General features: G+C 69.7%; 122 protein-coding genes and 1 pseudogene (1 of these 123 only partly in view). 42 read left to right on the top strand and 81 right to left on the bottom strand.

The features are described 5' to 3' along the window. The 11 genes from ID574_RS22980 to ID574_RS22930 all read left to right on the top strand — a co-directional run. A protein-coding gene (locus ID574_RS22980) for an AMP-binding protein (protein ID WP_188191016.1) crosses the window boundary here: on the top strand, nt 1-315 show its end. It extends 996 nt beyond the left edge of the window; 315 of the gene's 1,311 nt are visible here — the last part of the coding sequence; its start codon lies beyond the left edge, outside the window; it ends in the stop codon at nt 313-315. A gap of 394 nt (nt 316-709) precedes the next feature. After that, nucleotides 710-1,735 (top strand): LuxE/PaaK family acyltransferase, encoded by a 1,026-nt coding sequence (locus ID574_RS22975; protein ID WP_188191015.1) that lies wholly within the window; start codon nt 710-712, stop codon nt 1,733-1,735. Continuing rightward, on the top strand, nt 1,735-2,997 hold the full coding sequence (locus ID574_RS22970; protein ID WP_188191014.1) for an acyl-CoA reductase: 1,263 nt from the start codon (nt 1,735-1,737) through the stop codon (nt 2,995-2,997). Before ID574_RS22975 ends, ID574_RS22970 begins: the two co-directional genes overlap by 1 nt. Before the next feature lie 76 nt (nt 2,998-3,073). Then, nucleotides 3,074-5,206, top strand: a complete 2,133-nt coding sequence (locus tag ID574_RS22965; RefSeq protein ID WP_188191013.1) for a hypothetical protein — start codon at nt 3,074-3,076, stop codon at nt 5,204-5,206. Nucleotides 5,207-5,315: 109 nt separating this feature from the next. After that, nucleotides 5,316-6,533 (top strand): glycosyltransferase, encoded by a 1,218-nt coding sequence (locus ID574_RS22960; RefSeq protein WP_188191012.1) that lies wholly within the window; start codon nt 5,316-5,318, stop codon nt 6,531-6,533. 10 nt (nt 6,534-6,543) lie between these two features. Continuing rightward, on the top strand, nt 6,544-7,254 hold the full coding sequence (locus ID574_RS22955) for a class I SAM-dependent methyltransferase (protein ID WP_188191011.1): 711 nt from the start codon (nt 6,544-6,546) through the stop codon (nt 7,252-7,254). Between the two features lie 36 nt (nt 7,255-7,290). Beyond that, nucleotides 7,291-7,968, top strand: a complete 678-nt coding sequence (locus ID574_RS22950; RefSeq protein WP_188191010.1) for a polysaccharide deacetylase family protein — start codon at nt 7,291-7,293, stop codon at nt 7,966-7,968. Between the two features lie 31 nt (nt 7,969-7,999). Then, the gene (locus ID574_RS22945) at nt 8,000-9,802 is read left to right on the top strand and encodes a hypothetical protein (protein ID WP_188191009.1); all 1,803 of its coding nucleotides are present in this window, start codon (nt 8,000-8,002) and stop codon (nt 9,800-9,802) included. 67 nt (nt 9,803-9,869) lie between these two features. Then, on the top strand, nt 9,870-10,421 hold the full coding sequence (locus ID574_RS22940; protein ID WP_188191008.1) for an RNA polymerase sigma factor: 552 nt from the start codon (nt 9,870-9,872) through the stop codon (nt 10,419-10,421). After that, complete coding sequence (locus ID574_RS22935; protein ID WP_188191007.1) at nt 10,414-11,580, top strand: CU044_5270 family protein; 1,167 nt, start codon at nt 10,414-10,416, stop codon at nt 11,578-11,580. The genes ID574_RS22940 and ID574_RS22935 overlap by 8 nt, the downstream gene beginning before the upstream one ends. A 112-nt stretch (nt 11,581-11,692) precedes the next feature. After that, complete coding sequence (locus tag ID574_RS22930) at nt 11,693-13,429, top strand: DUF1996 domain-containing protein (protein ID WP_188191006.1); 1,737 nt, start codon at nt 11,693-11,695, stop codon at nt 13,427-13,429. Between the two features lie 119 nt (nt 13,430-13,548). Here ID574_RS22930 and ID574_RS22925 read toward each other — a convergent pair whose 3' ends face one another. Genes ID574_RS22925 through ID574_RS22915 form a run of 3 tightly spaced genes read right to left on the bottom strand, consistent with a single transcriptional unit; the run spans nt 13,549 to nt 14,295 of the window. Next, nucleotides 13,549-13,788, bottom strand: a complete 240-nt coding sequence (locus tag ID574_RS22925; RefSeq protein WP_188191005.1) for a hypothetical protein — start codon at nt 13,786-13,788, stop codon at nt 13,549-13,551. Further along, the gene (locus ID574_RS22920) at nt 13,785-14,081 is read right to left on the bottom strand and encodes a type II toxin-antitoxin system Phd/YefM family antitoxin (protein WP_188191004.1); all 297 of its coding nucleotides are present in this window, start codon (nt 14,079-14,081) and stop codon (nt 13,785-13,787) included. The genes ID574_RS22925 and ID574_RS22920 overlap by 4 nt, the downstream gene beginning before the upstream one ends. A 58-nt stretch (nt 14,082-14,139) precedes the next feature. After that, nucleotides 14,140-14,295, bottom strand: a complete 156-nt coding sequence (locus tag ID574_RS22915) for a hypothetical protein (RefSeq protein ID WP_223166976.1) — start codon at nt 14,293-14,295, stop codon at nt 14,140-14,142. A 371-nt stretch (nt 14,296-14,666) separates the two neighbouring features. Between ID574_RS22915 and ID574_RS22910 the strand changes: the two genes are divergently transcribed. After that, a complete protein-coding gene (locus ID574_RS22910; RefSeq protein ID WP_188191003.1) occupies nt 14,667-15,020 on the top strand; it encodes a hypothetical protein in 354 nt (117 codons plus the stop codon). 73 nt (nt 15,021-15,093) lie between these two features. Here ID574_RS22910 and guaA read toward each other — a convergent pair whose 3' ends face one another. Then, nucleotides 15,094-16,641, bottom strand: coding sequence for a glutamine-hydrolyzing GMP synthase (gene guaA / locus ID574_RS22905; protein WP_188191002.1), 1,548 nt, complete (start codon nt 16,639-16,641; stop codon nt 15,094-15,096). A 97-nt stretch (nt 16,642-16,738) separates the two neighbouring features. On the opposite strand from guaA, the gene ID574_RS22900 reads away from it, so the two are divergent. Further along, nucleotides 16,739-17,692 (top strand): DUF2207 domain-containing protein, encoded by a 954-nt coding sequence (locus ID574_RS22900; RefSeq protein ID WP_188191001.1) that lies wholly within the window; start codon nt 16,739-16,741, stop codon nt 17,690-17,692. On the opposite strand, the gene ID574_RS22895 is transcribed toward ID574_RS22900, so the two are convergent. Together ID574_RS22895 and ID574_RS22890 are read right to left on the bottom strand one after the other, a co-directional pair. Then, nucleotides 17,683-18,504, bottom strand: coding sequence for an SDR family NAD(P)-dependent oxidoreductase (locus ID574_RS22895; protein WP_188191000.1), 822 nt, complete (start codon nt 18,502-18,504; stop codon nt 17,683-17,685). The two genes, ID574_RS22900 and ID574_RS22895, sit on opposite strands and share 10 nt — an antisense overlap. An 81-nt stretch (nt 18,505-18,585) precedes the next feature. Next, entirely contained in the window at nt 18,586-20,076 is a 1,491-nt protein-coding gene (locus tag ID574_RS22890; RefSeq protein ID WP_188190999.1) for a DUF885 family protein, read from the bottom strand. Between the two features lie 77 nt (nt 20,077-20,153). Here ID574_RS22890 and ID574_RS22885 point away from each other — a divergent pair, with 77 nt between their 5' ends. Continuing rightward, nucleotides 20,154-20,897, top strand: a complete 744-nt coding sequence (locus ID574_RS22885; RefSeq protein WP_188190998.1) for an N-acetyltransferase — start codon at nt 20,154-20,156, stop codon at nt 20,895-20,897. A gap of 64 nt (nt 20,898-20,961) precedes the next feature. Here ID574_RS22885 and ID574_RS22880 read toward each other — a convergent pair. The 3 genes and pseudogenes from ID574_RS22880 to ID574_RS22870 all read right to left on the bottom strand — a co-directional run. Beyond that, nucleotides 20,962-21,690 (bottom strand): annotated as a pseudogene (locus ID574_RS22880) (pyridoxal-phosphate dependent enzyme); the annotation flags it as partial. Between the two features lie 46 nt (nt 21,691-21,736). Next, complete coding sequence (locus tag ID574_RS22875; protein WP_188190997.1) at nt 21,737-22,318, bottom strand: TetR/AcrR family transcriptional regulator; 582 nt, start codon at nt 22,316-22,318, stop codon at nt 21,737-21,739. 14 nt (nt 22,319-22,332) lie between these two features. Further along, nucleotides 22,333-23,838: a succinic semialdehyde dehydrogenase gene (locus tag ID574_RS22870; RefSeq protein WP_188190996.1), complete on the bottom strand. Its 1,506-nt coding sequence runs from the start codon at nt 23,836-23,838 to the stop codon at nt 22,333-22,335. Between the two features lie 124 nt (nt 23,839-23,962). Here ID574_RS22870 and ID574_RS59980 point away from each other — a divergent pair, with 124 nt between their 5' ends. From ID574_RS59980 to ID574_RS22855, 3 genes are all read left to right on the top strand, one after another. Then, nucleotides 23,963-26,065 (top strand): WD40 repeat domain-containing serine/threonine protein kinase, encoded by a 2,103-nt coding sequence (locus ID574_RS59980; protein WP_223166975.1) that lies wholly within the window; start codon nt 23,963-23,965, stop codon nt 26,063-26,065. Between the two features lie 31 nt (nt 26,066-26,096). Continuing rightward, entirely contained in the window at nt 26,097-28,031 is a 1,935-nt protein-coding gene (locus tag ID574_RS22860; protein ID WP_188190995.1) for a beta-propeller domain-containing protein, read from the top strand. A gap of 105 nt (nt 28,032-28,136) precedes the next feature. Further along, nucleotides 28,137-29,375: a S8 family serine peptidase gene (locus ID574_RS22855; RefSeq protein WP_188190994.1), complete on the top strand. Its 1,239-nt coding sequence runs from the start codon at nt 28,137-28,139 to the stop codon at nt 29,373-29,375. Between the two features lie 77 nt (nt 29,376-29,452). Here the strand turns inward: ID574_RS22855 and ID574_RS22850 are convergent, their stop codons facing one another. Both ID574_RS22850 and ID574_RS22845 read right to left on the bottom strand, forming a co-directional pair. Continuing rightward, the gene (locus ID574_RS22850) at nt 29,453-31,189 is read right to left on the bottom strand and encodes a glycerol-3-phosphate dehydrogenase/oxidase (protein WP_188190993.1); all 1,737 of its coding nucleotides are present in this window, start codon (nt 31,187-31,189) and stop codon (nt 29,453-29,455) included. 41 nt (nt 31,190-31,230) lie between these two features. Next, nucleotides 31,231-32,001, bottom strand: coding sequence for a DeoR/GlpR family DNA-binding transcription regulator (locus ID574_RS22845; RefSeq protein ID WP_188190992.1), 771 nt, complete (start codon nt 31,999-32,001; stop codon nt 31,231-31,233). A gap of 127 nt (nt 32,002-32,128) precedes the next feature. Between ID574_RS22845 and ID574_RS22840 the strand changes: the two genes are divergently transcribed. From ID574_RS22840 to ID574_RS22825, 4 genes are read left to right on the top strand one after another with little or no spacing between them, the layout of a single operon-like run. Beyond that, the gene (locus tag ID574_RS22840; RefSeq protein ID WP_223166974.1) at nt 32,129-33,001 is read left to right on the top strand and encodes an SIS domain-containing protein; all 873 of its coding nucleotides are present in this window, start codon (nt 32,129-32,131) and stop codon (nt 32,999-33,001) included. Further along, nucleotides 32,998-34,134, top strand: coding sequence for an N-acetylglucosamine-6-phosphate deacetylase (gene nagA / locus ID574_RS22835; RefSeq protein ID WP_188190990.1), 1,137 nt, complete (start codon nt 32,998-33,000; stop codon nt 34,132-34,134). Before ID574_RS22840 ends, nagA begins: the two co-directional genes overlap by 4 nt. Continuing rightward, nucleotides 34,131-35,204: a 1-phosphofructokinase family hexose kinase gene (locus ID574_RS22830; protein WP_188190989.1), complete on the top strand. Its 1,074-nt coding sequence runs from the start codon at nt 34,131-34,133 to the stop codon at nt 35,202-35,204. The genes nagA and ID574_RS22830 overlap by 4 nt, the downstream gene beginning before the upstream one ends. A gap of 11 nt (nt 35,205-35,215) precedes the next feature. Beyond that, nucleotides 35,216-36,040: a class II fructose-bisphosphate aldolase gene (locus ID574_RS22825; RefSeq protein WP_188190988.1), complete on the top strand. Its 825-nt coding sequence runs from the start codon at nt 35,216-35,218 to the stop codon at nt 36,038-36,040. On the opposite strand, the gene ID574_RS22820 is transcribed toward ID574_RS22825, so the two are convergent. From ID574_RS22820 to ID574_RS22810, 3 genes are read right to left on the bottom strand one after another with little or no spacing between them, the layout of a single operon-like run. Then, a complete protein-coding gene (locus ID574_RS22820; protein WP_188190987.1) occupies nt 36,030-36,464 on the bottom strand; it encodes a GNAT family N-acetyltransferase in 435 nt (144 codons plus the stop codon). The genes ID574_RS22825 and ID574_RS22820 overlap by 11 nt on opposite strands. Continuing rightward, on the bottom strand, nt 36,461-37,237 hold the full coding sequence (locus ID574_RS22815) for a phosphotransferase family protein (RefSeq protein ID WP_188190986.1): 777 nt from the start codon (nt 37,235-37,237) through the stop codon (nt 36,461-36,463). The genes ID574_RS22820 and ID574_RS22815 overlap by 4 nt, the downstream gene beginning before the upstream one ends. A 9-nt stretch (nt 37,238-37,246) precedes the next feature. Then, nucleotides 37,247-37,819: a TetR/AcrR family transcriptional regulator gene (locus tag ID574_RS22810; RefSeq protein ID WP_188190985.1), complete on the bottom strand. Its 573-nt coding sequence runs from the start codon at nt 37,817-37,819 to the stop codon at nt 37,247-37,249. 72 nt (nt 37,820-37,891) lie between these two features. Between ID574_RS22810 and ID574_RS22805 the strand changes: the two genes are divergently transcribed. Further along, a complete protein-coding gene (locus ID574_RS22805) occupies nt 37,892-38,458 on the top strand; it encodes a dihydrofolate reductase family protein (protein ID WP_188190984.1) in 567 nt (188 codons plus the stop codon). A gap of 39 nt (nt 38,459-38,497) precedes the next feature. Here the strand turns inward: ID574_RS22805 and ID574_RS22800 are convergent, their stop codons facing one another. The 3 genes from ID574_RS22800 to ID574_RS22790 all read right to left on the bottom strand — a co-directional run bounded on the left by ID574_RS22800 (nt 38,498) and on the right by ID574_RS22790 (nt 40,374). Next, nucleotides 38,498-38,707 (bottom strand): hypothetical protein, encoded by a 210-nt coding sequence (locus ID574_RS22800; protein ID WP_223166973.1) that lies wholly within the window; start codon nt 38,705-38,707, stop codon nt 38,498-38,500. Between the two features lie 126 nt (nt 38,708-38,833). Next, complete coding sequence (locus tag ID574_RS22795; RefSeq protein WP_188190983.1) at nt 38,834-40,123, bottom strand: RNA polymerase sigma factor; 1,290 nt, start codon at nt 40,121-40,123, stop codon at nt 38,834-38,836. An 8-nt stretch (nt 40,124-40,131) separates the two neighbouring features. Next, nucleotides 40,132-40,374, bottom strand: coding sequence for a hypothetical protein (locus ID574_RS22790; protein ID WP_188190982.1), 243 nt, complete (start codon nt 40,372-40,374; stop codon nt 40,132-40,134). Nucleotides 40,375-40,533: 159 nt separating this feature from the next. Between ID574_RS22790 and ID574_RS22785 the strand changes: the two genes are divergently transcribed. Continuing rightward, entirely contained in the window at nt 40,534-41,181 is a 648-nt protein-coding gene (locus ID574_RS22785) for a Uma2 family endonuclease (protein WP_188190981.1), read from the top strand. A gap of 37 nt (nt 41,182-41,218) precedes the next feature. On the opposite strand, the gene ID574_RS22780 is transcribed toward ID574_RS22785, so the two are convergent. Beyond that, nucleotides 41,219-42,340, bottom strand: a complete 1,122-nt coding sequence (locus tag ID574_RS22780; RefSeq protein WP_188190980.1) for a GuaB3 family IMP dehydrogenase-related protein — start codon at nt 42,338-42,340, stop codon at nt 41,219-41,221. A gap of 4 nt (nt 42,341-42,344) precedes the next feature. After that, nucleotides 42,345-43,826, bottom strand: coding sequence for an IMP dehydrogenase (guaB, locus tag ID574_RS22775; protein WP_188190979.1), 1,482 nt, complete (start codon nt 43,824-43,826; stop codon nt 42,345-42,347). Nucleotides 43,827-44,333: 507 nt separating this feature from the next. On the opposite strand from guaB, the gene ID574_RS22770 reads away from it, so the two are divergent. Continuing rightward, nucleotides 44,334-45,344: a helix-turn-helix transcriptional regulator gene (locus ID574_RS22770; RefSeq protein ID WP_188190978.1), complete on the top strand. Its 1,011-nt coding sequence runs from the start codon at nt 44,334-44,336 to the stop codon at nt 45,342-45,344. Between the two features lie 40 nt (nt 45,345-45,384). Beyond that, entirely contained in the window at nt 45,385-45,762 is a 378-nt protein-coding gene (locus tag ID574_RS22765; protein ID WP_188190977.1) for a DUF5319 domain-containing protein, read from the top strand. On the opposite strand, the gene ID574_RS22760 is transcribed toward ID574_RS22765, so the two are convergent. Continuing rightward, complete coding sequence (locus ID574_RS22760) at nt 45,723-45,998, bottom strand: hypothetical protein (RefSeq protein ID WP_188190976.1); 276 nt, start codon at nt 45,996-45,998, stop codon at nt 45,723-45,725. The genes ID574_RS22765 and ID574_RS22760 overlap by 40 nt on opposite strands. After that, on the bottom strand, nt 45,995-46,630 hold the full coding sequence (locus tag ID574_RS22755; protein WP_188191409.1) for a sigma-70 family RNA polymerase sigma factor: 636 nt from the start codon (nt 46,628-46,630) through the stop codon (nt 45,995-45,997). The genes ID574_RS22760 and ID574_RS22755 overlap by 4 nt, the downstream gene beginning before the upstream one ends. A 313-nt stretch (nt 46,631-46,943) precedes the next feature. Between ID574_RS22755 and ID574_RS22750 the strand changes: the two genes are divergently transcribed. After that, entirely contained in the window at nt 46,944-47,360 is a 417-nt protein-coding gene (locus ID574_RS22750) for a hypothetical protein (protein WP_188190975.1), read from the top strand. Between the two features lie 2 nt (nt 47,361-47,362). On the opposite strand, the gene ID574_RS22745 is transcribed toward ID574_RS22750, so the two are convergent. Both ID574_RS22745 and ID574_RS22740 read right to left on the bottom strand, forming a co-directional pair. Then, nucleotides 47,363-47,956, bottom strand: a complete 594-nt coding sequence (locus ID574_RS22745; RefSeq protein WP_188190974.1) for a DUF7711 family protein — start codon at nt 47,954-47,956, stop codon at nt 47,363-47,365. 136 nt (nt 47,957-48,092) lie between these two features. After that, entirely contained in the window at nt 48,093-48,482 is a 390-nt protein-coding gene (locus ID574_RS22740; protein WP_223166972.1) for a winged helix-turn-helix transcriptional regulator, read from the bottom strand. A 52-nt stretch (nt 48,483-48,534) separates the two neighbouring features. On the opposite strand from ID574_RS22740, the gene ID574_RS22735 reads away from it, so the two are divergent. The 3 genes from ID574_RS22735 (at nt 48,535) to ID574_RS22725 (ending at nt 50,605) form a co-directional block, all read left to right on the top strand. Continuing rightward, the gene (locus tag ID574_RS22735) at nt 48,535-48,924 is read left to right on the top strand and encodes a YybH family protein (RefSeq protein WP_188190972.1); all 390 of its coding nucleotides are present in this window, start codon (nt 48,535-48,537) and stop codon (nt 48,922-48,924) included. A gap of 80 nt (nt 48,925-49,004) precedes the next feature. Beyond that, nucleotides 49,005-49,352 (top strand): YciI family protein, encoded by a 348-nt coding sequence (locus ID574_RS22730; RefSeq protein WP_188190971.1) that lies wholly within the window; start codon nt 49,005-49,007, stop codon nt 49,350-49,352. Continuing rightward, nucleotides 49,349-50,605 (top strand): RNA polymerase sigma factor, encoded by a 1,257-nt coding sequence (locus ID574_RS22725; protein ID WP_188190970.1) that lies wholly within the window; start codon nt 49,349-49,351, stop codon nt 50,603-50,605. Before ID574_RS22730 ends, ID574_RS22725 begins: the two co-directional genes overlap by 4 nt. 66 nt (nt 50,606-50,671) lie before the next feature. On the opposite strand, the gene groL is transcribed toward ID574_RS22725, so the two are convergent. From groL to ID574_RS22710, 3 genes are all read right to left on the bottom strand, one after another. Then, nucleotides 50,672-52,291, bottom strand: coding sequence for a chaperonin GroEL (gene groL, locus ID574_RS22720; protein ID WP_188190969.1), 1,620 nt, complete (start codon nt 52,289-52,291; stop codon nt 50,672-50,674). Between the two features lie 71 nt (nt 52,292-52,362). Continuing rightward, nucleotides 52,363-52,674: a co-chaperone GroES gene (gene groES, locus ID574_RS22715; protein ID WP_043623565.1), complete on the bottom strand. Its 312-nt coding sequence runs from the start codon at nt 52,672-52,674 to the stop codon at nt 52,363-52,365. A 346-nt stretch (nt 52,675-53,020) separates the two neighbouring features. Further along, entirely contained in the window at nt 53,021-53,890 is an 870-nt protein-coding gene (locus ID574_RS22710) for an NAD-dependent epimerase/dehydratase family protein (RefSeq protein ID WP_188190968.1), read from the bottom strand. A gap of 87 nt (nt 53,891-53,977) precedes the next feature. Here ID574_RS22710 and ID574_RS22705 point away from each other — a divergent pair, with 87 nt between their 5' ends. The 4 genes from ID574_RS22705 to ID574_RS22690 all read left to right on the top strand — a co-directional run bounded on the left by ID574_RS22705 (nt 53,978) and on the right by ID574_RS22690 (nt 58,920). Further along, on the top strand, nt 53,978-54,511 hold the full coding sequence (locus ID574_RS22705) for a MarR family winged helix-turn-helix transcriptional regulator (RefSeq protein ID WP_188190967.1): 534 nt from the start codon (nt 53,978-53,980) through the stop codon (nt 54,509-54,511). A 638-nt stretch (nt 54,512-55,149) separates the two neighbouring features. Next, nucleotides 55,150-56,307 carry a class I SAM-dependent methyltransferase gene (locus ID574_RS22700; RefSeq protein ID WP_188190966.1) on the top strand — a complete coding sequence of 386 codons (1,158 nt, stop codon included), beginning with the start codon at nt 55,150-55,152 and terminating at the stop codon, nt 56,305-56,307. 226 nt (nt 56,308-56,533) lie between these two features. After that, the gene (locus tag ID574_RS22695; RefSeq protein ID WP_188190965.1) at nt 56,534-58,465 is read left to right on the top strand and encodes an apolipoprotein A1/A4/E domain-containing protein; all 1,932 of its coding nucleotides are present in this window, start codon (nt 56,534-56,536) and stop codon (nt 58,463-58,465) included. Nucleotides 58,466-58,548: 83 nt separating this feature from the next. Next, complete coding sequence (locus tag ID574_RS22690; protein ID WP_188190964.1) at nt 58,549-58,920, top strand: hypothetical protein; 372 nt, start codon at nt 58,549-58,551, stop codon at nt 58,918-58,920. Here the strand turns inward: ID574_RS22690 and tsaD are convergent, their stop codons facing one another. The 12 genes from tsaD to ID574_RS22630 all read right to left on the bottom strand — a co-directional run bounded on the left by tsaD (nt 58,921) and on the right by ID574_RS22630 (nt 69,409). Continuing rightward, nucleotides 58,921-59,952: a tRNA (adenosine(37)-N6)-threonylcarbamoyltransferase complex transferase subunit TsaD gene (tsaD, locus tag ID574_RS22685; RefSeq protein ID WP_188190963.1), complete on the bottom strand. Its 1,032-nt coding sequence runs from the start codon at nt 59,950-59,952 to the stop codon at nt 58,921-58,923. Beyond that, a complete protein-coding gene (gene rimI / locus ID574_RS22680; RefSeq protein ID WP_188191408.1) occupies nt 59,945-60,376 on the bottom strand; it encodes a ribosomal protein S18-alanine N-acetyltransferase in 432 nt (143 codons plus the stop codon). The genes tsaD and rimI overlap by 8 nt, the downstream gene beginning before the upstream one ends. Before the next feature lie 11 nt (nt 60,377-60,387). Further along, a complete protein-coding gene (gene tsaB / locus ID574_RS22675; protein WP_188190962.1) occupies nt 60,388-61,032 on the bottom strand; it encodes a tRNA (adenosine(37)-N6)-threonylcarbamoyltransferase complex dimerization subunit type 1 TsaB in 645 nt (214 codons plus the stop codon). A gap of 45 nt (nt 61,033-61,077) precedes the next feature. After that, nucleotides 61,078-61,968, bottom strand: coding sequence for an aminoglycoside phosphotransferase family protein (locus ID574_RS22670; protein WP_188190961.1), 891 nt, complete (start codon nt 61,966-61,968; stop codon nt 61,078-61,080). Between the two features lie 25 nt (nt 61,969-61,993). Then, the gene (locus ID574_RS22665; protein WP_223166971.1) at nt 61,994-62,533 is read right to left on the bottom strand and encodes a class F sortase; all 540 of its coding nucleotides are present in this window, start codon (nt 62,531-62,533) and stop codon (nt 61,994-61,996) included. 3 nt (nt 62,534-62,536) lie between these two features. Then, complete coding sequence (locus ID574_RS22660) at nt 62,537-63,223, bottom strand: hypothetical protein (protein WP_188190960.1); 687 nt, start codon at nt 63,221-63,223, stop codon at nt 62,537-62,539. Nucleotides 63,224-63,390: 167 nt separating this feature from the next. Continuing rightward, nucleotides 63,391-63,825, bottom strand: a complete 435-nt coding sequence (gene tsaE, locus ID574_RS22655; RefSeq protein ID WP_188191406.1) for a tRNA (adenosine(37)-N6)-threonylcarbamoyltransferase complex ATPase subunit type 1 TsaE — start codon at nt 63,823-63,825, stop codon at nt 63,391-63,393. Nucleotides 63,826-63,848: 23 nt separating this feature from the next. Then, on the bottom strand, nt 63,849-64,898 hold the full coding sequence (locus tag ID574_RS22650; protein WP_188190959.1) for an alpha/beta fold hydrolase: 1,050 nt from the start codon (nt 64,896-64,898) through the stop codon (nt 63,849-63,851). A 13-nt stretch (nt 64,899-64,911) separates the two neighbouring features. Further along, nucleotides 64,912-66,051, bottom strand: coding sequence for an alanine racemase (gene alr, locus ID574_RS22645; protein WP_188190958.1), 1,140 nt, complete (start codon nt 66,049-66,051; stop codon nt 64,912-64,914). Nucleotides 66,052-66,175: 124 nt separating this feature from the next. Then, a complete protein-coding gene (locus ID574_RS22640; protein WP_188190957.1) occupies nt 66,176-67,627 on the bottom strand; it encodes an NAD(P)H-hydrate dehydratase in 1,452 nt (483 codons plus the stop codon). A gap of 9 nt (nt 67,628-67,636) precedes the next feature. Continuing rightward, a complete protein-coding gene (locus ID574_RS22635; protein ID WP_188190956.1) occupies nt 67,637-67,987 on the bottom strand; it encodes a holo-ACP synthase in 351 nt (116 codons plus the stop codon). Between the two features lie 12 nt (nt 67,988-67,999). Next, nucleotides 68,000-69,409: a PhoX family protein gene (locus tag ID574_RS22630; protein ID WP_188190955.1), complete on the bottom strand. Its 1,410-nt coding sequence runs from the start codon at nt 69,407-69,409 to the stop codon at nt 68,000-68,002. A 175-nt stretch (nt 69,410-69,584) separates the two neighbouring features. Here ID574_RS22630 and coaA point away from each other — a divergent pair, with 175 nt between their 5' ends. Then, nucleotides 69,585-70,487 carry a type I pantothenate kinase gene (coaA, locus tag ID574_RS22625; RefSeq protein ID WP_188191405.1) on the top strand — a complete coding sequence of 301 codons (903 nt, stop codon included), beginning with the start codon at nt 69,585-69,587 and terminating at the stop codon, nt 70,485-70,487. Here the strand turns inward: coaA and ID574_RS61675 are convergent. After that, nucleotides 70,459-70,593, bottom strand: a complete 135-nt coding sequence (locus tag ID574_RS61675; protein ID WP_262496037.1) for a hypothetical protein — start codon at nt 70,591-70,593, stop codon at nt 70,459-70,461. The genes coaA and ID574_RS61675 overlap by 29 nt on opposite strands. A 63-nt stretch (nt 70,594-70,656) precedes the next feature. Between ID574_RS61675 and ID574_RS22620 the strand changes: the two genes are divergently transcribed. The 5 genes from ID574_RS22620 to ID574_RS22600 are packed head-to-tail and all read left to right on the top strand — an operon-like array spanning nt 70,657 to nt 75,012. Continuing rightward, on the top strand, nt 70,657-71,583 hold the full coding sequence (locus ID574_RS22620) for a DUF389 domain-containing protein (protein WP_188190954.1): 927 nt from the start codon (nt 70,657-70,659) through the stop codon (nt 71,581-71,583). A gap of 40 nt (nt 71,584-71,623) precedes the next feature. Then, nucleotides 71,624-72,532: an ABC transporter ATP-binding protein gene (locus tag ID574_RS22615; protein WP_188190953.1), complete on the top strand. Its 909-nt coding sequence runs from the start codon at nt 71,624-71,626 to the stop codon at nt 72,530-72,532. Further along, a complete protein-coding gene (locus ID574_RS22610) occupies nt 72,525-73,385 on the top strand; it encodes an ABC transporter permease (protein WP_188190952.1) in 861 nt (286 codons plus the stop codon). The genes ID574_RS22615 and ID574_RS22610 overlap by 8 nt, the downstream gene beginning before the upstream one ends. Continuing rightward, nucleotides 73,382-74,296 (top strand): ABC transporter ATP-binding protein, encoded by a 915-nt coding sequence (locus tag ID574_RS22605; protein WP_188190951.1) that lies wholly within the window; start codon nt 73,382-73,384, stop codon nt 74,294-74,296. Before ID574_RS22610 ends, ID574_RS22605 begins: the two co-directional genes overlap by 4 nt. Then, on the top strand, nt 74,296-75,012 hold the full coding sequence (locus tag ID574_RS22600) for an ABC transporter permease (RefSeq protein WP_223166970.1): 717 nt from the start codon (nt 74,296-74,298) through the stop codon (nt 75,010-75,012). The genes ID574_RS22605 and ID574_RS22600 overlap by 1 nt, the downstream gene beginning before the upstream one ends. A 99-nt stretch (nt 75,013-75,111) precedes the next feature. Here the strand turns inward: ID574_RS22600 and glmM are convergent, their stop codons facing one another. From glmM to rplM, 3 genes are read right to left on the bottom strand one after another with little or no spacing between them, the layout of a single operon-like run. Beyond that, nucleotides 75,112-76,458 (bottom strand): phosphoglucosamine mutase, encoded by a 1,347-nt coding sequence (gene glmM / locus ID574_RS22595; RefSeq protein ID WP_188190950.1) that lies wholly within the window; start codon nt 76,456-76,458, stop codon nt 75,112-75,114. A gap of 2 nt (nt 76,459-76,460) precedes the next feature. Then, entirely contained in the window at nt 76,461-76,982 is a 522-nt protein-coding gene (gene rpsI, locus ID574_RS22590) for a 30S ribosomal protein S9 (RefSeq protein WP_188190949.1), read from the bottom strand. A 26-nt stretch (nt 76,983-77,008) separates the two neighbouring features. Continuing rightward, the gene (rplM, locus tag ID574_RS22585) at nt 77,009-77,452 is read right to left on the bottom strand and encodes a 50S ribosomal protein L13 (protein ID WP_043623506.1); all 444 of its coding nucleotides are present in this window, start codon (nt 77,450-77,452) and stop codon (nt 77,009-77,011) included. Nucleotides 77,453-77,838: 386 nt separating this feature from the next. Here rplM and ID574_RS22580 point away from each other — a divergent pair, with 386 nt between their 5' ends. The 3 genes from ID574_RS22580 to ID574_RS22570 all read left to right on the top strand — a co-directional run bounded on the left by ID574_RS22580 (nt 77,839) and on the right by ID574_RS22570 (nt 82,082). Further along, nucleotides 77,839-78,528, top strand: coding sequence for a CAP domain-containing protein (locus ID574_RS22580; protein ID WP_188190948.1), 690 nt, complete (start codon nt 77,839-77,841; stop codon nt 78,526-78,528). Nucleotides 78,529-78,552: 24 nt separating this feature from the next. Further along, the gene (locus ID574_RS22575; protein ID WP_188190947.1) at nt 78,553-79,410 is read left to right on the top strand and encodes a hypothetical protein; all 858 of its coding nucleotides are present in this window, start codon (nt 78,553-78,555) and stop codon (nt 79,408-79,410) included. Between the two features lie 89 nt (nt 79,411-79,499). Next, nucleotides 79,500-82,082, top strand: coding sequence for a hypothetical protein (locus ID574_RS22570; protein ID WP_188190946.1), 2,583 nt, complete (start codon nt 79,500-79,502; stop codon nt 82,080-82,082). Here the strand turns inward: ID574_RS22570 and truA are convergent. The 39 genes from truA to ID574_RS22375 all read right to left on the bottom strand — a co-directional run bounded on the left by truA (nt 82,047) and on the right by ID574_RS22375 (nt 110,409). Continuing rightward, nucleotides 82,047-82,955 (bottom strand): tRNA pseudouridine(38-40) synthase TruA, encoded by a 909-nt coding sequence (gene truA / locus ID574_RS22565; RefSeq protein WP_188190945.1) that lies wholly within the window; start codon nt 82,953-82,955, stop codon nt 82,047-82,049. The genes ID574_RS22570 and truA overlap by 36 nt on opposite strands. A 64-nt stretch (nt 82,956-83,019) precedes the next feature. Beyond that, nucleotides 83,020-83,589: a 50S ribosomal protein L17 gene (rplQ, locus tag ID574_RS22560; RefSeq protein ID WP_188190944.1), complete on the bottom strand. Its 570-nt coding sequence runs from the start codon at nt 83,587-83,589 to the stop codon at nt 83,020-83,022. Between the two features lie 324 nt (nt 83,590-83,913). Then, on the bottom strand, nt 83,914-84,930 hold the full coding sequence (locus tag ID574_RS22555) for a DNA-directed RNA polymerase subunit alpha (RefSeq protein WP_103960866.1): 1,017 nt from the start codon (nt 84,928-84,930) through the stop codon (nt 83,914-83,916). A gap of 101 nt (nt 84,931-85,031) precedes the next feature. Further along, on the bottom strand, nt 85,032-85,658 hold the full coding sequence (rpsD, locus tag ID574_RS22550; protein WP_188190943.1) for a 30S ribosomal protein S4: 627 nt from the start codon (nt 85,656-85,658) through the stop codon (nt 85,032-85,034). Nucleotides 85,659-85,678: 20 nt separating this feature from the next. Further along, nucleotides 85,679-86,083: a 30S ribosomal protein S11 gene (rpsK, locus tag ID574_RS22545; RefSeq protein WP_020542285.1), complete on the bottom strand. Its 405-nt coding sequence runs from the start codon at nt 86,081-86,083 to the stop codon at nt 85,679-85,681. Nucleotides 86,084-86,128: 45 nt separating this feature from the next. Then, the gene (gene rpsM, locus ID574_RS22540) at nt 86,129-86,509 is read right to left on the bottom strand and encodes a 30S ribosomal protein S13 (protein ID WP_188190942.1); all 381 of its coding nucleotides are present in this window, start codon (nt 86,507-86,509) and stop codon (nt 86,129-86,131) included. 211 nt (nt 86,510-86,720) lie between these two features. Continuing rightward, nucleotides 86,721-86,834: a 50S ribosomal protein L36 gene (rpmJ, locus tag ID574_RS22535; RefSeq protein ID WP_003956441.1), complete on the bottom strand. Its 114-nt coding sequence runs from the start codon at nt 86,832-86,834 to the stop codon at nt 86,721-86,723. A gap of 24 nt (nt 86,835-86,858) precedes the next feature. Then, entirely contained in the window at nt 86,859-87,080 is a 222-nt protein-coding gene (gene infA, locus ID574_RS22530) for a translation initiation factor IF-1 (protein ID WP_012887858.1), read from the bottom strand. Nucleotides 87,081-87,345: 265 nt separating this feature from the next. Then, complete coding sequence (locus ID574_RS22525) at nt 87,346-87,759, bottom strand: hypothetical protein (RefSeq protein ID WP_188190941.1); 414 nt, start codon at nt 87,757-87,759, stop codon at nt 87,346-87,348. Between the two features lie 105 nt (nt 87,760-87,864). Continuing rightward, nucleotides 87,865-88,290, bottom strand: coding sequence for a DUF1707 SHOCT-like domain-containing protein (locus ID574_RS22520; RefSeq protein WP_188190940.1), 426 nt, complete (start codon nt 88,288-88,290; stop codon nt 87,865-87,867). 14 nt (nt 88,291-88,304) lie between these two features. Further along, nucleotides 88,305-89,114 (bottom strand): type I methionyl aminopeptidase, encoded by an 810-nt coding sequence (gene map, locus ID574_RS22515; protein ID WP_188190939.1) that lies wholly within the window; start codon nt 89,112-89,114, stop codon nt 88,305-88,307. A 110-nt stretch (nt 89,115-89,224) separates the two neighbouring features. After that, nucleotides 89,225-89,875 carry an adenylate kinase gene (locus ID574_RS22510; RefSeq protein ID WP_185070637.1) on the bottom strand — a complete coding sequence of 217 codons (651 nt, stop codon included), beginning with the start codon at nt 89,873-89,875 and terminating at the stop codon, nt 89,225-89,227. Then, nucleotides 89,875-91,182: a preprotein translocase subunit SecY gene (secY, locus tag ID574_RS22505; protein ID WP_188190938.1), complete on the bottom strand. Its 1,308-nt coding sequence runs from the start codon at nt 91,180-91,182 to the stop codon at nt 89,875-89,877. Before secY ends, ID574_RS22510 begins: the two co-directional genes overlap by 1 nt. A gap of 171 nt (nt 91,183-91,353) precedes the next feature. Next, entirely contained in the window at nt 91,354-91,809 is a 456-nt protein-coding gene (gene rplO, locus ID574_RS22500) for a 50S ribosomal protein L15 (protein ID WP_188190937.1), read from the bottom strand. Between the two features lie 2 nt (nt 91,810-91,811). Continuing rightward, nucleotides 91,812-91,994, bottom strand: a complete 183-nt coding sequence (gene rpmD / locus ID574_RS22495; RefSeq protein WP_020542293.1) for a 50S ribosomal protein L30 — start codon at nt 91,992-91,994, stop codon at nt 91,812-91,814. 2 nt (nt 91,995-91,996) lie between these two features. After that, entirely contained in the window at nt 91,997-92,626 is a 630-nt protein-coding gene (gene rpsE, locus ID574_RS22490) for a 30S ribosomal protein S5 (RefSeq protein WP_188190936.1), read from the bottom strand. A 28-nt stretch (nt 92,627-92,654) separates the two neighbouring features. Then, a complete protein-coding gene (rplR, locus tag ID574_RS22485) occupies nt 92,655-93,038 on the bottom strand; it encodes a 50S ribosomal protein L18 (RefSeq protein WP_188190935.1) in 384 nt (127 codons plus the stop codon). 2 nt (nt 93,039-93,040) lie between these two features. Then, nucleotides 93,041-93,583, bottom strand: coding sequence for a 50S ribosomal protein L6 (gene rplF / locus ID574_RS22480; protein WP_188190934.1), 543 nt, complete (start codon nt 93,581-93,583; stop codon nt 93,041-93,043). A gap of 16 nt (nt 93,584-93,599) precedes the next feature. Beyond that, nucleotides 93,600-93,998 carry a 30S ribosomal protein S8 gene (gene rpsH / locus ID574_RS22475; protein WP_080043229.1) on the bottom strand — a complete coding sequence of 133 codons (399 nt, stop codon included), beginning with the start codon at nt 93,996-93,998 and terminating at the stop codon, nt 93,600-93,602. 238 nt (nt 93,999-94,236) lie between these two features. Continuing rightward, nucleotides 94,237-94,422, bottom strand: a complete 186-nt coding sequence (locus tag ID574_RS22470; RefSeq protein WP_020542298.1) for a type Z 30S ribosomal protein S14 — start codon at nt 94,420-94,422, stop codon at nt 94,237-94,239. Between the two features lie 3 nt (nt 94,423-94,425). Further along, nucleotides 94,426-95,001 (bottom strand): 50S ribosomal protein L5, encoded by a 576-nt coding sequence (gene rplE, locus ID574_RS22465; RefSeq protein WP_188190933.1) that lies wholly within the window; start codon nt 94,999-95,001, stop codon nt 94,426-94,428. Then, nucleotides 95,001-95,294, bottom strand: coding sequence for a 50S ribosomal protein L24 (gene rplX, locus ID574_RS22460; protein ID WP_223167045.1), 294 nt, complete (start codon nt 95,292-95,294; stop codon nt 95,001-95,003). Before rplX ends, rplE begins: the two co-directional genes overlap by 1 nt. Nucleotides 95,295-95,305: 11 nt before the next feature. Beyond that, a complete protein-coding gene (gene rplN, locus ID574_RS22455; protein WP_043623452.1) occupies nt 95,306-95,677 on the bottom strand; it encodes a 50S ribosomal protein L14 in 372 nt (123 codons plus the stop codon). Nucleotides 95,678-95,906: 229 nt separating this feature from the next. Continuing rightward, nucleotides 95,907-96,209, bottom strand: a complete 303-nt coding sequence (gene rpsQ / locus ID574_RS22450; RefSeq protein ID WP_188190931.1) for a 30S ribosomal protein S17 — start codon at nt 96,207-96,209, stop codon at nt 95,907-95,909. Continuing rightward, a complete protein-coding gene (gene rpmC / locus ID574_RS22445; RefSeq protein ID WP_026214152.1) occupies nt 96,202-96,438 on the bottom strand; it encodes a 50S ribosomal protein L29 in 237 nt (78 codons plus the stop codon). Before rpmC ends, rpsQ begins: the two co-directional genes overlap by 8 nt. Next, nucleotides 96,438-96,857, bottom strand: coding sequence for a 50S ribosomal protein L16 (gene rplP, locus ID574_RS22440; protein ID WP_055506387.1), 420 nt, complete (start codon nt 96,855-96,857; stop codon nt 96,438-96,440). Before rplP ends, rpmC begins: the two co-directional genes overlap by 1 nt. A gap of 2 nt (nt 96,858-96,859) precedes the next feature. After that, complete coding sequence (gene rpsC / locus ID574_RS22435; RefSeq protein WP_188190930.1) at nt 96,860-97,693, bottom strand: 30S ribosomal protein S3; 834 nt, start codon at nt 97,691-97,693, stop codon at nt 96,860-96,862. Beyond that, nucleotides 97,693-98,046 carry a 50S ribosomal protein L22 gene (gene rplV, locus ID574_RS22430; protein ID WP_020542306.1) on the bottom strand — a complete coding sequence of 118 codons (354 nt, stop codon included), beginning with the start codon at nt 98,044-98,046 and terminating at the stop codon, nt 97,693-97,695. The genes rpsC and rplV overlap by 1 nt, the downstream gene beginning before the upstream one ends. Before the next feature lie 24 nt (nt 98,047-98,070). Continuing rightward, entirely contained in the window at nt 98,071-98,349 is a 279-nt protein-coding gene (gene rpsS, locus ID574_RS22425) for a 30S ribosomal protein S19 (protein WP_127939591.1), read from the bottom strand. An 11-nt stretch (nt 98,350-98,360) separates the two neighbouring features. Next, a complete protein-coding gene (rplB, locus tag ID574_RS22420; RefSeq protein ID WP_188190929.1) occupies nt 98,361-99,197 on the bottom strand; it encodes a 50S ribosomal protein L2 in 837 nt (278 codons plus the stop codon). A 102-nt stretch (nt 99,198-99,299) separates the two neighbouring features. Further along, complete coding sequence (rplW, locus tag ID574_RS22415; protein WP_188190928.1) at nt 99,300-99,602, bottom strand: 50S ribosomal protein L23; 303 nt, start codon at nt 99,600-99,602, stop codon at nt 99,300-99,302. Further along, on the bottom strand, nt 99,602-100,255 hold the full coding sequence (gene rplD / locus ID574_RS22410) for a 50S ribosomal protein L4 (RefSeq protein ID WP_188190927.1): 654 nt from the start codon (nt 100,253-100,255) through the stop codon (nt 99,602-99,604). The genes rplW and rplD overlap by 1 nt, the downstream gene beginning before the upstream one ends. Further along, nucleotides 100,252-100,905: a 50S ribosomal protein L3 gene (gene rplC, locus ID574_RS22405; RefSeq protein WP_188190926.1), complete on the bottom strand. Its 654-nt coding sequence runs from the start codon at nt 100,903-100,905 to the stop codon at nt 100,252-100,254. Before rplC ends, rplD begins: the two co-directional genes overlap by 4 nt. Before the next feature lie 14 nt (nt 100,906-100,919). Next, on the bottom strand, nt 100,920-101,228 hold the full coding sequence (gene rpsJ, locus ID574_RS22400; protein WP_012887830.1) for a 30S ribosomal protein S10: 309 nt from the start codon (nt 101,226-101,228) through the stop codon (nt 100,920-100,922). Nucleotides 101,229-101,479: 251 nt separating this feature from the next. Then, complete coding sequence (tuf, locus tag ID574_RS22395; RefSeq protein WP_188190925.1) at nt 101,480-102,673, bottom strand: elongation factor Tu; 1,194 nt, start codon at nt 102,671-102,673, stop codon at nt 101,480-101,482. 144 nt (nt 102,674-102,817) lie between these two features. Beyond that, nucleotides 102,818-104,866, bottom strand: a complete 2,049-nt coding sequence (gene fusA, locus ID574_RS22390; RefSeq protein WP_442939319.1) for an elongation factor G — start codon at nt 104,864-104,866, stop codon at nt 102,818-102,820. Nucleotides 104,867-104,957: 91 nt separating this feature from the next. Further along, nucleotides 104,958-105,428, bottom strand: coding sequence for a 30S ribosomal protein S7 (gene rpsG / locus ID574_RS22385; protein ID WP_020542314.1), 471 nt, complete (start codon nt 105,426-105,428; stop codon nt 104,958-104,960). A 2-nt stretch (nt 105,429-105,430) separates the two neighbouring features. Continuing rightward, nucleotides 105,431-105,805, bottom strand: coding sequence for a 30S ribosomal protein S12 (gene rpsL / locus ID574_RS22380; RefSeq protein WP_043623420.1), 375 nt, complete (start codon nt 105,803-105,805; stop codon nt 105,431-105,433). A 728-nt stretch (nt 105,806-106,533) separates the two neighbouring features. After that, complete coding sequence (locus tag ID574_RS22375) at nt 106,534-110,409, bottom strand: DNA-directed RNA polymerase subunit beta' (protein WP_188190923.1); 3,876 nt, start codon at nt 110,407-110,409, stop codon at nt 106,534-106,536. Nucleotides 110,410-110,592: the final 183 nt, after the last annotated feature.

Raw genomic sequence — 110,592 nt, 5'->3', positions numbered from 1 at the left:
CGGCTGGATTCCGACGGGTTCCTCTCCATCACCGGGCGTCTCAAGCGGATCGCCAAGATCTTCGGCGTCCGGGTGAACCTCGACGACGTGGAGCGCCTGCTGCGCGACACCGGGCCGGTGGCGGCCACCAGCGGGGACGATCGGGTGACGGTGTGGGCCGAGGGGCTCGACGCGGCCGGGTGCGCGGGGCTGGCGCGGCGGCTGGGGGCCGAGCTGCGGGTGCATTGGAGCGGGTTCGACGTACGCGGCATCGACCGCCTCCCGCTGCTCGCCACCGGCAAGATCGACTACCGGGCGCTGGAAGCCCGCTCATGACCGTCCCCGCCCAACGCACGACAGAGCCGCACCTGTGGCGTGGTGCGCGAGCAGGCGGACGGCGCAGGACCCACGGCGCCCCTGGATACCCCCGCCCTCGCCGTGGCCCCCGCGTTGGCGTGACTGTCCTCACACGCCCGCCGCGAGACCGTGCAGCCGGGCCACCTCCTCGGCGGCGGTGGCGAGCCCCTGTGGCGGAGCGAGGCCGGGGTCGGCGATGGGGTGTGCCGGCGGCGAGGCTCCTTTCGGCGCTGGGCGCGGGTCTGAGGCGTGGCAGTCGTGCGTGGCGGCACCTGCCGCTGGCGGGCCGCGTCGGCGGGCTGGGGGCGGCGGCGTACGGGGCCTGCTGGGTGTTGTGCTGCCGGGGTGTGGCCGAGGTGCTGGGGGCCGTCGGATGAGCGTGTTCACGAAAGGTGAGGTCGAGCGGGAGGCGGGGCTCGTTCCCGCGCTGGCCGACCTGACCGAGCGGCATCGGGAGGCCTGCCTCCCGTATCGGCGCATCCTGGATGCGATCGGGGCCCGGCCGCCGTACGAGCGACTGGTGGATCTTCCGTGGTTGCCGGTGCGGCTGTTCAAGACGCACGAGTTGCGGAGCGTGCCCCAAGAGCAGGTGTTCAGGGTTCTGACCTCAAGTGGGACCACCGGGCAGCGGCCCAGCCGGATTCACCTCGATCGGGAGGCGGCCGCGGCGCAGACGCGGATGCTGGCGGCGACGCTCAGGGTGGTGCTGGGCGAGCGGCGACTGCCGATGCTGATCGTGGACAGCCGCGCCGTCGTACGCGACCCGACGCTGAGCGCTCGCGGCGCCGGCGTGCTAGGGATGATGAACTTCGGCAGAGACCACACGTTCGTGCTGGACGAGCAGGGGCGGGTCGATGCGGAGGCGGTCAAGCGGTTCCTGTCGCGACACGGCGGCGAGCGGTTCCTGATCTTCGGGTTCACGTTCATGGTGTGGCTCTGTCTGCGTGACCTGGGGGCGGATCTGTCGCAGGGGGTGCTGATCCACTCCGGCGGATGGAAGCGGCTGGCCGAGCAGGCGGTGGACAACGCCGAGTTCCGGCGGCGGCTGGCGGCCGAGTGCGGGCTGAGCAGGATTCACAACTTCTACGGGATGGTGGAGCAGATCGGGACGGTCTTTCTGGAGGGGCCGGACGGGGATGGGCTCTACTGCCCAGATTTCGCCAATGTCGTGATCCGCGATCCGGAGACCTGGCAGGAGGCGCCGCCCGGTGTGCCGGGGCTGATCGAGGTGGTGAGCACGCTTCCCACCTCATACCCCGGCCACGTGCTGCTGACCGAGGACCTGGGCGTGGTGCGTGGCGTGGACGACGGGGCCTGGCCGGGGAAGCGGTTCGAGGTGCTCGGCAGGCTGCCGCAGGCGGAGGCACGCGGCTGCAGCGACACCATGGGGCAGGGCTGATGCTGGACGAGACGACTGTTGCGGCGACGGCGGCCGACGACGGCGCGGTGGTGCGGGTGCGGTTCCCCGCCGGGGGCGACGTGCCCGTCGAAGCGCTGCTCGGGCGGCTTCGGGCCAACGCGCTCGAGGTCGGGGACGAGCGGGTGCGCGAGTTTCTCGCGGCGTTCGGGCGGCGGCTGTTGCGGCCGGCGGCAGCGCGGCGGCATCCGGAGCTGGGCTCGCTCGGCTTCTTCCTGCGGCCCAGCGAGCTGTCCCGCACCCTCGAAAGCCTTTCCCAAGAGCACGTACGCGTCCCCCGCGGCCTGATCCTCCACATCCCGCCCGCGAACGTGGACACGGTCTTCGTCTACTCCTGGGCTCTGTCGGCCCTGATGGGCAACCGCAACATCGTGCGCCTCTCGCCGCGCTCCGGCCCGGTCGCCGAGGTGATCACGGAGATGCTGCACGAGGTGCTGGCCGAGGCCGACCCCGTCGTCGGCGAGACGCAGCGGATCATCTCCTACGACCGTTCGCAGACCTCCGTCACCGCCGCGCTGTCCGCGGCCTGCGACCTCCGGGTGATCTGGGGCGGGGACGGCACGGTGCGGGACGTCCGGCGCCACCCGCTTCCGCCGCACGCCCGTGACCTGGTGTTCCCCGATCGTTCCTCGTTCGCCGTCATACGGGCGGCGGCCTGGCTGTGTGCGCCGCGAGCCGCGCGGGTGGCCGTGGCGGAGGGGTTCGTGAACGACGGCTACTGGTTCGACCAGGCGGCCTGCTCGTCACCGCGCACCGTGTTCTGGGTCGGCGCGGAGCGCGACTGCGACGCGGCGCGGGCCGATTTCACCGACCACGTGTCGCGGGTGCTCACCGCGCGCGGGTGGGGTGTGGACGCGGCGATGGCCGTGGAGAAGCGGGTCTCGACGTACGGACTGGCCGCCGACGGGCTGGCGGAGAGCGTGGAGTTCCGCGGCAACGCTCTGGCCAACGTGACGCTGGCGGCCGCGGCCGCCGCGCCGAGGCGATGGCTGGGGGCCGGGACGTTCGCCCACGCCAGGCTCGGCTCGCTGGCGGAGCTGGTGCCCTTGGTCGAGCGTCGGGATCAGACGATGACGCATTTCGGGTTCGGACGGCCCGAGCTGGAGGAGCTGGCCAGGGGGCTGGCAGGGCGAGGGGTGGATCGGATGGTGCCGGTCGGCAGCGCGTTGAGCTTCCATCGCGTGTGGGACGGCGTCGATCTTCCGGTCGAGTTCACGCGCCTGGTCACCGTGATCCGCCAGTGATGGCGTCGTTTCCCGTGATTCCTGCGGCTGTGATGGCGGGTGCCTGCCGCCCGGCCTTCTCCCGGGGTCCGGTCCGATGACGATCACCTCAGCCGACCCCGCGTCCGCCCATCCGAGGGGATCGACCGGCCGGCGGATCGGCTCGGGGTGGCTGCCTGCTGGGCTGGTGGGCATGGCAGCGGTGGTCGTGTTCCTGTGGTGCGGGGTCTCCCCACGTGATCTGGCTGCTTTCGCGGCGTACGTCGGGATCGGGGTGGCCTTGCCGGGCACGCTGCTGTGGCGGGCGCTGGCCGGGGGCGGCAGGTCCGTGGCCGAGGACGTCACGGCCGGGCTGGCCCTCGGGTACGCGGTCGAGGTCCTCGCCTACATCCCGGCCAGGGCGGCGGGCCTGCCGCTGCTCGTGCTGGTCCCGCCCGTCGCCGTGATCGGCGCGTTCGCGTGCGTGCCCGGACTGCGGCGGCACTGGCGAGGTGCGGCTGTCAAGGAGCGGATGCCCGGGTGGTGCGCGTGGGTGCTCGCCGGAGTCGTCGGATATCTGATCACGTGGAGCGCGCTCTCCCTGTACCGGGTGCCGATCACGAGCGCCTACGTGGACATGCCCTACCACCTGGCGCTGGTCGGCGAGGCCAAGCACCACATGCCGCCCACGCTGCCGTCCGTGCTGGGCGAGCGCCTCTCCTACCACTGGTTCGTCTACGCCGACATGGCCGCCACGAGCTGGGTCACCGGGATCGAGCCCGTGACACTGGTCTACCGGCTCTCCACGCTGCCGATGACGGCCGCCCTGGTCGTGCTGGTGGCGGTGCTGGGGCGGCGGGTCGGCGGGTGCTGGGCGGCCGGGGCGGCGGCGGCCGGGGTGACGTACTTCCTGTTCAGCCCGGTCCTGCAGGAAGGTGTGGTCTTCACGTCGCGGTCGATGTTCACCGCCTGGGCGAGTCCCACGCAGACGTTCGGGGCGCTGTTGTTCGCCCCCGTGGTGCTGCTGCTCGTCGGACGGTCGCGGGGATGGGCGGCGCTGATCGTGCTGCTGCTGACGCTCACCGGGGCGAAGGCCACGTTCCTGCCCCTGCTGCTGGCGGGGTTGGCGGTCGTGGTGGCCGTGCGGTGGGTCGTGGAGCGGCGGCCGCCGGGTGCGTGGCTCGCGGCCGCCGGCATCACGCTGGTGTGCTTGCTGATCGCGCAGTTCGTGGTGTTCGGGCGCGGGGCGCAGGGCATGGACATCGCGCCGTTCGCCACCATGCGGGTGCTTTGGGGGAAGGTGGCCGACCTCGGGATGCCCGAGCTGGCGTCGGTGTCCCCGCTCCCGTTGGCCGTGCTGACCGTCGTGCATCTGTTCTGCCTGGTTTGTGTGTGGGGTGGGGTGGCGGGGCTGGGACGGCGGGCGTTGGAGCCGCCCTTGCTGCTGTTGCTCGGCATGGGGGCCGCAGGGGTGGGCGCGGCCGTGGTGCTGGGGCATCCGGCGGAGTCGCAGCTCTACTTCCTGGAGGGCGCCCGGCCGTACCTGTCGATCGCGGCCGTGTGCGGGATCATGGCGCGGCGTGTGCCGTGGGCCTGGGCGGGCCTGGGTGCGGGCGCGGCCGGGCTGGCGGCGCAGACCGAGGTCCTCGGGGGTCCGCTGGAGCGGGTCGTGGCGCCGTACGCGGTGCTCGCGATCGGGGCGGCGGCGCTGTGGTGGCGCGGGACGGTGCCGGCGGCGGTGGCGCTGCTCGCCGGGTACGCGGTCCCGGCCTCGGCCCGCGAGGTGGTCGTGCACGTCTCGCCCGAGCAGGAGGAACAGGTGCGGCTGATCCCCGAAGGCGCGCTGGAGGCCGGACGCTGGCTGCGCGACCACTCCTCGCCCGACGACGTGGTGGCCACCGACCTGCACTGCCGTCCCGTTCCCGGGCGCACGTGCGACAGCAGGCACTTCTGGGTGTCGGGGTTCACCGAGCGGCGGGTGCTCGTGGAGGGATGGGGGTACGCCGAGAGCACGCTGTCACGGACCCGGCTGTTCGTGAACTCGTACCTGCGGGTCCCGTTCGCGGATCAGGCGCGGCTGGCCGCGAACGACGCGGTGTTCGCCGCTCCGACGGCGGACAACGTCCGCCGGCTCGCCCGTGAGTACGGCGTCCGATGGCTTTTCACCGGTCCGAATCCGGAGCTGGCGAAATTTGCCAGATTGCGCTTCCGGAACGCGACCTCCTCCGTTTACGAGCTCACCTCGAGGTAAAAGTCTCGCCCGCTCATGGAATGGTGAGGAGAAACGGCACGCGCCCCGCTGGACGCCCCGAGCAACATTTCCCTGGACGTACGCCCACAGGCAAAGGATCAGGGAACCTATGGACACGCGTACCGCCATGGAGCCGACCCTCCGCGTCCTCGACACCGCGACCCGGCTGGCGAGCGTCGACATCGTCATCCCCGTGCTCAACGAGGAACGCGCCCTCCCCGGTTGCGTGCGCACCCTGGCCGCCTTCCTCGGCGACGGCTTCCCGCTGCCGTGGCGCATCACGATCGTGGACAACGGCAGCACCGACGCCACCTGGCCGGTCGCCACCGCGCTGGCCGGGGAGTTCGACCGCGTGCACGCCCGCAGGATAGACGTACGCGGGCGCGGCGCGGCGCTGCGCGCGGCCTGGCGGGACAGCCCGGCCGACATCGTCGCCTACATGGACGTCGACCTGTCGACCGACCTCGACGCCCTGTTCCCGCTGGTGGCGGCGGTGGCCAGCGGGCATTCGGAGATCGCCATCGGGACCCGGCTGGCGCACAGCGCGCGCACCCGCCGCTCGCTGCGCCGCGAGGTCGTGTCGCGCGGCTACAACGCGCTGCTCAGGTACGGTTTCGGCGCCGGGTTCAGCGACGCCCAGTGCGGTTTCAAGGCGGCCAGGGCCGACGTGGTCCGGCCGCTGCTGGACACGATCGAGGACGACGGCTGGTTCTTCGACACCGAGCTGCTCCTGCTGGCCGAGCACAACGGGCTCCGGGTGCACGAGGTGCCGGTCGACTGGATCGAGGACGTGGACTCGCGCGTACGCGTGGTCAGAACGGCCATCGACGACCTGAAGGGCTTGGTCAGGGTCGCCTGGTCGATGTCGATGGGCCGGCACCGGGTCACGGTGGCCAGGTCGGAGCCCATGCCGCGGCATCCGGACGCTGTCGTGGCCCGGCCGCGGGCGGTAACGGTGGCGAAATTCGCCTCGTTCGCCGCGATCGGCGTTCTCTCCGTGGGCCTGTACACGCTGATTTACCTTCCGCTGCGCGAATTCTGGGAGCCCGCGACGGCGAACCTGGGGGCACTCGTCCTCGCCGGGGTCATCAATACCGAGGCGAATCGCCGGTGGACGTTCGGCCGGGTCCGGCGGACCACCATGCATTTCCGGGCGGCCGTGCTTTTCATCGCGAATTACGCGCTCACCACCCTGGCCGTGCTCACGGTGCCGCCCGACGGGGGTCGCCTGGCCGAAGTGGGCGCGGTCGTGACCACGTACTGCCTGCTCACCGTGATCCGGTTCACCGCGCTGGATCGCTGGGTCTTCTCCCGTACGAGGAACTGAACGAACACTCATGGAAGCCACAGAGATCCGCCGACTGATCGCGCTCGAGGACACCCACTGGTGGTACCGCGAACGCCGGGCCGTCCTGCGCAATGAGCTGCGCACGCTCGGCCGCCCCGGCCGGGCGCTGGACATCGGCGCCGCCGGCGGCGGGAACACCCGGGTACTGGTCGAGGCGGGCTGGGACGCGACGGCGACGGACACCAGCGAGACGGCCGTCGCGCTGGCCAGGAAGCGCGGCGTCCCGGCCGTCCGGGCGGACGCGCGGGCGCTGCCGTTCGCGTCCGGCAGCGTCGATCTGGTGACCGCGTTCGACGTGCTGGAGCACATCCGCGAGGACGATCTGGTCGCCGCGGAGATCGCCAGGGTGCTGGCGCCCGGCGGGCACGCGTTGATCGCGGTGCCATGCGACATGTCGCTCTGGTCGGCCCACGACGACGCCGTCGGCCACGTCCGCCGCTACCACCGGGACACGTTGACCGTCGTCGTGGAGAAGGCCGGGCTGCGGGTGGACCGGATCTGGAGCTGGAACGTGCTCCTGAGGCCGCTCGTCGCCCGGTACCGCCGCCGCTCCCAGGGCAGCGACCTGCGCAAGCTGCCGGCCCTGGTCAACGCGGGGCTGTCGGCGATTGTCGCGGCCGAGCGGTATCTGCCCGTCCAATCCCTCAACGGTGTGACATTGTTCATGCGGGCGCGGTTGGGAAGTGAGCTCTGCCCGTGACATCGGGCGAGGGATGTTGGCCCTAGGCTGTCGTTTGTGGTGATTCATGCCTTACTCGCGGCCTCGCTGGCCGTGACCTCCCTGCCCGCGACCACCTCTCAGGCGAAGATCGACTGTGCCCGGGTCAAATGCCTGGCGCTGACCTTCGACGACGGCCCGGGGGCCACCACGCCCGCCGTGCTCAAGGCGTTGAAGCAGGCGGGGGCGAAGGCGACCTTCTTCCTGGTGGGCAAGCAGGTGGAGCAGCGTCCCGAGATCGCCGCGCAGGTGGTGGCGCAGGGGCATGCGATCGGCAACCACACCTACTCTCACGCCTCGCTGCCGACGCTCCTCGACAACCAGATCCTCGACGAGCTGAAGACCACCCAGGAGGCCGTCCAGCAGGCCACGGGGCGGACGCCGACCCTGTTCCGCCCGCCCTACGGTCACACCGACGACCGGGTGCTGGGGCTGGCGTACCAGGTGGACCTCGCGCAGGTGCTGTGGACGGGCACGACGCTCGACTGGAAGCTGCGCGACGCCGAGAAGATCAAGGCGGCCGTGCTCCGGCTGGCCAAGCGCAACGGCGTGATTCTCATGCACGACACGGTCCCGGCCACCGCGAAGGCCATGCCCGGCATCGTCAAGGAGCTCAAGAAGCGCGGTTATCACCTTGTCACGGTGCCGACGCTGCTCGGCGGCAAGGGGCCGGAGCCCGGGGAGAGCTACCCCTAGAGGGAGTCCCGGCAAGCTCGGAAATGGAACCATGGGGAGCGACACCAACGTCGAGAAGCCCAAGCCGTGGGTCGCGCTGGCGACCTTCCTCATCATCCAGACGGTGCTCGGGTGCTGGTGGGCGGCCTTCTACCCCGGCCTGTTCAGCCGCGACTCCGTCCTCTACCTGAGCCACACCGTCGTCGGCCCCTGGGTGAGCGATCACTCGGTGGTCTACGACGCGCTGCTGTGGCTGAGCTTCACCAAGACCGGCGACCTCGGCGCGGTCACGTTCGCGCAGACCACGGCCATGGCCGGGGCGCTGACGTTCCTGGCCCAGTCGCTCAAGGCGCTCGGCGCCCCCCGCGGGCTCACCACGGCGGTCGCGGTGCTGATGCCGCTGGCGCCGCCCTTGGGGGCGTTCACGGTCACATTATGGAAGGACGTGCCGTTCACGATCTGCGTGGTGGCGATCGCGGGCCTGTGCGCGCGTTTCGCGGCCAACCGCCGGGTGACCGGGCCCGGGCTGGCCGGGCTCGGGGCGCTGCTACTGGCGCTCGGGTTGTTCCGCGCCAACGGCTTCCTGGTCGCGGGCGTGGCCGTGGTCGCGCTGGTGGTGGTCGTCCGGACCATGCGGGTGAGCCTGGTGCTCGTCGGCACGTTGGCGGCGGCCCTGCCGCTCGCGCTCACGAACCTGATCCTGCCCCAGTTCGGCATCGCCGCCCCGTCGAAGACGTACGTCTACCACACGGCGTACGGGGACATCGCGGTGGCGTACCGGGACCGGCCCGACCTGTTCAGCCGGCAGGACAAGGCGCTCATGACGTCGGTGGCGCCGCTGACCCGGTGGTGGTGGGGCGGCACCTGTTACACGATCAACCCGCTGATCTGGCGCAGCGACTTCAACTGGCAGCAGGCCGACGCGCACGCCACCGAACTGCTGGACCTGTGGAAACGGTTGCTGGTCGAGCATCCGCGGCTGATCGTCGAGGCCCGGCTCTGCCGGGGGGCGATCGCCTGGAAGCCCGTGCAGGACCCGCTGATGACGGGCGGGGCGACGTACCGCTTCTCCCGCCGGCCCACGGCCGACACCTACGTCGGCCCCGGCAAGGTGCCCGACTTCCCCGGGCGGTGGGTGTATTCGCTGCGGCCGTTGTCACAGGAGCTGAACCAGGTGGCCGAGCCGTGGCTCACGGGGGCGCTGGCTCCCGAGTACGACTGGGCGCTGTGGCGGGGGGCGTCGTGGGCGTACCTGTCGTACCTGGCGGTGGCGCTGGGGGCGGCCGCGCGGCGGAACCGGTACGTGCTCGGGGTGGCGGCCGTGGTGGCGGGGCAGCAGCTGGCGATCATGGCGAACATCTCGGCGCAGGACTTCCGGTACATGGCCTCGCCGATCTTCATCGGGGCGCTGCTAGTGCCGTTGCTCCTGGGGAGTGCCGGGGTTTTGGCGGTGCGGCTCGTACGGCGGGGGTGGCACCTGGTACGGCCACCGCGCCCGGAACCCACGCCGGCGCCTGAGCCCTCTCCCGAGCCCGAGCCCGAGGTCGCGGACGAGCCGGAACCCGTCGCCTTGCCGGAACCCGGACTGGAGCCAGAACCCGAACCCCAGCCGGCCACGTTGCCCGAACCCGAGCCAGATGAGGAACCCGAGCCGGCGGCGGAACCCGAGCCCGCGACCCTGCGCGACCCCGGCCCCGAACCGGCGGAGGAACTCGAACCCGCGACCCTGCGCGACCCCGGCCCCGAACCGGCGGAGGAACTCGAACCCGACGACGAGCCGACAGAGCCGCTCGAAGCCGTCAAGCCGACGGAACTGGTCGAGCTGGCCGAGCCGGTCGAGCGCGAGCAGCCGTGAAAGCATCGCGGGGCTCCGGGCAAGAAGGAGCGTTCACTGTCCGCTCGACTCCCGCGGAGTTGCCTGCATGGCCCCACGACCCGACCTGGTCGACCCGCCCGATCTCCGGGACGGCTTCGAGCAGATCTTCAACGCGCACTTCGCCGAGATCCACCGCTACATCGCCAGGCGGCTGTCCGACGACATAGCCGACGACCTGGCCGCCGAGGTGTTCCTGGCCGCGTACCGGGGCGGCTACGACGCCTCGCGCGGCCAGGTGCGGCCGTGGCTCTACGGCATCGCCACGCATCTCGTCGCCCGCCACCGCCGGACGGAGCTCCGCAGGTGGAAGGCCCTCAGCCGGACGGCCGAGCGCCATGAGCACAGCCACGAGGACGCCGCGCTGACCCGGGTGGCCGCGAGTGAGCTGACCGGCCGGCTGGCGGGGGCGCTGGCCGGGCTCAACGGCGGGGACCGCGACGTCGTCCTGCTGAGCGCGCTGGGCGGCCTCAGCCACGCCGAGGTCGCCGCCGCGCTGAAGATCCCGGCCGGTACGGTCGCCTCCCGCCTCAACCGCGCCCGCAAACAGCTCCGCAAGGCGCTCGGCGACGTCAACCCCCTGGAGGAGAACCATGGATGAGATCAACCTCCTGGCGAGCTCCCTGCCCGACGCGCGGCCGCCCTCGGACGAGGTGGTCGAGCGGGCCCGCGCCCGGCTGTCCACGGCCATGGACCGGCCCGTACGGCGCCGCGCCCGCCCGCGAATGCGGCCCTGGGGCTGGACGCTGGGCGCCGCCGCGGCCACGATCGCCATCGTCACCGCCGTCATCACCCTGGTGTCGAACCTGGCCCCGGCACCGCCGACCGTGCTGACCCCTCCCCCCGTCACGGGCAAGGACGCCCTGCTCCGGCTGGCGGACGACGTCGCGCGGCTTCCGGACGAGACCGGCGCGTACTGGCGCAGGCCGCTGCTCAACACCTACCTTCTCCGGGTGCGTGCCGGGGACGAGACCTTCAACGTGCTGTCCGTCAAGCGGGTGGACCTCTGGGAGCCAAGCGATCCGCGGGATCCCGTTCAGGTGCGGAGCCGGATGGAGTACGTCCGTCCCGCCACGCCCGCCGACGAGCGGGCCTGGCGCGCGGCCGGCTCGCCTCCCGTGGTCCAGCGGGTGTGCACGCCCGGCACGGCCGCGAAGGACTGCAGCAAGGAGCGGCTGCGTACGGAGCCCTCGCAGTGCGTGTACACCCGGGCCGTGAACCCGGGCGGCGTGTTCAGCGACCTCCGGCTGGGGGCGCTCACGCTCGCCGACCTCGCCGCGCTGCCAGCCGATCCGGCCAAGCTGCGCGAATGGTTGCGGACGCGCTGGAAGGCGGAGGGGAAGAGGGAGACGTTCGAGGAGTTCCTTCCCGTGTCATATGCCCTGCTGCACATGCCGGTCAGGCCCGCGGTCCGGGCGGCCGTGCTCAGGCTCCTGGCCGACCTGCCGACGACCAAGGTGGGCGGCTCGATCACCGACCCTCTGGGGCGCCCGGGGCTTGCTGTCGCGTTCGTGAAGAGCGAGGGCTTCACCACCGTATTCGGCTCCGACGACGAAGTGGCCGAACGCTACACCACAATTCTCGACCCGCGGACCGGGGCCGTCCTGACCGCCGATGCCGCCATCGCCGCCGAGAGCGCGGAGGGGCTCGCCAAGGGGACGTTCATGCACTACACGGCCTGGGCGCCAGAGGCGGGCTGGACGGATGACCGCCCTTCCCGACCGCGTGACTGCCGGCTCAGCGAGCGGCCGATCCCGTGAATCGGTCCGCGTGTTCGCGGTAGCGGTCTGAACCCTTCCACCGGTGATTCCCGTACCTCTCGAAAGATCGCACTTTCCCGCCCAAGGGTCAGGAGACCGGAAGGAGGAGCGGATGCGGAATCTGTTCGGGGGAAGAAGCTTCGGACCGTGGCGAGGAGCCGTTTACATAGGGGGGAGCATCGCCATCGCCCTCGCCGGCGCGCCGCTGTCCGCCCATGCGGGGACAGCGGCGGCGCAGACGATCGTCTGCCCCAACGTGGCGGACCGGCTTCCCGAGATCCCGGCGGCCGCGAAGGCCGAAGTCGACCGCAACCTCGCCCAACTCGACCAGCAAATCAAGGAAGCCAACGACAAACTCGCTCGATCATCCGACCAAGGGCCCGAGTTCTTCCAGAACGCCATCCTCAAGCCCCTCGAGGACAAACGCGTAGCCGCCATCAACCGCATCGCCACAGCCATCGGCCGCGAGGGCGAACAGCCCACCGGCCTGGACTCCCTGGCGCCATGCAGCATGAGCGACTCCGCCAGTCCGGCGCCGTCCGGCAACGGCACCGCTTCCCCGTCACCGTCCTCGTCCTCGTCCAAGAAATCCAGCCCGACGCCGTCCAAGAGCGGCACCGCTTCCCCGTCCCCCTCCCCCACGGGGACAGGAGCAGGGGCGGCACAGACGATCACGTGCCCGAACGTGGCCGAAAAGCTCCCCGAGATCCCGGCCGACGCGAAGGCCGAGGTCGACCGCAACCTCGCCCAACTCGACCAGCAGATCGAGGAGGCGAACAACCGCCTGGCCCGATCATCCGACCAAGGACCCGAGTTCTTCCAGAACTCCATCCTCAAACCCCTCGAGGACAAACGCGTAGCCGCCATCAACCGCATCGCCACAGCCATCGGCCGCGTCGCCGAACGCCCCACCGGCCTGGATTCCCTGGCCACATGCAGCCTCGGCAACGGGGCAACCAACGGGGGAAACGACGACGGGCTGACGGCTGCCGACTACGTCGACATCAAGACGGTCCCGGTCTCGAAGCAACCGCAGGCCACCGACTCCGGCTCGGCGGGAACGTTCCTGTCCCGGTGCGGCACGAGCAGCGATGAGCACAGCAACACCGACAACATCATCACGGCTCCCGGCGTGACCGACGGAGCCCAGGCCCAGTACGACTACGTCGGCAACACGTCCACCGACGCGCTCTCCACCAACGAGAGCCTGGCCGAGGCGGACACCACCTGCAGCAACCAGTCGGACCGGTCGGCCTACTTCTGGCCGACCCTGCGCATCCTCGGCGATGACTCCGCCCTCGACGCGCCCGGCGACAACGCCGGCCAGCCGGTGGAGCCGTCGACGGTGCGGATCGAGTACCGCGGCAACCCGAAGTCCGAGGTCACGGCGATGCCGCAGTTCCTCAGAATGCTCAGCGGCGACCCCAGGGCCGCCTCGAAGGGCGGGAAGAACGCCCGCGCGACGTGGACCTGCAGCGGCTTCACCAACCGCGTGACGGACAAGTACCCGATCTGCCCCGCGGGCAGCGAGCTGATGCGCGTCTTCGACATGCCCAGCTGCTGGGACGGCGAGGACATCGACAGCGCCGACCGTACGCACCTCGCCTTCCCCGACGAGAGCGGCACCTGCCCGAGCGGCATGGAGGCCGTGCCCCAGCTGCGCATCACGCTGACGTACGACGACGTGCCCAACACGGCGCCCGAGGGGAAGAGCGTGCCCTTCGCGGTGGACAGTCTCGCCAGCGAGCAGAACAGCCCGAACACCGACCACGCCGGCTCCGTCGTCGTGATGTCGGAAGAGCTCATGAACAAGGTCGTCCAGTGCATCAACAACGACAGGAGGTGTTGATGAGGTAGCCCACACTCCCGCCGACGGCCGGTCACCGCCCTGCCCTAGTGGTGATCCGGCCGTCGTGGCGTTTTCGAAGCCGGCGCGGACAACGGCCCGTCGAATCAGTCGGCGAATGTTCAGGTGTTGATCTGCAGGACCCACACCGACAGGTGGTCGGATCCGCGGGTGTACGCAAGGCGGAAGGTGTCGGTACGCAGCTCGAACGCGTTCGGGATGCCTCCGTACGGGCGAGCGCCCAACGGCTCCGGCTCCTCGGTCAGGTCGAGCAGGGTGTTGACGATGATGGCTCGCAGACCCGGTGCGGCTTCCTTCAGGGCCTCGCTGACGACGTCGGCGAGTTCCAGAGGTCGCTTCAAGAGCGATCGCCCGGCGCGGGGAGGCCGAAGTCGGCGTGGAGGTCGTCACGGCTCTCGTAGCGGTGCATGCGCAGCTCGCCCCGCTCGTGAGCGGCCATGGCCTCGCGAACCTGACTGGCTTCCCGTTCACGGCGGAACCGGAGCAGTTCCTCATACTCCTCTTCCGAGATGAGCACGGCACGCTCGTCCTCGGACCGGCTGATCCTCGTCGGGCGGTGGCCATGGACGGCTCGGGACACCAGTACGCCCAGCTTCTTGCGGGCTTCAACGATGCCCAGCGAGTCAGTCGTCACGCTCCGACGATACGCACATGATGTTCATCATGCACATCATGCACACAGCCGCTTGGCATCACCGCTGAGAGATCTCGCGGGCGGTCTCGACGGTGATCTCGATCGCCCGTGCCGCGAGAGGGGAATGCGTACGTCCCGCCTGCCACAGCAGGAAGATCTCACGTGGCGGCAACGACGGCGCACTCGACGAGCTCGCCGGGACCGCCTGCATCATGGCCGCTCTCTCGCGAGCACGCCATCACGCGAGCCGTACGACCCAGTATCGCCGTCACGCTGGACCCCGACCTTGTGGAATACGTGAAGCTCGCGTGGGAGACGATGACGTCAAATCTCTGTCCGCCTACGTCAACGAGGCACTCGCGGCACGTGTGCGAGAGGAGCGACGCCGCAAGGCGATTGTGGAGAACCATTTGGCGCGAGCGCGGGAAGGTGCCGATCACGACCGCGTCGACCGGATGACGGCGCACGTCAAGAGGCAACTTGCCGACCTACCCGGCTACTCTGGCGAGATCCCACGATGACCTTGCCCCCGCTCATCCTCGATACCGGAATCCTGCCGAACTGGCTCGTGGCGACAGCGACCTGATGGAGATGGTCGCCCGCTTCGACGCCGAGGGGCAGCCGATGGTCATGTCCGTACTGGCGATTGCCGGGGCCTCACTCGACTGTGATGGCGCCAAAGACGCAACGGACCTGTTGCTCGGCATCGCGACCATGGAACAGATCACGGTTGCGGGAGCACGTGAACCCGAGCACGGGACGGTCCTGGCCTCGGTACTCGACCGCAGGGAGCTCGGATGGGGAGACGCGCACGTCGCCGCCATCGCCGACGCGTCGGTGTGCCCGGTCCTCACGCTGAGCAGGTCTCATTGGGAGAAGGCAGCCCAAGCCTTCGATGAGCCACTGCACATCATCCAAATCGCCAACCCGGGACCGTAGGCCGGCAAAACCCTCGCGGCACTCATCCTTGCCTGATGACGTCACTCCGCGAGCCAGGAGCCTCGGCTTCGCGTCACTCCCACTCGATGGTGCCCGGGGGCTTGCTCGTCACGTCCACCACCACCCGGTTGATCTCGCGGACCTCGTTGGTGATGCGGGTCGAGATGCGCGAGAGCACGTCGTAAGGCACCCGCGCCCAGTCCGCCGTCATCGCGTCCTCCGAGGTGACCGGCCGCAGCACCACCGGGTGGCCGTACGTGCGCCCGTCGCCCTGCACCCCCACCGACCGCACCTCGGCCAGCAGGACCACCGGGCACTGCCAGATCTGGCGGTCGAGGCCGGCGCGGGAGAGCTCCTCGCGGGCGATAGCGTCGGCCTCGCGCAGCAGGGAAAGGCGCTCGCGGGTCACCTCTCCGACGATGCGGATGCCGAGGCCGGGGCCCGGGAACGGCTGGCGCCAGACCATGGCGGCGGGCAGGCCGAGCTCCTCGCCCGCGCGCCGCACCTCGTCCTTGAACAGCGCCCGCAGCGGCTCCACCAGCTTGAACTGCAGGTCTTCCGGCAGGCCGCCGACGTTGTGGTGGGACTTGATGTTGGCGGTGCCGGTGCCGCCGCCCGACTCCACCACGTCGGGGTAGAGCGTGCCCTGGACCAGGAACTCCACGGGGCCGTCGGCCATGATGGCGCGCTGCTCGTCCTCGAAGACGCGAATGAACTCGCGGCCGATGATCTTGCGCTTCTCCTCGGGGTCCGTGACCCCTTCGAGCGCCTTGAGGAAGCGGTCGGAGGCGTCGACCACGCGGAGCTTCACGCCCGTGGCTGCCACGAAGTCGCGCTCGACCTGCTCGGCCTCGCCCTTGCGCAGCAGGCCGTGGTCGACGAAGACGCAGGTCAGGCGGTCGCCGATGGCGCGCTGGACGATCGCGGCCGCCACCGCCGAGTCGACCCCGCCGGACAGGGCGCAGATGGCCCGGCCGTCACCGACCTGGCGGCGCACGGCCTCGACGGACTCCTCCACGATGTTGAGCATCGTCCAGGTGGGGCGGCAGCCGGCGGCGTCGAGGAAGTGCTTGAGAACCACCTGGCCGTGCTCGGAGTGCAGGACCTCAGGGTGGAACTGCACGCCGTAGAGCCCGCGCCCGGGGTGCTCGAAGGCGGCGACCGGCGTCTCGCGGGTCGAGGCGGTCACCGTGAAGCCCGCGGGCGCCGCCGCGACGCTGTCGCCGTGTGACATCCAGACCTTCTGCGTGGCCGGCAGGCCGGCGAAGATGACGCCCTCGTCGAGCACCTCCAGCGCGGTGCCGCCGTACTCGGCGACGCCCGTGCGGGCCACCTTGCCGCCGAGCGCCTGGGCCATGGCCTGGAAGCCGTAGCAGATGCCGAACGTGGGCACGCCCGTCTCGAACAGCCCGTGCGGCACCGGCGGCGCGCCCTCGGCGTAGACCGAGGAGGGGCCGCCGGACAGGATGATCGCCTTGGGGTTCTTCGCCATCATCTCCTCGACCGGCATGGTCGAGGGCACGATCTCGGAGTAGACGTGGCACTCGCGCACCCGCCTGGCGATGAGCTGCGCGTATTGCGCGCCGAAGTCGACCACCAGAACTGTGTCGAATTCAGACACCGTGAGAACCCCCCAAAGGCGAAATGCGGTGCCCTCAGTCTATCGGTCCTGGATATTGCGCCTGGCCTGGCACGGGCACTCGTGCTAACACAGAACGATGGATCTTGTCTGGCCGGCGGCCGCGTGGGCTCTGTGGGCCTCCGCGCTGGTCACCGCCTTCAAGGTGTCCGGCCGCGAGCGGCCGTCGAAGACGCCCTCCGCCGCGCAGGCCCCCCAGCCCGTGGTGGAGCTCCTGCGTGGCCTGCGGGCGCAGGAGGTCTTCCACGCGGCGCTGTTCGAGCTCGCCGGGCGCGGGTGGGCGACGATCCACGGCGATCGCCTCTCTCTGACGCCTCCCCGCCGGGAGCCGCTCCTGCCCTACGAGCGGTGGGTGCTGGAACGGGTGGCCGCCCGGATGGCGGGCGCGCCGAACGCGCCGGTGGTCGCCCTCATGCCCGACGGCGCCGATCTGGAGAGCGACTTCATGCCGCTGGTCCGGCAGTGCGCCCTCGATCTCGGCCTGGCGCGCCGTCGCTGGCAGACCATGATCGTGCCGGTGCTCCTCGCCGTCGCGCTCGTCATCCCCTGGTACGCCACCGTCTCCCAGGCCGGCGCGTCGTGGGCTGGGGGCATCGCGTCGCTGGTGGCGGTCGTGGCAGGAGGGAGCCTGATCCTCGGCGGGCGGGGGTTCCTCCTGACCGCCCGCGGCCGGGAGATCGCCGGGCCGGAGGCCGCGCCGCTGAACCACGAGCAGGAGTGGATCTTCACGGGCAGCGGCTGGCTGGGGGTGGAGATCGAACCCGCCGGATCCGAGGGGCCGGGCCCCAAGCGGCAGGAGGTCGCCGGATACGTGGTCAAGCGGTGGGTCGACGTCACGTCGGGCGACGAGCCCGGGTCGCGGCGCCACACCTACTGTCTCGCGCTGCACGACGGTAGATCGGCGCAGGCCAAGGCGTACCGCGTGGACCAGGAGACGTACAAGGACGTGCTGCCGGGCGACTCGGTGCGGCTGCTCGTCAAGCCGCGCAGCGGCACGGTGGTCAGGATCCTGGCCCACGAACGTCACTGGTAGGAGGGCAGGTCCCCGGTCAGCAGGGTCTCCGTCTGCAGGCGCAGCCGGGCGGCGTACTTCTGGTCCGTCAGCACCAGGAACCGCTCTTCGCGGATGGCCGCCACGACCAGGTCGGCCACATCGGACGGCTCGATCCCCGACTCGGCCGCCCTTCCGACCTGGTCGAGCGAGTCCGCCTCGTCCTGGCTGGGGGTGGCGGCCAGACCGGAAGGACGTGTCCGGGCCGAGTCGGCGATGCGCGTCCTGACCGCGCCCGGGCAGAGCGCGGTCACGCGGAGCTTGGCGCCGACGGCGGCCAGGTCCTGAGCGAGCGCCAGAGAGGCGGCCAGCGCGGCGTGTTTGCTGACCGCGTACGCGCCCGCTCCCGGCACGGCGAACAGCCCCGCCACCGACACCGTGTTGACGATGTGGCCCTCGGTGCCCTGCTCGATCATGCGTGGCACGAACTCGTGGATGCCGTGCAGCACGCCCCACAGGTTGGCCCCCAGCACCCAGGCGAAGTCCTCCTCGGTGCGGGTCCACATGTGGCCGCCCTGGTAGACGCCGGCGTTGTTGCACAGCACGTGCACGGCCCCGAGCTCGCCGAAACAGCGGTCGGCCAGGTGGGCGACGGCCGCCGCGTCGGACACGTCGGTGATCTGCGTGAGCACCTTGGCGTCCCCGGCCAGCGCGGCCGTCTCCGCGAGGCCGCCGTAGTCGAGGTCGGCGAGCATCAACGTCATGCCCTCGGCCGCGAACCGCAGGGCCAGGGCGCGGCCTATGCCGCTGGCCGCGCCCGTCACCACCGCCACTTTGCCAACGAGCTCGCGCACGTGATCGACGCTACAGGATCACGCCGATCAGGCCCAGGGGCTAGGGGATCGCACCGATCAGGCCCCGGGGCCCCGAGATCGCTACAGGATCGCGTTGATCAGGCCGAGGGGCGGCGAGCCGAGGTCGAGCAGGGCCTTGTGGAAGCGCTGCAGGGTGAAGCCCGCGCCCCATTCCTTGCGCGCCTGCTCGCGCAGATCGAGGATCAGCAGCTTGCCCCAGGTGTAACGGCCGTACGTCGGGTCGAACGTGGCCCGCCGCGCCTCCGCCAGCGCCGCGGGGCCTGCCAGGTGCGTGTCGGACTCGAAGCGCCTGGCGCCCTCCTCGACCGTCATCTGACCGGTGTGCACGCCGATCGCGCAGGCCAGCCGCGTGACGCGGATCAGCGCCTCCACCCACACGCCGATCTCGAAGCGCGGGTCGTCGGGCTCGAACCCCTCCTCGACGCACAGCTCCTCGGCGTAGTGCGCCCACCCCTCGATGAACGCCATCGACTGCAGCAGCCGCCGCACGTCCGACGGCGCCCGGCGCAGGGCGCGGGCGTGCGAGAAGTGCCCGGGCGCGACCTCGTGCACGTTGATCGCCGGAAGCGTCGTGTAGCTGAAGACCTCCAGCCACTCCTCCTGTTCGTGCTCGGGCCAGGACGGGTCGGGTGGCGTGATGTGGTACCAGGACGGGCCCTCGGGCTCGCCGGGCGAGTTCCACGCCATCATGGCCATCGCCCAGCGGCGCGACTCCGGCGCCAGCCCGACCAGGCATTCCCCGTCGTGGTACGGGACGAGGTCCTTCTCCCTGGTGAACGCGATGGCCTTCGCGGTGCCCGCCCTGGCCGCCTCGATCACGCCGTCCGCGTCGGGGTGGTCCCTGACCAGCTCCCGTACGACGTCCAGCGGCGGCCCGGAGCGGCCCAGCCGGGCGCAGGCGTCGGTGAGCAGCGCCATGAGGCGGTCGCGCTCGGCGTCCGCCCGCTCGGCGAGCCGGCCGAGGTCCACCGGCAGTCCTTCGGCCGTCCCCATGAGCCCGGCCAGCGCCTCGCCGCCGAGCGCGGCGTCCGGATCTCCCTCGGCCGCGGCGCTTTCGAGGTGGGCGACCAGCCTGGCGTGGGCCCGCAGCGCCGTCTCGTCACTGACTCCGGCGGCCAGGCCCTTGGCGGCGCCGATCAGGGACTTCGCGACAGGCGCGCTGAGCCGGTCGAGCGAGGCGATCGCGCAGTCCACGGCGTCCGGCCAGAGCGCCAGGTGGGCCGCCTTCGCCGCGGCGCGTTCCTCCTCGGGGCCGTAGTCGCGGTCGTAGCAGGCCAGGTCGAAATTGGAGAGGTGGACCATCGGGTTCGTACGGTGCAGCTCCAGCTCCCCGAACTGGTAGCGCAGGCTCTGCTCGAACACCCGCAGGTGCTCGGCGTCATGCGGGTCTTCCGGCGCGGCCCCCTCGCCGAGCCGCGCCAGCCCGGCCCGCACGCCGTCGGGCGACAGGTCCTGGATGCGGCCGTCGTACTCGTGCCTGCCGCCGCCCTCGCGTGCCTCGGCCACGATGAGGTCCGCGACCGCACGCAGCCTGGGGTCAAGTTCCGTCATGCCGCCGACGGTAGCGCACGCATATGTGCCGGAAAATCGTGCGCTTCCCGGTAAAGCGTGATGTGAGAATGACGGCCATGGCCATCCAGATCACGACGCTCGCCGAACGTCCCGAGTTCACGCCGGAGCTGTGGAGCATGGACCACACGTGGCCGGAGTTCATGCTCCACGACCCGATCGCCGATCTGTTCTACGCGATCGCCGAGACGACCTACGCCGAGCATGTGCTCGTGGCCGACGACGACGCCGATCCGGGCCGGTTGGTGGCGCGAGGGTGCATGATCCCGTACTGGTCGGACGAGGCCGAGCTGCCCGACGACGGATGGGACGGCGTGATCCGGCGGGGATGGCTGGCCCGCGAGCGTGGCCGCCGGCCCGGCGCCGTCTCGGCCCTGGAGATCAGCGTACGCCGCGACCTGCAGGGCACGGGGCTCTCGTCGATCATGCTGGCGGCGATGCGGGAGCGCGCCGCCCACCTCGGCTTCGCCGAGCTGGTCGCGCCGGTCCGGCCCAACAGGAAGCACCTCGAACCGCACACCCCCATGTCCGAGTACGCCTACCGCACCCGCGACGACGGCCTCCCCCACGACGCCTGGCTGCGGGTGCACGTGCGGGCCGGCGGGAAGATCGTGAAGGTGGCGCCGCGCTCGATGGTGGTCGCGGGCACGCTGGCGGAGTGGCGGACGTGGACCGGCCTGCCGTTCGACCGCACGGGGCCGGTCGAGGTGCCCGGCGCGCTCAACGTGGTGCAGTGCTTCGTGGAGCACGATCATGCCGTGTACGTGGAGCCGAACGTCTGGGTCAGCCACCCGCTGTCCTGACCGGATCCCGCGCCCGGACCCCGGCAGGCCCGATGACGGGACCCGCCGAATGCGCGCCGCCGGCTCAGACGCCGGCCCGGCGCCGCAGTTCGGCCGCGTATTGGCCGACGTCCAGGCCCTTGCCGGCCGCCCACTCCTCCCTGTGATAGGTCGCCAGGTGCCGCTCGGCGGCGTCGCCGATCAGCGAGACCACGGTGCCGGTCTCGCCCTTGGCCCGCATACGCTCGACCAGCTCCAGCGCCGCCCACAGTGCGGTGCCCGACGAGCCGCCCACCGGCAGCCCGGTGACCTCCCTGAGGTGTGCCGGGCCGCCGCCACACCGGCCGCGTCCGGCACGGGAACGACCAGGTCGACCAGGTCGGGCCGGAACCCGGGCTCGATGCGCGGTCGCCCGATGCCCTCGATGCGCGACGGCATGCCGGTCGCTCGCCCCCGTCACCACCCAGTCCGGCCGCACCTGCGTGAACAGCTCATCCGCCAGATCGTGCTCGGCCGCCCGCCCGAACTGGTCGAGGAAATGCCCGTCGATCCGCAGGGCCGCGTCGTAGATCGCCAGCGGCGGCGTCACGAACCTGCACTCACCGCCCAACTCCTCCACCACCCGAGCCCGCGCCTCGCTGCGCTCCCCCGGCATGACCACGGTGTACGGCAACCCGAGCCGCCGAGCGAACCACGCCTGCGCCACGGCCGCGTCGCCGCCGGTGGCCTCGACCACGGTCGTGCCCTCGGCGACCAGCCCGTCCAGGACGGCCCGGCGGAACAGCGCCCGGGCGTGCCGATGCCGCCGGCTCCCGGTCGGCTGCGCGTCAGGCTCGTCCGCTCACCTGGCGCGAACGACGCTACGCCCGCAGCCCGTTGATGATCCGCCAGGTCGCCCGGTGGCACAGGGCGCGGAAGTCGGGCTCGGCCATGCCGATCCGCCCGCTCAGATACTGCTGGACCAGCCCCTGCGCGGCCGACGTGACGACCAGCGCGGTCTCCAGGGGGTCGTCCTCGCGCAGCAGGCCCGTCCGCATGCCCTCCTCGACCAGCGCCGCCACCACGCTGAACGGCGGCCCCTGCCCGTCGCGGAAGTCCTCCGGGAAGCGCCGCGCCCCCGACCAGGCGTCGGACATCAAGAAGCGGTAGAGGTGCGGTCTGCCGAGCGCGAAATCGAGGAAGTCGTCCAGCGCCGCCGAGATCCGCTCCTCCATCCCGCCCGACGGCGACCGCCGCACCCATGCCTCGGCCAGCTCCCGCGCGCTCCGGTCGGCGACGGCGCGGAGCAGCGCCTCCCTGTTCGGGTAGTGCCGGTAGATGGCCATGGCGGTGATGCCCACGGCGTCGCCCACGCGCCGCATGCTGACCGCGTCAGCGCCCTCCTCGAGGAGGATCTTCTGCGCGACGGCCACGATGCGCCCGGCCGTACCCTGATCGTTCACCTTCACATGAAAGCTCACTTCAGCCGCAGTCGCCGCATCGTCTTGAGCGTGCCGACCAGCAGGTCGGCCCACTTCTCGTACGGCAGCCCCGACGGCGGCTCGAAGCCCAGCCAGCTCGCCTGCGAGGCCACGGTCTTGGCCTCGGTGTAACGCAGCAGGCCCTCCGCGCCGTGCCTGCGGCCGAGCCCGGAGGCCTTCACGCCGCCCATGGGGGCGTCGTAGGAGCCGTAGGCGGAGGCGTACCCCTCGTTGATGTTGACCGTGCCGGCCTTGACGCGGGCGGCGAGCGCCCGCCCGCGCGCCAGGTCGGAGGTCCAGATGGAGGCGTTGAGCCCGTAGATCGTGTCGTTGGCCAGCTCCACCACCTCGGCGTCGCGGGCGAACGGGTAGAGCGCCACCACCGGCCCGAACGTCTCGTTGCGGCACAGGTCCATGTCCTCGGTGACGCCGGTGAGCACGGTCGGCTCGTAGAACAGCGGGCCGAGGTCGGGCCTGGGCCGGCCGCCGGCCAGCAGCGTCGCGCCCTTGGCGACGGCGTCCGCCACATGAGCGCTGACGGCGTCGAGCTGACGCTGCGAGGTGAGCGAGCCCATCTGGACCGACCAGTCGCGGCCCGCGCCGAGCTTGAGGTTCTTGACCTGCTTGACGAAGCGGCGGGCGAAGTCGTCGAAGACGGACTCGTGGACGTACAGGCGCTCGATGGACAGGCAGAGCTGGCCGGCGTTGGTGAAGCAGGCCCGCAGCGCGCCCTGCACGGCCAGGTCGAGGTCGGCGTCGTCGAGCACCACCATCGGGTTCTTGCCGCCGAGCTCCAGCGAGCAGCCGATGAGCCGCTTGGCCGCCTCTTCGGCGATCTTCCTGCCGCCGCGCGTGGAGCCGGTGAAGGCCACGTAGTCGGCGTGGTCGAGCAGCGCGTCGCCGATGTCGGCGGGCTCGCCCAGCACGACCTGCCAGATCTCGCGCGGCATGCCGAGCTCGGCGAGCAGGTCGATGGTCCACAGCGTGGACAGGGCGGTCTGGGTGTCCGGCTTGTGGACGATCGCGTTGCCGGCCAGCAGCGCGGGCACCGCGTCGGTGACGCCGAGCGAGAGCGGGTAGTTCCACGGGGAGATCAGCGCGACCACGCCCTTGGGCTGGCGCAGCTCGGCCACGCGGGTGGCGAGGGGGAAGACGCCCCTGCGGGCGCGCGGGGCGAGCAGGGCGGGCGCGCGACGGGCGTAGTAGAGGCTGCAGCACGCAACGTCCAGCACCTCTTCGAGGGCGTGCTTGCGGGCCTTGCCGGTCTCGTCCTGGACGATGTCGAGTATCTCGTTCCTGCGGTCGAGTATCGCGTCGTGGAGCGAGAGGAACGGTCTCGCCCGCGCGGCCGCGGGTCGCGCCGCCCACGCGGCCTGGGCGGCCCTGGCCTTCTCGTACGCCCTCCGGACGTCCTCGGCCGTGGAAATGGGCAGCTCGGCGAGGGTGTCGCCGGTGAAAGGGGCGATGATGCCCTGGGTCTCGCCGCTGGACGTCACGTGCATGACAGGAGGATATTCCGCTGGGCTACCGGCGGGTAGTTTTTGCGGATTCGCCCCATAGCGACAGAATCCCTTCATGGCATCCTTCGCTCCGCTACGACCCGGAGATCCACAGCAATTGGGGGGCATGGATCTCCTCGGCCGGCTCGGCGAGGGCGGCCAGGGCGTCGTCTACCTCGCCGAAGACTCCGCGGGCGCCCGCGTCGCGATCAAGTGGCTGCGGGCCGACCAGTCGGGCGACCACGTGAGCGTCGAGCGGTTCCTGCGCGAGGTCCAGGTGGCACAACAGGTGGCGCCGTTCTGCACCGCCGCCGTCCTCGGCACCGGGGTCGAGCAGGACCGGCCGTACATCATCAGTGAGTTCATCGAAGGACCCTCGTTGCAGCGGGTGGTGCAGGAGGAGGGTCCGCGCACGGGGACGACCCTGCACCGGCTGGCCATCGGCACCGCCACCGCGCTGGCCGCCATCCATCAGGCCGGCATCGTCCACCGCGACTTCAAACCGGCCAACGTGATCATCGGCGCGGACGGGCCGCGGGTGATCGACTTCGGCATCGCGCGGGCGCTCAACGCCACCTCGACGATCAGCAGCATGGTCGTGGGGACGCCGTCGTACATGCCGCCCGAGCAGATCATGGGGCATGCCGTCGGGCCGGCCGCGGACATGTTCGCGTGGGCGAGCGCGATGGTGTTCGCCGCGTCGGGCCGGGCGCCGTTCGGCAGCGACACGATGCCCGCGGTGATCAACCGGGTGCTCAACCAGCAGCCCGACCTCGGCGCCCTGGACGGGACGCTGCGTGACGTGGTGGCCGCCTGCCTCAACAAGGACCCGGCGCAACGGCCCACCGCCGAGCAGGTGATCATGCGCCTGCTGCAGCACCCGGCGCCGAACACCGGCATCCTCGCGCAGGCCGCCGCCGAAGCGGCTCCCCAGGCGGCTCCGCCGCCGCCCTTCGGCCCGCCGTCCGGCCCGCCGTCGGGACCGGTCCAATACTCCGGCCAGGTCCCGCTGCCCGGCCCCGTTCCGCTCGCGCACTCCGCGCCCGTCCCACCGCCGCCGCATCCCCATCAGCAGTGGCAGCAGCCGCCGTACGGGCAGCCGACCTACCCGAGCATGTACGGCCGGCCGCCGCAGAAGAAGAGCAGGACCCCGCTGATCGCCGGCATCACGGTGGCGGTCGCGTTACTGCTGCTGGCGGGCGTGGTGGTGATCGTCCAGTTCGACAGGTCGTCGGTGGTCGCGCAGCGGACGCCCTCGCCCACGCAGACGCGGACCAGCACCCGGCCCAGCCCGTCCTCGACCCCGGCCGCCGTGCCGCGGACCGGCACCAAGAGGACGCTCCCCGGCGGAAACATCTCGCTGTACGAGCACCCGTCCGACGCGATCGTCCTGACCTCCTACGAGGTCTACGACAAGGCGAAGGAGGACTGGATCGACTACGCCAGGGGCTCGCTGCACGGCACGTTCACCAAATACGCCGGCAACTGGGAGTCCATGGTGTCTCCGGACGGCCGCTACCTGGCCGGCCGGGGCAAGAGCTACAGCTCCGACAACTACGACTTCATCACCATCACCGACCGGCGGTCCGACGACCGTACGACGGTGAAGACCGTCAAGAAGCCGCTGATCAGCAGCATCAGGGCGTGGTCGAAGGACGGCTCGAAGATCCTGCTCAACATCGAGAAGAAGACCGGCGACAACTGGTCCTACCTGGGCTTCGTCATCATCGACGTGCCCACGAAGAAGGCCATCACGGTCGACGTGAGCGACTCCTCGGTCCGCGACACGGCCTTCGGCTTCGACGCCCAGGAGGAGGGCGCGATCAACGTCTACGGCGACGAGAAGAACGTCGGCCTGCGCTTCTACGACGCAGAGGGCAAGGCCACGCGGTCGACGGATAAGATCGGCACGTTGTCCGCAGGCACGCGGGCCATCTTCTCGCCCTCGGGCAAGGCGTTCGTCACCAACTGCCCCAACGGCGGCGACGGCGACCACTGCATCTGGGACTCCGCCTCCGGCGAGCGCCTGCGCAAGTTCTCCTCCGACTGCGACAAGGTGCTCGGCTTCTACGACGAGAGCCACCTCTACTGCTGGGAGCAGGACAACGGCGTCAACGACGAGATCCAAGTGGCCGACTTCAACGGCAAGCTGGTGCGCAAGCTGGTGGAGGTGCCGGAGAACCTCGACTTCAGCCCCGCCTTCACCGTCAACCCGCAAAGGGGCTCCTGAACCATCCGGCCCGGACAGCCGTGATGAGGTCATGAAGACGCTGATCCGTACGGCCGCCACCGCCGCCGCGCTGGCGACGGTCACGGCCGCCTGCACCTCGTCCGCGGAGGACCCGGCGCCGGCTCCCCGGAAGACCACGCTGGGCGCCGTCCGCCTGGTGGCCTACAGCGACTGCGGCGACCTGCTGGCGGGCCTGCGTGAGCGGACCGCGAAGAACGTCAGCGCGTACGGGTTCGGCCGGGTCGTGCCGGTGGCGCGGATGCAGGAGGACACGGCGGCGATGACCGCCAACGCGAAGGCGGACACACCCGAGCACTCCACGACGAACGTGCACGAGGCCGGCGTGGACGAGCCGGACCTGGTCAAGACCGACGGCAACCGGGTGATCACGGTCACCGGCGGCACCCTTCGGGTCATCGACACCGCGACGCGGAAGGTCACCTCGACGCTCAAGCTGACGGAGGGCGACGAGCGCGTCTTCGCCCCGGCCGACCTGCTGCTGTTCGGCAACCGGGCGCTGGTGCTGTTCCGCGGCTACGGCGACATGATGGTCAAGTCAATCGCTCCGCCCGGCGACACCCGGTACGTGCTGATCGATCTGGCCGCCGAGCCCAAGATCCTCGGCACGGTAAAGCCGCAGGGCTCGTACGTGGACGCCAGGATGGTCGGCTCGACGATCAGGATCGTCACCCGCAGCCAGCCGGAGATCGAGTTCCCGCAGCCGAAGAACGAGACGTCGGAGGCGGAGATGATCAAGGCGAACCAGGAGGCCGTGCGCAAGGCGCCGGTCGACGCCTGGCTGCCCAAGATCGAGATCACCGACGCGTCCGGCACGGTCAGGAAGGACGCGGTCAAGTGCGAGCGGGTCAGCCACCCCGCCGACTACACCGGCACCTCGCTCCTGACCGTCCACACCCTCGACCTGGCGCGGGGCCTCACCGCTGCGGGGACCGACCCGATCAGCCTCGCGGCCGACGGCGACATCGTGTACGGCACGGGCGCCAGCCTGTACGTGGCCAGCAACCCGCGCTGGTGGTGGCCGATGCCGATGCCTATCGAGGAGACCCCGGCCGTCCCCCCGGCCGAGGACCCCACGCCCGCGGAGCCCAGCCCGACCCCCACGATCCCGCCGGAGGAGACCGAGATCCACCGGTTCGACGTCGCCGCGCCGGGACCGCCTTCATACGTGGCCTCCGGCAAGGTCCAGGGCCGGCTGCTGAACCAGTACTCGCTGTCGGAGCATGACGGCCACCTGCGCGTCGCCACCACGCTCAACTCGGCCGACGGCAAGAGCAGCTCCAGCGCCGTCCACGTCCTCAAGGCCGACAGCATGGCCAAGACCGGCGAGGTCGGCGGCCTGGGCAAGGGCGAGCGCATCTACTCGGTCAGGTTCATCGGCCCGGTCGGCTACTGCGTCACGTTCCGGCAGGTGGACCCGCTCTACACGCTCGACCTGCGCGATCCGGCGGCGCCGAAGGTGACCGGCGAGCTGAAGATCACCGGCTACTCGGCTTACCTGCACCCCGGCGGCGAGGGCCGGCTGATCGGCATCGGGCAGGAGGCCAGCGAGCAGGGCAGGACGCTCGGCACCCAGGTGTCGCTGTTCGACGTCAGCGACCCGGCCAGCCCGCGGCGGCTGTCACAGCTGTTCCAGAAGGACTCCGGCTCGGAGGCCGAGTGGGACCCGCACGCGTTCCTGTACTGGCCGAAGACCGGGCTGTCGGTGATCCCGCTGACCCAGCAGAACGAGTCCGGCGCGTTGGTGCTCAAGATCGATGACTCGGGCGTGTCAAAGGTCGGCATGATCAAGCACCCGACGCAGGGCCAGCAGGGGGACATTCCGTACCAGCCGGGCATCCAGCGCTCGATGGTGATCGGTACCTCGATCTGGACGGTCTCTCCGGAGGGCGTCCAGGTCAACGACGCCGCGACACTCGCCTCACAAGCCTGGATCCCGCTTCGTTAGGTAATCGAAGAGCGCCGATTCGTAGCGAATCGGCGCTCTTTTTGTGGACTTTTCCCGACACGTGGTGAAAACTTTACTGACACCCCCTGTCGAGAAAGGGCCTTCATGCGATCACGCACCCCCCTGTTCGCATTGCTCGCCGGCGTGCTGGCGTTACTCACGGCGCCGATCCCCGCCTCAGCCTCCGCCGCACCCGACGGCACGTACATCGTCCAGCTCAACCCGTCGATGCGGGCGCCCCGCGGCGCCGCCGAGAACCAGGTGTCCCAGCACGGCGGCGAGCTCGTCGGCGTCTACGAGCACGCCTTCAAGGGCTACACCGCCCGGCTGAGCGCGGCCGCCGCCGAGCAGCTCAAGCGGAACCCGAACGTGCTCAGCGTGGAGCCCGACGCCGAGGTCACCGCCTTCCCGCAGACCACGCCCACCGGCGTGCGGCGGATCTTCGGCCCCGACAACCCGAACCTCGACATCGACGGCGCCGACGACGTACGCATCGACGTGGACGTCGCCGTCGTGGACACCGGCGTCGACCACACCCACCCCGACCTGAACGTCGTCGCGCGGGCCAACTGCCTGACCGGCGTCTGCCTGAACAACTCCGGCACCGACGACAACGGCCACGGCTCACACGTCGCGGGCACCGTCGGCGCGATCGACAACGCCATCGGCCCGGTCGGCGTCGCGCCCGGCGCCCGCATCCACGGTGTGAAGGTCCTCAACGCGGCCGGCTCCGGCACCCTGTCCGGCATCGCCGCCGGCCTCAACTGGGTGGTGCAGCGCGCCTCCACCATCGAGGTCGTCAACCTGAGCCTGGGCTGCAACGGCTGCTCCAGCAGCGCGATCAGCACCGCGATCGCGAACGCGGTCAACGCCGGCGTCGTGGTCGTCGTGGCCGCGGGCAACAGCCACGCGAACGCCTCCACGTTCTTCCCCGCCAACCACCCCGACGTGGTCACCGTCTCGGCGCTGACCGACAACGACGGCCTGCCCGGCGGCGCCGGCGGCAGCACGCTGTCCTGCCGCAGCGAGACCGACCAGGACGACACCTCGGCGTTCTACTCCAACTACGGCTCCACCATCGAGATCACCGCACCCGGCACGTGCATCTACTCGACGTGGCGGAACGGCGGCTACAACACGATCAGCGGCACCTCGATGGCCGCCCCGCACGTGGCCGGCGCGGCGGGTGTCCTCACCTCCGGAGCCCGCAAGCCGACGACGCGGGCGGGCGCGCTGGCGGTGCGCAGCACGCTGATCTCCACCGGCAACTCCAACTGGACGGACGACTCGGGCGACGGCGTCAAGGAGCCACTGCTCGACGTCCATGACGCCACGCGGTACTAGAACCCTCAGCGGGCGGCCTCCGGGCCGCCCGCCAGCTCACGGGGAGCAGCCGGACAATTGTTGCTGCGACGGCTCGGTCATTTGCGCTCCGGTACGACGACGGGGACGATCTCCGGCGCGCCGAGCCTGATCGCGTCCGCCTCCTGGTCGGAGTCCTGCTCCTGGGAGCGCCGCTCGGCCTCCACTCGCTTGGTGAAGTATTCCACCTCCCTCTTGACCTGCTCCCCGTCCCAGTCGAGCGGCCCGGCCAGCAGCTCGGCGGCCTCCTGCGCCACGGCCAGGCCGCGGTGGAAGGTCTCGATGGAGATGTGGGTGCGCCGGGTCAGCACGTCGTTGAGGTGCCGGGCGCCCTCGTGGGTGGCGGCGTAGACGATCTCGGCGCGCAGGTAGTCGTCGGCCCCGGACAGCGGCCTGGCCAGCGACGGGTCGCGCTCGATCAGCCCCAGCACCTCGTCGATCAGCGTGCCGTACCGCTGGAGGAGGTGTTCGATCCTGGCCACGTGGAGGCCGGAGGTCTGGGCGAGCCGGTGCCGGGAGTTCCACAGCGCCTGGTAGCCCTCGGCGCCGACGAGTGGGATGCGGTCGGTGCACGAGGGCGGCACCCGCTGGTCGAGCCCGTGCGCCACGGCGTCCACGGCGTCGCGCGCCATGACCCGGTAGGTGGTGTATTTCCCACCCGCGATCATCACGAGTCCCGGCACGGGATGCGCCACCACGTGCTCCCTGGACAGCTTGGACGTCTCGTCGGACTCGCCCGACAGCAGCGGCCGCAGCCCCGCGTAGACGCCCTCGACGTCATCGCGGGTGAGCGGGACGGACAGCACGGCGTTCACGTGGTCCAGCAGGTAGTCGATGTCCAGCCGGGAGGCGGCCGGGTGGGACTTGTCGAGCGTCCACTCCGTGTCGGTGGTGCCGATGATCCAGTGGCGGCCCCAGGGGATCACGAACAGCACCGACTTCTCGGTACGCAGGATGATCCCGGTGTAGGAGTGGATCCGGTCGCGCGGCACGACCAGGTGGATGCCCTTGGAGGCGCGTACGTGGATCTGCCCGCGCCCTCCCACCAGCTCCTGGATGTCGTCGGTCCACACGCCGGTGGCGTTGACCACCTGCCGGGCGCGTACCTCCAGTTCGTCGCCGCACTCCAGGTCGCGCACCCGCACGCCGGTGACCCGCTCGCCCTCCCGCAGGAACCCGACGACCTGCGACCTCGGCGCGATGTGCGCGCCGTAGGTGGCGGCCGTGCGCAGCATGGTCATCACATAGCGGGCGTCGTCCACCTGGGCGTCCCAGTATTGGATGGCCCCGGTGAACGCGGTCTTCCTCAGCGCCGGGGCCAGTCGCAGCGCCCGCGACCTGGACAGGTGCCGGTGGCCCGGCACGCCGCGGCTGAGGCCGGAGGCGAAGCCGAGCGTGTCGTAGAGCGCCACGCCGGCGCCGACGTACGGCCGCTCCCAGCCGTAGTGGGTCATCGGGAAGAGGAACGGCACCGGCCTGACCAGGTGCGGCGCGATGCGCTGCAGCAGCAGGGAGCGCTCCTGGAGCGCCTCGCGCACCAGCTCGAAGTTGAGCTGCTCGAGGTAGCGCAGGCCGCCGTGGATGAGCTTGGAGGAGCGGGAGGAGGTGCCGGAGGCGAAGTCTCTGGCCTCGACCAGGCCGACGTCGAGGCCGCGGGTCACGGCGTCGAGCGCGATTCCCGCCCCGACGACTCCCCCGCCCACCACGACCACGTCGAGCTCGCGCGCCGCCATGCTCTCCAGTGCCGCGGCGCGCTCCGCGGGCCCGAGCCGTGCCACGCCCCTTCCCGACGCCATAATTCCCCCTGGGATCGCTTGCGCTCCCTATTTACCCACCCTCAGGCGCGTACGACCTTGATGCCCGCATCGCTGAGCTGACCGGCGAGCGCGTCGGAGAGCTGTGAGTCGGTGACCAGCGTGTCGATCTGGCCGATGGGGCAGATGCGGGAGAACGCCCGCTTGCCGATCTTGGACGAGTCGGCCACCACGACGACCTGGGAGGCCCTGCTGATCAGCAGGTTGTTGACGCTGGCCTCGCCCTCGTGGTGCGCCGACGCGCCCAGCTCGACGTCGAGCCCGTCCACACCCAGGAACGCCACGTCCAGCGTGACCTGCTCCAGCACCCCGGACGCCAGTGGCCCGATGAGCTCGTACGACTGCGGCCTGGCCACCCCGCCGGTCACCACGATCTTGACGTGCGGGCGGACGGTCAGCTCGGCGGCGATGTTGAGCGCGTTCGTGACGATCGTGAACCCGCTTTCCAGCGTGGGCAGCGTGGCCAGGGTGCGGGCCAGCTCGGAGGTCGTCGTGCCGCCGTTGAGCCCCACCACGGCGCCCGGCGTGACGAACTCGGCCGCCGCGGCCGCGATGCGGTGTTTCTCGTCGGCGTGCCTGGCCGTCTTGTAGCGCAGCGGCAGGTCGTAGCTCACGCTCTGCGCGACCGCGCCGCCCCGCGTCCGCATGAGCATCTGCTGCTGGGCCAGCTGGTCGAAGTCCCGCCGGATCGTCGCGGTGGAGACCTCGAGCGCCTGGGCGGCCTCCTCGACCGACAGCCTGCCCTCCTGGGAGAGCAGCTCGAGGATGGCGTTCCAGCGTTCGTAGCGGGACACGAAGGCCTCCTAGCGGATGCGGTCAGGAGCAAGCGTGGCACACAGGTGGACCTGGGGCCACCACTGCACATTGCTGCGCTGTTGTGATATGAAAACAACAGAAACAATCAATCATGGGAGGCATGGGGTGACCACCCACACCGAGGACGAGATCGCGTCCCAGCCGTCGTGCTGGCGGCGGGCGGTCGAGAGCGTCCCCGCCGACCTGCTGCCGCGCGAGGGCGAGCGGGTCGCCGTCGTCGGCTGCGGCACGTCGTGGTTCATCGCGATGGCGTACGCGGCCCTGCGCGAGCGCGCCGGGCAGGGCGAGACCGACGCCTTCGCCGCCTCCGAGTTCCCCGCCGGCCGCCGCTACGACCGCGTGCTGGCGCTCACCCGCTCCGGCACCACCACCGAGGTGCTGGAGCTGCTGTCCAGCATCACCGCGAAGACCACGGCCATCACCGCCGACCCCACGACCCCGATCATGACGGCCGCCGACGAGGTCGTCGTGCTCGACTACGCCGACGAGCGGTCGGTCGTGCAGACCAGGTTCGCCACCACGCAGCTCGCCCTGCTGCGGGCGAGCCTCGGCGAGGACCTCACCCAGGCCGTCGCCGACGCCGAGGAGGCCGTGGCCGCGCCGCTGCCCGGCGAGCTGGTCGAGGCCGAGCAGTTCAGCTTCCTCGGCACCGGCTGGTCGGTCGGGCTGGCGCAGGAGGCGGCGCTGAAGATGCGCGAGGCGTCCCGATCGTGGACGGAGGCCTACCCGGCGATGGAATACCGCCACGGCCCGATCAGCATCGCCGCCCCCGGCCGCGTCACCTGGATGCTCGGCGCCGCGCCCGACGGGCTGCGGGCGCAGGTCGAGCAGACCGGCGGGACGTTCTTCGAGACCGGGCTCGACCCGATGGCCGAGCTGATCCGCGCCCAGCGGGTGGCCGTCGCCCGGGCCTTCGCCCGCGGGCTCAACCCCGACGAGCCCATGCACCTCACGCGATCTGTGATCCTTTCTTCATGAGCCTTACTCTCGCCGACGCCAGGATCGTGACTCCCGAGGGAGTGCACGAGGGGTGGCTGACCATCGAAGACGGCCGCATCACGCACGTCGGCCACGGATCCGCCCCCAGCCCCGGCCAGAGCATGGGCGGGCGCCACGTCGTCCCCGGCTTCGTCGACATCCACAACCACGGCGGCGCGGGCGGCTCCTTCCCCACCGGCGAGCTCGACGGCGCCCGCGACGCCGTGGCGCTGCACCGGCGTCACGGCACCACGACCACCATGGCCAGCCTGGTCACCGGCCCGCTCGACGGGCTGGCCCGCGCCACCGCGGCGCTGGCAGAGCTGTGCGACGAGGGGCTGCTGGCGGGCATCCACTTCGAAGGCCCTTACATCGCCAGGAGCCGCTGCGGCGCACACGACCCGACGATGCTGCGCGAGCCGTCGCCGGAGGAGTTCGCGGGGCTGGTGAAGGCCGGGCGGGGCCACGTGCGCATGCTCACCATCGCGCCCGAACTGCCCGGCGCGCTCGCCACGATCCGGCTGGCCGTGGCTGAGGGCGTGATCGCCGCGATCGGTCACAGCGACGCCGACTACGACCAGACGATCGCCGGGATCGAGGCCGGCGCGAGCGTGGCCACCCACCTCTACAACGCGATGCCGCCGCTCGGGCACCGGGCGCCCGGGCCCGTGGCGGCGCTGCTGGACGACGAGCGGGTGACCGTCGAGCTGATCAACGACGGGGTGCACGTGCATCCGGCCATGCTGCGGCTGGCGTACGAGGTGGCGGGGCCCGGCAGGACAGCGCTGGTCACGGACGCGATGTCGGCCGCCGGGCTGGGCGACGGCGACTACGTGCTCGGGTCCATGCGGGTGCGCGTGGACGACGGCGTGGCCCGGCTGGTCGAGGGCGGCTCCATCGCCGGCTCCACGCTGACCATGGACGTGGCGTTCCGCCGCGCCGTGCGGGAGGTCGGCATGTCGCTGCCCGACGCCGTCCAGGTCGCCTCGCTGACGCCCGCGCGGGTGCTGGGCCTGGCCGACCGGATCGGCTCGATCGCCGTCGGCAAGGCCGCCGACCTGGTGGTGCTCTCCGACGAGCTGGAGGTGGCCGGGGTGATGAAGGACGGCGTCTGGGTCACGGAGCCCCGATGATCCTCACCGTGACGCTCAACCTGGCGCTCGACGTGACCTACGAGGTGCCGTCCGTCGACTGGGACGGGGTCAACCGGGTCGGCGCCGTGCACCGGCGCGCGGGCGGCAAGGGCGTCAACGTGGCCCGCGTGCTGGCCGCGCTCGGGCAGGACGTGCTGGTCACCGGCCTGGCGGGCGGTCCGACCGGCCGGGTGATCGAGGCCGACCTGCGCGCGGCGGCCCTGCCTGCCGCCCTGTTCCCCATCGCCGCCGACTCCCGCACCACCCTGGCGGTCTGCGAAACCCACACCCCACCGGCGCCCCAGGGAACTCCCGGCCCGAACGCGACGCCCGACGTTCCCTCGGCACCGGCTCCGCAGGGGACGCCCGGCCACGAGCCGACGGCCCCGCCTCCCACCTCCCCTCCCCAGGGGACACCAGCCACGCCTCCCACCCCCGTTCCCCAAGGGACATCAGCCCCGTACGGGGTGTCCGGGATCCGGCGCACGGCGTTGTTCAACGAGCCCGGCCCCGAGGTCACGCCCGGCGAACTGGCGGACTTCGTGCGGCACTACACGTCCCTGGCGTCCGACGCCGACGTCGTGGTGCTCTCCGGGAGCCTGCCGCGCGGCGTGCCCGCCGACATCTACGCCACGCTCGCGGACCTGACCGACGCGCCCGTCATCGTGGACGCCGACGGCGACCCCCTGCGCCATGCGCCCAAGGGGCGCCCCGCCGTGGTCAAGCCCAATGCGGAGGAGCTGGCCAGGGCCTTCCCCGGCGGCGAAGGGGCGCAGGCGCTGCGCGGCCAGGGCGCGGAGGCCGTGGTGGTGTCCATGGGCGCCGACGGGCTCCTGGCCGTCACCGGGGAGGGGACGTTCCGGGCGCGGATGCCGTACACGATCCAGGGCAATCCGACCGGAGCGGGCGACGCGCTGGTCGCGGGCCTGGCGCTGGGCCTGGCGCAGCCTTGGCCCGAGCGGCTCAGGACGGCGGCGGCGCTGGGCGCGGCGGCCGTGGCCGCACCGGTGGCCGGCGACTTCGACCGCGACGTCTACGCCGCCGTCCATCCGCAGATCGTCATCACCTGAAGGAGCAGATCATGCCCCTGGCCGCCATCGGCGACATCGTCCGCCAGTCGCCCGCAGGGGTGGGCGCGTTCAACGTGATCCAGTTGGAGCACGCCTCCGCCATCGTGGCCGGCGCCGAGGCGCTGGGCCTGCCGGTCGTGCTCCAGATCAGCGAAAACTGCGTGCGCTACCACGGCGCGCTCGAGCCGGTCGCGCTGGCCGCGCTCGCCGTCGCCAGGCGGGCGGAGGTGCCGGTCGCGGTCCATCTCGACCACGCCACCGACCGGAGGCTCGTGGCGGAGGCGGTGGAGCTGGGGCTGGGCTCGGTCATGTACGACGCCTCGGCCCTGCCCGACGAGGAGAACGTCCGCGCCACCGCCGAGGTGGCCGCCTGGTGCCACGAGCGCGGCGTGTGGGTGGAGGCCGAGCTGGGCGAGGTCGGTGGCAAGGACGGCGTGCACGCGCCCGGCGCCCGTACCAAACCGCACGAGGCGGTCGACTACGTGGCCAGGACCGGCGTGGACGCGCTGGCCGTGGCCGTGGGCACCTCCCACGCGATGACCACCAAGGACGCGGTGCTCGACCTCGACCTCATCGCCGAGCTGCGGGCCGCCGTGCCGGTGCCGCTGGTGCTGCACGGCTCGTCGGGGGTGCCGGACGACGTGCTGCGCGCGGCCGTGCGGAACGGCATGAAGAAGATCAACATCGCGACTCACCTGAACAAGGCGTTCACCGGCGCCGTGCGCGACTACCTGGCCCACGACCAGCGCGTCGTCGACCCCCGCAAATACGTCAAGGCCGGGCGCGACGCGGTGGCCCGCGAGGTCACGCACCTGCTCGGCGTGCTCACGGGCTGAGCTCTTTACGCATCATCACGGCGGAGCGGCCCTTCACCCCCACCCGGCCGGTCTCGACATAGCCGAGCGAGGTGTAGAGGGCGATGTTCGAGGCCATCTTGACGTTCGTGAAGAGGGACAATGCGGGCAGTTCCAGCCTGCGCGCCTCCTCTTCCGCGTACGCCAGCAGCCGGCGCCCGATGCCCTTGCCGTGGCTCTCGGGCCGCACCGCGACGTTGTCGACGAACAGGACGTCGTCCTGCGGCACGAGCACGATCAGCCCCTGCAGGTCGTCGGTGACGTGCACCCGCCCGGCCGCGATGAGCGCGCCGTAGTCGGCGTCCATGGGCACCGGCCGCATGCCGATGACCTCGATCCACGGCTCGTAGGCGTCGTGGACCAGCCGCTCCACGGCCTGCTTGTCCTCGGCCGTCGCCAGTCTCATGCGCCCAATGTTGCCAGCACCCGCTCGACCTGTCGCCGGAAGGTCCCCGGCGGGTTGCGGGGACCCTCGTGCGACAGCAGGAAGAACCAGACCAGCGCGTGGGCCTTGCGGCACTCGTCCAGCCGCCGCTCCTCGGGCGGGCTCAGCTCGAACCGGTCTGCGATCCGTACCTCGCCCTCCACCCACATCGACACGTGCTCGGCCATCTCCGCCAGCTCGAAGGCCAGGTCGCTGCGCCCCGAGTCCTCGAAGTCGACCCTGCGGACGCGGACGCCGTCCCACAGGAAGTTCGCCAAGTTGCCGTCGCCGGCCCCGAACACCGGCCGCACTCCCGACTCACCGGGCGTCCAGCTCTCCAGCCACCGCAGGCCCTCCTTCACGACCCGGTCCGCCAGCGGGTCCCGCGGCTGCCAGGCTGTGGCCCGCTGGAGCACCCAGTCGCAGATCGCCTCGCGCTGCCACGGACGCACCGGAACGCTCTCGACGACCGGCCGCGGCACCGCCGCGTGGAGCTCGCCGATCGCCTCGACCAGGGCCGTAGCCTGGGCGGCGCCTACGTCACGCCCGCGCAGTGACACCCCGTCGATCCTGGTCATCGACACCACGCCGGCCTCGAACGCGATCGGCTCCGGTGCCGTGCCCGGGGCATGCTCGGCCAGCAGGTGCAGCGCCCGCCATTCGCGCTCCGCCCCGCCCTGTTTGCCGTCCACGTAGCGTTTGGTGACGACGTCGCCCTCGAATGCCACCTCGTGCGTGTGTAGAAGATCGCCCACGGAGGCATGCTATGGCAGCAGGCGATCCACAGCGCTGGTCACGATGTTGTGGATCTCCGCTTCGCCGAACACGTCCGGCAGCGTGAGCCGTTCGACGATCAGCCAGTTCATCGCCAGGTAGAGCAGCACCACGGTGGTGGCGTCGCCGGGGAGGCCGGACTCGAGGTGGTAGCGCACGTTGGCGTCGACGTCGGCGCGGATGCGCTCGGTCAGCACGGCCCGCAGGCCCGGCCGCCTGGTGGCCTCCAGCCGCAGCTCCAGCAGCGCCAGGTAACCCGAACGGAACGACGAGACACGATCGACCAGCTCCTTCATGAGCTGCGTCACCCGATCGCGGTCGCGCGGGCCTGACAGGCTGGCGGCGATGGTGGCGGCGTCCGGCTGCAGCCGTTCGTAGATCCGGCCGCCTGCCTGCGTGAGCAGGTCGTCGCGGCTGGAGAAGTAGTTGGAGGCCGTGCCGGTGGGCACCTCGGCCTGCGCGTCCACCGCCCGGAATGTCAGCCCGCGGGCCCCTTCCCTGGCCAGCACCTCGATCGCGGCATCGACCAGCGCCGCCCGCCGGGCGGCATTCTGTCTGACCACCTTGACACCACTCCATTTGTAGTACTACTTTCAAACCACTTCAATCATAGTGCTTCAAAGGAGTCGATCCGTATGCGAAAGCTCGTCTACTTCGTCGCCAGCTCCCTCGACGGCTACATCGCGGGCCCGAACGGTGAGTTCGACTTCTACCCGCTGGGCGACGACATGGCCGCGTACATCAACGGCGAATACCCGGAGACCGTCCCCACCACGGTCCGCGACCGGATCGGCTTCGACGCGCCGAACAAGCGCTTCGACACCGTGATCATGGGCCGCGGCACGTACGAGCCGGGCCTGGCAGAGGGCTACACCAGCCCGTACGCCCACCTGCGCCAGTACGTCGTCTCCACCACCATCAAGAGCATCGACGACCCGGCCGTGGAGCTGGTCCCCGGAGACCCCGTCGGCCTGGTGCGCCGGCTCAAACAGGAGGACGGGCTGGACATCTACCTGTGCGGCGGTGGCAACCTGGCCGCCCAGCTCCTGCCGGAGATCGACGAACTGATCATCAAGGTCTACCCCGTGGTGGCCGGGGAGGGCATCGCGGCCTTCCACGGGCGGTTCGACCCGACGGTCTTCACCCTCACCGCCCACCGCTCGTTCAGCAACGGAGCCCTCGTGCTGAACTACACCCGCTAAGCCCGTCTCGTGCATGGGAAGAGCGGCCAGGGCCCGCCATCACCAGGAGATGGGCCGGCTGTCGCGGAAGAAGCCGCCGGCCGGCCCGTCGCCGGGCACGTCGGCGGCCCACAACAGGCTCCTCGCCCCCTCGGCGACCGGCCGCCCGCCGGGGCCGCCCCATGTCGGTCGCCACCCAGCCGGGGCATACGGACCGTGCCGCCCGGCCCGCAGCAGGGGCAGCGGTGCGTCGACCCGCCCATGAGACACGTCGCGGGCGAACGCGTCGACCGACGCCTGGCCGAGACGTCCAGCTGCCGGGCCACCTCCAGACCGATCCCCGGTTGGCCCTCGTGACCACGCACACCCGGCCCGCCATCGCTACCCCGCACGTGTTCATGGCCTCACTCCGCGAGGCGGGCTCGGTCGCCACACGCCGCCGCCTTCCCCCGCGCTGGTCGCTGCGCTCCCGCCGCTCCTCCAGGCGACGGCACTCCCTCGCCTGCTCCGCAGGTATTCGCGCTCGACCTCGTTTCCCGCACGGGCGATCGCCGCCTCGTACGCCTCGGCCGCCTCCGCACGCCGCCCCAGCCGCCGGAGCAGATCGGCCCGTACGGCGTGGAACAGGTGGTAGCCCGCCACGTCGAGCCCGTCGACCAGCGCCAACGCCTTCTCCGGCCCCTCCACCTCGGCGACCGCCACCGCCCTGTGCAGGGCCACCACCGGGCTGGGATCGAGCGTCAGCAGCAGATCGTAGAGCGCCATGATCTGCTTCCAGTCGGTGTCCGCCGCGGTCGGCGCGTCGCTGTGCACGGCGTTGATCGCGGCCTGGATCTGGTACGGGGCGGGCCGGTCGAGCCGCAGGCATTGCCGTACGAGAGCCTGCCCCTCCTCGATGAGCCCGCGGTCCCACAGCCCCCGGTCCTGCTCGGCCAGCGGCACCAGCTCGCCCTCCGGCCCGGTGCGGGCGGCCTGCCGCGCCTCGATGAGCAGCATGAGCGCGAGCAAGCCCATGACCTCGGGCTCGTCAGGCATGAGCTGCGCCAGCAGCCGGCCGAGCCTGATGGCCTCCGCGCAGAGCTCCGCCCGGACGAGCCGATCGCCCGAACTGGCGGTGTACCCCTCGTTGAAGATCAGATACACCACGGCCAGCACCGACCGCAGCCGGGCGGGGAGATCGTTCTCGTCCGGCACCCGGTAGGGGATCTTCGCGGCGCGGATCTTGTTCTTGGCCCGGACCAGCCGCTGCGCCATGGTGGGCTCGGGCACCAGGAACGCCCGCGCGATCTCCGCCGTGGTCAGCCCGCCGAGCAACCGCAGTGTCAACGCGACCCGAGCCGGGGTGGCGAGCGCCGGATGGCAGCAGGTGAAGATCAGCCGCAGCCGGTCGTCGCGCACCGGCCCCTCCTCCTGCGGCGGGTCGCCGACCTGGAGCAACGCGGCCTGCGCGTGCTTGCCCTGCCGCGCCGCCTCCCTGCGCAGGCGGTCGATGGCCCGGTTGCGGGCGGTCGTGATGATCCACCCCGCGGGGCTCGGCGGCACCCCGTCCTCCGGCCACCGCCGCACCGCGACCGCGAACGCCTCCTGCACGGCCTCCTCGGCCACGTCGATGTCCCCGAAGGCCCGCACGAGCACGGCCACGGCCCGGCCGTACTCCTCTCGGAACACACGCTCGACGCCGGGCATGGAACCGCCTACCGCTGCTGGTTGCGCGCCATCGCTTCGACCCTGTCCTTGGCCTCGCGCAACGAGGCCCCGGTCTGTTCCCGGTAGATCTTGATGGCGTGGATCATCTTGCCCCTGCGCAAGGCCTCGTAGAAGGCCAGCGGCAGGAAGGGGCCGTCGCCGACGGGGAGGGCGGGGTCGATGCCGAGATACCGCTGAAGGATCGCCACCTGCTGCTCAAGCCGTGCGACCCTCTCCTCAAGGGATTCCATAGCCAGAACATTACGCGTCTGGATCAAGCGGCACGATGCGAAATAAGGGACATAGGCAACGGCTCGCAGCATCACAAGTACAGTGAGTGATGGGAGTCTCTACGATGACGGGAGCTGATCGTGAGGGAGGAATCACATAAGGTGACTGCTGTCGCTAGATTGCCAGAGGAGCTCCGCTTCGACCTGCCCAGCTCGCCCTATCAGATGTGGGCTGACGGCGAGCTCCAGGACTATCTCCACATCCCATACGACGGCACCCGAGTCGAAATCATCGATGGAGAGATCGTCGTGTCCCCCGCCCCCCGGTTCCGCCACAACGGCATCTGCACGCAGATCAACAACCTCATCCATGAGGCGCTTATCAAGGATCCGTCCTACCGCTGGAGAAGTATCTTCGGCAACGGGCTGGACTTCGTCGCCGAGCAGAACGGCTACATCCCGGATCTGATGGTCCTGGACGCCGACATCTGGAAGGACTCGTGGAACCTCGACCCCCTCCATCTGGTCACCGACCAAGCCGAAATGGTGGTCGAAGTGACATCCCCCTCGACTGCGAAGCGGGACCGTCCCCCAACCGGCAAGCAGGCGGGCAGGGGCAAGTGGTGCGGATACGCGCGTGCCGAGATCCCCTACTGCCTCCTCATCGACCTCGACCCGGCCGTCTCGCGGATCATCCTCTACTCGATCCCCGACCAGGCCTCCGCCGCCTACCTCCACGAGGCAAGCTGGAGCCTCGGCGAGGCGATCACTTTGCCTGACCCGATCGGGATCGAGATTCCCACGGACGACTGGAAGCCCTGGGGCTGACCTCCCTGGCCAGCCCTCGGAAGGGCTTGGCCAGGGGTCAGCGCTGGATCGGTGCCACGACGACCTCGACCCGCTGGAACTCCTTGATGTCGGAGTAGCCGGTCGAGGCCATGGTCCGCTTCAAGGCTCCCATCAGGTTCATCGACCCGTCCGCCACGCTCGACGGCCCGTGCAGGATCTGCTCCAGCGTCCCCACGGTCCCGAACTCGACCCGCCGCCCCCTCGGCAGATCCGGGTGGTGCGCCTCCGACCCCCAGTGGAACCCGTGCCCGGGCGCCTCGACCGCCCGCGCCAGCGGCGAGCCCACCATCACGGCGTCGGCCCCGCAGGCGATCGCCTTGGCGATGTCGCCGGACGTGCCCATGCCGCCGTCGGCGATCACGTGAACGTAGCGGCCGCCCGACTCGTCCATGTAGTCCCTGCGTGCCGCCGCCACGTCAGAGATCGCGGTGGCCATCGGCACCGCCACCCCCAGCACGTTGCGCGTGGTGTGCGAGGCGCCGCCGCCGAAGCCGACCAGCACGCCCGCCGCGCCCGTGCGCATCAGGTGGAGAGCGGCGGTGTACGTGGCGCAGCCGCCCACGATGACCGGCACGTCGAGCTCGTAGATGAACTGCTTGAGGTTGAGCGGCTCGGCCCGCCCCGAGACGTGCTCGGCGGAGACGGTGGTGCCGCGGATGACGAAGATGTCGACGCCCGCGTCGATCACGGCCTTGTGGTATTGGACCGTGCGCTGCGGCGACAGCCGCACGGCCGTCGTCACCCCGGAGGCCCGGATCTCCTCGATGCGCCGCCCGATCAGGTCTTCCTGGATCGGCGCCGCGTAGATCTCCTGCAGGCGCTTGGTGGCCGCCGCCGCGTCGAGGGCGGCGCACTCCTCCAGGAGCGGTCGCGGATCTTCGAAGCGCGTCCACAGCCCTTCGAGGTCGAGCGGGGCCAGGCCGCCGAGGCGGCCGATCTCGATCGCGGTGGCCGGCGACACCACGCTGTCCATGGGCGCGACGACCACGGGCAGCTCGAACCGGTAGGCGTCGATCTGCCAGGAGATCGAGACCTCCTCCGGGTCACGGGTGCGCCGCGAGGGCACCAGGCCGATCTCGTCAAGCGCGTACGCCCGCCGCCCGGTCTTCCCCCGGCCGATCTCCACCTGCTGAGTCATGGACTTACCTTCTGTGATAGTTCGGAGCTTCCACGGTCATCTGGATGTCGTGGGGGTGGCTCTCCTTGAGGCCCGCCGCAGTGATCGGCATGAGCTCGCAGTCGGTGTGCATCTGCTCGATCGTGCGGCACCCGGCGTACCACATGCCCTGGCGCAGCCCGCCCACGAGCTGGTGCGCGACGGCCGCGACCGGGCCGCGGTAGGGCACCTGCCCCTCGATGCCCTCGGGGATGTATTTGTCCTCGCCCCCGATGTCGGCCTGGGCGTAGCGGTCTTTGCTGAACGACTGGCCGCCGCGCTCGCGGTTGCGCACCGCGCCCAGCGAGCCCATGCCGCGGTACGACTTGAACTGCTTGCCGTTGATGAAGATCAGCTCACCGGGCGACTCCTCGCAGCCGGCGAGCAGCGAGCCCAGCATGACCGTGTCGGCGCCGGCCGCGATGGCCTTGACGATGTCGCCGGAGTATTGCAGGCCACCGTCGCCGATGACCGGGATGCCCGCGGGCGCACACGCCTTGGACGCCTCGTGGATGGCCGTGACCTGCGGCGCGCCCACGCCGGCCACCACCCGGGTGGTGCAGATCGAGCCCGGGCCGACGCCCACCTTGACGGCGTCGGCGCCGGCGTCGACCAGCATCTGCGCGCCCGCCCTGGTCGCGATGTTGCCGCCGATGACCTCGACCTTGCTGTTGGCCTTGATCTTGCCGATCATGTCGGCCAGCCCCTTGGAGTGCCCGTGGGCCACGTCCACGACCACCACGTCGACCCCGGCCTCGATCAGCGTCTTGGCACGCAGCTCGGCGTCGCCGCCGACCCCCACGGCCGCGCCCACGAGCAGGCGGCCGTCGGCGTCTTTGGTGGCCAGCGGATATTGCTCGCTCTTGGTGAAGTCTTTGACCGTGATCAGACCGCGGAGCCTGCCGTCGGCGTCGACCAGCGGCAGCTTCTCGATCTTGTTGTGCCTGAGGAGGGTGAACGCCTCGTCGCGCGACACCCCGACCGGGGCGGTGACGAGCGGCATCTTGGTCATGACCTCGCGTACGGGCCGCGACTGGTCGGTCTCGAAGCGCATGTCGCGGTTGGTCACGATGCCGACGAGCGTGCCGGACACGTCGGTCACGGGCACACCCGAGATCCGGTACGTCGCGCACAGCCGCTCGACGTCGGCCAGCGTGTCGTCCGGGCTGCAGGTCACCGGGTTGGTCACCATGCCCGCCTCGGACCGCTTGACCAGGTCGACCTGCTGGGCCTGCTCGTCGACCGACAGGTTGCGGTGGAGGACGCCGATGCCGCCCTGCCTGGCCATGGCGACCGCCATGCGCGCCTCGGTGACGGTGTCCATGGCCGCGGAGACCAGCGGGATGGACAGCGAGATGCCGCGGGACAGGCGGGATCGGGTGTCGGCCTCTCCTGGCTGCATGTCCGAATAGGCAGGAACCAGCAGCACGTCGTCGAAGGTCAGCCCGGTCTCGGTGAACTTGCCCATGCTGCGGCCCCCTCTGCCGTTGCTTTGATTGAGCCAAGTCTAGGGCCTGCCTCCAAACGGCGTGCTTATGGCCTCACTGCGTGAGGCGGCTCGGTCGCCAGACGCCGCCGCCTTCCCCCGTCGCTCCTCCTCCAGACGACGGCACTCCCTCGCGTGATGCCGGGAGGACGATGACCCCCACGGCCCGTCGTACTCCCGGCATCAAAAGTGCCGGGGGATGAGACGGTCGGTGATCCGTCCCATCCCCCGGCCACCGGCATCCGGCGTGGCGGCGCTACGCACCACCGAACCCCCCTCCGCGTCCTGATGGGCGGTGCAGCCACACCATGTGCTCGATGCCGACGCTAAGTAAATCCTGCGTTACTCAACGGCACATCGCAATGTGAAAACGTGCAATTGCACGAAGTTGCATCCGGGAAGCTGTGAGTCCGCGCAAGAAGGGGACACGGGCGTATTGCGGCGTTATTCTCGCGGCACGCCCGTGTTCCCCCAACGGAGCCGCACACAATGCGCAACGACTCCCGCACCAGGTCAGACCCCTTCGAGACACTGGGTCTCGACCCGGCCCAGCGCGCGCTCTACTCCGCGATCCTGCGCCTGCACAGGGCCACGCGCACCGACCTCGCGCAGGTCATGGACGGGCCGGAGGAGAAGGTCGGCCGCCAGCTCGACGACCTCGTCAAACTGGGGGTGGTCGACGAGCAGTCCGGGGAATACCTGGCCCGGCATCCGGCCGCGGCCCTCGGCCGGGTGATCGCCGAGCGCCTCGACCGGCTGGCCGAGGAGAGCCGCATGATCGACTCGGCGCTCGGCTCGATCCGCGGTCTCATCCGCGACTACGACGCCGGCCGGGACTACCAGAGCGGACCGTTCACGGTGGAGATGGTGAACGGGGCGGACGTACTCTACGAAAGCGTCGTCGGCATGGCCGTACAGTCGCCCGGAATGGAATTACTGACCGCAGTTCCGGACGAGCGCACCATGACCGATTTTGCCCGTAAATTTGCGGATCCTTGGATTGATGCGCAAAAACGAAAACTCCTCACGGTTCGCGCCGTCATCCCGGTCAACACGCTCACGCTGCCCGGCGTTCGCGACCAACTGACCCAGCTCATCGAGTCCGGCGGCAAGGTACGCACGCTGCGCCGGGTGCCGAGCTGGTTCATGACCGCGGGGCACGAGGTCGCCGGCCTGCCCCCGTTCTGGGGCGGCAATCTGCCCGACCACGCGTACAACTTCTATGTCGTCCGCACGCCGATCGTCGTCGGCGTGCTCCGCTCGCTCTTCGACGAGCTGTGGGCCAGGGCCGTGCCTCTCCCCTGGGGCCGCAGGAGCGACGGGATGGTGCAGGTCCTGCGCCTGGCGGCGCAGGGCATGTGCGACGACTCGATCGCCCGCCAGCTCGGCGTCTCCGTGCGCACGGTGCGCGCCAGGTTCGCCGACGCCATGGCGGAGCTGGGCACGCAGTCGCGCTTCCACGCGGGTGTGGAGGCCGCCCGGCGTGGATGGCTGAGTTAGATACTCACCGCTGGGGCCGCATCGGTCATATGGTGGGAAGGTGCTGGAAGACGTCCCCCGCGACCCGTTCGCGGACGACCCGAACGACCCTTCCTCGGCAATGGGCGCGCTCGACGACGCGGAGCCACTGACCGCAGCCGAGCGTGACGAGGCCATCACCGACCTCGCCGACGTCGAGGTCTTCCGCTCCCTGCTCGAACCGCAGGGGGTGCTGGGTCTCGTACTCGACTGCCCGGAATGCGGCGAGCAGCACTACTTCGACTGGGAGCTGCTGCGCGGCAACCTACGACAAATGATCGAGAAAGGCCAGCCACAAGTCCACGAGCCGGCCTTTCACCCGGACCCCGCCGACTACGTCAGCTGGGACTACGCCAGAGGCTATGTCGACGGCGTCATCGACACGGAGGAACGCCGCTGACCGACCCCACCGAGCGCGGAGGCCACCGACAGGCGAGCGGAATGCCGCAGATCATCGGGCGGGCAGGACCCGTCTGAGCCATCGAGGACGTCCTCGACCAGCGCGGCCAGCAGCCGCACCGCCGGATCGTCGTGGTCTCCTCGACCGCCCGCGTGGCCGGGGCCGACCGCATCGGCCGGCCGTTCTCCACGACCGAGCGCATCGAGCAGCGCGTCGGTCTCCTCCTCTGGCGTCAAGCCGACTCCAGCTCCGCCATCTGCCGCAACCTGGCGAGTGCCCGATGCTGGGCGACGCGGACCGCACCTGGTGACATACCGAGTACATTACCGGTCTCCTCCGCGGACAGCCCGGAGACCACCCGCAAGAGCAGCAACTCCCGTTGGTTCTCGGGCAGCCTGGCCAGCAGCCGGCGCGCCTGCTCGACCTCGATGTAGCGGACCACGGTCTCCTCGGGGCCGGGCCCCTCGTCCGGCCCGTCCGGCAGATCCTGGGTCGGCACGGCCGACCGCACCGAACTCCGCAACGCATCGGCCACCTTGTGCGAGGCGATCCCGAAGACGAAGGACGCGAAGGGCCGCCCCATGTCCCGGTACCGCGGCAGCGCGGACAACACCGCGATGCACACCTCCTGGGCGACGTCATCGGCAATGTGATATTGCCCTGAAACCCTGCCCAGCCTGGCGCGGCAATACCGCACCACCATCGGACGCAACTCGCCGAGCAGGGATTCGATCGCGCTGCGATCCCCCTGTACGGCGAGGCTCGTCAGTTCCCTAAGGTCGGAGTCATCCGTCCGTGCCGGAAGTCTCGACGCGAGCCTTACCCCAATTTTGGCGTCGGCGACGCTTCCCTCGCTCACGATAGGCATGATGCCCGCACTGATCCGGCCTGTCGTCATGGCGAACGGCTACGGATTGGTCACATTGAAGCGACGATAACCAGACGTAATCACCCGACCACACTAAGCCTTTCCTGTTGACATAATATTTCAGCCGATAACCCGGAATGTGCGACAATTGTCAGACCCTGGACGCTTATCCCCCGCCCGCGGTTTACGCCATTAATCCACCTTTTCCCCCACTTCCCCCCATAGGTGCCCAGGTGCCGTGCCGCCAGGCCGGTGATTCCATGGAAGAGGCGCTGCTTGGAGAGTGTGGAGGCGGCGGGAGGCGCAGATCACGATGCATTGGCACGCCTACCAGTGGACGGGCGCCGGCGTCGAGCGTGACAACGAGGACGAGCGCCGGCCCGACTCACCCGACTTCCGCACGTCGCCGCTGCCGCCCATGCGCACCGGCGACTGGCTGGCCAAGCCCGCCTCCCGCATCGCCGCCAGCTTCGACGACGTCGAGGCGGCGGTCGCGTGGCTGGCCCGCGCGTACGGCGAGGTCCGCGACGCCTTCCTCGTCCCCGACCGCATCCCGCTGGAGGAGCGGCTGGCCGGCGCCCGTGACCTGCTGCCGCGCGGCGTGGACGTGCAGTGGGGCGAATGGCTCCAGGGCGGCAGGTTCGCCACCATCGGCATGATCTGCTGCCCGAACCGGCACGTCTCCCATCCCTGCCCCATCCGGCGAAGCGCCGGGGTGGCCGGCACGTGAAGTCATTCGCCGCGCGCGTCGAGCAGATCAAGATAGCCCTGCACGGCCTCCCACAAGTGATGCTCCGGATATCGGCCTATCCCGCGGTGCTCCCGCCGCCACTTCCGGTCCCAGTACGAGCGGTGCACGGCACGCAAATGCTCGAGAGCCGCCTCCAGCTCGCCGGCGACCCGGGCCCGTTCCTCCTCGGCGCCGGGCGTCACCCGGCGCAGCACGTCGAAGCGGCGCTCCGCCAGCGCGTCGAGGACGCTCTTGTCGGGCCCCTCCAGCGACCAGAACCGCACCGGGCCGCGGATGACGTGGTTGCCCACCGGATCGCGGAAGGACCGCCAGTAGTAGGCGACCCCGCCCTTGTCCAGGTCCAGGAAGTCGACCACCCACGCGGTGCCCGGCGGCTGGGAACCCCAGGTCACCTCCTCCGGCGGCAGGTTCAGCACGAAGACGGCCTCGATGGCGTCGACGGGATCCGAGCCCTCCAGCAGGTCCCCGAAGACGTACGCCTCCCGCAGGAACGGCTCCGCCGCCGGCACCCGCCTGGTCTGGTCGCACGCCTCGGCGAGCATCCGCAACCGCTCCACCGCACGCCGGTACCGCATCGTCCGCCACCTCCTCCTCACAGTGACCCCGCGACCAGCGTACGGACCCCACCGAGGCGTTCCTGTTCGCCGAGGAACGCAAGTGCAGCCGGACGGCACCGACCGCGAGTCGGACATTAAGCGTCCCGCCACCTGGTCAAGAAGCAGTGGTCACCGGCGGGGCGGCGGCGCCCCAGTCCCAGAGCGCCTGGAGGACGGGGCCGAGGCGGTGGCCCTGAGGGGTCAGCCGGTAGTGGGTGCGAGGCGGCCAGCCGGGCTCGCGGTGCCGTTCCAGCACGCCTGCCTCGGTGAGCTGCGCCAGCCGATCGGACAGGACTTTGTCCGACAGGGCCGGCAGGGCTCGGCGGAGGCCGGTGAAGGTGCGCTCGCCCTGCAGGAGCTCGCGGATCACCAGCGTCGTCCACCGTCCACGCAGGGCGGAGAGGGCGATCTCCACCGGACAGGACGGGCTGGGCTCCGTGACGTCCGCCCGCGGGTCGTCGGGCAGTCCGGGCCGGACCCGGTGGCCAACCGTTTGGTGAGTCACGATGGCGCCTCCTAGCGTTTGCCGCGTCTCCGACGATTCTGGAAGGACGTACATGATGCAACAGCTCGCAGAGCGGCCGGAGGACGTGCCCATGGTGTTCGCCGAGCGGTTCAACAGCGGTGACCCGGCGGCGGTGGCCGAAGTCTATGAGGGCGGGGCGGTGTTCGTGCCGGCGCCGGGCACTCCGCTGACCGGGGAGGAGGCCCTCGTGGCGAACGCACGGTTCATGGGACCGCCGATCGCCGTCCGGCCGCGGCACGTCTACACGGCGGGCGACCTCGCGTTGCTGATCGTGGACTGGGTGATCGAGGGCGCGGACCGCGACGGGCGGCCGGTGCGCATAGAGGGCACCGCCACCGACGTCGCCCGCCGGGGCGAGGACGGACGCTGGCGGTATGTGATCGACAACCCGTTCGGCGTACGCCGGGAAATTTCCGCCTGATTCCAAAGAGCCCTGTCGAATTCTGGCCACCCGTCCGACGTAAGGGTGTAGGGACGATTCACACCTGAAAGGGGCACCCCATGGCCCAGTACGCGATCCTGCTGTACGCGAAGGCCCCCGCCGACGCCGACGACCTCACCCCGGAGCAGCGCGAGGCGCATGACCGGCACGGACAGGACGTGGAGAAGCTCGGCGGCACCATGCTCACGGCGTTCGCGCTGCAGCCCAGCACCACGGCGACCTCCATCCGCGGAGACGCCATCACGGACGGGCCCTTCATCGACGCCAAGGAGGTCGTCGCCGGCGTCTACGTGATCGAGGCCCCCGACCTGGACGCCGCCCTGGAGATCGCGCGCCGCAACCCCATCACCCAGCAGGGCGGCGGGGTCGAGGTACGGCCCGTGGCCGGCGGGTTCTTCGGAGGATGACAGAGGTCGAGGCCGCCGTGGCGGACGCGCACCGCCACGGGTGGGCCCTGGTCCTCGCCGCCACGGCGCGCGTGGCGGCGGACCTGGACCTGGCCGAGGAATGCGTGCAGGAGGCCTACGCGGCGGCGCTGGTGAGCTGGCGGCGCGACGGGATCCCGGACAACCCGCCGGCCTGGCTCACCACCACCGCCAGACGCCGCGCGATGGACGCGGTACGACGCGAACGGACATTCCGCGCAAAGCTGCCGTTGCTGGTTGAACCGGAGAAGACGGCGGACGAGCCGGTCGAGGAGCAAGCGGAGGACGCGGAGGACGCGGTGCGGGACGAACGGCTTCGCCTGATCTTCATGTGCTGTCATCCGGCGCTGGCACAGGAGGCGCAGGTGGCCCTCACGCTCAGGCTGGTGTGCGGGGTGCCGACCGGTGACATCGCCCGGGCGTTCCTGGTCTCGGAGCCGACGATGGCCGCCCGGCTGACCCGGGCGAAGAAGAAGATCTCGGCGGCCCGGATCCCGTACCGGGTGCCGCAGGCGGCGGCGTTGCCGGACCGGCTGCGCGCGGTGCTCGGCGTGATCCATCTGCTGTTCACCACCGGGTACACCGGGCCCTCGGGCGGCGAGCTGATGCGGGCGGACCTGATGGACCAGGCGTTGCACCTGGCCCGCATGCTGCGGGAGCTGATGCCGGACGAGCGGGAGGTGTGGGGCCTGCTCGCCCTGCTGCTGGTCACCGACGCCCGGCGGGCCACCCGGGTGGACGACCGCGGCCGGCTGCTGCGGCTGGAGGAGCAGGATCGCTCGCGGTGGGACCGGGCGGCGATGGCCGAGGCGCACGACCTGATCGTGGACGGCCTGCGCGGCGGCCGGCCGGGCCGTTACGTGCTGCAGGCCGCGATCGCGTCGCTGTACGCCGAGGCGCCGTCCTACGAGGAGACGGACTGGGCGCAGATCGTGACCTTGTACGACGAACTGCTGACGGTGTGGCCGTCCCCCGTGGTGGCGTTGAACCGCACGGTGCCGCTGTCGCACGCCGCCGGTCCCGAGCGGGCGCTGGCGGAGGTCGAGGAGCTGGAGAAGGACGACCGGCTCGCGGGATACCGGTATCTCCCGGCGATCAAGGCGGACCTGCTGCGACGGCTGGGCCGCGTCGAGGAGGCGTCGGCCGCCTACCGTCAGGCCCTGGAGCTCACCGGCAACGAGGCCGAACGCGAGTTCCTGGCCGGGCGGCTGGCGGATCTCCCGGCCCCGCGATGACCCCAGGAAACGCCTTACGGCCCGCACCCACGTAGCCGGGGTGCGGGCCGTACGGTGACGAACAGGTCAGTGGCCGTGGCCGTGACCGTGGCCCTGGCCGGCGGCCGGGGCCTCCTCCTCGGGCTTGTCGACGACAAGCGCCTCGGTGGTGAGCAGCATGCCCGCGATCGAGGCGGCGTTCTGCACCGCCGACCGCGTGACCTTCACCGGGTCGATGACGCCCTGGTCGATCAGGTTGCCGTATTCGCCGGTCGCGGCGTTGAGCCCGTGACCGGCCTCCAGCTCGGCGACCTTGTGGGTGACCACGTAGCCCTCCAGGCCGGCGTTCTCGGCGATCCAGCGGGCCGGCTCGACCAGCGCGCGGCGGACGATGCCGACGCCCGTGGCCTCGTCGCCCGACAGGCCGAGCCCGTCGAGGTCCTTGGAGATGTGGATCAGCGCGGAGCCACCGCCGGAGACGATGCCCTCCTCGATCGCGGCACGCGTCGCGGAGATCGCGTCCTCGAGGCGGTGCTTCTTCTCCTTCAGCTCGACCTCGGTGGCGGCGCCGACGCGCAGCACGCACACACCGCCGGCCAGCTTGGCCAGGCGCTCCTGCAGCTTCTCGCGGTCCCAGTCGGAGTCGGACTGCTCGATGGCGAGCCTGATCTCCTTGACGCGGTCCTCGATGGCCGCCTGGTCGCCGGCGCCGTCGACGATCGTCGTGTTGTCCTTGGTGACCACGACGCGGCGGGCGGTGCCGAGCACCTCGAGACCGACGTGCTCCAGCTTGAGGCCGACCTCCTCGCTGACGACCTGGCCGCCGGTGAGGATGGCCATGTCCTGCAGCATCGCCTTGCGGCGGTCGCCGAAGCCGGGGGCCTTGACGGCGACGGAGGTGAACGTGCCGCGGATCTTGTTGGTGACCAGGACGGCCAGGGCCTCGCCCTCGACGTCCTCGGCGACCACGAGCAGCGGCTTCTTCGTCTGGGCGACCTTCTCCAGCAGCGGCAGGAAGTCCGCGATGGAGGAGATCTTGCCCTGGGTGAGCAGGATGTAGGCGTCCTCCAGGACGGACTCCATCCGCTCGGGGTCGGTCACCATGTAGGCCGACAGGTAACCCTTGTCGAACTGCATGCCCTCGGTGAACTCGAGCTCCATGCCCATGGCGTTGGACTCTTCGACGGTGAGGACACCGTCCTTGCCCACCTTGTCGAACGCCTCGGCGATCAGGTCGCCGATCTGCGCGTCCTGAGCGGAGATCGTGGCGACATTCGCGATCTCCTTCTTGTCCTCGACCGGGCGGGCGCTGGCCAGCAGGCGGTCGCTGATCTCCTTGGCGGCCTTGTCGATGCCGCGCTTGAGCGACAGGGGCGAGGCGCCGGCGGCCACGTTGCGCAGGCCCTCGCGGACCATCGCCTGGGCCAGGACGGTCGCGGTGGTGGTGCCGTCACCGGCGATGTCGTTGGTCTTGGTCGCCACTTCCTTGGCGAGCTGGGCGCCGAGGTTCTCGTAGCGCTCCTCCAGCTCGATCTCACGAGCGATGGTCACACCATCGTTCGTGATCGTCGGAGCACCGAACTTCTTGTCGATGACGACGTTGCGGCCCCGCGGGCCGAGCGTTACCTTCACTGCGTCCGCGAGGGCGTTGACGCCGCGCTCGAGCGCGCGGCGGGCGTCCTCGTTGAACTCCAGGATCTTCGGCATTGCTGAAAGTCCTCTCCTGGCGTCGAAAGCCCCGGTCGCCCTCAAGAGCGCCCGGGGCTCGACACATCCGGCTACTTCTCGATGATCGCGAGAACGTCGCGGGCGGAGAGCACGAGGTACTCCTCGCCGCCGTACTTGACCTCGGTACCGCCGTACTTGCTGTAGAGGACGATGTCGCCCTCCGAGACGTCGAGCGGAATCCGCTTGTCGCCGTCCTCGTCCCAGTTGCCGGGGCCCACCGCGAGGACCTTGCCCTCCTGCGGCTTCTCCTTGGCGGTGTCCGGGATGACCAGGCCGGAAGCGGTGGTCTGCTCGGCCTCAAGCGGCTGGACCACGATGCGGTCGCCGAGCGGCTTAACGGGAACCTTAGTGGCGGTCGTCACGATCGGACCTCCCCTTCAGATTGAATGATCTAGAAGAGGCGACCAGCTGGGCCTGCCGTCGCGGGTGTCAGACCTGCCTCGTCGCACGTTGGCACTCTCAAGGGGAGAGTGCCAACAGGAAACATATGCAAGAGGGGCTTGACAGTCAACACGAACGCGTCTGCTCAGAGCGATAAGGGGGTCGTCCTAGCTCGAAAATCTCCGCCGAACGATCGATCGTACGCGCCGGCGCGGGGATGATCGCGTGTCGCCGGGCGCGTTTCCGCACGTCACCGCGAGCGCCCTCCGCCGCCCACCGACCTCAACGGGGCAGACGCGACGAAGCGGCACGAGTGGGGGGACGGGCCTAGACGTAGGAGCCCTCGGTCAGGTCGGCGACGATGCCGGGGCGGGAGGGGTGCCAGTCGAGGGCCTGGCGGGTGCGGGCCGCGCTGACGCGCTGGCTGAGCGCCAGGGCCTGCGCGAAGCCCTCCCCGAGCACCTGCGCGGCCTCGTCGAGCGGCCACGGCTCGGCCGCCTCCTTGACGCCGGCCGACCTGGCGGCCGCCTCCGCGACGGCGGTGACGGGCACGCCCTCCTCGCTCACGCCGTGATAGACGGCCGCCCCGCCCTTCTCCACAGCGGTCACGATCAGATCGGCCAGGTCGTCCACGTGGACGAAGGTCCAGGTCGGCACCGCGCCGCCGGCGGTGACGTAGACGCCGGTCCCGCGCTGCGCGGCCTGGTCGCGCAGCAGCGCCGTAATGCCGGCGCCGCGCCCGTGCACGACGCCGGGCCGCACCACGGAGCCGCCGCCGTCGAGCACCAGCCGCTCCACCTTGTCCCGGTACGCCACGAGCGGAATCGGCCTCGCCGGGCTCTCCTCGTCGGCGCCGTCGGTCTCGCCCAGCACCCAGACGCCGCTGACGTAGACGACCTTCCTGGGCTGCTCGGCGGAGGCGGCCCGGGCCAGCACGCCGATGGTCGCCAGGTCGGTGTCCTGGTCTCCGGTCAACTGGCCGGCGTGCACGATGGCGTCGACGTCGGCGGTGATCGCGGCCTCCAGCGCCGAGGCGTCCGCCAGGTCGCCGTACCGCTCGTCGGCCGCCGCCGGCACCCGCCTCGTCCCATCGGCCGCCGGCCGCACGAACGCCGCCACCTCATGCCCGCGCTCGGCCAGCCGCTCCACCACGGCCGTCCCGATGTAGCCCGTCGCGCCCAGTACCAGCACCTTCATTGTCCCACCTCAAAATTTCGACATTGAACATTTCTACGCAGAACGTAGCGCACCATCTCGAATATTTCAATGTCGTACGATTGGCTCATGGACGATGCGGTCGACGTGATCCTCGGGCAATGGGCACGCGCGCGGCCCGACGTCGACGTGTCCCCCATGGGAGTGATCGGCCGGGTGTCGCGGGCCTCGCGGCTGCTGGAGCGCGGGGTCAAGGAGGAGCTGGCCGGGCACGGGCTGGAGGCGTGGGAGTTCGACATGCTGGCCACGCTGCTCAGGAGCGGTGACGGCGCCTCCATGTGCATGAAGGACCTGTCGGCCTCCGCCATGGTCAGCCCGGGCGCGCTCACCAACCGCATGGATCATCTCGTCGAGCGCGGGCTGGTGGATCGCCGGCCGGCGCCGGGCAACCGGCGCATGACGCTGGTCGCGCTGACGGACGAGGGACGGCGGGTGGCCAACGAGGTCCTGGAGCGTCACGCCGCCAACGAGCACCGCCTGCTGTCCGGCCTCTCCGCCGCCGACCGCGACGCCCTGGCCGCCCTCCTCCGCAAACTCCTCCTCTCCCTGGGCGACACCGCCCCAGACCAGCACACCCCCGGCACCGCACCCGCATCCAGGTGAAACGCACCGGGACGCCCCCGTCGCGCTCCGGAACCCTCCCACCGCGCACCGAGACCCTCCCACCGTGCACCGCGACCTTCCGTGCACCGGGACCTTCCCCACCGCGCACCAGGACCCTTCCGTCCACACCGGGACGCTCCCCCCAGCCGAGCGGGACGCCGCCGCAGCAGCGCCCGGTGTCGCCTCCGGCCGACGGCGCTCCCAACCCGGCGGCCATCCCGCACTCCGGGCGGCGCCCGCGACCCCGTGCGTGCTCGCCGGCGTGGGCGGGCGTGCGCAGCGATACCTGAGGCCCGGCCGCGCCACGCCGCGCTCGAGCGACGCGTCCCGGCAGCCACGCCCCCGAGGGTGGCGGACGCACCTGCCGAGGCGGCGATCCGCATGGCGCGGCCTGCTGAGGAAGCACGCGGCATCACACCGTCTCACCCGCCCTGAGCCGACTTCCGACCGTCATGAAGTCCTGTGGGCGACACCGGATCACCACGCTCGCCACCGAGGGCGACGCCCGACGGCCACGCCCGCACCGAGACGACCCCGGCCACCACACCCAGGCGACTCCCCGACCGCCACTGCACTCCCCCGAGGCCGGGGTGGGCGTCGGGTCGGAGAGGCGTGGGGGCGCGGTAGCGTCGGGTGGTGTGGACCTCGATGCCTTCAACGAGCTGCTGACCCCGCGCGGTCAGCGAGCGCTCACCGAGGCCGGGGAGCTCGCCGGCGCCGATCCGGTGGCCGCCGCCACGAAGCTGCGCAAAACCTACGACGCCGCCCTCACCTCGGCCGCCCTCACCCAGGCCGGCCTGCGCGACCGCGCCAGGGCCAAGTTCGGCGAGGACGCCGGGAGGATGTACTTCACGCCCCACGGCCTGGAGCAGTCCACCAGGAAGGAGGTCGCCGAGCACCGCGCCCGCCGCCTGGCCGGGGCCACGGTCGTGGACGCCTGCTGCGGCATCGGCGGCGACTTCCTGGCGCTCGCCCGCGCCGGCTGCACCGTGACGGCCGTGGACGTCGACCCGCTGACGGTGGCCGTGGCCAGGGCCAACGCCGAGGCGCTCGGGCTGGCCGGCAGGGTGACGGTGACCGTGGGAGACGCGGCCGCGGTCCGGCCCGAGGAGTACGACGTGCTGTTCGCCGACCCGGCCCGCCGCACGAGCAGGGGCAGGACGTTCGACCCGCTCGCCTACTCCCCGCCCTGGCCCGTGGTGCTCGACCTGGTCTCCAGGGCCGGGCGGGCCTGCGTCAAGGTGGCGCCCGGCATCCCGTACGAGTTCATCCCCGCAGGCGCCGAGGCCGAGTGGGTCTCGTACAAGGGCGAGGTCAAGGAGGCCACCCTCTGGACCGGGGACCACCCGACCCGTCGCGCCACCCTGCTGCCCGGCGGCCACGGCCTCACCGCCACCGGCGCTCAGGCCCACGTCGGCGCCATGGGGCGCTACGTCTACGAGCCCGACGGCGCCGCGATCCGCGCGCACCTGGTGGGCGAGGTGGCCGAGCTGGTCGGCGGCCGCCTGCTCGATCCGCTGGTCGCGTACATCACGGCCGACGAGCCGGTGGACACTCCGTGGGCGGCGAGATACGAGGTGGACGACCTCATGACGTTCTCGCTGAAAAAGCTGCGCGCGGCGCTCCGCGAGCGGCAAATCGGAAATGTCACTATCAAAAAGCGCGCATCCGCCGTCGACATCGAACGCCTCCGCGCAGACTTGCGACTTAATGGAAAAAAGTCGGCGGTAATCATTTTGACCAGAATCATGAATAAACCGTACGCCCTCATCTGTGACACCACCCCACCTGCCTGAACGAGTTTTCCTTCGCCCCTGACGGACCTTGATCCACAGGCTAAGGTGGACGGGCGGGAGTTCTCCCCCTAATGCGGTTGCCCGCATTCTCGCCCTTTCATCTGCAAACCGGACCAATCCCACCGCTGCGCGGCAGACCGTCGGCGTGCGAAGGAGCCTTTCGGTGGACAATTCCAACCACACGACCCTTCTTCAGCCAGGAGGCCATTCCCTCGTCTCCGAGAGGATGCGAGACCTGCTGCAGCGCGCCGCCCAGGACCATGTGTACGAACAGCGCACCCAGGGGGCGGTGCTCGACGAGATCCGCCAGCGTCTAGAAGGCATGGAGTGGCTGCTGCGGGAGGTCCGCGAGCGCGAGCTCGGCGGCCTGAGCGGCACCCTGGAGTCCGTCAACGGCCGGCTGGAGGACATCGTCGTCAAGCCGCCGATGTGGGCGGAGGGGCTGGCTCAGCACGTGGAGGCCGTACGCGACCACGTCGACGCCGTCGGCGAACGCGTGGGCCATGTGGACGCCCGCATCGCACCGGTCTCCGAGCTGCCGAGCCTCTGGGCCGATGTGGGCACCGTGGGCGAAAGCGTCGACGAAGCGCTCAAACGCCTGCAGTCCGTGCTGGAAACCACTAGTGGCATCACCAAGGGCATGTCCGATTTCGCCGCCATGCTGGCCAGCCTCAACTCCAGCATGGAGGCCGCCGCCAGCCGCTTCACCAGGCTCGACAAGTCGGTGGCCGACCTCGCCACCCGCACCGACCGCGTGGAGGCCGCGGTCGGCGACCTGTCAGAGGGCATCGACGACCGGCTGTCCGGCGCGGCCGAGCAGCTGGCCGGCAAAGTGGAGGCCGCGGAGCAGCGCCTGGCCACCCGTCTCGACGAGACCGACCAGCGCCTCACGACCCGCCTGGAGGAGACCGGCCGGCAGCTGACCACCAGGCTCGACGAGACCGACCAGCGCCTCACCGCCGGCCTCGAGGAGACCGACCAGCGGCTCACCGCCAAGCTGCAGGAGACGGATCAGCGGCTCACCGCCAAGCTCGACGACACCACGGCCCGTCTCGAGGAGACCGGCCGCGACGTGACCGCCAGGCTGGAGGAGACCGGCCGCGACCTCACCGCCCGGATCCAGGAGAGCGACCAGCGCCTCGCCGCGCGCCTCGAAGAAGCCGACGCGCGCCTCACGACCCGCCTCGACGAGGCCGACACCCGGCTCACCGACCGCCTCGCCGACGTCGAGCAGCGCCTCACGACCCGCCTCGACGAGGCCGACCAGCACCTCGCCGTGCAGCTCGGCGAGAGCGAGCAGCGCCTGTCGGCCAGGCTCGACGGCGTGGACGCCAGGCTCGACCGGGTCGAGGGCAGGCTGCTCGGCCTCGACTCCAGGCTCACCGGGTTCGACGGGCGCCTGGAGTCCGCCGACGAGTGCCTGTCCGACATCGACACCAGGCTCGAAGGTCTCGACGGCCGGATGGCCGGCGTCGACAAGCGGCTCACGGGCATGGACAGCCGGCTCGGCGCGGTGGACAAGCGGCTGGGCACCGTGGACGGCCACCTGGGCAGGCACGACGACCGGTTCGACGCTCTCGACGTACGCATCGACGCCCGCTTCACCGCGCTCGACGAGCGCGTGGCCGCCACCGACCAGCGCCTCGGCGACACCACCACGCGCACCGAGGGCCGCTTCAACAAGCTCGACAGCCACCTCGACGCCCTCGACGAGCGGCTGATCGAGGCCGAGGAGCACCTGAGCAACGGCTTCGAGGCCGTGGAGGGCCACCTCGGCGGCCTCGACACCCGGTTCAACGGCCTGGAGACCCGCATGAGCGGCCTGGCGACCCGCGCCGAGCAGGCCAGCGAGCACCTGGAGGCGGTCGACGACCGCATCGAGGCCGTGAACGAGCGCGTGGGCCGGCTCCCCGCCGACCTGGGCCTCGCCGACCTGCTCCAGTCGCAGGCCGGGGAGCAGGCCGAGCGCCTGACCACCGCCGCCGACGCGCTGAGCGACCTGGTCAGGTCGCGCCCCGACCGCGACGAGCTGGCCAAGACCGTCACCAGCGTCGTCGAGCCCGCCGCCACCGACCTGACCAAGCGCCTCAGCGCCCTGGAGGAGACCATGCTGGCCCTGGCCGAGGCGCTGCTGCGCCCCACCAGGGCCAAAGACTGACTGTGGGGCACCTCACAGCCAGGATTGTCACGTCCGCCTGATCGTGAGCGTCCGTTCCTCGGATTCGAAAGGAGAACGGACGCATGTTCATCAAGATCACGATCGTTGTGGGCGCGGCCACGATGCTGGTCGTCGGCGTGTGGATGCGGATCGATCCCGCGGGCTTCGCGGCGTGGGCCAACTGGCCCAACCACGTCCACTTTCTGCACGACGCGGGCGTGTTTCAGATCGGCATCGGGCTCATGATGCTGGCGGCGCTGTGGTGGCGGGACGTGATCGCGGTCGTGCTGGCGGGCTACCTGGTCACCAACACGCTCCACGCGATCAACCACCTCCTCGACCAGCACATGGGCGGGCGCGAGTCCGACTGGTGGGTCCTGGGCCTGTTGTCGGTGCTCACGGCCGCCGCGCTGGCCGTGCGCCTGCGGGCCCTGCGCGGGAAGCAGCCGGCGTGATCAGACGTGGACCGTGGTGATCGGCAGCGAGGAGTCGGCCGGGATCTCCAGACTGGAGGGCGACACACCGGCCGCCACCAGGTCGGAGCCCAGGGCGGCCACCATCGCGCCGTTGTCGGTGCACAACCCGGGACGGGGCACCCTCAGCCGTACGCCAACCGCGTCGCACCGCTCCTGGGCCAGCGCCCGCAGCCGGGAGTTGGCCGCCACACCGCCCCCGATGAGCAGGTCGTCCACGCCGTATTTCCGGCACGCCTGCAGCGCCTTGCGGGTCAGCACGTCGACCACGGCCTCCTGGAAGGAGGCGGCCACGTCGCCCACGTGGACGGACTGCCCCGAAGCCTCGCGGGCCTCGACCCAGCGAGCCACGGCCGTCTTGAGCCCGGAGAAGGAGAAGTCGAGCGTGCCGTCGTCGATCTTGCCGCGCGGAAAGGCGATGGCCGTGCCCGAGCCCTCGCGGGCGGCCCGGTCGATGTGCGGCCCGCCGGGGAACGGCAGCCCCAGCACCCGCGCCACCTTGTCGAACGCCTCACCCGCCGCGTCGTCCACGGTCGAGCCGAGCGAGATCACGTCCTCGGCCACATCGGGCACCAGCAGCAGCGAGGAGTGGCCGCCGGAGACCAGCAGGGCGACGCACGGCTTGGGCAGCGGCCCGTGCTCCAGCTGGTCGACGGCGACGTGGGCGGCCAGGTGGTTGACGCCGTAGAGGGGGACGCCGAGCCCGAGCGCGTAGGACTTGGCCGCCGCGACCCCGACCAGCAGCGCACCCGCCAGCCCCGGACCGGCCGTGACGGCGATGGCGTCGATGTCGGAGAACTTCAGACCGGCCTCGGCCAGCGCGGCCTCCACGGTCGGCGTCATGGCCTCCAGGTGGGCACGCGAGGCGACCTCGGGCACGACGCCGCCGAACCTGGCGTGCTCCTCCATGCTGGAGGCGATCGTGTTGGCCAGCAGCGTGTGGCCTCTGACGATGCCGATGCCGGTCTCGTCGCAGGACGTCTCGATGCCCAGGACCAGAGGTGCGTCAGCCATCCAGCTTCCTTCTCATCATGATCGCGTCGGTGCCGTCGTCGTAGTAGCGACGGCGGGTGCCGATCTCCTCGAACCCGAAATGCCGGTAGACCGCCTGCGCCCGCGGGTTGTCGGCGCGTACTTCGAGGAAGACCTCCCGTGCGCCCCTGCGCCCCGCCTCGGCCAGCAGCTCCGTCAGCATCGCGCTGCCGATGCCCGTGCCCTGGTGCTTCTGCAGCACCGCGATCGTCTGCACGTCGGCCTGGTCGGCCGCGGCGGCGAGCCCGGCGTAACCCACGATCTCGTCATCGACCAGCGCCACCACGTAGTGGCGCGAACGCGGCATGTCGTCAAGCTCGCCGCGCATCATGCCCTCGCTCCACGCGTCGAGTGGGAACGTGGCCCGTTCGATCGCCATGACCGCGGGCAGGTCGGCCTCGGTCATCGGTCTGAGCTTCACGCCGTCACCCTCTTGGGCGCTCCCGGCACGACGGCGTCGGGCCGGCGCAGGTAGATCGGGCGGGGCGGGTCGAGCGGGGTGCCCTCCGCGAGCCGCTCGGCCGCCAGGGACGCCAGGGCCCCGGCGTACGGGTATGGTGGGCCGGCGCTCTGCCCGAGAGCCTCGGGATAGAGCTCGGCACCGGCTCCCACCACCGGCAGCCCCTCCACCGGCACCTGCGCGGGCCGCTCCACGAACGGCCCGTCGAGCCTGGTGCGCATGTCCGCGTAGCGGGCCCAGAACACCTCTTTGCGCCGCGCGTCGGTGGCCACCAGGAACGGCTCGGCGAGCCCGCTGCCGTAGGCGACAGCGTCGAGCGTGCAGATGCCGTACGCGGGCACGCCCAGCGTTGTGGCGAGCCCCTGAGCGGTCATCAGCCCGACGCGCAGCCCGGTGTAGGGCCCGGGGCCGCTGCCCGCCACGATGGCCGTCACGTCGCGCAACGTCGCGCGCGTCTCGCCCAGCACCCGCTCGATGGTGGGGACGAGCAGCTCGCCGTGGCGCCGGGCGTCGATCGTCGTGGACTCGGCGAGCACGCGCTCGCCGTCGTGGAGCGCGGCGGTGACGGCAGGCGTCGCGGTATCAAAGGCCAGGACCAGCACGACTGTTTAGCCTACCTGCAGGAGCCGTCTCAACCGGCCGTATCGTCAGTCCCAGCCGGTACGCCGCCGCAGCCAGTCGAGCGCGACCACGCCCTGCGCCCGCTGGAACTCCCGGATGGTCGGCAGCCCCGGCGGAGCGGGCTGTCGGGCCTGCCGCACGAAGTATCCCGCCATCGCGGCGACGACGGCGGTCACGGCCGGGTCGGGGTCGGTGAACAGCTCATGCGGCGGCGGCCCGCCCTGCATGCCGACCGACGGCAGCATGGCCACCCGGTCGAACCACTGCGGGCCGACGCACGCCCACGGCCAGTCCACGACGTAGACCCGCTCGTCGGTGAGCAGGACGTTGTCGGCTCGCAGGTCGGCGTGGACCAGCGTGTCGCCTACCGCGGCCTCCTCCCAGCCGGACTCCAGCTCGGCCAGCACCTCGAGGTGGCCGAGCGCCCAAGGGTCGAGCCCGCTGGTGTCCTCCGCCAACAGTTTGTGCCAGCCGTGCAAGTCCGACCCCAGGACCTCGCCGATCGGCGGCGCGTCGATGGGACTGGGGGTGAGCGCGGCCGACATGCTGCCCACGGCCTCCAGCACCCGGTCGAGCTGGTCGCGCCGCCACGGCAACTCGGGATGATCGCCCTCGACGTCCTCGAAGACCAGCGCCACCCAGCCCTCCAGCTCGAACCCGGTCAGCAGCCGGGGCCCGGGAACGGACGCGGGCAGCGCTGCGGCGATCTTGAGCTCGGAGCGGTAGAGGCGGACGGTGTCGGGGTTCGGCTCGGGACCGACGGCCTTGACGAAGGCCCGCCTGCCCCCGTCGGTACGCAGCCGCGCCGCGGCCGCCGGCGAGAACCCTCCGGGTTGGGTGACCGCCTTGACGACGCGTCCGCCGAGGAACTCCTCGATCGCCGCGCGCACGGCCGGGTGCACCTCGTGCCAGGGCACGCGCGTGCCGGTCGCGGGAGGGTGCTCATACCCGGGAAGCGTAGACGATGATGTTGTCCAGGTATTCGCCCTTGGCGTAGTCGAACTTGCCGCCGCAGGTCACCAGCCTGAGCCCGTCCTCCATGTACACGCGCTTGGTGGGGAAGTCGTCCTTGTGCACCTGCTCGATCGAGTCGACCTTGAACGTCACGGTCTTGCCGTCGCTGCGCTCGACCTTCACGGTCTCGCCCTTGCGTAACTGCCTGAGCTTGTAGAACACGGCCGGCGCCGTCTTGGTGTCGACGTGGCCGATGATCACCGAGGCGCCCTTCTCGCCGGGTACCGCGCTGCCTGTGTACCAGCCGGCCACCTTGGGCTTCTCGTACGGCGGTAATTCGACGTCGCCGTTCTTCTCCAGGCCCAGCTTCATCAGCGGGGCCTCGACCTCGATCGAGGGGATGTCGATGCTCTCGGGTACGACGTTCGCGACAGGGGTGGAGGCGGTCTGCTGCATGCCCTTGCCGAAGGCGAACAGCAGGATGCCCGTCACCGCCCCCGCGAGCACCACCCGTCCTGGGCGGGCCATGGTCTACGCCCGGTTGCGCCGCTTGACCGCTATGCCGATGCCCGCGGCCAGCGCCAGCCCGATCAGCACGCCCGCGGGGCCGAGCGGGATCGTGGACTCGTCCGCGACGTCCTGCGCGTACGTGCCGCCGCCGCCCGCTCTGGGCGCCTTGGTCGGCACGTTGGTCGGCAGCGCCTCGGGCGCGACGACCCGCAGCCTGGCGGTGCCCATGTCGTTGGTGCCGTCGCACTTGACGTTGACGGTGTACGTGCCGCGCCGGACCGTCCCCGAGACCTGGGCCGAGCCGCGTACCCAGGGCGAGCCGTTGGCGGCGCCGGTCGGGGTGGGCGAGGTGGTGCCGGCGGGGACCGGGTTGAGGTTGGCGCCGGTGACGAACGCCCTGGACGTGGCGGTGCCGGTGTGGGCCGGGCCGCCGCTCGGGACGGGGCAGTTGGCCAGGATCCACACCGTCGAGGTCTCGCCGGCGGTGACGCTGTCGGGGTTGAGCTGGACCTGGATCGTGGGTCTGGTGACGGTCGGGCGGGGGCTGGTGACCGTGGCGGTGGGGGTGGCGGTGGCCGTCGGGCTGACCGTGCCGCTGGGTGTCGGTGTCGGTGTCGGTGTGGGGCCGGCCTCGGCCGAGGCTGTGCACCCCGTCAGACCGACCATGACGATGGCTCCCGCGTACGCGACTCGTCTGACCCTGAGCACCGGCCGCACCCCACTTTGCCGTCTTGCCACAAGCATCCACCCAAATCGTGGATGTCGCCCCTCCTGATACCCAGAAAATCTGGGCGAATCCCTAGCCAACGATCATGATTTACATCTTTGGCCAGGTACGTCAAGGGTGCCAGCTTTACCGGCGATTGATCGGCATTTTAATCTTCGAGCCGATCAAACGGCGTGTCGGCCCATCGGGGGCCCACGCCGCGCAAGGTCACGATCCTGGCCTCGTCACCGGCCTCCCGGTCGATGTGGATCTCCAGGCGGTCCTCGGCCAGGCCCTCGACCAGCCCCTCGCCCCACTCGACGACGGTGACGGAGTCCTCCAGAGACGCGTCCAGGTCGAGGTCGTCCACTTCCAGGCCGCCGCCCAGCCGGTAGGCGTCCGCGTGGACGAGCGGCGGGCCCTGGCGCAGCGACGGGTGCACCCTGGCGATCACGAACGTGGGCGAGGTGATGGGGCCGCGTACCTTGAGACCTTCGGCGATGCCCTGCACGAGCGTGGTCTTGCCCGCGCCGAGCGATCCGGAAAGGACGACCAGGTCGCCGGCGCGCAGCAACGCGGCCAGACGGGCCCCGTACGCCCGCATGTCCTCCGCGGTCGCGGCCCTCACTACAGCTCCACCCTCTTCACCAGGTCGCGCAGCGCGTCGTTGACGACGCCCGGCCGCTCCAGCTGGATGAGGTGCGAGGTGTCGGGCACCTCGGTCAACTGGGCCTTGGGCAGCGCGGCCGCGATGGCCTTGCTGTGGTCGGGCGGGGTCAGCCAGTCTCGCTCGCCGACCACGATCGCGGTCGGGACGGTGTCGAGGACGTGCAGCGCGGACAACTTGTCGTGGTTCATCAGCGCCGGGTAGAAATCGGCGAAGACCTCGGTCGGCGTCGCCCTGATCATGGACTCGGCGAAGTCGACGACGGTGGGGCTGATGTTCTTGGAGTCGCCGAAGCCCATGTAGCGGGTGATCAGGAAGGCGATGTCGCTGCCCACGTTGCGGGTCCTGTCGACCAGCGCGCCCCGTTTGCCCAGCATCGACACGGTCGAGGGGGCGACCTTGTGCACGACCTTGGACACCATCGCCGGCAGGCCCAGGGTGAGCTCGGCGAGCTTGCCCGCCGACGTCGCGAGGAGCGCCACGGCGCGGATCTTCTCACCGAACAGCGCGGGGTAGCGGTCGGCCAGCGCCATGATCGTCATGCCGCCCATGGAGTGGCCGACCAGCACGCACGGGCCCGGCACGAACTGCTCGATCACCTCGGCGAGATCCTCGCCCAGCCGGTCGATCGTGCTGTCGTCGGCGCCGGCGCGCTGCGAGCGGCCGTGCGAGCGTTGGTCCCACAGGACGATGCGGTAGTTCTCACGCAGGTCCTTGCGCTGATAGTGCCAGGACTCCAGGTTGAGGCAGTAGCCGTGGCAGAACACGATCGTCAGCGGCGCGTCCTCGGGGCCGTCGATCTCGACGTGCAGCGCCACGCCGTCGGACGTGACGAGCGTGCGCTCCCTGCCCCGCAGCTCGCCGAACGGCTCGCTGGCCTCGGTGTCGGGGCGCAGCCTGATCCGGCCGACCGCGTAGCGCTTGGCCAGCGCCGCCGCCGCGACACCGGCGGAAGCCGCGCCGACGATCGCGCCGGCGATCCCTACCTTGCGCCGTGTTGTCGTCGTCATCTCCCCGATCCTTCTAGTGCCGGCCCTCGTAGACTCGCGGTACCCGCGAGCCGATCCTGGTCACGATCTCATGCGTGATCGTGCCGAGGGTATCCGCCCACTCCTGAACGGTCGGCTCGCCCCCGTCACCCGGGCCGAACAGCACGACCTCGTCGCCCGCCGCCAGCGGGTCGTCGCCCATGTCGATCATGAACTGGTCCATGCACACCCGCCCGGCGATCGATCTGCGCCGACCGCCGGCCAGCACCTCGGCGCGTCCGGTCGCGTGCCTCAGAATGCCGTCGGCGTAGCCGAGCGGGACCAGGCCGAGCGTGGTCTCCCGGTCGGTGACATAGAGGTGAGCGTATGACACGCCAGAGCCCTCCGGGACCCGCTTGACCAGACCGACCTGGGCCGTGAGCGTCATGGCCGGGCGGAGGCCGAAGTCGCCGAGCTCGGGGATCGGACTCAGGCCGTACATCGCGATGCCGGGCCTGACCAGGTCGTAGCGGGCCTCGGGGAGCGTCATGGTGGCGGCCGAGTTGGCCATGTGCCTGATCACGTGGGAACCGGCCGCGCCGGTCTGATCGGCCAGCTTGAGCGCCGTCTTGAACGCCTCCAGCTGCTGCTCGATCGAGGGATGCCCGGGGATGTCGGCGCAGGCGAAGTGCGACCAGAGGCCGACGATCTCGATGACGCCCTCGGCCCGCAGCTCCAGCGCCTTGTCCAGCAGGGCCGGCCAGGCGGCGAGCGGGGAGCCTCCCCTGCTCATGCCGGTGTCGGCCTCGAGGTGCATCTTCGCGGTGCGGCCCGTGCGCCTGGCCACGTCGGCGATCTCGCCGAGCAGCCGCTCGTCCGCCGCCGACAGCTCGACGTCGTGCGCCAGCGCCTCCTCCAGCGGCTCGTCCGGAGTGATCAGCCAGGCCAGGATCGGCGCGGTCACGCCGCCCTCGCGCAGCGCGAGCGCCTCCCTGACGAACGCGGTGCCGAGCCGGCTCGCGCCCCCCTCCAGCACGGCCTCGGCGCAGGGGACCAGGCCGTGTCCGTACGCGTCGGCCTTGACGGCGCCCATGAGCTCCGCGCCGCCCGCCCGCTCCTTGAGCAGGGCCACGTTCTGCCTGATCGCGGCCAGATCCACCCGCGCCTGCGCGGGCGTGGCCTTCGGGGAGTACATCCTTCTAGTGTGGCAGCTCAGCAGCGTGGTCGAGCGCCATTCCCGCCACCGCCATCGCCGACCCTCACCCCGCACACTCGGGGTGCGGGATTCGCCGTCCACGCACCTCCGGGGCCGGGGAGGGTCAGGCGGTGTCGGCCGTCACCGCGCGGATCGCGGCGGGGATGGCCGCGGCGACGTCCGCCGCCGCCAGCGGAGCACCGTCGGCGGCCAGGCGCCCGGCCAGCCCATGCAGGTACGCCGCGCAGGACGCCGCATCGTAACAACTCAATCCCTGCGCGAGCAGCGCCCCCGCGACCCCGGACAACACGTCTCCGGTGCCTCCGGTGGCCAGCCACGAGGTGCCCGTCCCGTTGACGCGTACCGGCCGCGGCTCCTCGGCCACCACCGTCGTCGACCCCTTGAGCAGCACGGTGACCCCCAACTCGGCGGAAGCCCGCCGTACGTACTCCAGCCGCGCCGCCTCCACGTCGTCCCGATCGGCCCGCAGCAGCCGCGCCAATTCCCCGGCGTGCGGTGTGATCAGCGTCGGCACGCTGCGGAACAGCAGCGACCGGTCCCTGGCCACGAGCGTCAGCCCGTCGGCGTCGATGAGCACCGGCACGTGGGATTCGAGCACCCTCGCCGCCACCTCGTGCGCCCAGTCGTCGGTGCCGAGCCCCGGCCCCAGCACCCACGCCTGCACCCGCCCGACGTCCTCGATCGACGGCCGCTCCAGCTGAGTGATCACCGCCTCCGGCCAGTGGGCGCGCACCTGCGCCACGGGCGCGGACGTGCCGGCGTACCGGACCATGCCCGCCCCGGCCCGCAGCGCCCCACCCACGGCCAGCACCGCGGCGCCTGTGTAGAGATCGCTCCCGGCCGCGATGCCCACCACGCCCCTGCGGTATTTGTCCGACTCCTTGGCCGGGCGCGGCAGCAGCACGTCCACGTCGCCGTGGGTCAGCCCGGCCACGTCGGGGTCGGGCAGGTAGGACCCGAGCCCGATGTCCACCAGCTCGATCGCTCCCGCGCAGGCGGCGCCGGGATCGACGAGCAGCCCCGTCTTGTACGCCCCCATGGTCACGGTGACGCGGGCGCGCACCGCCGTCCCGTGCACCTGCCCGGTGCTCGCGTCCACGCCGCTCGGCACGTCCACCGCGACGATCGCCCCGCGCGCGGCGTTGGCCTCCTCGACGAGCTCCCGGTACGGCTCCCGCAGCGCCCCCGTCGCCCCGATCCCGACGAGCCCGTCCACGATCAGGTCGGCCCGGTCGAGCGACGTCCGGTCGACCACCCGCCCGCCGGCGGCCAGGAACGCCTCAAGCCCCGCCTCGTGGGTCTTGGACCCGGCCAGGATGGCGCCCACCCACGCCCCACGCCTGGCCAGGCGCTCACCGGCGTAGAGTGCGTCCCCGCCGTTGTCGCCGCTGCCGACGAGCAGCACGACGCGTTTGCCGTACACGCTGCCGAGCAGGTCGGCGCAGACGGCGGCGAGCCCGGAGGCGGCCCGCTGCATGAGCGTGCCGGGCGGCAGCTTCGCCATGAGCACGTGCTCGGCGGCCCGGATCTGGTCGGCGTTGTAGGCGGTGCGCATGATCCGAAGCTATCCCTCCGCGATCACATAGGCCACGGCCACACCCGCGTCGTGACTGAGGGAGAGGTGCCAGCGCTTGACCCCGAGCTCGTAGGCGACGTCGGCGGCCTTGCCCGTGATGTGCAGCTCCGGCTTGCCGAGCTCGTCGCAGCGCACCTCGGCCTCCAGGTGACCCAGTCCTTTAGGCGCGCCGAGCGCCTTGGCGACCGCCTCCTTGGCGGCGAACCTGGCGGCCAGCGAGTGCACCGGAAGCGGCCGCTCGACCTCGGTGAACAGCCGCTCGCGCAGCGCCGGCGTACGTTCGAGCGCCGCTTGGAAGCGGGCGATGTCCACGATGTCCACGCCGATGCCCAGGATCACCGTCCCAGGTTATTAGAACAGCCCCCGCTCCCACGGCCCCCAGATCGCGATGGATCTGCCCTGCTTGGCCTGGACGTTGACGTAGAGCGTGTGACCGCCGGGCCCGAAGGTGGAGCCGGCGAACTCCGCGCCGGGGTCGCCGGGGATCGGCTCCAGGCGGCAGAAGTCGAAGATCTCCCCCGACCTGGTGAGCCCGCGCAGGTAGTTGGCGCCCTCGCCGTCCTCGCACAGCACCAACGTGCCCCGCCTGCTGACGGTCACGTTGTCGGGCAGGTCGAGCGCGGCCGACCGCGGCGACTCGTAGACGAGCTTGAGCCGGCCGCTCCACGTCTCGTAGCCCCAGATCTGGCCCCGCCCCTTGCCGAAGCCGGAGGGCGGCGGGTCGGTGGGGTCGGTGTCGCCGCCCTGGGTGGAGACGAAGTAGATCGTCCCCTGGTGGAAGACGGCGCCCTCCAGCCTGGAGAAGAGGGCCGCGCCCTTGGCCCGGCCCTGTCGGCCGACGGCCTGCACGACCTCGTCGTTGGACGGGCGGCCGCGGAAGCCGGGGTCGGGGTCGTCGATGTCCACCCACTCGACGGCGTACGAGGCGCCGGGCTCCTGTCCCAGGGACAGGTCCTTGCGCTTGGCGCCCTTGACGGCGAGCATCTGCAGCCGGCCGCCGTCGAGCAGCTTCCCGGCCAGCATCGGGTGCTTGGGCGGCAGGTAGCGGTAGAAGCCTGACGCGAAGGCGAAGTTGTCCTCGGTCAGGTAGACGGCGCCCGACGACGGGTCGAAGGCCGCCGACTCGTGCGGGAAGCGCCCGGCCGCCCTGATCGGCCTCGCCGTGGCGGCGCGGGCGACCGGGACCTCGAAGATGTAGCCGTGCTTCTCCTTGAGCTTGGAGTTGTCGCCGCCGGAGAAGTCGTCGGCCACGTCGGGGCCGTTGACGGTCTCCTCGCAGCTCAGCCAGGCCCGCCACGCCATGGGGCCCCCCGAGCAGTTCATCATGGTGCCGTTCAGCGACGGCGCGCTCTTGATCACCTCGCCGTGGCGGGTGACCCGCAGCGTCGAGGTGCCGCCTCCGGCCATCGGGTCGTAAGCGTTGCCCTTGTCGCCGAACGCGCCGACGGGCCCGTTGACCTCGTGGTTGCGGATCAGGATGGCGCTGTCGCCCGGGCCCGCGAAGGCCGCCATGCCGTCGTGCCGGCCCGGCACGGTGGACCCGTCGCTGAACTTCTCGCCCGCGGCGCTGAACGAGCGGTATTTGAAGCCCGCCGGCAGGTGCAGCCGCACTTTGCCGTCCCGCAGGTCGCGTACCGGACGCAGCGGCCCGTACCCGCTGGGCGCCGGCTTGGCGCCCCCCTGCGTTCCGGCGCACGCGACCCCGGCGAAGGGCCCGGCGATGCCCGCGACCACGTTGGCGATGAAGCGACGACGGTCCACAACCTCAAGACACTAGTCGCCCGCAATTCGGTGGATAACGAATTCACCAAGATCGATGGTCATTCCCCGAAATGAGTCTCGGTAATCCCACGTCTTTATCCACAGGCTGTGGACACACCCCGCGAGGAGCCGATTTCTCCGCCATCGCTACGCTGCCTAGGTGAACAACGGCTACGTGGAACTGAGCAGGGAGCAGTGGAGCGAACTCCGCAAGAACACGCCCTTGACTCTCACCGCAGACGAGCTGGAAGACCTCCGCGGCGTCGACGACCCGATCGACCTGATCGAGGTCACCGACATCTACCTCCCGCTGACCCGGCTGCTCAATCTGCACTTCACCGGATCCAAGCAGCGCAGCAGCGTCCTGAGCGCGTTTCTCGGGCATCCCGAGCGGCGTGTCCCGTACATCCTGGGCATCGCGGGAAGCGTGGCGGTGGGCAAGTCGACGACGGCGCGGCTGCTGCACACGCTGCTGGCCCGCTGGCCCGAGCACCCGCACGTGGAGCTGATCACCACGGACAGCTTCCTCTACCCGAACGCGGTGCTGGAGGCCAAGGGGATCATGCATCGCAAGGGCTTCCCGGAGAGTTACGACCGGCGGGCGCTGGTCAGATTCGTGGCGGAGGTCAAGGCAGGCGCGGCGGAGACGAAGGCGCCGGTGTACAGCCACCTCGAGTACGACATCGTCCCCGGCGCGGTCCAAACAGTGAGAAGTCCTGACATCCTGATCATCGAGGGCCTCAACGTCCTCCAGCCCGCCCCGCCCACCTCTCTCGCGGTCAACGACTATTTCGACTTCTCCATCTACGTCGACGCCAAGGTCGAGGACATCCGCACCTGGTACGTCGAGCGCTTCCACAAGCTCCGCCGCACCGCCTTCGAGGACCCGAAGTCGTACTTCCGGCACATCGCGGAGCTGTCGTACGAGGAGGCCACCGCCTTCGCGGTCAACGTCTGGCGCGACATCAACGAGCGCAACCTGATCGAGAACATCGCCCCCACGAGGGGCCGTGCCGACCTCGTCCTCCAGAAGGGCGCCGACCACTCCGTCAGGCGGGTACGGCTTCGCCGGACCTGAACGCCTCCTCGAACAGGTAACGCGCGAACCTGCCCTCACACCCCTGGTCGTCGATGTCGGCGAACCAGCACTCCTCGCCGTGCTCGTGGCACCTGAACCGGGTCATGTGAGCCAATCTCGTGTCCGCGTATCAAAACACCGTCAACGTTCGATCGACGACAATGAGTCAGTGCTACATCTCCGACTGATCAGCCCGGCCGCGCGCACCGACGAGGTGACGGCGGTGTTGGAAGACTGCCCCGGCGTCACCAACATCGTCGTCCTGGCCGGCGCGGGTCGCGAGCCGAAGGGCGACGTGATCCTCTGCGACGCGGCCAGGGAGGCGGCCAACGAGGTGATCGCCCGGCTCGACTGGCTGAAGGACGAAGGCTCCATCGCCGCCGAGCAGGTCGATCTCTCCCTCTCCAAGGTCGCCACCGACGCGATCGAGGAGGCGCCGGGCGACCCCGACGACGCGGTGATCTGGGAGGAGCTGGCGCAGCGGGTGTCCGCGGACTCCCGCATCACCTGGGCGTACCTGGCGTTCCTGGCCATCGCCACGCAGATCGCGGGCATCGGCATCCTGCAGAACTCGCCCATCCTGATCGTCGGCGCGATGGTGCTCGGGCCGGAGTTCGGCGCGGTCGCGGCCATCTGCTTCGGCCTGCTGCAACGCAGGTGGGGCCTCATCGCGACCTCGCTCAGGACGCTGGCCGTCGGCTTCGCGGTGGCCATCGCGATCACCTTCGCCTGCGCGCTCGTGTCCAACGGGCTCGACTGGATCGGCGACACGAACCTGCTCACGAACGCGGAAGTGCAGTTCATCGTCAAGCCGGACAAGTGGTCGTTCATCGTGGCCCTGCTGGCCGGCGCGGCCGGGGTGCTGTCGATCACGGCAGGCAAGTCGTCGGCCCTGGTCGGCGTCTTCATCTCGGTCACCACCGTGCCCGCGGCCGGCTACGTGGCCGTCGCGCTGGCGCTGGGTCACTGGGGAGAGGTCGCGTTCTCGGTCGGGCAGCTCGGGGTCAACATCCTCGGCATGATCATCTCGGGCACCGCGACCCTCGTGGTCCAGCGAAAATTCTGGCCTCAAGTAGGACGGCGTTCATCCCTATGACCGACGCCACGGCCCTGACCGCACAGGTAGGGTCCGGCACATGCACATCCTCGCCACCGAGGGGCTGACCAAACGCTTCCCCACCGTCACCGCGGTCGACCAGCTCACGGTCGCCGTCGGCCCCGGAGTCACCGGGCTGGTCGGGGCGAACGGCGCGGGCAAGTCGACGCTGATCAAGATCCTGCTCGGCCTGCTCCCGCCCACCGGCGGCGCGGCGCGCGTGCTCGATCTGGACGCGACCACCCAGGGCGCCGAGATCCGCAGGCTCGTCGGCTACATGCCGGAGCACGAATGCCTGCCTCCCGACGTCTCCGCCACCGAATTGGTCGTCCACCTCGCCAAAATGTCCGGGCTGCCGCGCACCGCGGCCCGCGAACGCGCCGCCGACGTGCTGCGCCACGTCGGCCTGGCCGAAGAGCGCTACCGGCCCATCGGGGGCTACTCCACCGGCATGAAGCAGCGGGTCAAGCTGGCCCAGGCCCTGGTCCACGATCCCAAACTGATCTTCCTCGACGAGCCCACCAACGGGCTCGACCCGCGTGGCCGCGACGAGATGCTGGCGCTGATCAGGCGCATCGGCACCGAGTTCGGCATCAGCGTGCTGGTCACCTCCCACCTGCTGGGCGAGCTGGAGCGCATCTGCGACCACGTGATCGTCATCGACGCCGGGCGGCTGCTGCGCTCCTCGGCCATCGACGAGTTCACGCAGGCCACGCAGACGGTCACGGTCGAGGTCGAGGACGGCCTGGAGCCGCTGGCCGACAGGCTGGCGGAGGCCGGGCAGACGGTCTCGCAGCAGGGCCGCCTGCTGGTGGTCAAGGTGCTGGGCCCGGAGACGTTCGACGTGATCCGGGACGCCGCCGTCGACCTCGACCTCTGCCTGATCCGCATGGAGCAGGGACGTCACCGCATCGAGGACGTCTTCAGGGAGGAGGTCGCAGGTGTCTGAGATCTACGACATCGGATACCGCCACTACGACGGGCCCCGGCTGGGGCGCGGCTACGCGACCAGGGCGCTGACCCTGCACAGCCTGCGCGGCGTCTTCGGCCTCGGCCGCCCGGCCCGCAGCAAGATCATGCCGTTCGCGCTGTTCGTCATCATGCTCCTGCCGGCCGTGGTCGCCATCGCCACGATGGCCCTGGCCCAGCAGCGCATCCTCCCGTACAGCGGGTTCGCGGTCATCATGCAGGCCGTGGTGGCGATCTTCCTGGCCTCGCAGTCGCCCACCGTCGTGGCGCCCGACCTGCGCTACCGCGTGCTGCCGCTGTACCTGTCGCGTCCGGTCTCCGTCGGCGAATACGTCACCGCCAAGGTGGCCTCGATGGTCATAGCGCTGTTCCTGCTGGTCGCCGTGCCGCTCACGCTGATGTACGTCGGCGAGCTGGTGGTCGACATGCCCGGCCCGCCGGCCACCGGCGAGTACGTCGGCTCCGTGCTCATGGCTCTGGTGCTGGCGGTGCTGCTGTCGGTGTACGGCCTGGCGCTGGCCTCGTTCACGCCGCGGCGCGGGCTCGGCGTGGCCTCGGTGATCGTCGTCTACCTGCTGTCGTCCGCGTCGGTGCCGCTGGTCTTCAGCGTGCTCTACGAATCGGGCTACAGGTCCGAAGCCGACTGGGCCTGGCTGCTGAACCCGTTCTGGCTGGTCGACTCCGTCCAGTCCTGGCTGTTCGGCACGCCGCCGCACGCCATCGACGGCGGCTCCTACCCCAGCGGCCCCGCCTCGGCGCTGATCCTGGTCGTGCTGATCGGCATCGGCCTGGCCGCCCTGGCCCTGCGCTACCGGAAGGCGGCCGCGCGATGAAGATCGAGCTCTCACAGGTGTCCCGCTGGTACGGCAACGTGGTGGCCGTCAACGACGTGACGATGACGATCGGCCCCGGCGTCACCGGCCTGCTCGGCCCCAACGGCGCCGGCAAGTCGACACTCCTGCACATGATGGCCGGCTTCCTGGCCCCCTCGGGCGGCACGGTCACGCTGGACGGCACCCGCGTCTGGAAGAACCACCACATCTATCGGAACATCGGCCTGGTCCCTGAGCGGGAGGGCGTGTACGGCTTCCTGACCGGCTGGCAGTTCGTCCTGTCGGCCGCCCGCCTCCACGGCCTGCCCGACCCCGTCGAGGCCGCCCGCAAGGCCCTCGCCACGGTCGAGATGGAGGAGCCGAAGGACCGGCGCGTGGAGACGTACTCGAAAGGCATGCGCCAGCGCGTCAAGGTGGCCGCCGCGCTCGTCCACGACCCGCCGGTGCTGCTGCTGGACGAGCCGTTCAACGGCATGGACCCGCGCCAGCGCCTGCACCTCATGGACCTGATCCGGAACATGGGCACGGCCGGCAAGACGATCCTGTTCAGCTCCCACATCCTGGAGGAGGTCGAGCGGGTCGCCCAGCACATCGAGGTGCTGGTGGCGGGGCGGCACGCGGCGTCGGGCAACTTCCGCGAGATCAGGCGCCTGATGACCGACCGGCCCCACCTGTTCATGATCCGGTCGAGCGATGACAGGAAGCTCGCCGCCGCACTCATCCGCGACCAGTCCGCCGGCGGCATCACCCTGCGTCCCGACGGCCTGGAGGTCCAGGCCACCGAGTTCCGCCGCTTCGCCCGGCTCCTCCCCCGGGTGGCCCAGGCGGAGGGCGTACGCCTGCACGAGATCTCCCCGGCGGACGAGGACCTGGAGAGCGTGTTCTCCTACCTGATCAACAGGAGCACCTGATGAACACAGTGGTCGCCGGCATCACCTATCGCGCCCTGCTGGGGCGTCGCCGGATCATCCTGCTCCTGCTGCTGCCCTTGGCCCTGCTGGGCCTGGCCGTGCTGTTTCGCGTGGTCGCCGGAAACGATCAATTCATGGCCGTGCAGCTGATGCAGAAGTTCGCCATCGGCACCATGCTGCCCCTGCTCGGCGTGATCGCCGGCACGGGCGTCATCGCCCCGGAGATCGACGACGGCACGATCATCCACCTCATGTCCAAGCCGATCTCCCGGCCGACGATCATCCAGACGAAATTCCTGGTGGCGGCCTCGCTGCTGGCCGTTTTCGGGGCCGTGCCGACGTATTTCGCGGCCTGGCTCCTGGCCGGCAACGAGGACGGAATCGCCGCAGGCTTCGCGCTGGGCGCCCTGGTGGGCGGCATCGCCTACGCCGCAGTCTTCCTCCTGCTGGGCGTCGTCACCCGGCATGCCGTCACGATCGGCATCATCTACGCCCTGGTCTGGGAGAGCGTCGTGGGCGGCTTCATCCCGGGGGCACGCCAGTACTCGATCCAGCACTGGGCCGGCTCGATCGCCGACCAGGTGTCGGACTCGTCGTTCCTCAAGTCGGACGTCACGCTGGGCTTCGCCGTGCCGGCGCTGCTGCTCGTCACCGTCGCCGGCGTCGTCTGGGCCGGTCAGCGGCTGCGGGTCTTCTCGCTCACAGGAGACGAATGAGCCCGCGGGGGACGAACCCCCGCGGGCTTCACAGGCAGCCGGCGGGGGCGACCCCCGCAGGCTCTTCGGACGCAGCCGGCAGGGGCGACCCCGCAGGATTCAGACGCAGGCCTTGCGGACCACGTCCGCGAGGCGGCCCGCCACCTGGGTGGCGTGCTCCTCCGACGCGGCCTCCACCATGACGCGGATCATCGGCTCGGTCCCGCTCGGCCGGATCAGCACCCGGCCCGTCTCGCCCAGCTCCGCCTCGGCCTCGGCCACGGCGGCGACGAGCTCGGGCACGGAGGCCTTGCCCTTGTCCACGCCCTTGACGTTGATCAGGATTTGCGGCAGCGGCGTCATCACCGAGGCCAGCTCCTTCAGCGGCACCCCGGCCTTGGCCACCACGCCCATCAGGTGGAGCGAGGTGAGCAGGCCGTCGCCCGTGGTGGCGTGGTCCAGCATGATGACGTGGCCCGACTGCTCGCCGCCCAGGTTGAACCCGTCGGACTTCATGCGTTCCAGCACATAGCGGTCGCCCACCGCGGTCTCCACCACGGTGATGCCCGCCTCGCGCATGGCCAGCTTGAAGCCCAGGTTGGACATCACGGTCGCGACCACGGTGTCCTTGGCCAGCAGCCCCTCACTGTGCATGGCGCCGGCCAGGATCGCCATGATGCGGTCGCCGTCCACGATCGCGCCCGTGTGGTCGACCGCCAGGCAGCGGTCGGCGTCACCGTCATAGGCCACGCCGAGGTCGGCGCCGCGCGAGATGACCACCTGCTGGAGCTTGTCCAGGTAGGTGGAGCCGTGCTGGGCGTTGATGTTGAGGCCGTCGGGCCGGGCGCCGATGGCCTCAACCCGTGCGCCCGCGCGCACCAGCGCCTCCGGAGCCACCATGTGGGCGGCGCCGTGGGCGCAGTCGACCACCACGTTGAGCCCGTCGAGCGCGGCGTTCATCGTGGTGAGCACGTGCGAGATGTAGCGGTCGGCCTCGCCGTACGCGTCACGCACCCGGCCCACGCCCGAGCCGACGGGAAAGCTCCAGTCCTCGCCGAGCCGCCGCTCGATCTCGTCCTCGACCGCGTCGGACAGCTTGAAGCCGCCCCTGGCCAGGAACTTGATGCCGTTGTCCGGCGCCGGGTTGTGCGACGCCGACAACATGACGCCGAGGTCGGCGCCGAGCGCGGCCGTGAGGTGGGCGACGGCCGGGGTGGGCAGCACGCCGAGGCGCAGCACATCCACTCCGGACGCCGCGAGGCCGGCGACCACGGCGGCCTCGAGGAACTCCCCCGAGGCGCGCGGATCCCGGCCCACGACCGCCACCGGACGGCGCCCGGTGGCGGCGAACGCGCCTGCATCGCCGAGGACGTGGGCCGCAGCCACCGCCAGATCCATGGCGAGCTCGGCCGTGAGGTCGCGCCCGGCGACCCCGCGTACCCCGTCGGTGCCGAATAGGCGCGCCAACGCTAGCGCTTGCTGTACTGCGGAGCCTTACGGGCCTTCTTGAGGCCGTACTTCTTCCGCTCCGTGGCGCGGGCGTCACGGGTGAGGAAGCCGGCCTTCTTCAGCGGCGGGCGGTTGACCTCGACGTCCAGGATCGCCAGCGCGCGGGACAGGCCCATGCGCAGCGCACCGGCCTGGCCGGTCACGCCGCCGCCGTCGATGCGCGCGATGACGTCGAACGCCTCCTCGGCGCCGAGCACCACGAAGGGCTCGTTGACGATCTGCTGGTGGACCTTGTTCGGGAAGTAGACGTCCAGCGAACGACCGTTGATCGTCCACTTGCCGGTGCCGGGGACGATGCGCACGCGGGCGATCGCCTCCTTGCGGCGGCCGGTGCCGTACGAGTTGCCCGTGGTGACGGGCTTGCGCACGGGCGCGTCGGCGCTGGCGGCGGACTCGGTGGTGTATTCAGACGGGAAGTCCTCGCCGGAGAATTCCTCCAGCTCGGGCTCGACGGCCGTCTCGACACCGGTGGGCTCAGCCACGGTTCTCCTCTAACTCTTTCGAACTACTACTGGGCGATCTGGGTGATCTGGAACGGCACCGGCTGCTGGGCCTGGTGCGGGTGCTCGGAACCCGCGTAGACCTTGAGCTTCTTGGCCATCTTCCGGCCAAGGGAGTTCTTCGGCAGCATGCCCTTGACGGCCTTCTCGACGGCCTTCTCCGGCCGCTTCTCCATGAGCTCGCCGTAGCTGACGGAACGCAGACCGCCCGGGTAGCCCGAGTGGCGGTAAGCCTTCTTCTGCTCAAGCTTGTTGCCGCTCAGCGCGATCTTGTCCGCGTTGATGACGATGACGAAGTCACCGGTGTCGACGTGGTTGGCGAAGATCGGCTTGTGCTTGCCGCGGAGCAGGGTCGCGACGTGGCTGGCCAGCCGGCCCAGCACGACATCGGTCGCGTCGATGACGTACCACTGACGCTGGACGTCGGCGGGCTTCGGTGAGTACGTGCGCACGGTCGTAGCCTTCTTTATGCTCGCGTCTTCGGCGCTGTCGGATGCGACAGCTACATTGGTCGGTCGGTGCGGGCACACGGCAGCCCGGACCTTCCGTCTCCTCAACACGGGAGATGACGCCGGACGCGCCGCGCATTGGTCTCGCTGGACCTATGCACACAACGAACGAATAGGTTACCCACCCTTGGGCGTGCAGGTCAAAAGACCGGTAACCTCGTGCGAGTCTACCCGACCGCAGAACGGTTCGATTTCGTTTCCCTGGGATCTCTTCTTTCCCAGTACCAGACATCTCTATCGTTGACTGCGGTATGTGGCAGAACTCTCACACCCGGCCAACCCAGCGGGGCGCTCGGCGCCGGAGTCATCTGGGTGTGTTGACCTGCCTCATGGCGGCTGTCCTGTTCACCGGCGTTCTGATCGGCCGCATGACCGACGACCCGCAGCCGAACGCCCACATCTACCTCAACGGCACCGCCCCGCCCGCCGCCGCCACCGCCAACCCCGCGCCCACCACGGGGAAGAAGGCGCTGCAGCAACTGGAGAGCATCCCGAGAGAGGTCACCACCAGGAAGGCGCCGAGCGGCAAGGCGACGCCGAAGCCCACGACCAAGAGGCCGGACGGCCAGATCCCCGGCTTCGACGCCCAGGACGACCCCGGCCAGCTCTCCACCGGCGCGGAGCCGTCCGTCTCGGTGATCCCCGGCATGGCGTCGAAAGTGGTAGCGCTCACAAACTCCGCCCGGGCCAGGCACGGCTGCGGACCGCTCAGGGTCGACGGGGGGCTCATGCGCTCGGCGCGTACACACTCGCTGGAGATGGCCAGGATGGGGGCGCTCACGCACAACTCCCCCGACGGCGCCTCCCCGTGGGACCGCATGGAGCGCGCCGGATACCGCTACGGCGCGGCCGAGAACATCGGCGCCGGCTACAGCACCCCCGAAGAGGCGGTGCGCGGCTGGCTCGACAGCCGCGACCACCGCAAGAACATCCTGGACTGCCGGCTGAAGGCCATCGGCGTCGGCGTCGCCTCCGGCCCCAACGGACCGTGGTGGACCCAGGACTTCGGAACCCAATGACGCACTTCAAGGTAATGTCGCCGCATGGCTTCTCCCGAGGAACGTGAAAACGGCACGGAGAGCGGGCCCCGCCGCTCCCGCAGGCAACGCGCCGCCGACGACCCCGAGAAGGCGCCACAGAGCGGCAGCAACAGCAGCAGGATCGGCTGGAGTCCTTACGACGAGGGGCCGCGCTCACGCGCGCCACTGTGGTTCGCGATCGGCGGTGTGGCGCTGCTCGGGCTGCTCGGCGGCGGCCTCGCGCTGATGTGGAACGCCGACGGCCCCAGCACGGTCGAGACGGCGGCCAGCCGCCGCACGTCGGCCCCGCTGCCGTCGGTGCCGCCCGGCAAGTACGGCTTCGCGGCCGACCGCACCACGGACCCCGACCCCATCTCGGTCAAAGAGATCTTCGGCAATAAGAAGAAGTTCACGGTCTCCGGCCGCGCCTACGAGATGACGATCACCAGCAAGGACAAGAAGTGCACCGACGGCGCCCTGGGTGACAAGCTGCAGAAGGCACTCAAGTCCGGCAAGTGCGCCCAGCTCGTCCGCGCCAGCTTCCGCGACAAGGCGGGCAAGGTGATCGGCACGATCGGCGTGGCCAACCTCACGACCAGCAAGACCGCGAGCGCTGTGGCCAAGAGCGGCGACACGAAGAACTACGTGAAGCCGCTGACGGGTAAGGACAGTGTCACCAAGTTCATCGGCTCGGGCAGCGGGGGCGCCAAGATCTGGACGCACGGCCATTACGCGATCATGGTCTGGTTCCAGAACAAGGACGGCACCAAGCCCGACAGCAAAGGCTCCAAGCGGTTCGCCCAGGCCATCGACGACATCACCAAGGCCACCGTGTTCAAGGCCCTGGACAACAGGACGTTGACCGGCAGCGCGTTGACGTAAGCGCCTTAACACCCCAAACGGGATCCCCGATGCTGCTGGGAACACCCATACCGACATAACGATCTCGCTACTCTCGCTAGGCTCGCCCTATGCGTGGTCAGGAACCCGGGTCTGAGCACGATCGCAGGGAGGCCGACGACTCGGCCCGTCCTGCGACGCCACCGCCGAGCTTCGGCCGGACCGACGGGCGAGACGCCCCACCGCCGTTCGCTCCCGCCGAGGAGGCCGACAACGGCGAGACGCGATCCGTCGTTCCCGTGCTCAAGGGACCGCCTCCCGGGCTGCCGAAGCCGGATGACGCGCAGCCCTGGGAGGTGCCGGGCGACGACGCGGCCCCGTACGACTGGTTCGCCGACCATGCCGACACAGACCCCACCCTGGCGAGGCCGGCGCCACTCCCGCGCGCCAACCGCCGCCCGCTGAACGCCTCACCGACCGGGCCTACGGGCTTCGCACCGGCCGAACGCCCACCGGCGGACTCCGCGGTCGCCGAGCCGACCGCCTCGGGCACCGCCCCCGCCTCTTCAGGCCCCTGGCCCGCCGTACGCGCTCCTTTGGGCTCCGTTCCCGCCGAAGGCCCCACAACGGGCCCTTCCTGGGCCGGCCAGGAGGAGATCGGCCCGGAGGCGGCCGACCACCCACAACCAGGCCACTGGCAAGCCGACCGGTCGCCACTGGACCAGGGACCGGCCACCCGACCACACCCGGGCCTCGGACAAGCCGACCCACCCCAACCGGACCACGGGCAGACCCGCGAGCTCCGCGCCGAGCAAGCCCCGCGCACCGATACCCCATGGGCGCCCCAGGCGCCGGGTGCCGCCGAGAACCCGTGGGCCGCTCAGGGCCAGGCCGCCGAGACGCCGGCCGACCGGGCGCAGGCAGAGCCGGTTGACGAGCTGCCGCCGTGGCCGGTGGAGCCGGTGGTGCCCGGTGCGCCGCCGTGGGACCCGCCGCCCGCGTTCACCGCGGCGGCGGCGGGCATGCCGGTGTGGCCGGGCCCCGTCTCGGACCCGCACGCCATGCCACCGTGGCCCGCCGCCACGGGCGAGTTGGTGGCCGAGCCCGACGAGCCGGACACGCCCGCTTTCGACCCGAACGCCACCGAGCCGGAGGGCATCACCCGGCCGGCCCACTACTTCGACCCGGAGGCCGCAAGACGAGAGGCCGCCCAGGCGAGCGCCCCCGATCCGGCTGCCGCCCGTTCGGGAATCACCTGGCCAGAGCCCGCCACGCCACAGGAAGACACGCCGACCCAAGCCACCGCACGCGAAGCCACCGCACGCGAAGCCATCGAAGGGCCGAGCGCCGCCGCGCAGGAAGCCGCCACACGCGAAGCCACCGCGCGCCAAGCCACCGCACCCGCAAGCGCCGCCCGGGAAGATGCGGCACCCGCAAGCGCCGCGCACGAAGGCGAGCCGGAGGAAAGCAGCCTGGCCGCCCAAGACACACCGCAGGAGGGCGCGCCCGACGAGGGCCACCCGGCCGCCGAGGGCGCCTCGCAGGACGCCACCCAGCAGCGGACAACGGTCCCTCTCTCAGCCCCCGTCGCGCAGGAGCGCGAGGACACCCGTCCCATCTCCCATGAGGAAACCGCCCACCCGGGCCCGAAGCCGCTCCAGCAGACCAAGCAACCGGCCCACTACTTCGACCCGAAGGCCGCCAAACGCGACCAGCCCCCCACCCACCCGACCCCCCTGTACGACCCGAACGGTCCCACCCCGGCGCCCATCCGCCCCCCGGAGCCCGGCGACGTACCCGTCTGGCCGCCCCTCCCCCCGGCCGGCAGTCAGAAGCTGCCGGACCTGCCGTTCGCCAGGGAATCCTGGGGCCAGAGGCCGTCGACCGCACTCGACCTTCCCACCCCGCCCCAGGGCAGCGGCCCGGCGTTCCCTCCTGGAGCGTTCAAACAGCCGCCGTTCCAGACCCCGCCGCCACCTCCGCCACCGGGCAAGAGCAAGCGCGCCCTCCTGGTGACGCTCGGCGCGCTGGCCCTGGCCGGCGTGGCCACGGGAGGCTTCTTCGCCTACCAGGCGGTGACCAACCCCTCGGCCACCACGACGGCCGCCCGCGGCGGGAGTAGCACCCCGTCCGCACAACCCACCGAAGAGCCGGAGGCGACGCCGACCGACGTGCCCGGCGCGTCCGTGCTCAACTCCGAGCAGACCGATCCACAAAAGCTCTCCCTGTCGGAGGCGTTCCCGAAGAAGAAGGTCAGCGCGGCGGGCACGACGTTCACCAGGGTCAAGGCCGACATGGAGACGACCTGCGACAAGGCCGCCACGGGCGCCTTCGCCGAGGCGCTGAAAGAGCAGAAGTGCAGCCGCGTCCTGCGGGCCACGTACGTCGACAGCAAGCGCCGCTACGCCGTCACCACGGGCATCGCCGTGCTGCCGACCAAGGAGGCGGCCGAGGCCGCCGACCAGGCGAAGAACCTCGACAAGAACGTGTGGTTCCGCCCCCTCCCCGGCCCTGACGGATCGGGGGGCGAGCGTGTGCACATCGCCGGCGGCTACGCGGCCGGCCTGGTGTGGGGCCGGTACATCGTCTTCAGCTACGCCACCCACGCCGACGGCCACACCCCGGAGACCAAGGAGAAGACGCTGCCCAAGGTGAGCAGCGCCTTCCGCGACCAGACCTCACTGGTTTTGGAGCGCCGCGTCACCAACGGGTGACTGCGATGGATCCGCAGCTCGGCGATCAGACGCCGTGCGGACTCGTCGCGTCGCCTCGGCGCGCGCGGCGAGTTCGGCGTCCGGCGGGTAGCCGACCTCCTCCAGGCACAGCCCGTGTGCGGGCGCCACGTGCACCCCGGAGTCGCGTACGGCCCGGACCAGCACCTCCCCGGGCCACTCCACCGGCCGCCGCCCGTCGCCCGCCGCCAGCAGCGAGCCCACCAGCGCCCGCACCATCGAGTGACAGAACGCGTCGGCCACGACGGTCGCCACCAGCACCCCGTCCGGCTCGCGCGTCCAGTCGAGCCGCTGCAGTTCCCTGATCGTGGTGGCCCCTTCGCGCTTCTTGCAGAAGGCCGCGAAGTCGTGCTCGCCGATCAGCCGCGCCGCCGCCGTGTTGAGCGCGCCGAGGTCCAGTGGCCGGTTGTGCCAGACCACCTCGTTCCGCCGCAGCGGGTCGGCGCCGCCCGCCGCGTCGCTCACGCGGTACGCGTACCGCCGGAACAGCGCCGAGAATCGTGCGTCAAAGCCCTCAGGAGCCACCGAGACGCGATAAATCCGTACGTCCGGGGCCAATACCCCGGCCAGCCGCCGCACGAGCGCAGAGAGCCGCTCATCCACGCCCTGTGGCTCCCTGTTCCCGTCCAGCTCGGCCAGCGACCCATCGGGCACGTCCACGTGGGCGACCTGACCGCGCGCGTGCACCCCGGCGTCGGTACGGCCGGCCACGGTCAACATGGCGGGTTCGCCGAGACGCAGGATCCGGCCGAGCGCCTGCTCGATCTCGCCCTGGACGGTACGCAGTCCGGGCTGCCTCGCCCATCCGGAGAAGTCGGTCCCGTCGTACGCGAGGTCGAGGCGGAGCCGTACCACGATGATCCTCCTAACCGAAAAGGCCCGAACCCCCACAAGGGGTCCGGGCCCGGTGCCTGCTAGATCAGGCCTCGTCCTTCTTCGCCTCGGCCTCGGCGGCCGGAGCCTCCTCGGCGGCGGCCTCCGGAGCCTCGGCGGCCTCGGCCTTGGGCTCTTCGGTCTCCTCAGCCTTGGCGGCCTCGGTTTCCTCGGCGGCCTTCGGCGTCTCCTCCGCGGCCGGAGCCGGCGCCGCGGCGGCGGCCGGAGCCTCGGTGCGGCGGGTGGTGACGGCGTTCAGCGGCTCGGTCACCAGCTCGATGACCGCCATGGGGGCGTTGTCGCCCTTGCGCGGACCGACCTTGGTGATGCGGGTGTAGCCACCGGGACGCTCGGCGAACGTCGTCGCGATCTCGGTGAAGAGGTGGTGCACGACGCCCTTGTCCCTGACGACGGTCAGGACCTGGCGACGGTTGTGGATGTCGCCCTTCTTCGCCTTGGTGATCAGGCGCTCGGCCAGCGGGCGCAGGCGCTTGGCCTTCGCGACCGTGGTGCGGAGCTTGCCGTGGCGGAACAGATCGGTGGCCAGGTTGGCCAGGATCAGCCGCTCGTGCGCCGGGCTGCCGCCAAGACGTGCACCCTTGGTGGGCTTGGGCATTTCATCTCTCCTTGTGGATTAACCCGCCCCGGCCGTACCAGGTACCGGAGTCGGGCCGGTGCCGCGATGGCGCGACACCGTTACGTTCACCCGCACGCCCCACACCCCAGAAGGACACCAGCCCTCCAGGAGGCGCAGGAGCAGGCCCGCCCCGCTCCCGTCGAAGGACCTCGGCCCTCCGAGCGGCGCGGAAGCGTGACCGTTCCCTCACCGCCTCAAAGGACCTGCGCCCTTCAAGTGGCGAGGAAGCGGGACCGCCTGCTTCCCACCCTCTCCAAAGACCTCAGCCCTCCGAGAGGTGCGGGGACGAGCCGCGGGAAGTTATCAGTACTGCTCGGTCTCGACGTAAGCGCTGTCGTCGTCGTCGTAACCGCCACCGGCCACCGCGCTCGGGTCGAACCCGGGCGGGGAGTCCTTGAGCGCCAGCGACATCTCGTGCAGCTTCTGCTTGACCTCTTCGATCGACTTGGCGCCGAAGTTCCGGATGTCCAGCAGGTCCTGCTCGCTGCGGGCGACGAGCTCGCCCACGGTGTGGATGCCCTCGCGCTTGAGGCAGTTGTAGGAGCGAACGGTGAGGTTCAGCTCCTCGATAGGCAGCGCCAGGTCGGCGGCCAGAGCGGCGTCGGTCGGCGACGGGCCGATGTCGATGCCCTCGGCCTCGACGTTGAGCTCGCGGGCCAGGCCGAAGAGCTCGACGAGGGTCTTGCCGGCGGAGGCCACCGCGTCGCGGGGCTTCATCGCGGGCTTGGTCTCGACATCGAGGATGAGGCGGTCGAAGTCGGTGCGCTGCTCGACTCGGGTCGCCTCGACCTTGTAGGTGACCTTGAGCACCGGGGAGTAGATCGAGTCGATCGGGATGCGGCCGATCTCCTGACCCGGCTGCTTGTTCTGAGCGGCGGAGACGTAGCCGCGACCGCGCTCGACGGTCAGCTCCATCTCCAGCTTCGCCTTGCCGTTGAGCGTGGCGATGCGCAGCTCGGGGTTGTGCACCTCGACACCGGCCGGCGGCGCGATGTCGGCGGCGGTGACCTCACCCGGGCCCTGCTTGCGCAGGTACATCACGACCGGCTCGTCGTGCTCGGAGGAGACGACCAGCTCCTTGAGGTTGAGGATGATGTCGGTGACGTCTTCCTTGACCCCGGGAACGGTCGAGAACTCGTGCAGCACGCCCTCGATGCGGATGCTGGTCACGGCCGCGCCCGGAATGGACGACAGCAGCGTGCGCCGCAGCGAGTTGCCGATGGTGTAGCCGAAGCCCGGCTCCAGCGGCTCGATGACGAATCGGGACCGGGTGTCGTCGATCGACTCTTCGAGAAGAGTCGGGCGCTGAGCGATCAGCATGTGCGGGTTCTCCCCTTTTTCGTGTGGCGCCCGCTATATGACGCCACTCCGATAAACAGCCTAGTCCGGGTACGGCATTCCGCACCCGGACCAGCGAGTGACTACTTGGAGTAGTACTCGACGATGAGCTGCTCCTGCACCTGGGTGTCGATCTGCTGGCGAACCGGCAGCTGGTGAACCAGGACGCGGAGCTTGTCCGGCACGACGCCGAGCCACGCGGGAACGGTGCGCTCGCCCGCGGTCGCCCGGGCGACCTCGTACGGCATGAGGTTGCGCTTGTTCTCGCGGACCTCGATGATGTCGTGCTCGCGCACGCGGTACGACGGGATGTCGACCTTCTTGCCGTTCACCAGGATGTGGCCGTGGCGCACCTGCTGGCGGGCGGCGTCACGCGACTGGGCGAAGCCGGCGCGGTAGATCACGTTGTCGAGACGGCTCTCCAGGATCTGGAGCAGCACCTCACCCGACTTGCCGCTCTTGCCCGCGGCCTCCTCGTAGTAGTTGCGGAACTGCTTCTCGAGGACGCCGTAGATGCGGCGGGTCTTCTGCTTCTCACGAAGCTGAAGCTGGTACTCGGACTCCTTCGGACGTCCGCGGCCGTGCTCACCCGGCGGGTAAGGACGGATCTCGATGGGGCACTTGGCGGACTCGCACTTGCTGCCCTTGAGGAAGAGCTTGGTCTTCTCACGACGGCAGAGCTTGCAGTCCGCGCCCGTGTAACGAGCCATTTCTCAATCTCTCCTGAAACTCAGACGCGGCGGCGCTTCGGCGGACGGCAGCCGTTGTGCGGAACCGGGGTGACGTCCTGGATCGAGCCCACCTCGAGGCCGGTGGCCTGCAGCGAGCGGATCGCGGTCTCACGGCCGGAGCCGGGACCCTTGACGAAGACGTCGACCTTGCGCATGCCGTGCTCCATGGCCCGGCGGGCGGCGTTCTCCGCGGCCATCTGGGCGGCGAACGGGGTGGACTTACGGGAGCCCTTGAAACCCACGTGGCCGGCGCTGGCCCAGGAGATCACGTTCCCGTTGGGGTCCGTGATCGAGACGATCGTGTTGTTGAACGTGCTCTTGATGTGGGCGTGCCCGTGAGCGACGTTCTTCTTCTCCTTGCGGCGCACCTTCTTCGGGGCGCCCTGACGGCTCTTAGGAGGCATTGCTTGCCATTACTCCTGAGGTCTTCGGTCCCGCGGCTGCGTGGACTACTTCTTACCGGGCTTCTTCTTGCCGGCGACGGTCTTCTTCTTGCCCTTGCGGGTGCGCGCGTTGGTCTGCGTGCGCTGACCGTGCACGGGCAGGCCCTTGCGGTGCCGGATGCCCTGGTAGCAACCGATCTCGATCTTGCGGCGGATGTCGGCCTGGACCTCGCGGCGCAGGTCACCCTCGATCTTGAAGTTCGCCTCGATGTAGTCACGCATCGGGACGAGCTCGGTGTCGGAGAGCTGGTGGACCCGGAGGTCGCCGCTGACGCCAGTGGCCTCGAGGATCTCCTTGGCGCGGGTGCGGCCGATTCCGTAAATGTAGGTGAGAGCGATCTCCAGCCGCTTGTCGCGGGGGAGGTCGACGCCAACCAGGCGAGCCATGGTCGGGCATTCTCCTTCTTTGTGGCGGAGGTCTTGCGCCTCACTACCCCTCCCCAATGCCCGGGGTGAGGGCCCCGGCCTCCGACCGGGGGTCTCCTGAGCGGTTCGGAACCCGCCTGCTCAGGTGTGAAACGCTATTGCGTTGTTCCAGGCTCCTCATGCGTCGAGCCCGCTCCCTGTGCGGGGCGGACTCGGAGAAGCCTTGCGGCGACTAGCCCTGGCGCTGCTTGTGGCGCAGGTTGTCGCAGATCACCATGACGCGACCGTGCCGGCGGATCACCTTGCACTTGTCGCAGATCTTCTTGACGCTCGGCTTTACCTTCATTGTCCTTTGTGTCCTCAGACGTTCTTACTTGTATCGGTAGACGATCCGCCCACGACTGAGGTCGTAGGGGCTCAGTTCAACGACTACCCGGTCGTCAGGAAGAATCCGGATGTAGTGCATCCGCATCCGTCCGCTGATGTGGGCCAGGACCTTATGGCCGTTGTCGAGCTGCACCCGGAACATCGCGTTCGGGAGCGACTCCACCACAGTGCCCTCGATCTCGATGGCGCCGTCTTTCTTGGCCAAAATTCCTCGCGTTTCACTGATCGGTCGTCTGAGGCTCCGGTTCACTACGCAGCCGCGACCTTCACGCTTCGGAGAGAGCGGCGATCAGCGAGGATCGCCGACGCGTGATAGTCATAGTGAGCCGACTAAGGAGTGTACGACACCTGAGCCAAAAACGCGAAACGCGTGCCAGGTGTCCTGACACAACCACGTAACAGTGTACCCCACGCGCAGCGGAAGGCCCGCCGGGGGAGAGAAACCCGGCGGGCCTTCCAGGGGCGGGGATCTAGTAGATGCGGTGCTTCGAGCCGCAGAAGGAGGACTTGCCGCCCCAGCAGGTGTAGGTGTAGAGCTTCTTGATGCCCTTCATGCTCCACGTGTGGTTGTGGGAGCCGTTCCAGCCGTAGAAGTGCTTGCCCTTGCCACCGTTGTGGAACTCGTAGGAGAACCAGACGTAGCCCTTCTTCGGCGTGAACTCCTTGCCGTACCAGTGGGTGTAGACCTTGCCGTTCTTCTTCCAGGTCTTCCCGTAGGTGTAGGCCTTCTTGTTGCTGGAGTAGTACTTACCCCAGTTGTTCACCGAGGTCGCCGACGAGGCGGCGGTCTGGGTCGCGGTGGCCGCCTGGGCGGCGGGGGCGACGGCGAGGCCGGTCAGGGCGATCGAGCCGGCGAGAGCGGTTGCTGCGAGGACCTTACGCATTTGACTTTCCTCCGTGAGTCGTGTTCCCGACACAGCTCACGGTAGGAATCGGGTCGTATCCGCTCTGCGCACGAATGCACACAGTGCACTAGTGCACAAATTGCCCTACTTCTTCGGCTGGTTACTCCCGAAAATGGTGCTCATCAGCAGAATCGCGCCCCACGGCCCCATGACCCATAACGGCCAGGGATAGACCATGCCGCCCGACGTGATGCTCACGATCAGCCAGATCACCCAGTTGATGCCGCTGGCCGTGGCCCAGGCGCCCCACGCGGCCCGCATGCCCGAGTGCATGCCCTGCTGCTTGGCCGGCACCTGCGTCTTCTTCGCGGGACGGTTGCGCAGGTCGACGTCGGGCAGATCGGCCGTCAGCTTGGCCAGCTCACCGTAGGTCTTGCTCTTGTAGAGCTGCTCCAGCCGCTCGTTGAACTCGTCCATCGTGATGCGGCCCTGCGCTGTGTGCTCGCGGAGGACGGCGGCCACGCGATCGCGGTCGGCGTCGGAGGCACGCATCTCGGGGCTGTTGGCCATCCCACCACTCCCGGCTAGTTCCGCGGCTGAGCCAGGCGCTCCTTGCCCCCGTCAAGGGCGGTCAGCACCCAAGGACCATTATGTGTCACGGCGACGCTGTGTTCGAAGTGCGCGGAGGCCTTGCCGTCGATCGTCACGACGGTCCAGTCGTCGGAGAGCACCCGCGTGCGCTCCGTGCCCAGGTTGACCATGGGCTCGATGGCCAGGCACATGCCCTCCTCCAGCACCGGCCCGCGCCCCGGCCGGCCGTGGTTGGCGATCCACGGGTCCATGTGCATCTCGGTGCCGATGCCGTGGCCGCCGTACTCGGGAGGGATGCCGAAGCGGCCCTGCGACTTGACGTACCGCTCGATTTCGAAGCCGATGTCGGACAGGTGCCGGCCCGGCCGCAGCGCGGCGATGCCGCGCCACATGGCCTCCTCGGTGACCCGCATCAGCTCGGTCAGCTTGGGGTCCACCTCGCCCACCGGAACCGTGACGGCCGAGTCGCCGTGCCAGCCGTCCAGGATGGCGCCGCAGTCGATCGAGATGATGTCGCCCTCGCGGAGCTTGCGGGCGTCGGTCGGGATGCCGTGCACCACCTCGTCGTTCACGGACGCGCAGATCGTCGCGGGAAAGCCCTGGTAGCCCTTGAACGACGGGATCGCGCCCTCCTCCCTGATCGCCTTCTCGGCGATGGAGTCGAGGTCGAGCGGCGTCATGCCGGGCTGGACCGAGCGCTTCAGCAGGTCGAGCGTGCGCCCGACGACCAGCCCCGCCGCCCGCATCTTCTCGAGCTGCTCGGGCGACTTGATCTGGATTCCGTGTCGGTTCCTCTTGAACATGCTTTACCCCCCGGGGTCTCAACGGGCCGCCTGGGGGCCCAATTCCCCCACAATAGCCGCGAGGTGGCACGGAAATCCCGTGCCACCTCTGCGCGTGGGTGCCGCCGCAGCTAGCCCATGAACGGCCTGATCGCCTCCATGGCCCGCTGGGTGACCTCCTCGACCGGTCCGGTCGCGTCGACCCCCACGAGGATGCCCTCGTCGGCGTAGTAAGAGACCAGCGGCGCCGTCTGCTCCTGGTAGACCTCCAGCCGGTGCCGGACGGTCTCCTCCTTGTCGTCGTCCCGCTGGAACAGCGCGCCCCCGCACGCGTCGCACTTGTCGTCCTTCTTGTCGTCGAACTCGACGTGCCAGATGCGCCCGCACTGGCTGCAGGTGCGCCGGCCGGCCAGCCGCCTGACCACCTCGTCGTCGTCGACGACGAGCTCGAGGACGAGGTCCAGCGCCTGGCCCCAGTCCTTGAGCATGTCGCGCAGGATCTCGGCCTGCGCGACATTGCGTGGGAAGCCGTCGAGCAGGAAGCCGTCCTGCGCGTCGTCCTCCGAGAGGCGGTCACGGACCATGGCGATGGTGACCTCGTCGGGCACCAGGTCGCCACGGTCCATGTACGTCTTGGCCAGCTTGCCAAGGTCCGTGCCGCCCGAGACGTTGGCACGGAAGATGTCACCTGTCGAGATCTTCGGGATGGACAGGTTGGATGCGATGTACTGGGCCTGTGTCCCCTTACCCGCTCCGGGGGGCCCGACCAGAACGAGACGCACTACCGCAGGAAGCCTTCGTAATTACGCTGCTGCAGCTGGCTCTCGATCTGCTTCACCGTGTCCAGACCGACGCCTACCATGATCAGAATGCTCGTCCCTCCGAACGGGAAGTTCTGGCTCGCACCGGCAACCGCCAGCGCGACGATCGGGACCATGGAGATCAGACCCAGATAGAGCGCGCCGGGCGCGGTCAGACGGGTGAGCACGAAGTTCAGGTATTCAGCCGTCGGCCGGCCGGGGCGGATGCCCGGAATGAAACCACCGTACTTCTTCATGTTGTCGGCGACTTCAGTGGGGTTGAACGTAATCGACACGTAGAAGTACGTGAAGAAGACGATCAACAGGAAGAACGAGGCCATGTAGATCGGCGTGTCGCCCGTGATGAAGTTCTGCGACAACCACCGGACCACTACGTTGTCGCTGGTCTGGAAGAGCGAGGTGATCAGCTGCGGCAGATAGAGCAGCGACGAGGCGAAGATGACCGGGATGATGCCGGCCTGGTTGACCTTGAGCGGGATGTAGGTCGACGTGCCGCCGTACATCCTGCGCCCGACCATCCGCTTGGCGTACTGCACAGGGATGCGCCGCTGCGCCTGCTCGACGAAGACCACCGCGGCGATCATGAAGATGCCCACGACCATGACGATCGTGAAGGTGAACGCGCCCTTCTGCTGGAAGATGTTGGCCAGCTCGGCCGGGAACACCGCGACGACCTGGGTGAAGATCAGAATGGACATGCCGTTGCCGACGCCCCGGTCGGTGATCAGCTCGCCCAGCCACATGATGACGGACGTGCCGGCCGTCATGATGACCACCATCGTGACGATGCCGTAGATGTTGTCGGGGTCGAGCAGCACCTGCTGCTGGCAGTCGGGGAAGAGCTGGCCGGTGCGGGCCAGGGCGATGAACGCGGTCGACTGCAGCACGGCGAGGCCGATGGTCAGATAACGCGTGTACTGCGTGATCTTCGACTGGCCGGCCTGGCCTTCCTTCTTCAGCGCCTCGAGGCGCGGAATCACCACGACGAGCAACTGGAGGATGATGCTCGCGGTGATGTACGGCATGATGCCCAGTGCGAACACGGAAAGTTTCAGGAGGGCGCCGCCGCTGAACAGCTGCACCATCCCGTAGATGTTGCCGGACGCTCCACTGCGTGCCTGGTCGAAACAGGCCGCCAGATTCTGTACGTGAACTCCCGGTGTCGGAAGAACCGAGCCGAGACGGAAAAGCGCGATGATGCCCAGGGTGAAGAGCAACTTCTTGCGCAGGTCCGGCGTCCGGAACGCCCGGGTAAACGCGGTCAGCACGGTCCCTCCTGCGCGCCTATTCGGCGATGTGAGTATGCGATGGTGCGGGGATCTGCCATCTGAGTCTCATTGTCAAAACGAGCCGGACAGAAGCCTGCCGTCTCGCGAACTCTAACGCACTACGGGCGTGGGGGCCCATTGTCAGAACCCCCACGCCTCGTCATAGCGTTACTACAGCTCGGTAACGGAGCCACCGGCGGCGGCGATCTTCTCCTTCGCGGCGGACGAGAAGGCGTGAGCCTGCACGTTGACCGCGACCGAGATCTCACCGGTGCCGAGGACCTTCACGAGCTGGTTCTTACGGACAGCACCCCTGGCGACCAGAGCCTCGACGGTGACCTCGCCACCCTCGGGGAACAGCTCGCCGATCCTGTCGAGGTTGACGACCTGGTAGGTCGTCTTGAACAGGGCGTTGGAGAAGCCCTTGAGCTTCGGCAGACGCCTCTGCAGCGGCACCTGGCCACCCTCGAAGCCCGGGAGCATCGTGGTGCGGGCGTGCGTGCCCTTGGTGCCGCGACCGGCCGTCTTGCCCTTGGACGCCTCGCCGCGACCCTTGCGGATCTTGGCCTTGTTGGCGCCGGGGGCCGGACGGAGGTCGTGAATCTTGAGCGGAGCCTTGTCAGTCATGACTAGTCGACCTCTTCCACCTCGACGAGGTGCGTCACCACGGCGACCATCCCGCGAATCTCGGGACGGTCCTCCTTGACGACGACGTCGCCGATTCGCTTCAGGCCAAGCGAGCGCAGCGAGTCACGCTGGTTCTGCTTGCCACCGATCTTCGAGCGAACCTGAGTGATCTTCAGGCGTGCCATGACTAGCTCACCGCCTTCGCGGCCGCCGCCTCGGCGAGGCCTTCGCGCTGAGCCTTCAGCATGGCCGGCGGGGCGACGTCCTCGATCGGCAGGCCACGGCGGGCGGCGATCTCCTCGGGGCGCGAGAGGCCCTTCAGAGCCGCCACGGTGGCGTGCACGATGTTGATCGGGTTGTCCGAGCCGAGCGACTTGGACAGCACGTCGTGGATGCCGGCGCACTCCAGCACCGCACGCACCGGGCCACCGGCGATGACGCCGGTACCGGCCGAGGCCGGACGCAGGAAGACGACGCCGGCCGCCTCCTCGCCCTGCACGGTGTGCGGGATGGTGCCCTGGATCCGAGGCACCTTGAAGAAGTGCTTCTTGGCCTCCTCGACGCCCTTGGCGATGGCCGCGGGCACTTCCTTGGCCTTGCCGTAGCCGACGCCGACCAGGCCGTTGCCGTCGCCGACGACGACGAGGGCGGTGAAGCTGAAGCGACGACCACCCTTCACGACCTTGGCCACTCGGTTGATCTTCACTACGCGCTCGATGTACGAGACGCCCTTCTCAGCGGCGCCACCGCGGCGATCGTCACGACGGTCCCGCCGCTCGCCACCGGTGCCGCCACCGCGACGCGGAGCTGCAGCCATCAGTGGTTCCTCATCTCAATTGCGGTCATCAGAACTCGAGCCCGCCTTCGCGGGCGCTGTCCGCCAGAGCGGCGATGCGCCCGGCGTAGCGGTTTCCACCGCGGTCGAAGACGACCTGGGTGATCCCGGCTTCCTTGGCCCGCTGAGCGAGGAGCTCGCCGACCTTCTTCGCCTTCTCGGTCTTGTCCGCCTCCAGCGTGCGCAGCGAGGCGTCCATGGTGGACGCGCTCACCAGCGTGTGGCCGACGGTGTCGTCCACGATCTGGACGAACATGTGACGGGTCGAGCGGTTGACGACCAGGCGCGGACGCGCGGCCGTGCCGACCACCTTCTTGCGGACGCGGCGGTGACGGCGGGCCCGCGAGACCGTGCGGGCAGCCGTGTGCTTGCTGAACGCAGTCTTCGGAGCCATGCCTACTTACCAGCCTTTCCGACCTTGCGGCGGATCTGTTCGCCCTGGTAGCGCACGCCCTTGCCCTTGTACGGGTCAGGCTTGCGCAACTTGCGGATGTTGGCCGCGACCTCGCCGACCTTCTGCTTGTCGATGCCGTCCACGTGGAACAGGGTCGGCTTCTCGACGCGGAAGGTGACGCCCTCGGGGGCGTCGACGATGACCGGGTGGCTGAAGCCCAGCGAGAACTCCAGCTGCGTCGGGCCCTTGGCCTGGACGCGATAACCGACGCCGACGATCTCCAGGGACTTCGAGTAGCCCTGGGTGACGCCCTGCACCATGTTGGCGATCAGCGTCCGGGACAGGCCGTGCAGCGCACGCACCTTGTTCTCGTCGCTGGGCCGGCTGACGGCGATGGCGCCGTCGTCGTCCCGAGCCACCTTGATGGGCTCGGCGACCGTGTGGCTCAGCGTGCCCTTCGGGCCCTTCACCTGAACGTTCTGGCCGTCGATCGTGATGTCTACGCCACTGGGTACAGGGATGGGCAGTCGTCCGATTCGCGACATGCTGGGTTCCTCCCCTCTACCAGACGTAGGCGAGGACTTCCCCGCCCACACCACGCTTGCCGGCCTGCTTGTCGGTCATGAGGCCGTGGGACGTCGAGATGATCGCGACGCCCAGTCCGCCCAGGACTCGAGGCAGGTTGTCCTTCTTCGCATAAACCCGCAGACCAGGCTTGGAAACCCGGCGCAGGCCCGAGAGCGACCGCTCACGGGTAGGCCCGAACTTGAGCTCCACCACGAGGTTCTTGCCAACCTTGGCGTCCTCGACGGTCCAAGCCTGGATGTAACCCTCCTGCTGGAGGATCTCGGCGATGTGCGCCTTGATCTTCGAGTACGGCATCGACACGCTGTCGTGGTACGCCGAATTCGCGTTGCGCAGACGCGTGAGCATGTCTGCGATCGGGTCGGTCATCGTCATGGCCAGTGGCCTTCCTCGCCGCGGTTTCCAGTCGGCCAAGCAGCGCTAATGGTCGAGTCCGCCTCAGCTTGCACCCTGAGGTCTGCATCGCATCCCTCGGTGTCCGCTTCGGCTACCTCTCCGTGCTCTGCCGGTGGACCTTCGGCGTGGTCACGGACGCGGTGCGTCCTGTCTTCTTACGGAAATATGTGTGGCGGCGATTGCCCTGGGGGCGACACGAGGCCGGCCCCCAGAGTATCTACCAGCTCGACTTGGTGATGCCGGGAAGCTCGCCCCGGTGCGCCATCTCGCGGAAGCACACGCGGCAGAGCCCGAACTTGCGGTAGACGGCGCGGGGCCGGCCACAGCGAGAGCACCGGGTGTACGCCCGGACCTCGAACTTCTGCTTGCGCCCCGCCTTGGCGATCAGCGACTTCTTCGCCATCTGTCAGGCCTCCTTGAACGGGAAGCCGAGGAGCTTCAGCAGCGCCCGGCCCTGGTCGTCGTTCGTCGCGGTGGTCACGATCGTGATGTCCATGCCTCGCGGCCGGTCGACCTTGTCCTGGTCGACCTCGTGGAACATGACCTGCTCGGTCAGACCGAACGTGTAGTTGCCGTTGCCGTCGAACTGCTTCGGCGACAGGCCACGGAAGTCCCTGATGCGCGGCAGCGCCAGCGACAGCAGCCGGTCGAGGAACTCCCACATGCGGTCGCCGCGCAGCGTGACGTGCGCGCCGATCGGCATGCCCTCGCGCAGCTTGAACTGGGCGATGGACTTGCGGGCCCGGACGACGGCCGGCTTCTGGCCGGTGATCGCGGTGAGGTCGCGGACGGCACCCTCGATGAGCTTGGAGTCGCGAGCCGCCTCTCCGACACCCATGTTGACCTTGATCTTGGTCAGGCCCGGGATCTGCATCACGTTCTGGATGCCGAACTGCTCGCGAAGCTGCTGCGCGATCTCCTCGCGGTACTTCGTCTTGAGTCGCGGCGTCAGGCGCTCGGTCTCAGTGGTCGTGGCAGTCATCAGCTGTCCTCACCCGTCTCGTCGGCCTTCTTCTCGTCGGCCTTCTTCTCGGCGGGCTTCTCGTCCTTGAGCTTCTTCACGTTCGAGACGTGGATGGGAGCCTCCATGGTCTGCACGCCGCCGGTCTTGGCGCCGCGCGGGCCCTGGTGGGTCTCCTTCTGGTGCTTCTTGATCATGTTGACGCCCTCGACCACCACGCGGTCCTCGCGCGGCAGAGCGGCGATCACACGGCCCTTGGCACCCTTGTCCTTGCCGGCGATGACCTGGACCAGGTCACCCTTCTTCACATGCAGCGACTTCGGCATTACAACACCTCCGGGGCGAGCGAGATGATGCGCATGAACTTCTTGTCGCGCAGCTCGCGGCCGACCGGGCCGAAGATACGAGTGCCACGAGGGTCGCCGCTGTCCTTGATGATGACGGCGGCGTTCTCGTCGAAGCGGATGTAGGAGCCGTCGGGCCGGCGGCGCTCCTTGACCGTGCGGACGACGACGGCCTTGACCACGTCGCCCTTCTTGACGCCCGTGCTGCCGGGCAGCGCGTCCTTGACAGTGGCGACGATGACGTCGCCGATACCGGCGTAGCGTCGGCCCGAGCCACCGAGAACACGGATGCAAAGGATCTCCTTCGCGCCCGTGTTGTCGGCGACCTTGAGCCGCGACTCCTGCTGGATCACGTTGAACTCCTGTTAGTCGCGCCGGTTCTCATTTCTGAGCCTGGCGGAACCTGCTGTTGTCTTGGTCCTCCGGCCACAGCCCCGCGGACCGTCTCCGCGCCTCTCAGAGGCACGCAGACGGCCTGCGGCGCCGCACCGCAGGCGACGCGAGGCCGGTAGGCCCCGCGTCCTTGGACGCCGTCATGGGGGCTCTGAGAGCCCCCACGAGGCGCGGTATATCCGAGAAGGACTACTTCGCCTTCTCGAGGATCTCCACGACCCTCCACCGCTTGGTGGCGGAGAGGGGGCGGGTCTCCATGAGCAGCACGCGGTCGCCGACGCCGCAGGCGTTGGCCTCGTCGTGCGCCTTGTACTTGGTCGTCCGGCGGATGACCTTGCCGTACAGACGGTGCTTCACGCGGTCCTCGACGGCGACGACGACGGTCTTGTCCATCTTGTCGCTGACGACGAGGCCCTCGCGGACCTTGCGGAAGTTCCGCTGCTTGCCCGCGGCCTCGGCGGCCTCGGTGTTGGTGGTCTCGGTCTCAGCCATCGCTCGACTCCTTCTCGACCGTGACGATGCCGAGCTCGCGCTCGCGCATCACGGTGTAGATACGGGCGATCTCGCGGCGGACGGCGCGCAGCCGCCCGTGGCTCTCCAACTGACCGGTCGCCGCCTGGAAGCGGAGGTTGAACAGCTCCTCCTTCGCCTCCTTCAGCTTCTGGACCAGGGTGTCCTGGTCCTCCACTCGCAGCTCGCCGGCGGTCAGGCCCTTAGCCATCACGCCTCACCCACTTCACGCTTAACGATCTTGCACTTCATTGGGAGCTTGTGGATCGCACGCTGAAGCGCCTCGCGAGCGATCGGCTCCGCCACGCCGGACAGCTCGAACATCACGCGTCCGGGCTTGACGTTGGCGATCCACCACTCCGGCGAACCCTTACCGGAACCCATGCGGGTCTCGGCGGGCTTCTTCGTGAGCGGACGGTCGGGGTAGATGTTGATCCACACCTTGCCGCCACGGCGGATGTGACGGGTCATGGCGATACGAGCGGACTCGATCTGGCGGTTGGTCACGTAGGAGTGCTCAATCGCCTGGATGCCGAACTCGCCGAACACGACCCTGGTGCCGCCCTTGGCGGCTCCGCTGCGGTCGGGCCGGTGCTGCTTGCGGTGCTTGACCCTGCGCGGGATCAGCATGGTCAGCTCCCTTCAGCACCCGGCTGCGCGGCCGGGCCGGTCTCGGGGGCGGCCTGCGAGGCCGCCTCGGTGCGGGGGGCGCGGCCGCCGCGACGCGGACGGTCGCCGCCGCCACGACGGGGACGGTCACCGCCGCCGCCACGGCGGTCGTCGCGCTCGCGACGCTGACCGGCACGAGCGCCGGCGGCGGCCGCCTCGCGCTCGGCGCGGCTGGTCGGAGCCTCGCCCTTGTAGATCCAGACCTTCACGCCGATGCGGCCGAAGGTCGTACGGGCCTCGTAGAAGCCGTAGTCGATGTCCGCGCGGAGCGTGTGCAGCGGCACGCGGCCCTCGCGGTAGAACTCCGACCTCGACATCTCGGCGCCGCCCAGACGACCCGCGCACTGGACACGGATGCCCTTGGCGCCGGACTTCATGGCCGACTGCATCGCCTTGCGCATGGCGCGGCGGAACGAGACACGGCTGGACAGCTGCTCGGCCACGCCCTGCGCGACGAGCTGCGCGTCGATCTCCGGGTTCTTGACCTCGAGGATGTTGAGCTGGACCTGCTTCTTGGTCAGCTTCTCCAGGTCGCCACGGATACGGTCCGCCTCGGCGCCGCGCCGGCCGATCACGATGCCCGGACGCGCGGTGTGGATGTCCACCTGCACGCGGTCCGTGGTGCGCTCGATCTCGACCTTGGAGATGCCGGCCCGCTCCATGCCCTTCTGCAGCATGCGGCGGATCGCCACGTCCTCGGCGACGTACGACTTGTACAGCTTGTCGGCGTACCACCGGCTCTTGAAGTCGGTCGTGATGCCGAGGCGGAACCCGTGCGGGTTAACCTTCTGGCCCACTATCGGGTCCTTCCCTTCGGCTCGCGGGACTCCACGATCACAGTGATGTGGCTCGTCCGCTTGTTGATCCGATAGGCGCGACCCTGTGCACGCGGGCGGAACCGCTTCAGCGTCGGGCCCTCGTCGACCCAGGCCCGGCTGACGACGAGCGTCTGCGGGTCGAGGTCGAAGTTGTGCTCCGCGTTCGCCATCGCGCTGCTGAGCACCTTGTAGATCGGCTCGCTCGCCGACTGGGGAGCGAACTGCAGCACGGCCTGCGCCTCCGAAGCGGGCAGCCCGCGAATGAGGTCCACCACGCGGCGGGCCTTCTGGGGCGTGACACGGACGAACCGCGCCTGAGCCCTGGCTTCCATCGCTTTCTCCTACTTCCGGGACGCTTACCGCCGGCTGCGGCGGTCTTCCTTGACGTGGCTGCGGAACGTCCGCGTGGGGGCGAACTCTCCGAGCTTGTGGCCGATCATGGACTCGGTGATGAACACCGGGACGTGCTTGCGGCCGTCGTGCACGGCGATCGTGTGCCCGAGCATGTCAGGAACGATCATGGAGCGCCGCGACCACGTCTTGATGACGTTCTTGGTGCCCTTCTCGTTCTGGGCGTCCACCTTCTTGGCAAGGTGGTCGTCCACGAAGGGACCCTTCTTAAGGCTACGTGGCATTTCGGCTGCTCCTACCGCTTCTTCCTCTTGCTCCGACGACGGATGATCAGCCGGTCGCTGGACTTGTTGGCCTGGCGGGTGCGGCCCTCGGGCTTGCCCTTCGGGTTCACCGGGTGGCGACCACCGGAGGTCTTGCCCTCACCACCACCGTGCGGGTGGTCGACGGGGTTCATCGCGACACCGCGAACGGTCGGGCGCTTGCCCTTCCACCGCATACGGCCGGCCTTGCCCCAGTTGATGTTGGCCTGCTCGGCGTTGCCGACCTGGCCCACCGTCGCCCGGCAGCGCACGTCGACCATGCGCATCTCACCGGACGGCATACGCAGGGTGGCGTACTGGCCTTCCTTGGCGAGCAGCTGGATCTGGGCGCCCGCGCTGCGGCCGAGCTTGGCGCCCCCGCCCGGACGCAGCTCCACCGCGTGGATGAAGGTACCGGTCGGGATGTTGCGCAGCGGCAGGCAGTTGCCCGTCTTGATGTCGGCGCTGGGGCCGTTCTCGATGCGGTCGCCCTGCTTGAGGCCGGTCGGCGCGATGATGTAGCGCTTCTCGCCGTCGGCGTAGTGCAGCAGAGCGATGTTGGCGGTGCGGTTGGGGTCGTACTCGATGTGCGCGACCTTGGCCGGGATGCCGTCCTTGTCGTGCCTGCGGAAGTCGATGATCCGGTAGGCACGCTTGTGACCGCCGCCCTGGTGGCGGGCGGTGACTCGGCCGTGTACGTTGCGGCCGCCCTTGTTGTGAAGGGGCGCAAGCAGCGACTTCTCGGGCGTGCTGCGAGTGATCTCGGAGAAGTCCGAGACACTCGACCCGCGGCGACCCGGAGTCGTCGGCTTGTATTTACGGATGCCCATCTTTTTCGTTCATCCTTCGTCGGTTACATGGGTGAGCCCGCCGCACCGGAGTGCGACGGTCTCGACCCGCGGGCCTTGCGGACCGCTCACTTTCTCAGGCTGCTAGCCGATCTGACCGAAGATGTCGATCCGATCGCCCTCGACCAGGCTCACGATCGCGCGCTTGGTGTCGGGACGCTTGCCGTAGCCGGTGCGGGTCCGCTTGCGCTTGCCCTGCCGGTTGATCGTGTTCACGCTGGTGACCTTGACCCCGAAGATCTGCTCAACGGCGATCTTGACCTGGGTCTTGTTCGCGGTGTTCTTCACCAGGAACGTGTACTTGTTGTGCTCATCGATCAGGCCGTAGCTCTTCTCAGAGACGACCGGCTTGATGATGACGTCGCGCGGGTCGGCGATCTTCTCCATCAGGCGTCTTCCTTCCCGCCCTGGCTCAGGCGAGCGACGACCTGGTCGTAAGCCTCCTGCGTGAAGACCACGTCGTCGTGCACGAGCACGTCGTAGGTGTTGAGCTGCCCGGCGTCCAGCAGGTGGACCTCAGGGGCGTTGCGCAGGCTCAGCCACGTCAGCTCGTCGGCCTCGTCGACCACGACGAGCACCCGGGGAGCCTGGGTGACCTTGCGCAGCGCCTCGAGCGCGGCCTTGGTCTTGGGGGTCTCCCCCGTGACCAGCGAGCTGACCACGTGGACGCGGCCGCCGCTCGCCCGGTCGGACAGGGCGCCGCGCAGGGCGGCGGCCTTCATCTTCTTGGGCGTGCGCTGCGCGTAGTCGCGCGGCACGGGGCCGTGGACGGTGCCACCGCCGGCGAACTGCGGCGCGCGGGTCGAGCCCTGGCGGGCGCGGCCGGTGCCCTTCTGGCGGTACGGCTTCTTGCCGCCGCCGGAGACCTCACCGCGGGTCTTGGCCTTGTGGGTGCCCTGCCGGCGAGCGGCGAGCTGGGCCACGACCACCTGGTGGATCAGCGGGACGTTGACCTTGGCGCCGAAGACGTCTTCGGGCAGGTCAACGGTGCCGGCCTTCGCGCCGCTGGCGTCGAGGACGTCAATAGTGGTGGTGCTCACTTGGCAGCCCCCTTCTTGGCAGCGGTACGGACGAGGACCAGGCTGCCGTTGGCGCCGGGGATCGCACCCTTGATCAGGATGAGACCCTTCTCGGCGTCCACGGAGTGAACCTTGAGGCTCTGCACAGTGGTGCGGACGTTGCCCATCCGGCCAGCCATGCGCAGACCCTTGAAAACGCGGCCCGGGGTGGCGCAGCCACCGATGGAACCCGGCGAGCGGTGCTTGCGCTGCGTACCGTGCGACGCGCCCAGACCACCGAAGCCGTGCCGCTTCATGACACCGGCGAAGCCCTTGCCCTTGCTCTTGCCCGTCACGTCGACGAACTGGCCAGCCTCGAAGGTGTCGGCCAGCAGCTCCTGGCCCAGGGTGTAGTCGCTCGCGTCGTCGGTGCGGATCTCCGCGAAGTAACGGCGCGGGGTGATGTCGTGCTTGCGCAGGTAGTCGCCGAGCGGCTTGTTGACCTTCCGTGGGTCGACCTGCCCGAAGCCGAGCTGGATGGCGGAGTAGCCGTCCTTCTCGGGGGTGCGGACGCGGGTCACCACGCACGGACCGGCCTCGACCACGGTCACCGGGATGATCCGGTTGTCCGCGTCGAAGACCTGGGTCATGCCGAGCTTCTTGCCCAGGACGCCCTTGATCGTCTTAGCCATGTCAGTGCGTTCCCTCAGAGCTTGATCGAAATGTCGACACCCGCAGGGAGGTCGAGCCGCATGAGCGAGTCGACCGTCTTGGGGGTCGGGTCGATGATGTCAATCAGCCGCTTGTGCGTGCGCATCTCGAAGTGCTCGCGGCTGTCCTTGTACTTGTGCGGCGAGCGGATGACGCAGTACACGTTCTTCTCGGTCGGCAGCGGCACCGGGCCCGCGACCTTCGCGCCAGTCCGCGTCACCGTCTCGACGATCTTCTTGGCCGAGCTGTCGATGACCTCGTGGTCATAGGCCTTAAGCCGGATGCGGATCTTCTGTCCCGCCATAGTGGCCTCGGTGTCCTTCGCTGTCGTCTTGAAAAAGTATCGTGCGGCAGGTTGCCGTTCTTGGTGCAGGTAAACCCTGCGTGACCCCACGGGACAGACGTAGTGGATCTGCCTTTTCTTCCGTGATCCGGCAGTTACTTCGGTCACAGGTCCGAAGGAACTGCTGGATCACGGCCTCAGCCGTGAGGTCCTCTCAGCCGTGCGGCGGTCGGTCCCGGAAACCGGGGCCGACCGCCGCCCCGACGGTCTAGCTACTTGATGATCTTCGTGACCCGGCCGGCGCCGACGGTGCGGCCACCCTCACGGATCGCGAACTTGAGGCCTTCCTCCATGGCGATGGGCTGGATCAGCTCAACGCGCATCTCGGTGTTGTCGCCCGGCATGACCATCTCGGTGCCCTCGGGGAGGTGCACGACACCGGTCACGTCAGTCGTACGGAAGTAGAACTGCGGGCGGTAGTTGTTGAAGAACGGCGTGTGGCGGCCGCCCTCGTCCTTGGACAGGATGTAGACCTGGCCCTCGAACTCGGTGTGCGGGGTGGTCGTGCCCGGCTTGATGATGCACTGGCCGCGCTCGACCTCGTCGCGCTTGATGCCGCGGAGCAGCAGGGCGGCGTTGTCACCGGCGTGACCCTCGTCGAGCATCTTGTTGAACATCTCGATGCTGGTGACGGTGGTGGTGGTCTTCTCCGGCTTGATGCCGATGATGTCGACCTGCTCGTTGACCTTGACGACACCGCGCTCGATACGGCCGGTGACGACCGTACCGCGACCGGTGATCGAGAAGACGTCCTCGACCGGCATGAGGAACGGCTTGTCCGTCTCACGCGGCGGCTCGGGGACGTTCTCGTCCACGGCGTTCATGAGCTCGATGATGCTGTCGGCCCACTTGGCGTCGCCCTCGAGCGCCTTCAGGGCGGAGACGCGCACGACCGGCAGGTCGTCGCCCGGGAACTCCTGAGCGGACAGGAGCTCGCGGACCTCGAGCTCGACCAGCTCGAGGATCTCCTCGTCGTCGACCATGTCGGCCTTGTTGAGGGCCACGACGATGTAGGGAACGCCGACCTGGCGGGCCAGGAGGACGTGCTCCTTCGTCTGCGGCATCGGGCCGTCGGTGGCGGCGACCACCAGGATGGCGCCGTCCATCTGGGCGGCACCGGTGATCATGTTCTTCACGTAGTCGGCGTGACCGGGGCAGTCCACGTGGGCGTAGTGGCGCTTCTCGGTCTGGTACTCGACGTGCGCGATGGAGATCGTGATGCCACGAGCCTTCTCCTCCGGCGCCTTGTCGATCTTGTCGAACGGGGTCGCCTTGTTCAGCTCGGGGTACCGGTCGTGGAGCACCTTGGTGATCGCCGCGGTCAGCGTGGTCTTGCCGTGGTCGATGTGCCCAATGGTGCCGATGTTCATGTGCGGCTTGGTCCGCTCGAACTTGGCCTTAGCCACTGGTTCTCTCCTTGAGAATCTGACTGACTTTCGTCTACACACTCGGGCCCGGGAGCTCCCGAACCCCTAGGCGGCGGGGTGGCTCTCACCACCCCACCAGGGACCAGGACTTGGGTCCCGGCCTCTATCGCTAGAGGCCTGAACCTATTCGCCCCGGGCCTTCGCGACGATCTCCTTGGCGATGCCCGGAGGCACCTCGGCGTAGGAGTCGAACTGCATGCTGTAGCTCGCCCGCCCCTGCGTCTTGCTACGCAGGTCGCCCACGTAGCCGAACATCTCAGACAGCGGCACGAGCGCCTGGACGACGCGGGCGCCGGCCCGCTCGTCCATCGCCTGGATCTGCCCGCGGCGACCGTTGAGGTCACCGATGACGTCACCCATGTAGTCCTCGGGCGTGGTGACCTCAACGGCCATCATCGGCTCGAGGAGCACGGCGTCCGCCTTGCGCGCGGCCTCCTTGAAGGCCATCGAGCCGGCGATCTTGAAGGCCATTTCCGAGGAGTCGACGTCGTGCGCGGCACCGTCCTGGAGCGTCACCTTCACGCCCACCATCGGGTAGCCGGCCAGCACGCCGAACTCGGCGGCCTCCTGGGCGCCGGCGTCGACCGAGGGGATGTACTCCCTCGGGACGCGGCCACCGGTGACCTTGTTCTCGAACTCGTAGCCGTCGTTGCCCTCACCGAGCGGCTCGAGGTCGATGATCACCCGCGCGAACTGACCGGAACCACCGGTCTGCTTCTTGTGGGTGTAGTCGACCTTCTCCACCTTGCGGCGGATGGTCTCGCGGTAGGCGACCTGTGGGCGGCCGACGTTGGCCTCGACCTTGAACTCGCGACGCATGCGGTCGACGAGGATCTCCAGGTGAAGCTCGCCCATGCCCCAGATGACCGTCTGACCGGTCTCCTCGTCGCGGCGCACCTGGAAGGACGGGTCCTCCTCGGCCAGTCGCTGGATGGCGGTCGACAGCTTCTCCTGGTCGCCCTTGGTCTTGGGCTCGATGGCGACGTTGATGACCGGAGCCGGGAACGTCATCGACTCGAGCACGACCTGGTTCGACGGGTCGGACAGGGTGTCGCCGGTCGTGGTGTCCTTCAGACCCATGACCGCGACGATCTGGCCGGCGATGGCCGTCGGGCGCTCCTCGCGCTTGTTGGCGTGCATCTGGTAGATCTTGCCGATCCGCTCCTTCTTGCCCTTCACAGAGTTGACGACCTGTGAACCGGCCTCGAGCGTGCCCGAGTAGATGCGGATATAGGTGATCTTGCCCAGGTGCGGGTCGCTGGCGATCTTGAAGGCCAGAGCGGAGAACGGCTCGCTCGGGTCCGCGTGACGCTCGATCACCTTGTCCTCGTTGCCGACCGCGTGGCCCTTGAAGGCCGGGATGTCGGTCGGGGCCGGGAGGTAGGCGACGATCGCGTCGAGCAGGGGCTGCACGCCCTTGTTCTTGAACGCGGTGCCGCACAGCACCGGGTTGATGGCGCTGGCCAGCGTGGCGCGGCGGATGGCCGCCACCAGCTGCTCCTCGGTGGGCTCCTGGCCCTCGAGGAAGAGCTCCATCAGCTCGTCGTCGTGCTCGGCGACGGTCTCGACCAGCTTGTCGCGCCACTCACGGGCGGCCTCGGCGTGGTCGGCCGGGATGTCGACGGTGTCGTACATCTCGCCCTTGGCGGCCTCGGCGCTCCAGATGAGACCCTTCATCTTGATGAGGTCGATGACGCCCTTGAAGTCGGCCTCAACGCCCCACGGGAGCTGGATGACCGCCGGGGTGGCGCCCAGACGGCTGATCATCATGTCGACGCAGCGGTGGAACTCCGCGCCGACGCGGTCCATCTTGTTGACAAAGCAGATGCGCGGGACGTTGTAGCGGTCCGCCTGACGCCACACCGTCTCTGACTGCGGCTCAACACCGGCGACGCCGTCGAACACGGCGACGGCACCGTCGAGGACGCGGAGCGAACGCTCCACCTCGATGGTGAAGTCGACGTGACCCGGGGTGTCGATGATGTTGATGGTGTGACCGAGCCACTCGCAGGTCGTCGCGGCGGACGTGATCGTGATGCCGCGCTCCTGCTCCTGCTCCATCCAGTCCATGGTGGCAGCGCCCTCGTGGACTTCACCGATCTTGTAGTTGATGCCGGTGTAGAACAGGATGCGCTCGGTCGTGGTGGTCTTGCCCGCGTCGATATGGGCCATGATCCCAATGTTGCGGACCTTGGCCAGGTCAAGAGCGGTCGTAGCGGCCACTTTAACTCGCGTCCTCGTCGTCTCGTCGAACCCGCCGGGGTTACCAGCGGTAGTGGGCGAAGGCCTTGTTGGACTCGGCCATCTTGTGAGTGTCCTCGCGCTTCTTGACGCTCGCCCCGAGGCCGTTGCTGGCGTCGAGGAGCTCGTTCATGAGGCGCTCGGTCATGGTCTTCTCGCGGCGGGCGCGGGAGTACTGCACCAGCCAGCGCAGGGCCAGGGTGGTGCTGCGCGCGGCGCGCACCTCGACCGGCACCTGGTAGGTCGCGCCACCGACCCGACGGCTGCGGACCTCGAGGGTGGGCTTGACGTTGTCGAGCGCGCGCTTCAGGGTGACGACCGGGTCGTTGCCCGTCTTCTCCCTGCAGCCCTCGAGGGCGCCGTAGACGATCGACTGCGCGATGGAGCGCTTGCCGTCGAGGAGCACCTTGTTGATCAGAGCGGTGACCAGCGGCGAGCTGTAAACCGGGTCAGCCATGAGCTGACGACGGCCAGGAGAACCCTTGCGAGGCATTGTTAGCTCTTCTCCTTCTTCGCGCCGTAGCGGCTACGGGCCTGCTTGCGGTTGCGGACACCCTGGGTGTCGAGCGAACCGCGGATGATCTTGTAGCGAACACCAGGCAGGTCCTTCACACGACCGCCACGCACGAGCACGATGGAGTGCTCCTGGAGGTTGTGGCCCACACCGGGGATGTAGGCCGTGACCTCGATGCCGTTCGTGAGCCGAACGCGGGCCACCTTGCGCAGTGCCGAGTTGGGCTTCTTCGGGGTCGTGGTGTAGACGCGCTGGCACACGCCGCGCCGCTGCGGACTCCCCTTGAGGGCAGGAGTCTTGGTCTTGGCGACCTTGTCCTGCCGGCCCTTGCGGACCAACTGCTGAATAGTGGGCACTGCCACTCCGTTTCGTGCCTTGGCCGGTGTTACGTCATTTGTGGTTCATTTCGCAGGTACTGCCGGTGTCATGACCTGCTGGTTTTCCCCGTCTCGGTGCCCCCGCGCTCGGGCGTGTCGCGCTATTCACGCAGACGTCCCGCGAGGTTTACGAGCCAGGAAGCCGTCCCGCGCCCGTAATGAGCGCACGGTCGAGAGCCCGCATAGAGACGGGCACGATGCTCAAGACTACCCAGGCCCATGCGACACGTCAAAACGGCGCGACAAGGCGGACAAGCCTTGTCACTCCGGGTCGCCGGGGCCTATTTCATCCAGCCCATCTACAGCTCCGCACCAATGATATAGGCCCCGACACCGTTTCGTATGCGGTACAGCCAACCGTCACCGGACTGCGACCAAGCTCACGCATAGGTTTGACGTGTCGCGGGGGTCTGTTTGACGTGTCGCGGAGGATGTACCGGGTAACCCCGGACGGGCCCACAGGCGTCGTAACGGCGGCCCGCCACTGAAGGCGCCGGGGTGGGTGGGCGGGGTCTCCCTGGAGGGCCCTGGGCCCCGTACGGCGACTGGAGCGGCCACGGCAGCGCGTAACGGAAAGAACCGGCCCACTCGTGCGGCGGCTCGCCCCTCAGTACGGCCCTGGCCTTTCATCCAGAGGGCCGGAAAGGAGAGCGCCCGGGGCTCTCGATCGAGAGACCCGGGCGCGTCACCTACAGGCGATCAGAAATTCACCGGTTGTACTGGCCGAAGTCGTACTCCTCCAGGGGGACGGCCTCGCCGCTGCCGGTGCCGAAGGTGTAGTCGGCCGCGGAGCCGTCGTAGCCACCCACGGTGTACATGGCGGCCTTGGCCTCCTCGGTCGGCTCCACCCGGATGTTCCGGTACTGCGGCATGCCCGTGCCGGCCGGGATGAGCTTACCGATGATGACGTTCTCCTTCAGGCCCAGGAGCGAGTCGGACTTGGCGTGGATCGCCGCGTCCGTCAGGACCCTGGTCGTCTCCTGGAAGGAGGCCGCCGACAGCCACGACTCGGTCGCGAGTGAGGCCTTGGTGATGCCCATGAGCACCGGACGGCCGGCGGCGGGCGAACCGCCCTCGGCCACGGTCTCGCGGTTCATCTGCTCGAAGCGCGGACGCTCCACGAGCTCACCGGGCAGCAGGTCGGTGTCGCCGGACTCCAGCACGTTGACCCGCTTCAGCATCTGCCGAACGATGATCTCGATGTGCTTGTCGTGGATCGACACACCCTGCGAGCGGTAGACCTGCTGGACCTCCGCCACCAGGTGCAGCTGCACGGCCCGCGGGCCGAGGATGCGCAGCACCTCGTTGGGGTTGACCGCACCGGCGACCAGCTGCTGACCGACCGAGACGTGCTGGCCGTCCTGCACCAGCAGGCGCGAGCGCATCGACACCGGGTAGGCGATCTCCTCCGAGCCGTCGTCCGGAGTGATGACGACCTTCCTGGTCTTGTCGGTCTCGTCGATCCTGACCCGGCCCTCGGCCTCCGAGATCGGGGCGACGCCCTTGGGGATGCGCGCCTCGAACAGCTCCGTGACACGGGGCAGACCGTGGGTGATGTCGGCGCCGGCCACACCCCCGGTGTGGAAGGTACGCATCGTCAGCTGCGTGCCCGGCTCACCGATCGACTGGGCGGCGATGATGCCGACCGCCTCGCCGACGTCCACGAGCTTGCCGGTGGCCAGCGAGCGGCCGTAGCAGGTCGCGCAGACACCGATCTTGGCCTCGCAGACGAGCGCGCTGCGGGTGCGGACGGTCTCGACGCCGGCCTCGACCAGCTTCGTCACGTGAGCGTCGGTGATGTCGACACCCGCCGGGACGATGACCTTGCCGTCGACCTCGACGTCCTCGGCCAGGATGCGGCCGTGCACGTTGGACTCGGCGTTCTCCGCCTTGACCAGGCTGCCCGACGCGTCGCGCTCGCCGACGTGCAGCGGGACCGCGCGGTCGGTGCCGCAGTCGATCTCGCGCACGATGACGTCCTGCGCCACGTCCACCAGACGACGGGTCAGGTAACCCGAGTCGGCGGTACGCAGAGCGGTGTCGGCCAGACCCTTCCGCTGACCGTGGGTGGAGATGAAGTATTCCAGCACCGACAGGCCCTCGCGGAACGAGGCCTTGATCGGCCGCGGGATCGTCTCGCCCTTGGTGTTGGACACCAGGCCGCGGATGCCCGCGATCTGCCGGACCTGCATCTTGTTACCACGGGCGCCGGAGTTGACCATCATCCAGACCGGGTTGGTCGCCGGGAAGGCGTTGACCATGTCGGTCTCGACGTCGGCCGTCGCGTGCGTCCAGATCTCGATGAGCTCCTGACGGCGCTCCTCGTCGGTGATCAGACCGCGCTCGTACTCGCGCTGGACCTTGTCGGCCCGGCGCTCGTAGTTCTCCATGATCTCGGTCTTGTTCGGCGGCGCGACGACGTCCTCGATCGAGATCGTGACGCCGGAGCGCGTCGCCCACCGGAAGCCGGCGTCCTTGAGCGCGTCGAGCGAAGCGGCGACCTCGATCTTGGGGTAGGTCTCCGCCAGCTCGTTCACGATCGTGGACAGCTGCTTCTTGCCGACCTGGAAGTCGACGAACGGGTAGCTCTCAGGCAGCGTCTGGTTGAACAGGCACCGCCCGAACGTGGTCTCCAGCCGGATGGGGTCACCCTGCTCCCAGCCCTCGGGAGCCACCCAGTCGCGCGGCGGCAGGATGTCGCGCATCCGGATCTGGATCTTCGCCTGGATGTCCAGCTCGCCACGGTCGAAGGCCATCTGCGCCTCGGCGACCGAGCCGAACACGCGGCCCTCGCCCAGCGCGCCTTCCTTCATCGTCGTCAGCCAGTAGAGGCCGATGACCATGTCCTGGGTGGGCATCGTCACGGGCTTGCCGTCGGCCGGCTTGAGGATGTTGTTGGTCGAGAGCATCAGGATGCGTGCCTCGGCCTGGGCCTCAGCCGACAGCGGCAGGTGCACGGCCATCTGGTCGCCGTCGAAGTCCGCGTTGAACGCGGTGCAGACGAGCGGGTGGATCTGGATGGCCTTGCCCTCGACCAGCTGCGGCTCGAACGCCTGGATGCCCAGGCGGTGGAGCGTCGGAGCGCGGTTGAGCAGCACCGGGTGCTCGGTGATGACCTCTTCGAGCACGTCCCACACCACGGGGCGGGCGCGCTCGACCATCCGCTTGGCCGACTTGATGTTCTGCGCGTGGTTGAGGTCCACGAGCCTCTTCATCACGAACGGCTTGAACAGCTCCAGCGCCATCTGCTTGGGCAGACCGCACTGGTGCAGCTTGAGCTGCGGGCCGACGACGATGACCGAACGGCCGGAGTAGTCGACTCGCTTGCCCAGCAGGTTCTGGCGGAAACGACCCTGCTTACCCTTGAGCATGTCGCTCAGGGACTTCAGCGGCCTGTTGCCGGGACCGGTGACCGGGCGACCGCGGCGGCCGTTGTCGAACAGCGCGTCCACGGCCTCCTGGAGCATCCGCTTCTCGTTGTTCACGATGATCTCGGGCGCGCCGAGGTCGAGCAGACGCTTGAGGCGGTTGTTCCGGTTGATGACCCGGCGGTAGAGGTCGTTGAGGTCGGAGGTCGCGAACCGGCCACCGTCGAGCTGCACCATCGGGCGCAGGTCCGGCGGGATGACCGGAATGCAGTCGAGCACCATGCCGCGCGGCGAGTTGGTGGTGTTGAGGAACGCCGAGACGACCTTGAGCCGCTTGAGCGCACGGGCCTTCTTCTGGCCCTTGCCGCTGCGGATGGTCTCGCGCAGGTTTTCGGCCTCGGCCTCGAGGTCGAAGCTGATCAGGCGGTCCTGGATCGCCTGCGCGCCCATGCCGCCCTTGAAGTAGCGGCCGAAGCGGTCGCGCATCTCGCGGTAGAGCAGCTCGTCGCCCTCGAGGTCCTGGACCTTGAGGTTCTTGAAGCGGCTCCAGACCTCCTCCAGCCGGTCCAGCTCGCGCTGGGCGCGGTCACGGAGCTGACGCATCTCGCGCTCGGCGCCCTCGCGGACCTTGCGGCGCTGGTCGCCCTTGGCGCCGGCGGCCTCGAGCTCGGCCAGGTCGGACTCGAGCTTCTTCTGCCTGGTCTCGATGTCGGCGTCGCGGCGCTGCTCGATGTGCTGCCGCTCGACGGAGATCTTCGCCTCCAGCGAGGGCAGGTCACGCTCACGCATCTCGGTGTCGACATGCGTGATCATGTAGGCCGCGAAGTAGATGACCTTCTCCAGGTCCTTCGGGGCCAGGTCGAGCAGGTAGCCCAGGCGCGACGGGACGCCCTTGAAGTACCAGATGTGCGTGACCGGCGCGGCCAGCTCGATGTGGCCCATCCGCTCACGGCGCACCTTGGCGCGGGTGACCTCGACGCCGCAGCGCTCACAGATGATGCCCTTGAACCGGACGCGCTTGTACTTACCGCAGTAGCACTCCCAGTCGCGGGTCGGACCGAAGATCTTCTCGCAGAAGAGCCCGTCCTTTTCCGGCTTGAGGGTCCGGTAGTTGATCGTCTCCGGCTTCTTGACCTCGCCGTGCGACCACTGACGGATGTCGTCGGCCGTCGCCAGCCCGATCCGAAGCTCGTCGAAGAAGTTGACGTCAAGCATTTGTGCGATCTCCCCCTCAGACTTCTTCCACGCTGCTCGGCTCACGCCGGGACAGATCGATGCCGAGCTCTTCCGCGGCGCGGAAGACGTCCTCGTCGGTGTCGCGCATCTCGATGGACATGCCGTCGCTGGAGAGCACCTCGACGTTCAGGCACAGCGACTGCATTTCCTTGATGAGGACCT

Origin of the sequence: Nonomuraea sp. SYSU D8015 (genome assembly GCF_008065375.1) — a bacterium.
Taxonomy (GTDB): domain Bacteria; phylum Actinomycetota; class Actinomycetes; order Streptosporangiales; family Streptosporangiaceae; genus Nonomuraea.
Note: the sequence above shows the minus strand (reverse complement) of the source record. Positions and strands in the feature narration are given on the sequence as shown.

What these genes read in the sequence shown, in the direction of transcription:
- ID574_RS22975 (WP_188191015.1), top strand. Translation starts at nt 710, where the DNA reads ATGAGCGTGTTCACGAAAGGTGAGGTCGAGCGGGAGGCGGGGCTCGTT.
- ID574_RS22970 (WP_188191014.1), top strand. Translation starts at nt 1,735, where the DNA reads ATGCTGGACGAGACGACTGTTGCGGCGACGGCGGCCGACGACGGCGCG.
- ID574_RS22965 (WP_188191013.1), top strand. Translation starts at nt 3,074, where the DNA reads ATGACGATCACCTCAGCCGACCCCGCGTCCGCCCATCCGAGGGGATCG.
- ID574_RS22960 (WP_188191012.1), top strand. Translation starts at nt 5,316, where the DNA reads ATGGACACGCGTACCGCCATGGAGCCGACCCTCCGCGTCCTCGACACC.
- ID574_RS22955 (WP_188191011.1), top strand. Translation starts at nt 6,544, where the DNA reads ATGGAAGCCACAGAGATCCGCCGACTGATCGCGCTCGAGGACACCCAC.
- ID574_RS22945 (WP_188191009.1), top strand. Translation starts at nt 8,000, where the DNA reads ATGGGGAGCGACACCAACGTCGAGAAGCCCAAGCCGTGGGTCGCGCTG.
- ID574_RS22940 (WP_188191008.1), top strand. Translation starts at nt 9,870, where the DNA reads ATGGCCCCACGACCCGACCTGGTCGACCCGCCCGATCTCCGGGACGGC.
- ID574_RS22935 (WP_188191007.1), top strand. Translation starts at nt 10,414, where the DNA reads ATGGATGAGATCAACCTCCTGGCGAGCTCCCTGCCCGACGCGCGGCCG.
- ID574_RS22930 (WP_188191006.1), top strand. Translation starts at nt 11,693, where the DNA reads ATGCGGAATCTGTTCGGGGGAAGAAGCTTCGGACCGTGGCGAGGAGCC.
- ID574_RS22915 (WP_223166976.1), bottom strand. Translation starts at nt 14,295, where the DNA reads ATGATGCAGGCGGTCCCGGCGAGCTCGTCGAGTGCGCCGTCGTTGCCG.
- ID574_RS22910 (WP_188191003.1), top strand. Translation starts at nt 14,667, where the DNA reads ATGGAGATGGTCGCCCGCTTCGACGCCGAGGGGCAGCCGATGGTCATG.
- ID574_RS22900 (WP_188191001.1), top strand. Translation starts at nt 16,739, where the DNA reads ATGGATCTTGTCTGGCCGGCGGCCGCGTGGGCTCTGTGGGCCTCCGCG.
- ID574_RS22890 (WP_188190999.1), bottom strand. Translation starts at nt 20,076, where the DNA reads ATGACGGAACTTGACCCCAGGCTGCGTGCGGTCGCGGACCTCATCGTG.
- ID574_RS22885 (WP_188190998.1), top strand. Translation starts at nt 20,154, where the DNA reads ATGGCCATCCAGATCACGACGCTCGCCGAACGTCCCGAGTTCACGCCG.
- ID574_RS22870 (WP_188190996.1), bottom strand. Translation starts at nt 23,838, where the DNA reads ATGCACGTGACGTCCAGCGGCGAGACCCAGGGCATCATCGCCCCTTTC.
- ID574_RS59980 (WP_223166975.1), top strand. Translation starts at nt 23,963, where the DNA reads ATGGATCTCCTCGGCCGGCTCGGCGAGGGCGGCCAGGGCGTCGTCTAC.
- ID574_RS22860 (WP_188190995.1), top strand. Translation starts at nt 26,097, where the DNA reads ATGAAGACGCTGATCCGTACGGCCGCCACCGCCGCCGCGCTGGCGACG.
- ID574_RS22855 (WP_188190994.1), top strand. Translation starts at nt 28,137, where the DNA reads ATGCGATCACGCACCCCCCTGTTCGCATTGCTCGCCGGCGTGCTGGCG.
- ID574_RS22850 (WP_188190993.1), bottom strand. Translation starts at nt 31,189, where the DNA reads ATGGCGTCGGGAAGGGGCGTGGCACGGCTCGGGCCCGCGGAGCGCGCC.
- nagA (WP_188190990.1), top strand. Translation starts at nt 32,998, where the DNA reads ATGAGCCTTACTCTCGCCGACGCCAGGATCGTGACTCCCGAGGGAGTG.
- ID574_RS22830 (WP_188190989.1), top strand. Translation starts at nt 34,131, where the DNA reads ATGATCCTCACCGTGACGCTCAACCTGGCGCTCGACGTGACCTACGAG.
- ID574_RS22825 (WP_188190988.1), top strand. Translation starts at nt 35,216, where the DNA reads ATGCCCCTGGCCGCCATCGGCGACATCGTCCGCCAGTCGCCCGCAGGG.
- ID574_RS22820 (WP_188190987.1), bottom strand. Translation starts at nt 36,464, where the DNA reads ATGAGACTGGCGACGGCCGAGGACAAGCAGGCCGTGGAGCGGCTGGTC.
- ID574_RS22805 (WP_188190984.1), top strand. Translation starts at nt 37,892, where the DNA reads ATGCGAAAGCTCGTCTACTTCGTCGCCAGCTCCCTCGACGGCTACATC.
- ID574_RS22795 (WP_188190983.1), bottom strand. Translation starts at nt 40,123, where the DNA reads ATGCCCGGCGTCGAGCGTGTGTTCCGAGAGGAGTACGGCCGGGCCGTG.
- ID574_RS22790 (WP_188190982.1), bottom strand. Translation starts at nt 40,374, where the DNA reads ATGGAATCCCTTGAGGAGAGGGTCGCACGGCTTGAGCAGCAGGTGGCG.
- ID574_RS22780 (WP_188190980.1), bottom strand. Translation starts at nt 42,340, where the DNA reads ATGACTCAGCAGGTGGAGATCGGCCGGGGGAAGACCGGGCGGCGGGCG.
- guaB (WP_188190979.1), bottom strand. Translation starts at nt 43,826, where the DNA reads ATGGGCAAGTTCACCGAGACCGGGCTGACCTTCGACGACGTGCTGCTG.
- ID574_RS22770 (WP_188190978.1), top strand. Translation starts at nt 44,334, where the DNA reads ATGCGCAACGACTCCCGCACCAGGTCAGACCCCTTCGAGACACTGGGT.
- ID574_RS22755 (WP_188191409.1), bottom strand. Translation starts at nt 46,630, where the DNA reads ATGCCTATCGTGAGCGAGGGAAGCGTCGCCGACGCCAAAATTGGGGTA.
- ID574_RS22750 (WP_188190975.1), top strand. Translation starts at nt 46,944, where the DNA reads ATGCATTGGCACGCCTACCAGTGGACGGGCGCCGGCGTCGAGCGTGAC.
- ID574_RS22745 (WP_188190974.1), bottom strand. Translation starts at nt 47,956, where the DNA reads ATGCGGTACCGGCGTGCGGTGGAGCGGTTGCGGATGCTCGCCGAGGCG.
- ID574_RS22735 (WP_188190972.1), top strand. Translation starts at nt 48,535, where the DNA reads ATGATGCAACAGCTCGCAGAGCGGCCGGAGGACGTGCCCATGGTGTTC.
- ID574_RS22730 (WP_188190971.1), top strand. Translation starts at nt 49,005, where the DNA reads ATGGCCCAGTACGCGATCCTGCTGTACGCGAAGGCCCCCGCCGACGCC.
- ID574_RS22725 (WP_188190970.1), top strand. Translation starts at nt 49,349, where the DNA reads ATGACAGAGGTCGAGGCCGCCGTGGCGGACGCGCACCGCCACGGGTGG.
- groL (WP_188190969.1), bottom strand. Translation starts at nt 52,291, where the DNA reads ATGCCGAAGATCCTGGAGTTCAACGAGGACGCCCGCCGCGCGCTCGAG.
- ID574_RS22710 (WP_188190968.1), bottom strand. Translation starts at nt 53,890, where the DNA reads ATGAAGGTGCTGGTACTGGGCGCGACGGGCTACATCGGGACGGCCGTG.
- ID574_RS22705 (WP_188190967.1), top strand. Translation starts at nt 53,978, where the DNA reads ATGGACGATGCGGTCGACGTGATCCTCGGGCAATGGGCACGCGCGCGG.
- ID574_RS22695 (WP_188190965.1), top strand. Translation starts at nt 56,534, where the DNA reads ATGCGAGACCTGCTGCAGCGCGCCGCCCAGGACCATGTGTACGAACAG.
- ID574_RS22690 (WP_188190964.1), top strand. Translation starts at nt 58,549, where the DNA reads ATGTTCATCAAGATCACGATCGTTGTGGGCGCGGCCACGATGCTGGTC.
- tsaD (WP_188190963.1), bottom strand. Translation starts at nt 59,952, where the DNA reads ATGGCTGACGCACCTCTGGTCCTGGGCATCGAGACGTCCTGCGACGAG.
- rimI (WP_188191408.1), bottom strand. Translation starts at nt 60,376, where the DNA reads ATGACCGAGGCCGACCTGCCCGCGGTCATGGCGATCGAACGGGCCACG.
- ID574_RS22665 (WP_223166971.1), bottom strand. Translation starts at nt 62,533, where the DNA reads ATGGCCCGCCCAGGACGGGTGGTGCTCGCGGGGGCGGTGACGGGCATC.
- tsaE (WP_188191406.1), bottom strand. Translation starts at nt 63,825, where the DNA reads ATGCGGGCGTACGGGGCCCGTCTGGCCGCGTTGCTGCGCGCCGGCGAC.
- ID574_RS22650 (WP_188190959.1), bottom strand. Translation starts at nt 64,898, where the DNA reads ATGACGACGACAACACGGCGCAAGGTAGGGATCGCCGGCGCGATCGTC.
- alr (WP_188190958.1), bottom strand. Translation starts at nt 66,051, where the DNA reads ATGTACTCCCCGAAGGCCACGCCCGCGCAGGCGCGGGTGGATCTGGCC.
- ID574_RS22640 (WP_188190957.1), bottom strand. Translation starts at nt 67,627, where the DNA reads ATGCGCACCGCCTACAACGCCGACCAGATCCGGGCCGCCGAGCACGTG.
- ID574_RS61675 (WP_262496037.1), bottom strand. Translation starts at nt 70,593, where the DNA reads ATGACCCGGTTCAGGTGCCACGAGCACGGCGAGGAGTGCTGGTTCGCC.
- ID574_RS22615 (WP_188190953.1), top strand. Translation starts at nt 71,624, where the DNA reads ATGCACATCCTCGCCACCGAGGGGCTGACCAAACGCTTCCCCACCGTC.
- ID574_RS22605 (WP_188190951.1), top strand. Translation starts at nt 73,382, where the DNA reads ATGAAGATCGAGCTCTCACAGGTGTCCCGCTGGTACGGCAACGTGGTG.
- ID574_RS22600 (WP_223166970.1), top strand. Translation starts at nt 74,296, where the DNA reads ATGAACACAGTGGTCGCCGGCATCACCTATCGCGCCCTGCTGGGGCGT.
- ID574_RS22580 (WP_188190948.1), top strand. Translation starts at nt 77,839, where the DNA reads ATGGCGGCTGTCCTGTTCACCGGCGTTCTGATCGGCCGCATGACCGAC.
- ID574_RS22575 (WP_188190947.1), top strand. Translation starts at nt 78,553, where the DNA reads ATGGCTTCTCCCGAGGAACGTGAAAACGGCACGGAGAGCGGGCCCCGC.
- ID574_RS22570 (WP_188190946.1), top strand. Translation starts at nt 79,500, where the DNA reads ATGCGTGGTCAGGAACCCGGGTCTGAGCACGATCGCAGGGAGGCCGAC.
- rplQ (WP_188190944.1), bottom strand. Translation starts at nt 83,589, where the DNA reads ATGCCCAAGCCCACCAAGGGTGCACGTCTTGGCGGCAGCCCGGCGCAC.
- ID574_RS22555 (WP_103960866.1), bottom strand. Translation starts at nt 84,930, where the DNA reads ATGCTGATCGCTCAGCGCCCGACTCTTCTCGAAGAGTCGATCGACGAC.
- rpsD (WP_188190943.1), bottom strand. Translation starts at nt 85,658, where the DNA reads ATGGCTCGTTACACGGGCGCGGACTGCAAGCTCTGCCGTCGTGAGAAG.
- rpsK (WP_020542285.1), bottom strand. Translation starts at nt 86,083, where the DNA reads ATGCCTCCTAAGAGCCGTCAGGGCGCCCCGAAGAAGGTGCGCCGCAAG.
- rpsM (WP_188190942.1), bottom strand. Translation starts at nt 86,509, where the DNA reads ATGGCTCGCCTGGTTGGCGTCGACCTCCCCCGCGACAAGCGGCTGGAG.
- rpmJ (WP_003956441.1), bottom strand. Translation starts at nt 86,834, where the DNA reads ATGAAGGTAAAGCCGAGCGTCAAGAAGATCTGCGACAAGTGCAAGGTG.
- ID574_RS22525 (WP_188190941.1), bottom strand. Translation starts at nt 87,759, where the DNA reads ATGCGTAAGGTCCTCGCAGCAACCGCTCTCGCCGGCTCGATCGCCCTG.
- ID574_RS22520 (WP_188190940.1), bottom strand. Translation starts at nt 88,290, where the DNA reads ATGGCCAACAGCCCCGAGATGCGTGCCTCCGACGCCGACCGCGATCGC.
- map (WP_188190939.1), bottom strand. Translation starts at nt 89,114, where the DNA reads ATGTTCAAGAGGAACCGACACGGAATCCAGATCAAGTCGCCCGAGCAG.
- rplO (WP_188190937.1), bottom strand. Translation starts at nt 91,809, where the DNA reads ATGACTGACAAGGCTCCGCTCAAGATTCACGACCTCCGTCCGGCCCCC.
- rpmD (WP_020542293.1), bottom strand. Translation starts at nt 91,994, where the DNA reads ATGGCACGCCTGAAGATCACTCAGGTTCGCTCGAAGATCGGTGGCAAG.
- rpsE (WP_188190936.1), bottom strand. Translation starts at nt 92,626, where the DNA reads ATGGCTGCAGCTCCGCGTCGCGGTGGCGGCACCGGTGGCGAGCGGCGG.
- rplR (WP_188190935.1), bottom strand. Translation starts at nt 93,038, where the DNA reads ATGGCTCCGAAGACTGCGTTCAGCAAGCACACGGCTGCCCGCACGGTC.
- rplF (WP_188190934.1), bottom strand. Translation starts at nt 93,583, where the DNA reads ATGTCGCGAATCGGACGACTGCCCATCCCTGTACCCAGTGGCGTAGAC.
- rpsH (WP_080043229.1), bottom strand. Translation starts at nt 93,998, where the DNA reads ATGACGATGACCGACCCGATCGCAGACATGCTCACGCGTCTGCGCAAC.
- ID574_RS22470 (WP_020542298.1), bottom strand. Translation starts at nt 94,422, where the DNA reads ATGGCGAAGAAGTCGCTGATCGCCAAGGCGGGGCGCAAGCAGAAGTTC.
- rplE (WP_188190933.1), bottom strand. Translation starts at nt 95,001, where the DNA reads ATGACTGCCACGACCACTGAGACCGAGCGCCTGACGCCGCGACTCAAG.
- rpsQ (WP_188190931.1), bottom strand. Translation starts at nt 96,209, where the DNA reads ATGGCTGAGACCGAGACCACCAACACCGAGGCCGCCGAGGCCGCGGGC.
- rpmC (WP_026214152.1), bottom strand. Translation starts at nt 96,438, where the DNA reads ATGGCTAAGGGCCTGACCGCCGGCGAGCTGCGAGTGGAGGACCAGGAC.
- rplP (WP_055506387.1), bottom strand. Translation starts at nt 96,857, where the DNA reads ATGCTGATCCCGCGCAGGGTCAAGCACCGCAAGCAGCACCGGCCCGAC.
- rplV (WP_020542306.1), bottom strand. Translation starts at nt 98,046, where the DNA reads ATGGAAGCCAGGGCTCAGGCGCGGTTCGTCCGTGTCACGCCCCAGAAG.
- rpsS (WP_127939591.1), bottom strand. Translation starts at nt 98,349, where the DNA reads ATGCCACGTAGCCTTAAGAAGGGTCCCTTCGTGGACGACCACCTTGCC.
- rplB (WP_188190929.1), bottom strand. Translation starts at nt 99,197, where the DNA reads ATGGGCATCCGTAAATACAAGCCGACGACTCCGGGTCGCCGCGGGTCG.
- rplW (WP_188190928.1), bottom strand. Translation starts at nt 99,602, where the DNA reads ATGGAGAAGATCGCCGACCCGCGCGACGTCATCATCAAGCCGGTCGTC.
- rplC (WP_188190926.1), bottom strand. Translation starts at nt 100,905, where the DNA reads ATGGCTAAGACGATCAAGGGCGTCCTGGGCAAGAAGCTCGGCATGACC.
- rpsJ (WP_012887830.1), bottom strand. Translation starts at nt 101,228, where the DNA reads ATGGCGGGACAGAAGATCCGCATCCGGCTTAAGGCCTATGACCACGAG.
- fusA (WP_442939319.1), bottom strand. Translation starts at nt 104,866, where the DNA reads ATGGCCCATATCGACGCGGGCAAGACCACCACGACCGAGCGCATCCTG.
- rpsG (WP_020542314.1), bottom strand. Translation starts at nt 105,428, where the DNA reads ATGCCTCGCAAGGGTTCTCCTGGCCGTCGTCAGCTCATGGCTGACCCG.
- ID574_RS22375 (WP_188190923.1), bottom strand. Translation starts at nt 110,409, where the DNA reads ATGCTTGACGTCAACTTCTTCGACGAGCTTCGGATCGGGCTGGCGACG.